The sequence below is a fragment of the Streptomyces aurantiogriseus genome (assembly GCF_014649375.1).
GTDB lineage: Bacteria > Actinomycetota > Actinomycetes > Streptomycetales > Streptomycetaceae > Streptomyces > Streptomyces aurantiogriseus.
In genome coordinates this window covers 1-115,343 of record NZ_BMSX01000001.1, presented here as the reverse complement: position 1 = coordinate 115,343, position 115,343 = coordinate 1, and the positions used below count along the sequence as shown (strand labels likewise).

The following is a 115,343-nucleotide window of genomic DNA, read 5'->3' as shown; positions in this document are numbered from 1 at the left end:
GGCGGCCGGCACGTCCTTCAGCTGCTCCTCGGACGCCTTCTCCTCGCCCTCCATCGTCTTGCCGCCGCCGGCCAGCAGGTAGGGCGCCTTGGCGTGGGCGTGGTCGCGCAGCGACATGATCAGCAGCTTGGGAGAGAGCGGCTTGCCGGTGTTCCAGGCGGGGCACTGCGACTGGCAGCGGCCGCACTCGGTGCAGGTGGAGAAGTCCAGCAGGCCCTTCCAGGAGAACTGCTCGACCTGGGAGACGCCGAAGACGTCGTCGTCACCGGGGTCGGTGAAGTCGATCGGCTTGCCGCCGGAGGTCATCGGCTGGAGCGCGCCGAGGGCCGTCCCGCCGGTCGCCTCGCGCTTGAACCAGATGTTCGGGAAGGCCAGGAAGCGGTGCCAGGCGACACCCATGTTGGTGTTCAGGCTGACCGTGATCATCCAGATCATGGTCGTGCCCAGCTTGATCATCGCGAAGACGTAGACCAGGTTCTGCAGCGCGGTCACGCTCAGGCCCTTGAAGGCCAGGATCAGCGGGTACGACGCGAAGTACGCGGCCTCGTAGTGCTCCACGTGGTGCAGCGCGCCCTCGAGGCCGCGCAGGACGTAGATGGCCAGGCCGATGGTGAAGATGACGTACTCGACGAAGTACGCCTGGCCCATCTTCGAGCCGGCGAAGCGGGACTTGCGGCCGGGGCGCGAGGGCAGGTTCAGCAGGCGGATGACCATCAGCGTGACGATGCCGAGGGTGGTCATCGCGGCGATGAACTCGATGTACAGCTCGTACGGCAGGAAGCCGCCGATGACCGGCAGCGTCCAGTCGGCCTGGAAGAGCTGGCCGTACGCGGTGATGATCGTCGGCGGCAGCGTCAGGAAGCCGATGGCCACGAACCAGTGGGCGATACCGACGATGCCCCATCGGTTCATGCGCGTGTGGCCGAGGAACTCGCGTACGAGCGTCACGCTGCGCTGGTAGGGGTTGTCGGTCCGGGTGCCCGCCGGAACCGGCTGGCCCAGCTTGAAGTACCGGACGAACTGGCCGATGGCGCGGGCGAGCAGGGCGACGCCGACCACGGTCAGGGCCAGCGACACGATGATCGCGGCGAGTTGCATGGGGGCTCCTCGGGCCTGCGAGGGTCTTCGGGGTTTCGTCGGGGCTCGTCGTACTCCACGACGGGTTCCCCGAAATTACTAAGCGGTAACTTATGCAGTCCGTTTGAGACTACCCCTATCTTCCGTCGCACTGTAGCCGGGTGCGGGGTGATCTGGATCGCTGAGGGTTGCCTCAGGAGCGCAGGTGGGGGCCGCTCCGGAAACCGTGCAATCCGACCGTGTTATTCGTACCAAATTGGTACATTCACCGCTAATTTATGTTCGTGCTCTACGGGATCGCCGCCGCCACCACCGCCCTGCTCCTCACCGCCGTCCTCGCCGCACTGCTGCGCGCGCCCGCCCTGCGCCTCGGGCTGGTCGACCGGCGGCAGCGGCAGCGGCGGGTGCCGCTGTCCGGCGGAGCGGCCGTCGTGCTCGCCACCTGTCTTGTCGCGGGCGCCGGGGACTGGACGGGGTTCGCCCCGCTCGGGGAGGGGGTGGGGGTGCTGCTCGCCGCGGGCGGCGGAGTCGCCGCGCTCGGGCTGGTCGCCGACGCGTGGCGGCTGAAGACACGGTTCCTGGTGGTCGGTACGGCCGTCGCGGCGGCCTTCGTCGTGCCGTACGGCGACACCGGTGTCGTCGCGGGGGTCGTCGCCGTCGGGTGGGTCACCTGTGTGGCGCTCGCCTTCCGGGCGCTGGATCACGCCGACGGGGTGGCCGGCACCGTCGGGGTCGTCACCGCCTTCGGGGTGGGGGCGTGCGCGGCGGCCGAGGTGATGGACGGGCTCGCGGTGCTGCTGAGTGTGCTCGCCGCCGCGCTGACCGGGTTCCTCATGCACAACTGGCCTCCCGCGCGCGTGGCGCTCGGCGGCTGCGGTGCGCTGTTCGCCGGCTTCCTGCTCGCCGCGGCGGCCGTCACCGCGCGCGCGGGGCACGACGCGGTGACCGGCGCGGGCGTGCTGCTCGCGCTCACCGCGATCGCCGCCGTCGACGCCCTCCTCGTGCTGCTGGCCCGGCGCACCGCCGGACGCCCGCTGCTGCGCCGCGCCCCCGACCATCTCGCCCACCGGCTGCGGCGGCTCGGGCTCACCCCGCAGGGGGTGACCGTCCTCATCGGTGTCGCGGCCTTCGCGGGGGTACTCGTCGGGACACTGGTGCACCTCGGGTGGCTGAGCGCGCAGGCGGTGCTGTGGGTGGCGGGCGGCGTTCCGGTCGTCGTCCTCGGGCTGTGGCGGGTGCCGGTGTACGGGCGTCCGGGTGAGGGCGCCGTACGCGCGCGTGCCCGTTCCCGACGTCAACCTGTGTCCTCGGTGCAACCCCCTCGGCGGTCGGTGGAATCACCCTTGCGGGCACCACGCCGTCTGTCTTCCTCGCAGGTCAGCGGGCCCTTGCGTGTAAGGAACGGATAAGAGTTGAGTCCGCCCGACTCAGGTCCGTTGACCCAGTGGCGAGCCTCGTGCACACTTGAGTCCGTTCCACTCAAGTCAGCTGGAGGAAGATCACCATGGCACGTGCGGTCGGCATCGACCTGGGCACGACTAACTCCGTCGTCAGCGTTCTGGAGGGCGGCGAGCCCACCGTCATCACCAACGCCGAGGGTGCCAGGACCACGCCGTCCGTCGTCGCCTTCGCCAAGAACGGCGAGGTGCTCGTCGGCGAGGTCGCCAAGCGCCAGGCGGTCACCAACGTGGACCGGACCATCCGCTCCGTGAAGCGTCACATGGGCACCGACTGGAAGATCGAGCTCGACGGGAAGCCCTTCAACCCGCAGCAGATCTCCGCGTTCATCCTGCAGAAGCTGAAGCGGGACGCCGAGGCCTACCTGGGCGAGAAGGTGACCGACGCGGTCATCACCGTCCCGGCCTACTTCAACGACTCCGAGCGCCAGGCGACGAAGGAAGCCGGTGAGATCGCCGGTCTCAACGTCCTTCGTATCGTCAACGAGCCCACCGCGGCCGCGCTCGCGTACGGCCTCGACAAGGACGACCAGACGATCCTCGTCTTCGACCTCGGTGGCGGCACCTTCGACGTGTCCCTCCTGGAGATCGGTGACGGCGTCGTCGAGGTGAAGGCCACCAACGGTGACAACCACCTCGGTGGTGACGACTGGGACCAGCGCGTCGTCGACTACCTGGTGCAGCAGTTCAAGTCCGGCCACGGCGTGGACCTCGCCAAGGACAAGATGGCGCTGCAGCGTCTGCGTGAGGCTGCCGAGAAGGCGAAGATCGAGCTGTCCTCGTCCACCGAGACCTCGATCAACCTGCCCTACATCACCGCGTCCGCCGAGGGCCCGCTGCACCTGGACGAGAAGCTCACCCGCGCCCAGTTCCAGCAGCTGACCGCGGACCTGCTGGAGCGCTGCAAGACGCCGTTCCACAACGTCATCAAGGACGCCGGCATCCAGCTCGGCGAGATCGACCACGTCGTCCTCGTCGGTGGCTCCACCCGTATGCCCGCCGTCGCCGAGCTCGTCAAGGAGCTGACCGGCGGCAAGGAGGCCAACAAGGGCGTGAACCCGGACGAGGTCGTCGCCATCGGCGCCTCGCTCCAGGCCGGTGTCCTCAAGGGTGAGGTCAAGGACGTCCTGCTCCTCGACGTGACCCCGCTGTCCCTCGGTATCGAGACCAAGGGCGGCATCATGACCAAGCTCATCGAGCGCAACACCACGATCCCGACGAAGCGTTCGGAGATCTTCACGACGGCCGAGGACAACCAGCCGTCGGTGCAGATCCAGGTCTACCAGGGCGAGCGCGAGATCGCGGCGTACAACAAGAAGCTCGGCATGTTCGAGCTGACCGGTCTGCCGCCCGCGCCGCGCGGTGTCCCGCAGATCGAGGTGTCCTTCGACATCGACGCCAACGGCATCATGCACGTGACCGCGAAGGACCTCGGCACGGGCAAGGAGCAGAAGATGACCGTCACCGGCGGCTCCTCGCTGCCGAAGGACGAGGTCGACCGCATGCGCCAGGAGGCCGAGCAGTACGCGGAGGAGGACCACCGCCGCCGCGAGGCCGCCGAGGCCCGCAACCAGGGCGAGCAGCTGGTCTACCAGACCGAGAAGTTCCTCAAGGACAACGAGGACAAGGTCCCGGGCGAGATCAAGACCGAGGTCGAGGCCGCCGTCGCCGAGCTGAAGGAGAAGCTCAAGGGCGAGGACACCGCCGAGATCCGCACCGCCACCGAGAAGGTCGCCGCCGTCTCGCAGAAGCTGGGCCAGGCCATGTACGCCGACGCCCAGGCCGCGGGCGGCCCCGAGGGCGCCACCGCCGGCGGTGCCAAGGCCGCCGACGACGACGTCGTGGACGCCGAGATCGTGGACGACGAGCGCAAGGACGGTGCCGCGTGACGGAGGAGACCCCGGGCTTCGAGGAGAAGCCCGACGTCCCCTCCGGCGCCACCCCCGACGACGCCGAGCCGAAGGCCGACACCTCCGCTGCGGCGGAGGGGGCGGCCCCGGCCGGGGACGCGAACCAGACAGCCGGGCTGGTGGCCCAGCTGGACCAAGTGCGCACCGCGCTCGGCGAGCGCACCGCGGACCTCCAGCGCCTCCAGGCCGAGTACCAGAACTACCGCCGCCGGGTCGAGCGTGACCGGATAGCGGTCAAGGAGATCGCCATCGCGAACCTCCTGACCGAGCTCCTGCCCGTGCTCGACGACATCGGCCGCGCGCGGGAACACGGCGAACTCCTCGGCGGCTTCAAGTCCGTCGCCGAGTCGCTGGAGACCGTCGCGGCGAAGATGGGTCTGCAGCAGTTCGGCAAGGAGGGCGAGCCCTTCGACCCGACGATCCACGAGGCCCTGATGCACAGCTACGCGCCGGACGTCACCGAGACGACGTGCGTGGCGATTCTGCAGCCCGGGTACCGGATCGGCGAGCGCACCATCCGCCCCGCGCGGGTGGCGGTGGCCGAACCCCAGCCGGGGGCCCAGACGGTCAAGCCGGCCGAGGAGACCGACGCGGCGGCCGACGACAAGGAGAGCGGTGGCCCGGACGAGGGCTGAGCTTGAATCGATGAGAGAGGAGGGACGTCGAGGATGAGCACCAAGGACTTCATCGAGAAGGACTACTACAAGGTCCTCGGCGTCCCCAAGGACGCCACCGAGGCCGAGATCAAGAAGGCGTACCGGAAGCTCGCCCGCGAGTACCACCCGGACGCCAACAAGGGCAACGCCAAGGCCGAGGAGCGCTTCAAGGAGATCTCCGAGGCGAACGACGTCCTCGGCGACCCCAAGAAGCGCAAGGAGTACGACGAGGCACGTGCCCTCTTCGGCAACGGCGGCTTCCGCCCGGGGCCGGGCGCGGGCGGCGGCTCCTTCAACTTCGACCTGGGCGACCTCTTCGGAGGCGGCGCCCAGGGCGGGGGCGCCGGCGGCTTCGGCGGCGGGCTCGGTGACGTCTTCGGGGGACTGTTCAACCGCGGCGGCACGACGACGGGCGCCCGCACCCAGCCGCGGCGCGGCCAGGACATCGAGTCCGAGGTCACGCTGAGCTTCACGGAGGCCATCGAGGGCGCGACGGTTCCGCTGCGCATGTCCTCGCAGTCCCCGTGCAAGGCCTGCTCCGGCACCGGCGACAAGAACGGCACACCGCGCGTGTGCCCGACCTGTGTCGGCACCGGCCAGGTGGCGAGGGGATCCGGCGGAGGGTTCTCCCTCACCGACCCCTGCCCGGACTGCAAGGGCCGCGGCCTGATGGCCGAGCATCCCTGCCTGGAGTGCAAGGGCAGCGGCCGGGCCAAGTCGTCCCGCACGATGCAGGTCCGCATCCCCGCGGGCGTCACCGACGGGCAGCGCATCCGGCTGCGCGGCAAGGGCGCCCCCGGCGAGCGCGGTGGCCCGGCCGGCGACCTGTACGTCGTCGTCCACGTCGACCCGCACCCGGTCTTCGGCCGCAAGGACGACAACCTCACGGTGACGGTGCCGGTGACCTTCGCGGAGGCGGCCCTCGGCGGCGAGGTCCGCGTCCCCACCCTCGGCGGCCCGGCGCTCACGCTGAAGCTGCCACCCGGCACCCCCAACGGGCGCACCATGCGCGCGCGGGGCAAGGGCGCGGTCCGCAAGGACGGCACCCGCGGCGACCTGTTGGTCACCGTCGAGGTGAGTGTCCCGAAGGACCTGACGGGGAAGGCTCGTGACGCACTGGAGGCGTATCGCGAGGCGACCGCGGGCGAGGACCCGCGGGCGGAGCTGTTCCAGGCCGCGAAGGGAGCTTGATCAGATGGACGGCCGTCGACGCAACCCGTATGAACTGACCGAGGAGACCCCGGTCTACGTCATCTCGGTGGCGGCCCAGCTCTCCGGCCTGCACCCGCAGACGCTGCGCCAGTACGACCGCCTGGGCCTGGTGTCTCCGGACCGCACGGCCGGCCGGGGCCGCCGCTACTCGGCCCGGGACATCGAACTGCTGCGCACCGTCCAGCAGTTGTCCCAGGACGAGGGCATCAACCTGGCCGGGATCAAGCGCATCATCGAACTGGAGAACCAGGTCGCGGCGCTGCAGTCCCGGGTGGCCGAGCTCCAGGACGCCCTGGAAGGCGCGGCGGCGGCGATGCAGCAGCGCGAGGCGGCCGTACACGCCTCCTACCGGCGCGACCTGGTGCCGTACCAGGAGGTCCAGCAGACCAGCGCGCTGGTGGTGTGGCGGCCGAAGCGGCAGCAGTCCTCGGACTGACGGACACACACAGGTGCGGAAAGGGGCCCGGAGATGATTCTCCGGGCCCCTTCGCTGTCCGTTGGACCCTACTCGGCCTGCGGGGCCAGGGCCGCCCAGGCGTCGCCGGGGGCGGATTCGGTGCCGTCGGCGTGGAGGGCGGTCACCCAGTAGAAGTGCGTGGTGCCGGGGGCGGCCGTGGTGTCGGTGTACGACGTGCCGGTGACCGGGTCGGCGGTCAGTGGCTCGTACGCGGCGGTGGCCGGGTTCCACCGGTACACCCGGTATCCGGTGATGTCCGTCCCGTGGTACGCGCTGGACAGTTCCCAGCTGAGATCGACCGCGGTCGCACCGTCGGCGACCTGGGCGCTCACGCTGACCAGCCAGTCCGCGGGGGTCTCCACGGTGGGCCGCAGGTCGTACTCGGTGACGGTGGTGTGCGCCACCTCGTAGGGGTCACCGGCCGTCGTGTGAAGGGAGTTGCCCGACGTGTCCACCGCGTCCACGAAGTACGTGTGGGTCTCGCCGTCCTGGAGGTTCTCCGCATCGACGAGCCGGCTGCTTCCCGCCTCGACCCGGCCCACGTGCGTGGTCTCGGTGCCGTCGTTCGCCGTGCTGAGCCGGAAGACGTTGTAGTGGTCCAGGTCGGCGGCCGGGCTGTCCTCCCAGTCCAGGACCGTGCCGTACTCGGTGGCGGTGGCCGTGAACCCGGTGACGGCCGGCGGGGCGGTGGCGTCACGGTAGGAGTGCAGGTTCACCTGGGACGGCCCCGACTCCCGCCCGAGCGCGTCGACGCTGGTCACCCAGTACACGTAGAACCCGTCGTGAGGGCTCGGCACGACCGTGGTGTCGGTGCAGGCGTAGGTGTGGCGGGTGCCGTAGGCGGTGTCGGTGAGCTTCGGGGTGCAGGGCACCACCCGGGAGTCGACGGTGGCGAACGTGCCGGTCGCGTTGTCGAAGCGGCGCTCCTCGCGGTGGACCCGGAACTCGGTCGGCGCGTAGGGCGACATCTGCCAGGACAGGTCGACGCCGCCACCGTCCTCCGGCCGGTTCCTCGCGCCGTTGAAGTAGGGCACGGCGAGCGGCCGGGCGAACGACACCACCGACGAGTACCCGGTGTTGCCCGCCGCGTCGGTCGCCGCGACCTTGTAGTAGGAGGTCTCCCCGTACGGGGCGGTGTCATCGGTCGCCGAGTTGCCCAGATGGCTCTCGGCCACCGTGAACGGCCCGCCGGGCTTGCTGGACCTCAGCAGCTGAGTCTTCAGTGCCCCCTCGTCGGACATCCACCAGAGGGACACCCCCTCCAGGGAGCTCTCGCCGAGGACGGTCAGATCACGGACGGTCGGCGCCATCAGGTCCACCGTGGTGATGCCCAGGTCGGCGGTACCGCTGGACGCGTTGCCCGCCTTGTCGTAGGCGCGGACCTCGTAGTAGAAGGTCTCGCCGCCCCCCTTCGGGAGGAGGGCGTCGGTGTACGACGTGGAGGTGGTCGTCGCCAGCGGCGTGCTGCCGAAGGAGCTGCCCTTGAGACGCCGGTAGACGCGGTAGCCCGCGAGGTCCATCTCCTTGTTCTTCGCCCAGCTGAGCCTGGCCTTGCCCGTCGCCGTGTCGTACGCGACCGAAGTGCCCGTCGGGGTGAGGGGCTTGACCTTGTCGACGGTGGCGGAGGTGCGCGGGGCGTAGCCGAAATTGACCTTGGCGCTGCCGGTCCAGTTGGCGTAGTCGACGCGGAGGGTGTGCTTGCCGGACGGGACGGTGACGTTGACGGTCCTGGAGACGGTCGTGGAGGTGTTCTTCCACAGGTCGATCTTGCGGACGCCGTCGAGGTAGACCCGGATGCCGTCCAGCCCGGAAGCGGAGAGGGCGAAGGGGCCGCCGGAGCCGAAGTCACGGGTCACGGTCCAGCGGACGCCGAAGTTGTTGGCGGGCAGGCCGGAGGCCGGGGCGCTCGTGCCCCAGTTCTCACTGATTGCGGCGTCGCAGTCGGTCTTCTTCGGCGTACCCGAGAAGGTGGTGTTCGCGAAGAGCTGCCGCTTGAAGACGGGCGCGGTGCAGGTGACGGCCGCGGAGGCGGGCGCGGCGGTCACGGCGAGCAGACCGCCGGTGGTGGCGAGCACGACCGTGGTCGCTGCGGCGGCGGTCGTGCGTCGGGCTCGGTTCATTCGGTCCTTCGGTCCATTCCGGTGACGGCGAAGACTGGCCGCCGGTGAAATGGACCGGTCAAGACCGGGATTGGTTGTACGGCAGGTCCTTGACGTGCTGAAGGAGCCGTCCCGCATGAACCCAGCCCGCCCCGCCGCGCACCGCCCCACCCAACTCACCCACGCATACAGCCTCTTCACCCCCGTCGATGTCACCTCGCACCGCACGTCGTCGCGTACCCGGCAGCCGGGGCCGTCGCCTGCTGGGGGAGGGGGCTCGCGCTTGTGGAGGAGATGGCGGATCTGTGGGGTGTCGCCGACGAGAGAGCGGGGCGGTATGCGAAGGGTGTGTGGTTCGAGCTGGGCGGGGGCGGTGGATTGTTCCGTGCTCGCTCGAACGGGTGAACTGGGGGCGTATCCCCTGGTCAGCCCCATCCCCGTACCTACCGTGATCGCGTTGCTTGTGCCCCGAGCACACCCAGCCCACACTTGAGGAGGATGCCACCTTGACCGCTCTCGCACATGAGAGGCCCGAGATCATGTCTGAGGCCGACGCTGAATTCCTGAACGCATCCGACCCGGACGAGGGCTTGTGGCAGGTATGGAAGGCCATGGAACTCCCCGAGGGCTACCGCGCTGAGATCATTGAGGGAGCCATCGAGGTGTCGCCTACCGGCCGCTTTGCACATGCCCAAGTCGTCAACCGCCTCCGGGATGCCCTGGCGATCTTTCTGAAGGACGGCGAGTACGGCGCTTGGAACGACACGAACGTACTCCACGCGCGTAGGGCGTGGATTCCGGACGGGCTCGTCGCACCTCGGGAAGCCGAGCTGATCGAAGATGAGGACGGCCTCGGGATCAAGGCTTCCGCAGTCTCGATGGTCGTCGAGGTCGTCTCCCCCGGCAAGAGCAACCAGGACCGCGACCGCATCCGCAAGCGCCGCGAGTACGCCCGCGCCGGGATCTCCGTGTACGTCCTCATCGACGACTACGACGGGCAGCGTGCTGTCACTCTCTTCACCGGGCCTCGTCCCGACAAGGCCGACTGGGAGGACATCCACCGTGTCCCCTACGGCACCGATGTCACCGTCCCCGAAGGCCCCGCCAAGGGTTTCGTGATCGGTGAGGCGATCACGGGGCCGAAGCGGGGCTGACGGGGGCGGGAGCGGGTGAGTCGGGCGGATCTCACGCCGAAGGGCCCGGAGGACTAACCGCGTCCTCCGGGCCCTTCGCGTCGGTGATCGACCGTCAGGCGCGCGTCTCGCGGCGGCGGCGGGTGCCGAGCCAGGTGGCCACTGCGCCCAGGGTCACCAGGGCGGTGGCGAGGGCCGCGTACTTGTTCGCGCTGGAGCCGGTGTTGGCCAGGGAGCCGGTGGTGGTCGTGTTGTCCGTGGTCGTGGTCGTCGTCGTGGTGGCGGCCGGGGTCGTGGAGGTGGACGGCGACGGGGTCGCGGAGGTGGAGGCGGAGGCGGACGGGGAGGGCGACGTGGAAGCGGAAGGAGACGGGGAGGCCGAGGGGGAGCTCGAGGCCGGCTTCGCGGGGCCGGCCGTCACCTCGGTCCTGGCGCCGTTGAAGCCCCAGGCGTCTTCCATGGAGAACAGGGCCTCCAGCGGCACCTTGGCGTCCTCCTTGATGTCGGTGTTCTTGCCCACGGAGAGGTACAGCTTGATGCTGTTCTTGCCGGAGGCCGCGCTGAAGCCCTTCGGGATGGCGGGCAGCTCCCACTCGCTCTCGTTGATCTCCTTCAGCTTCACGATCTTGCCGCCGACCTCGGCCTCCAGGAGGAAGTCCGGGTGACCGGCGGCCTCACGGAAGCCCTGCGCGGAGACCGTGCGGCTCAGCTCGGCCGGGAACTCGCCGGGGCCGGTGGCGGTCGCGTTCAGCGTCAGGCCGGTGCGCTGGCCCGGGCGGGCGACGACGTTGTCGTCCCGCTCCCAGCCCAGGTTCAGCTTGCCCGGCGTGATCTGCGGGTCCGTCTTGAAGACGACGGTGTTGCGGGCCCGGTCGGCGTCGACGTCACCCTCCAGCGCGTCCGCGATCAGCGTGAAGTTGCCGTCGTTGGTCGGGTAGTTGGCGCCGAGGCCGACGGTGACCTTCCAGGTGAACTCGGTCTTCGCGGGGATCGAGAAGCTGTCGGAGGCGTCACCGGTGGCCGGGAAGAACAGGCCCTGCCAGGCGCCGCCCTGCCGCCCGATCCGGGACTTGGTGGCGGGCGCGTCGAGCGCGGTGACGTCGAAGACCACGGAGTCCTTCAGCAGCGGGCTCGGACCGTCCGCCTCGCCCAGCAGCCAGGACGAGAACTCCTGTGCCTTGTCGGAGGAGTTGGTGACCTTCAGGGTCATCGACTCCGTCGCCCCGCCCCGCTTCAGCGGGTTCCCCGGGGTGGGCGCGCCCAGCGTCATCGTCAGCGGCTTGCCACTCGCCTGCGCCTGGTCGGCCGCGAAGGCGGTCACCGGGACGGAGGCGGTGCCGGCGACGGCGGCGACGACGGTGGTCGCGGCCAGGATGCGGATACGGCGGGCGGCGACGGGACGAGCGGACGCGACGGACGCGGTCATGGTGGACTTCCCCCCAGGGAGTGAGACGGAAAGGGAACCGGTGCGCACGAGTTACGGGAAGCGGTCAACCGGTTCTGGGAAACGCACGGAGACGAGAGAGGCGCCCGCGTGCCGGCCGGTCCTGCTGTCCCCCCGGCGGCCCGCGGTGCACCCATCTTCACCCAGTCTTCAATTGTGATCAACTGCCGCTTCGTCACCACTTCGCAACGGCGCCGGAAGCGGTAATTCCGCAGGTCACGGCCGTATCACGGCCGCTTCCGCGCTACGGCGCGGTGACTGCCCAGTCGCCCGCCGGCAGGGACTCGGAACCGTCCTCCGTCACCGCGGTGACCCAGTAGAAGGAGGTGGTCCCGCGCGGCACTCCGGTGTCGAAGAACTCGAAGGCCCCGCTCGGCAGGTCGGCGATCCTCTCGTAGGAGGAGGTCTCCGGGTTCCAGCGGTGGACGCGGTAGCCGCCGGCCTGCTCCGGAGCCGATTCGGCAAGCCCGTGCCAGGTCAGCCGGTTGCCCTCGTCGCCCTCGGCCGCCTCCACCGTCAGGGTCAGCGGCGATCCCTCGGGCGTGGCCACGCTCGGCGTCATGTCGAGCTCGGTCACGGTCACGATCTGCGCCTCGCCGGTCCACCGGAACGAGGAGTTCCCGGCGTCGTCGACGGCGTCGACGATGAAGCAGGATTCCTCACCGTCGGGGAGGGCGGTGTACGCGTACGAGGTGGTGTCGGCCGACACGTAGTAGCCCGGGTACAGGGAGCACACCTGCTCGTCCCCCTCCTCGCCCCAGAGCTCACCCCGGCGGACCGTGTAACTCTCCAGGTCGGCGGTCGGGTTGGCGTCCCAGCGCACCTCGAAGCCGTACTCGGTCGGCGTGACCGTCACGCCGGTGACGGCGGACGGCGGGGTGACGTCCCGGCGCGTGCCGACCACGGCGCCGGACTGCGCGGACTCGTTGCCCGCCGCGTCCAGCGCGGTCACGCGGTAGTAGTACGTGGTGCCCTCCACGGCGGTGGAGTCCAGGTACGAGGTCTGGTCGGTGGTGCCGATCCGGGTGTAGGTGCCGCTCAGGCTCGCCGCCCGGTACACGCGGTACGACGCCGCCCCCGCGACCTCGCCCCAGGCGAACTGGAGCCCCTCCGGCTTGCTGGCGGTGGGCAGTCCGGCCGGCACGGCGGGGGCGGTCCGGTCGGCAGTGGTGACGGTCCTGACGGCGGTGCCCGCCGACTCGTTCCCCGCCTTGTCATAGGCGCGCAGCTCGTAGGCGTAGGCCGCACCGGTCACCGGGAGTGTGGTGTCGGTGTACGTGGTGGAGACGGTGGAGACCAGCCGAGTCCAGGAGGCGCCGTCGGCGGGGCGCCGGTAGACCCGGTAGCCCCCGAGGTCCATCTCCTTGTTCGCCGCCCAGGCGAGCTTCGCCCGGCCGGTGGCGGTGTCGTACGCGACCGCGAGACCCGTCGGGGTCAGCGGCTTGACCTTGTCGACGGTGGCGGTGGTGCGGGGTGTGTACGTGAAGCCGACGTTGGCGTTGCCCGTCCAGTTCACGTAGTCGACGCGGAGGGTGTGCTTGCCGGCCGGGATCGTGACGTTGACGGTCTTCTTCACCGTCGTCGACACGTTCTTCCAGACGTCGACCTTGCGGACGCCGTCGACGTACACGCGGAGGCCGTCCTGGACGGCGACGTTCAGCGCGAAGGGACCGCCGGAGCCGAAGTCACGGGTGACCGTCCAGCGGACGCCGAAGTTGTTCGTCGGCAGGCCGGAGGCGGGGGCCTTGGCGCCCCAGTTCTCGCTGATCGCGGCGTCGCAGCCGGTCTGCTTCGGGGTGCCGGAGAAGGTGGTGTTCGCGAAGAGCTGGCGCTTGTAGACCGGGGAGGTGCAGGTCGTCACGGCCGACGCGGGGGTGGCCGTGACGGCGGTGAGCAGGCCGGCGGTCGTGGCGAGCACGACCGCCGTGGCCCGGACGGCGGAGTTCATGGGCTCCTTCAGCTCTGGGGGGCGGCGGGGGTCGCCGAGACCTCCGGCGACAGGGCCGACTCCAGGCCGGCCGCGTTGACCGTGGTGACGGCGTAGTAGTACGTCGTGCCGTTGGTCAGGCCGGTGTCGGTGTGGTCGGACGCCGTGGTGGTGAAGACCGCCTCGGCGTTCTCCTTGGTGACGCCCGGGGTGGTCGAGCGGTAGACGCGGTAACCGGTGATGCGGGAGTCGCCCGGGAGGTCCGGCGCGGTCCCCCAGGTCAGCTTCACCCAGCCGTCGCCGGCCGTGACCTCGTCCACCTGGGTGGGCTGGGGCGGCGGCGTCGCGCTCACGGACGGCAGCACCGCGCTCGAGGCGGCCGAGCGGACGCCGTAGCCGGCCGAGGTGGCGACGACGGCGTAGTAGTAGTCGCGTTCGGTGGCGGGGATCGTGGCCTGGTACTGGGAGAACGCGCCGTCGACGGAGGCGTACGGCGTCGCCGTCGCGGACGTGTCCACGGTGGCCGAGCGGGAGCGGTAGATGAGGTAGCCGCCGACCTTGACGTAGCCGTCCTGGCCCCAGTCGAGGATGAGCTGGTCACCGATGATCTTGGCGGTGCCCCAGGTCGGGGTGTTGGGCGCGGTGTTCTGGTCGACCGTGCGGGTGGCGTACGCCTCCAGCGCCGCCGACTCGTTGCCGGCCGCGTCCACGGCGGTCACGTAGTACTTGTACGGCCGACCCGGTTCGCCCGTGGTGTCCCGGTAGGTGAGGGTGGAGGTCGTGCCGATCCTGATCTGGCCGCCGGTGTTGGTGGTCGAGCGGTAGACGACGTAACCGGCCGCGTCCGAGCCGCCCTTCAGCCAGGTCAGGGTCACGCCGCCGACATCCTGGGAGACGACCTTCAGGTCCTGTGGAGCGCCCGGTGGCACGGTGTCGCGCGTGGCGGTGACCACCTTCGAGTACGGCGACGGGTTCGCGGACGCGTCCAGGGCCCGCACCTTGTAGAAGACCGGCACATCGGCCGGGGCGAGGGCATCGGAGTACGACGTGGTCAGGACCCGCCCGACGCTCGTGTACGGGCCGTCGGCCGTGTTCGCGCGGACGATCTCGTACTGGACCGCGGTCGGCACCGCGGTCCAGGACAGGGTGTTGGCCGTCTTCGTGGACTTGGCGGTGACGCCGACCGGGGCGGCGGGGGCCACGCGGTCGACACTGGTGATGCCCCGGTCCGCCGAACCGGCCGAGACGTTGCCCGCCTTGTCGAAGGCGCGGATCTCGTAGTAGTAGGTCCGGCCGTCCATCGGCGGGGAGTCGGTGTACGTGTTCGACGTGGTGGTGGCGAGCTTCGTCCAGGTGGACGAGCCGGCCACGCGGCGGTAGACCCGGTACCCGGCGAGGTCCATCTCCTTGTTCTTCGCCCAGGTGAACTTGGCCTTGTTGGTGTCGAGGGTGTAGCCGACGCCCACCTCGGTCGGGGCGAGCGGCCTCACCTTGTCGACGGTCGCCGAAGTGCGGGGGGCGTAGGTGAACTTGACGTTCGCACTGCCCGTCCAGTTCGCGTAGTCGACGCGGAGGGTGTGCTTGCCGGAGGGGATGGTGAGGTTGAGCGTCCTCGCCACCGTGGAGGAGACGTTTTTCCACAGGTCGATCTTGCGGACGCCGTCGACGTAGACGCGGATGCCGTCCTGCGCGGCGGCCGTGAAGGTGAAGGGGCCGCCGGAGCCGAAGTCCCTCGTCACCGTCCAGCGGACGGAGAAGTTGTTGGCGGGGACTCCGGAGGCGGGGGCGCCGGTGCCCCAGTTCTCGTTGATCGCGGCGTCGCAGCCGGTCTGCTTCGGGGTGCCGGAGAAGGTGGTGTTGGCGAAGATCTGCCGTTTGTAGACCAGTGAGGCGCAGCTCGTCGCGGCCGAGGCGGATGGGGTGGCCGTGCTGAGCAGACCGCCGGTCGTGGCGAGCACGACGGCCGTCGCGAGTCTGGCTGTGGGCATGCGGTCCATGCGGTCCTCTGCTCTGGATCGGGACAGCGGGACGACAGAAACACCCGCCGTGATCACGACTCGCGAGCAACGGAGTTGGTTGTGCGGTTCTTTGCCGTCTCCTGAAGTCGGCTTGGGTGGAGGGCCCGTAAAGGGTGTTTGGATGGGATTCCGCTTTCTCTTCGCGCTGTCTCCGTCCCGTCTCCATGTGTCTTCACACGCTAAGCGGAGGGTGATGTTGCTACTTCGTTAAGTAGTAGCGCTTGACTGCGGTGGCCGACGCCGCGTTGGCTTTTAGAACTGGGTCGAAAGTCAGCACCCATGTCCGGAAACGCACCTGAAGTGAGCCCCCGAATGCGTCGTCGTATCGCCATAGCCGTGGCCTCCTCCACGCTCTCCTTCTCGCTTGCCGGATGCGGCATGCTGGGCGCGACAGAGGACGCCGGCGAAGCGACACCGACCAAGACCAACGACATCACGGTGGGCGTGCTGATGCCGGAGAAGACGAACACCCGGTACGAGCAGTTCGACTACCCCATCATCAAGGCGAAGATCGCCTCCCTCACCCAGAACAAGGGCAAGACGGAGTACGCCAACGCGGACGCCGACCCGGACACCCAGGTGAGCCAGATGGAGCGGATGATCGAGGAGAAGGTCGACATCATCCTGCTGGACGCCGTCGACTCCAAGACCATCGCGGACACGGTGCAGAAGGCCAAGGACGCGGGTATCCCCGTCATCGCCTACGACCGCCTGGCCCAGGGCCCGATCGACGCGTACGTCTCCTTCGACAACGAGCTGGTCGGCGAGGTGCAGGGCCGCACCCTGGTGGAGGCGCTCGGCACGGCCGACACCTCCGACAAGATCGTCATGATCAACGGCTCGCCCACCGACCCGAACGCCAAGCAGTTCAAGGACGGCGCGATGTCGGAGCTCAACGGCCGGGTCACGATCTCCGCGTCCTACGACACCAAGAAGTGGAGCCCGGAGGTCGCCCAGTCCGAGATGACCGAGGCGATCAGCAAGATCGGCAAGGACAACATCGCGGCCGTCTACTCCGCGAACGACGCCATGGCCGGCGGCATCATCAAGGCCCTGAAGGCCGCGGGCGTCAGCGACAGCGACCTGCCCCCGATCACCGGCCAGGACGCGGAGCTGCCGGCGGTGCAGCGGATCATCAGCGGCGAGCAGTACATGAGCGTGTACAAGCCCTACCCGACGATGGCCGAGGCCGCCGCGGAGATGGCCGTCGCCAAGGTCCAGGGCCGGGACATCCAGTTCGACGCCCTCACCCGTGACAAGGTCGACAGCCCCACGAACAAGGGCATCCGGGCCAACCTGGTGACCGTGGTCGCGCTGACGAAGAGCAACATCCAGGAGACGGTCATCGCGGACGGCATCCACAAGGTGTCCGACATCTGCACCGCCAAGTACAAGGCGGCGTGCGAGGCCATCGGCCTCAAGTGAGCCGGAACGACGAAGAGGGGGGTACGCGCGACCGCGTACCCCCCTCCTTCGTGTCTCAGCCGACCGGCGGCGTCCAGCCGCGCAGGTAGTCGGCGGTCTCGAAGGCCGCCGCCTCCTCGGCCGTCAGCTGCGGCCGGTCCGCGGTGGCCGCGGCGACCGAGCCGGGGCCGCTGTTGTTGTACTCACGGAAGAAGGAGTCCTTCCAGGAGTACGCCGTCCCGCCGGAGGTCCAGTCCGTGTACGGCGCCGCCTTCACGGCCGCCGGCAGCACCGAGTCCCGGACCACCAGGCTGCCCTTGGCGCCGGCGAACGCGGTCACCCACGGCCGGCCCAGGTGGAAGGTGTTGGCGGGCGCGTCGCTCACCAGCGTGGAGTCGGTGACCAGGAAGCCGTACTGCGTGGACGCGTCCGTGGAGGGCGCCGCCAGGTAGCCGTTGTTCTTGTCGTCTCCGCGGCTGAGCAGCTTCAGCGTCGACTTGTCGAAGACGGCCGTGGCGTAGCCGCAGACGAAGTCCACGTCGCCCTCGACGTAGGAGTTCGTGAAGTAGACCCGGTTGGGGGTCGTGGTCGTCGTCGACTTCAGGAACAGGGTGTCCTGGTTGCCGAGGAAGCGGACGTTGTCGAAGACGAGCCGGTCGGCCTGGGTGAGCAGGGCGACGGCCTGCTCGTTGGCGTAGGTGCCGGCGGCCTCGTCGTAGGAGTTCTCGACGGTGAGGTTGCGGGCGAGGAAGTCCGAGCCGCGCACGTACATCGTCCGGCTGTTCTGCGTGCCGAGCGTGCCGCCCCCGGCGGCGGGGGTGCCGGCCGCGTTGTCGTAGGTGATGACCGTCTCGGACGGGTCGTCACCCGCGCCGATCAGCTGGACGTACGGCTTGGAGACGTCGACGAGTTCCTTGTAGGTCCCCGGGTTGACCTGGATGATCACCGGGTTGGCGGAGGTGCCCGCGCCGAGGGCGTCCAGGGCCGCCTGCACGCTGGTGTGGTCGCCGTCGCCCTCGGCGTCCACCACCGCGTCCGCGCCGGGCACCGGCTGGACCTTGTGCGGGCGGAGGGCGTAGGCGACCTCGGACTCGCCGGAGAGGTTGCCGGTGTCGTCCACGGCCCGGAGCAGGTACTGCGACCCCGTACCCGGTTCGGCGGCGGTGTCGAGGTAGGTCGTGGCGCCCTGGACGGTGTTGAGGTAGACGAAGTCCTCCGAGCCCGGCCGGCGCACCCACACCTGGTAGGCGGTCGTGTCGTCGGAGTTGGCCGTCCAGGTGAGGTCGATGCCGTCGACGGTGCCCGTGGCGGCCAGGCCGGCCGGGACGGTGGGCGGGGTGCGGTCGGCGCGGGTGGAGGTGACCGGCGCGGTCTTCGCAGAAACGTTTCCTGCCGCGTCGGCGGAGGCGACGGCGTAGAAGTACGTCGACTTCTCGGCGGCGGTGTCGTCGTAGAAGGAGGTGCCGGTCGAGGAGCCGATCTTCACGTACGTGCCGTCGACGGCCGTGGCCCGGTAGACCAGGTAGCTCTCCGCCTCCTCGACGCCCGACCAGACCAGCTTGTTGCCGTCGGCGGCGTCGGTGACCTTCAGGTCGTAGGGGAGGGCGGGGGCGGTGCGGTCGGCGGTGGTGACGGACTTCTCCGCCGTACCGGCCGACTGGTTGCCGGCCTTGTCGTACGCGAACACCCGGTAGGCGTAGGCGGCACCGGTAACCGGGAGGGTGGCGTCGGTGTGGGTGGTGGCGGTGGTGGTGGCCAGCAGCGTCTCGACGTTCGTGGCGAGGTCGCGCCGGTAGACGCGGTAACCCGCGAGGTCCATCTCCTTGTTCGCCGCCCAGGTGAGCTTCGCCCTGCCGGTGGCGGTGTCGTACGCGACCGCGAGACCTGTCGGGGTCAGCGGCTTGACCTTGTCGACGGCGGCGGAGGTGCGGGGTGTGTACGTGAAGCCGACGTTGGCGTTGCCCGTCCAGTTCACGTAGTCCACACGAAGGGTGTGCTTGCCGGGCGCGATGGTCAGGTCGACGGTCTTCTTCACCGTCGTCGACACGTTCTTCCACAGGTCGACCTTGCGGACGCCGTCGACGTAGACGCGGATGCCGTCCTGCGCGGCGGCGGTGAAGGTGAAGGGACCGCCGGAGCCGAAGTCCCGTGTCACGGACCAGCGGACACCGAAGTTGTTCGTCGGCAGGCTCGAAATCGGGGCCTTGGCACCCCAGTTCTCGCTGATCGCGGCGTCGCAGCCGGTCTGCTTCGGCGTCCCGGAGAAGGTGGTGTTCGCGAAGAACTGCCGCGTGTACACGGGGGAGGCGCAGCTGGTCGCGGCCTGGGCGGGAAGGGTGAACACGGCGCCGCTCGCGGCGGCGGCGAGCACGGTGGCGATGGCCGTCGTCCGCAGAATCGGTCTGCGGGGGACGGCGGAGGAACCCTCGGTCACTTGATGGCAGCCCTTTCGGCCCATGGAACGTCGGTGGTTGGCATGGGGGGAGGGAGGGGAGAGCGGTGGGCGCGCGGGCAGGTGGGGCTGGTGGGGGAGTTGCGCGTGCGATGTTGAGGATAGGTGAAATTTGGACTTTGGCGTGAACGTTTCCACAAGCTGAGAACGGCGGGCCGCCGGGCGCTTGTTGGGAAGTGACGGTCCGTCATGGGAGCGGCGGTCTCATGCGGGAGGCGCAGCGGCTGTTCCGCTTCCGCGGCGACCGTCGGCCGAACGGAGGGAGGACCGGGCTGTCGTGCCGGCTCGGGTGACCGGCAGACGGCGCCGGAGTACCGCCGCCGCGTGCCGGCGATGCCGGGCCGCACAGAGGAAGCCGCGGCAGAGGCGTGGGCGATCCGATCGGGCCCGCCGCCGGGAAGAAGGCCGCTGACGGGCCGGTCGCGCCCGCCGCCGGGAAGAAGGCCGCCGATGGCGGATGCCCGGACCCCGGGCGCTCGGGCTGCCGCACGAGGAGGCCCTGCGTCCCGGCGGAGCGGACCGGGGACCGTGATCGCCGGGCCGGTACAGTCGCCCCCGACGCGCGGCCGGACCCGCCGCGCTGACGAGGACAGGGGGATACGCGCATGCCAGGGGGCCGACTTGCCGGACGCGCCGCCGAACGCGCGGAGCTCACCGATCTGCTCGACGGCATCCGGTCCGGCGCCGGGCGGGTCCTGGCACTGCGCGGCGAGCCCGGCGTCGGCAAGTCCGCGCTGCTGCGGCACGCCGCCCAGCACGCCGCCCCCGCCAAGGTCCTGCGCGCCACCGGCGCCGAACCCGAGACGAACCTCGCCTTCGCCGCCCTGCACCAGTTGCTGCGGCCGGTCGCCGGGCTCACCGACGCCTTACCCGGTCCGCAGCGGGACGCCGTGCGCGGGGCGCTGGGGCTGGCCGCGCCGCCCGCCGTACAGGACCGGTTCCTGGTGGCCGCGGGGGTGCTGTCGCTGCTGGCCGAGGCCGGGCGGCCGCACGGGCTGCTGTGCGTCATCGACGATTTCCACTGGGTCGACCGGGCCTCCGCCGACGCCCTGCTGTTCGCCGCGCGCCGTCTGGACACCGACGGCGTGGGGCTGCTGATCGCCACCCGCGACACCCCCGACACCCGGTACGCGCTGCGCGACCTGCCGGAGCGGCGGCTGACCGGGCTGGACGTCGCCGACGCGGCCGGGGCCCTCGCCGCCTGGGCGGCCGTGGAGCCCTCGCCGCGGGTCGCGGCCCTGATCGCCGAGGCCACCGGCGGCAACCCGCTCGCCCTGCGGGAGATCGCCGAACTGCTGACGGCCGGCCAGCTGACGGGTCACGAGCCGCTGCCCGACCCGCTGCCGCTGGGCGAGGGAGTCACCGCCGTCTACGGTGGCCGGCTCGCCGCACTGCCCACCGGTACCCGCCGGGTGCTGCTGGCCGCCGCGCTCGACGGGCGCGGCGACCCCCGGGTGGTGCTGGCCGCCGCCGCCCGGCTCGGGGCCCCGGAGCACGCCCTGGAGCCGGCCGAGGCCGCCGGGCTGGTGGCGGCCGGGCCCGCCGCGATCACTTTCCGGCACCCGCTGATCCGCTCGGCGGTGCACGCCGCCGCGAGCCCGGCGGACCGGCGCGCCGCCCACGAGGCGCTGGCCGCGGTCCTCGGGGCGGCCGGCGACGCGGACCGCCGGGCAGGGCACCTGGCCGCCGCGGCCATCGGCCCCGACGAGGAGATCGCCGCAGCCCTGGCCGCCGCGGCCGACCGGGCCCGCGCCCGGGGCGGCCACGCGGACGCCGCCGACGCCCTGACCCGCGCGGCACAGCTGACGCCCGACCCCGCCGCCCGGGCCCGCCGACTGACCGACGCGGCCGTGGCGGCCTGGCTCGGCGGGCGCCCGGGCCAGGCGCACAGCGCGCTCGCGGCGGCCGGCGAGACCGCCACGGACCCCGGCCTGCTGGCCGAACTCGCTCAGCTGCGCGGCCGCTTCGCGCTCAACTCGGGGGACGCGGCCGAGGCGCTGCGCATCCTCCTCGCCGCGGCGGACCAGGCACCCGACCGGCTCGAGCTGCTCGCGGACGCCGCCGAGGCCGCCGCCTACGTGGGCGACACCGACGCCACCGTGCGCGTCGGCCGCCGTGCCGAGGCCCTGTCCGAGCCGCAACCGCCGGGTTCCGCCGACGCGTTCGTGCGGGACGTCCTGGCCGGGTCCGGTGCCCTGCAGGGCGGGGACCCCGAACGCGGGGTGCCGCTGCTCAGACGGGCCCTGGCGGCCGTCCCGGACGACGCGGGCGAGGCCGCCACCCTGCTGTGGGCGGCCGCCGCCGCCAGCCTGCTCGGCGAAGGGGACGCCGCGGCCGCGTACGGGGCACGGGCCGGCGCGGTCGCCCGGGTGTCCGGAATGGCGGGCACGCTGCCCGTCGTCCTGGAGAACGCCGCCACCGCCGAGCGGATGAACAGCCGGTTCGCCCTGAGCGCCGCCCTGTCGACGGAGGGGCTGGCGCTTGCCCGGGAAGCGGGCATCAGCAACTCCGCGGCCGCGCACCTGGCCAATCTCGCGGTCTGCGCCGCGGTGCGCGGCCAGGAGGACGCCTGCCGCACCCACGCCCGGCAGGCCCTGGCCATCGCCATTCCGCACCGGCTGGGACTGCGCGTCGGCGTGGCCTCCTACGCCCTGGGCGTCCTCGACCTCGGCCTCGGCCGGTTCGCCCAGGCGCACGAGCGGCTGACCGCGCTGGCCGACGCGGGCCCGGGCGCCGGGCACCCCGTGGTCGTGTGGGGATCGGTCGCCGACCGGGTCGAGGCCGCCGTGGCCGTCGGGGACGAAGCGGCCGCCCGCACCGCCGTGGCCTTCCTGGAGCGGTGGTCGGCGCACGCGGACTCGGCGCGCTCCCGGGCGCTGCTGGCCCGCTGCCGCGCGCTGGTCGCCGAGGACGACACGGCCGTGTCCCTGCTGCACGAGGCGCTCGGGCACCTCGCCGGCGACAGCGGCGCCGCCTACGACCAGGCCCGTACCGCGCTGCTGCTGGGCGAACGGCTGCGCCGCGCCCGCCGGGTCGGCGAGGCGAGAGGGCACCTGCGCCAGGCCATGGAGGTCTTCCAGCGGCTGGCGGCCGAACCGTGGGAGCGGCGCGCGCGGGGCGAGCTGCGGGCCGCGGGGGAGAGCGTCGACCGCCCGGCGCCGGACGCGCTCGCCGCGCTCACCCCGCAGGAGCTGCGGATCGCCCGGCTGGTGGCCCAGGGCGCGTCCAACCGCGAGGTCGCGGCCCAGCTGTTCCTCAGTCCCCGCACCGTGGAGTACCACCTGTACAAGGTCTACCCGAAGCTGGGCATCAGCTCGCGCGCGGAGCTGACCCGGCTGCTTCGGTAGTCGCCACCAGTGGTCGCGGCCAGTAGTCGCCACCAGTAGTCCTACGGATGGCTCCGACAGCCCGTCCCAGCAGAGTTGTCCCCGTCAACGAGAACACCTCGGGGCAACGAGAGAAGCGAGACACAGATGACGGCAGAAGGACAGCTGGTCACGGTCGGCGACATCGAGCTGTGGACGGAGGAGTTCGGCGACCCCTCCCACCCGCCGGTGCTGCTCATCATGGGCTCGATGACCCAGGGCCTGCTGTGGCCCGACGAGTTCGTGGGCCGCCTCGCGGCCGCCGGCTACCGGGTCATCCGCTACGACCACCGGGACGTCGGCCGGTCCACGGCCCGGGACTTCGAGACCCACCCCTACACCTGGGCGGCGCTCAAGGACGACGCGCTCGGCCTGCTGGACGCCCTCGGCATCGACCGGGCGCACGTGGTCGGCCACTCAGCGGGCGGCTTGCTCGCCCAGTGGATCGCCGCGGACCACCCCGAGCGGGTGGCCACCCTCACGGTGATCGGCTCCTCGCCGCTCGGCGCCCGCGAGGGACAGGTGCTGACCCGTGCCCTGCTCGGCGAACCGCAGCCGCCGGGCAGCCTGCCGGAGCCGCGGCCGGAGTTCGTCGAGTTCTTCCGGGCCGCCCTGGCGGCCGCGCCACCCAGCACCCGCGCCGAGGCCGTCGACTTCCAGATCGCGACGGCCAGGGTGATGAACGGAACGGCGCTGCCGTTCGACGAGGACGCCCAACGACGCCTGGAGGAGCTGCTGTTCGACCGCGCCCGGGACCCGCGTACCACGGCCAACCACCGGCTCGCCGGAATGGCCGACCTCGAGGTCGAACCGGTCGACGCGCTGGTCAAGGTGCAGGCGCCCACCCTGGTCGTCGAGGGCACCCGCGAACCGGCCAAGCCCGGACACGGACAGCTGATCGCGGAGGCGATCGCCGGGGCCCGGCTGCTGATGGTCCAGGACATGGGCCACATGATCGCGCCGGAGGTGGTCGAGCCGGTCGCGACGGCGCTCATCGCCCACTTCGCCACCGCCGAAAGCGCGTTGCGGAAGCCGTGAACAGTCCGATCACCGCGCGCAAGGCCACCACGGAGACGAACAGGAGCAGGAGCGCGGCGAGCGACACGTTGACTTTGACCACGCGCATGTTCACGTCCACGCTCCCCGCCTCGTGTGCCGACGGGAGCCGCAGATGACGAAGGTGACGCTGATCAGGAGGGCCCAGGAGATCCACTTGGACACCGAGACCGGTTCCCAGCCGTGGAGTTGGTGCGGGTAGCTCCAGGCGCCCAGGTAGGTGGCGATGTTCTCGGCCAGCCAGAGGAAGAAGCCGATCAGGGCGAAGGAGAGCGCCAGCGGCATCCGGTGGCGTCGGTCGCCGATCGTGAAGTGCACCCAGGTCCCCGTGGTCACGGCCAGCAGCAGGGCGCCGAGCGCCCAGCGCAGGTCCGGCAGCCAGTGGTGGCTCAGGAAGTTGACGTACAGGCCCGCGGCCAGCAGGGCGGTGCCGCGGGCGCGGTAGCCGGTCAGGGTCAGGTCGAACAGCCGCCAGGACCGGCAGACGTAGCTGCCGACCGCCGCGTACATGAAGCCCCCGTACAGCGGCACGCCGGCGATCTCGGCCAGGGCCGGCTCGGGATAGCTCCACGCGCCGACGTGCACTTTCACCATCTCGAAGGCGAGCCCGAGAACATGGCAGGCGGCCACCACCGCCACCTCCCGCCGGGTCTCCCACCCCAGCAGGTAACCGACGCCGGTGAGGAGCACACCGTAGGCGAGCAGCAGGTCGTAGCGGGCCACCGGCAGGGGCGGGAGCAGCGTCGAGACCGCCATCCCGGCGAACAGCGCGACCGCGAAGGCGCAGGAGCGCGCCTGGAGCCAGGCGAACTGCGCCAACTGCCGGACGACTGTTCCGGCACGGTCCTCGATCTCGGGCATGCTCCTGTAGAGCGGCCCGGCGGTGAGGGCGGTTGCGGCCTTTACGTTTTCTGCACCCGGGTCGTCCTCCTCACCCCACCCGGGTGAACTCCACCGTCACCTCCGGCGGCCCCCCGGCCACCCCCCGGTACACCCCCTTGTGCGGGGTCACGTCGTCATAGTCCCGGCCCCGGCCGACCACCACATGGGACTCGTCGGCCCTCGTCCGGTTCGTCGGGTCGTAGCCGTGCCAGTCGCCTGCCCAGTACTCGATCCAGGCGTGGCTCTGGCCGGCGACGGGGCGGTGGAGTTCCGCCTCGCGTTCGGGGTGGAGGTAGCCGGAGACGTAGCGGGTGGGGAGGCCGAGGCCGCGGAGGAGGGCGATGGTGAGGTGGGCGATGTCCTGGCAGACGCCCGCGCCCTGGTCCCAGGCCTCGGTGGCGGAGGTGTTCACGCCGGTGACGCCGGGGAGGTACGCGACCCGGTCGGCGACCAGGGACGACACCGCCACCGCCGTCTCGTGCGGGTCGAGGCCCGCTGCCGCCTTCCTCGCCTTCTTCACCAGCTTCGGGGGGACCGTCGTACGGGGTGTCGGGTTCGCGAACTCCAGCAGGCGGGAGGTGGCCGTCTTCTCGGCCACCTCCCCCCAGGCCGGGGCCTCCGGGAGCTCGCCCGGCGGGGCCGTCTCCACCAGGCTCGACGCCGTGATGGTGAGGTCCGCGTGGGGGTCCATCAGCTCGAAGGCGGTGACCTGGGTGCCCCAGTAGTCCCAGTACGACCAGGTCGTGGCCGCCGGGCGGATGGTCACCCTGGAGTCCAGGGTGGTCTGGCCCGGCAGGGTCAGGGGGGTCATGCGGACCTCGTTGTGGGACGAGACCGCTGCCTGGGCGTAGGAGACGCGGGTGGTGTGGCGGATGCGGAGCCTGCGGGTCATGGCGCTCACGCTCCTTCCTGGGCCCACTCGACGGGGCCCTGGTACGGGAAGAACCGCTCCGCCACCGCCTCGGCGGAAGCCATGCAGGCCGTCTGCAAGTCGCGGAGCAAGGCCGGGAGCTGGTCTTCCATGCTCGGTGAGTCCAGGTATTCGAGGCGGGTGCGCAGGCGGCCGATCGGGCGGCGGGCCGGGTCCTGGCGGGGTCGGCCCAGCTCGCTCAGGCACTCCTCCGCCGTCGTCAGGGCGTGCAGTGCCGAGCGCGGGAAGTCCCGGTCCAGGAGGAGGAATTCAGCCACCCTCGGCGTGTCGCCGAAGCCGCTGTACACGCGCGCGTACGCCTCGTCGGCGCCGGACGCGCTCAGCAGCGTCGGCCAGTCCGGCGCGTGGGCCGCGTCCAGGACGCGGACCGACAGGAGACGGACGGTCATGTCGACCCGTTCCAGGCTCCGGCCCAGGACCACGAAACGCCAGCTGTCGTCCCGGCTCATCGTCGAGTCGGCGAGGCCGAAGAAGAGGGCCGCCCGGCTGCGGACCAGCTCCAGGTAGGCGTACGGGCCCGTGCGGCGGGCCGCCCGGCGCTGTTCGGCGAGCGCGTGCCAGGTCGCGTTGAGGCACTCCCACATCGCCGAGGACACGGCCTCGCGGGCGCTTCTCGCGTTCAGGCGGGCCGCGCCCAGCGCGCCCTCGATGGAGCCGGTCGAGCGGGCGTCGAAGGCGAGCTGGTCGAGGACCTGCTGCATGTCGACCGGTTCGCCGCCCGCGTCCATGCCGAGGATCGCGTACAGCGACCGGCAGGCGGCGTCCTCGTCGCGCCAGGGGTCCTCCAGCATGCGGTGGAGGTAGGCGTCGAGGATGCGTGCGGTGGCGTCGGCCCGTTCGACATAGCGGCCGGTCCAGGTCAGTGCCTCCGCGATCCGGGAGAGGATGACGTCGTTCACTGCTGTTGTGCCCCTTCCTGTACGCCGGTGGGGGTGCCGTCGGGGCCGAGCTGGCGGGGGGCCACGGCCGGGAGTGCGTCGTCGGACGGCTGCGGGGCGGGCCCTTCCGCGGGCCCCTCGGCGAGTACCCAGGTGTCCTTGGAACCGCCGCCCTGGCTGGAGTTGACGATCAGGTTGCCCTCCTGGAGGGCGACGCGGGTGAGGCCGCCGGGCAGCACCCAGACATCGTTGCCGTCGTTGACGGCGAAGGGCCGCAGGTCTATGTGGCGAGGTGCCATGCGTTCGCCGACGAGGGTGGGGGAGGTGGACAGGGCGACCGGGCGCTGGGCGATGAAGCCGCGGGGGTCGGCGGCGACCGCCTTCCGCGTCCGCTCCAGGGTCTCGGCGTCCGCCTTGGGGCCGATGACGATGCCCTGGCCGCCGGCGCCGTCCACCGGCTTGATGACCAGGCTCCCGATCTGGTCCAGGACCGCCTCCAACTGGCCCGGTTCGTCCGGGCGGAACGACTCCACATTGGGGAGAATCGGTTCTTCGGAGAGGTAGTACCGGATCAGGTCCGGGACGTACGTGTAGAGGAGCTTGTCGTCGGCGATCCCGTTGCCCACCGCGTTGGCGAGGGTGACGTTTCCGGCCACGGCCGCGCTCATGATGCCCGGGCAGCCGATCACCGAGTCGGGGCGGAAGTGGAGGGGGTCGAGGAAGTCGTCGTCCAGGCGCCGGTAGACGACGTGGACGGGGACCTCGCCGCGAGTCGTGCGCATCCACACCCGGTTGCCGCGGCAGACCAGGTCGTGGCCCTCGACCAGTTGCACGCCCATCAGCCGGGCCAGCAGCGCGTGTTCGAAGTAGGCGGCGTTGCTGGGGCCGGGGGTGAGGACGACGACCCTCGGGTCCGCGGCGCCCTCGGGGGCGGCGGCGCGCAGGGCGGCGAGCAGTCGCTGGGCGTAGCCGTCGACGGGCAGGACGTGCTGGCCGTCGAACAGGGAGGGGAACACCCGGGTCATCGCCCGCCGGTTCTCGATGACGTACGAGACACCGCTCGGCACCCGGACGTTGTCCTCCAGCACCCGGAAGTCCCCGCCCTCGTCCCGGACGAGGTCGATGCCGGCGACGTGGATGCGCACTCCGCCGGGTGGTTCGACCCCGTGGGCCGCGCGGTGGAAGTGCGGGGAGCCGAGGAGCAGCCGCCAGGGGACCACACCGTCCTCGAAGGCACGGCAGGAGCCGTAGGCGTCGGCGAGGTAGGCCTCGAGGGCCCTGACTCTCTGGCTGACGCCCCGTTGTATGAAATCCCATTCGAGTGCGTCGAGGATCCTGGGCACGAGGTCCAGCGGCCACGGCCGCTCCTCGCCCGCGAAGGCGTACGTCACGCCCCGGTCGGTGAACGCACGGGCCATCTGGTCGGCCCGGAAGCGCAGTTCACCCGGTTCGATCGGCTGAAGTGCCGCCAGTACCGGCTCATAGGCGGTCCTGACCTCACCCGGCCGCTCGAACATCTCGTCCCACGCATCGGCCAACGCGTACGCGTCGAATATGTCCGCCATGGCCTGACGTTAAGTGCGGCACGTAACACGACGATCACGGTTCGTTTTCCGGGAGCGCACGGGCGTGCGAGGGTGTCCCCGGCCAGGCGGCGGCCACCCCCAGCTTGTTGCAGTGCGAGGGGCGGAGGCCGGGAGAAACCCGTGTGTATGGGTGCTTTTCCCCGGTGCCGCCCCGTGGAGCCGTGTTGCGGAGCCGGTCCGGGGCCGCGCATAGTTGCGCTGCGGAAGAGGCGGACAGCGGGGGTGGGATGGTCGATGGCCGGGCACGGGACGGAGGAGCATCCTCACGGTGCTGACCGACTGTGCGAGGCCGGGGATCGCGTGTATTCCCGGGCCGTACGGCGGGGCCGTGTACCGCGCCGGGACGCCGAGCCGGTGCCCTGTCTGCTGGAGCTCGCCCTGCTCCACCCGGACCCCGACGACATGGACTGGCTGGTGCCGACCTCCCCGCAGGAGGTCATGACCCGGCTGCTGCGCGGACTGTACGACGACGTCAGCGCGAGCCAGCGGCGGATGGGTTCGGCGGTGGCCGCCTTCGAGTGGTACGCGCGCCTGGGCGGGCCGGCGCCGGCCGGTGCCGGGGAGGGTGCCGCGATCCGCGTTCTCGACGGTGACTCACGCATCCAGGGGGCCCTGGACGCGGCGACGGAGGCGTGTACGACGGAGGTGCTGACGGTCCAGCCCGGCGGCATCCGGCGCGAGCACGAGCTGTCGGAGGGCCTGCACCGGGCGCTCGCGCTGCGCGGGCGGGGCGTGCGCATGCGGGACCTGTACAACCACGTGGCCCGGCACGGCCAGGGTCTGCTCAACTACCTGGAGCTGATGGGAAACGCGGTCGAGGCGCGGACCCTCGACGAGGTCATCGACCGGCTGATCCTCTTCGACCGCACGGTCGCCTTCATCCCCGCGAACACCGACCGCACGATGGCGCTGGAGCTGCGCCACCCGGCCCTGATCGCCTACCTGGTCACGGTGTTCGAACGGCTGTGGCGGCTGGCGATCCCGCTGACCGCGCCGCTCCCGGACACCCGTATCGAGGGCATCTCGCACCGCGAGCAGTCCATCGCGGCGCTGCTGGCGGAGGGCCACCAGGACGCGGTGATCGCGGAACGCCTGGGCATCAGCGTCCGTACCTGCCGGGCGCACATCGCCCGCCTGTCGGAGACGCTGGGCGCGGCGAGCCGTACGCAGTTGGGGGTGCGGATCGCCCAGGTGGGGCTGCACGGGCCGCTGCCCGAGGTGGGCGCTCCCGTCATCCTTCCCGGTCAAGGATCCCCGACCGCCCGATGAGATAGCCGAGTTGGGCGCGGCTCTCGCTGCCGAGGGTGGCGGCCAGTTTGGCGATGTGGACGCGGGCGGTGCGGACGTTCATGCCGAGGCGGTCGGCGATGACGGTGTCGGTGTGGCCCTCGACGAGCAGGGCGGCGATGGCGCGCTGGCGGGGCGTGACGCCGTTGAGGGTGGGCTGGTTGACGGCTTCGGGGTACATCGGCGTCGCCAGGCGCCAGAGGCGGTCGAAGGTGGTGGCGAAGTAGTCGATCAGGGCCGGGTTGCGGACCTCCAGGGCCAGTGTGCGGTCCTTGCTGGCGGGGATGAAGGCGACCACGCGGTCGACGATGAGGAGACGGTCGGTGATCTCGTCGAGGGTGCGGGCCTCCACGTCGCCCCGCAGCCGTTCGTAGCGGACCTGGACCGAGGGCATGTGGCGGGTGGTGTGCTGGTAGAGGGTGCGGATACGGCCGCCGCGGTCGAGGAAGGCCTGGTCGCGGTCGAGGGCCGCGGCCTGGGCCTCCGGCGCCGGGCCCACATGGCCGGCGTGCGGCTGGATGGCGAGCACCTCGCCGGAGGCCTGGGTCATGGTCCGGGTGAGGACCTGGTTGATCCGGTCGAGGCCGCTGATCAGGCGGAGCTCGGCGGCGTCGGCCGGTTCGGCGCTGGGGACGGCGAGCGCGAGGAGCGGTTCGAACGCCTCGGCCAGCCAGGTCTCCTGCCGGCGGCGGCGGGCGATGTCGTCGGCGATGGTGCGCAGCAGCCGGGGCAGGGCGACGGCCGGGGCCAGCGGGTGCAGCCGCTCCGGGTCGCGACCGTCCGGGCGCAGGAGCCCGGTGTCGACCAGGCAGGGGTACGGCGCCGCCTCGTCCGCCGGGACGGGGCCCGAGCGCAGGGCGCGCGCGTAGAGCTCCAGGCCCGCCTCGCAGGGCTCCTCCGTTCCGTGGTCGTGCGCTGCCGCGGTCACGCGTGGCTCCTTCGGGTTCAGTGCTCGCGCTCCAGGATCCCCGACTGGGCGATGAGGTAGCCGAGTTGGGCGCGGCTGCCGCTGCCCAGGGCGGTGGCGAGCTTGGCGATGTGGGCGCGGCAGGTACGGACGTTCATACCCAGCCGGCGGGCGATGGCCTCGTCGACGTGGCCCTCGACGAGCAGCTTGGCGATGGAGTGCTGGATGTCGGTGATGCCGTCCGGGTCGGTCTCGTAGGGGGTGCCCGCTCTGAGCGGTACCGCGCGGTTCCACATGAACTCGAAGACCTTGATCAGGTAGCGGACGAGGCCCGGGTGCCGCAGTTCGAGGGCGACCTGGCGGTCGTCGCGGATGGGGATGAAGGCGACGGTCTCGTCGCAGATGATCAGGCGCTCCACGAGTTCGTCGATGGTGCGGTACTCGACCTTGCCGTCGGTGAACTGGTCGACGTAGGCCAGTCGGTCGGGGACGTAGCGGGCCGTGTGCTGGTAGAGGGTGCGGATGCGCACTCCGCGCTCGATCAGCGGGCGGTCGCGCTCCAGTGCCTCCAGGAGGCGGTTCTCGGGGCTGCGGTGGCCGCCGGGCTGGACCGCGAGGACCTCGGTCCGGCACTGGGAGGTGGCCAGGTCGAGTGCCGCGTTGATGCGGTCGAGGCCCTCCAGCACGGTGATCGAGTGGGTGGGGGCGGTCTCCCGGGCACTGAGGGCCATGAAGGGCTCGAAGACCTCGGTGAGCGCGATCGAGTGGCGCCGGCTCTCGGTGATCTCGCGCTCGATGGGGTGCAGCCGCTGGGCCAGCGCGACGGACGGTGGAACCGGGCGCAGCCAGTTCGCGTCGTCGGGGTCGGGGTGGAGGAGGGCGAACTCCATCAGGCAGGGAGCGGACTCGACATCCGCCCGCTGGATGCGGCCGGTGCGCAGGGCGTGCGCATAGAGGCGGCTTCCCTCCTCACAGAGCTCGGTCACCGCATGGGGATGTGTCGCCTTAGTCCCATTTGTTGCCAAATCTCCACCCCCCAGGGTCCTGAACATGCAGGAACATGATGCACCGATCGTGTGGCCATGACGTGCCTGAATGAGCCATCGTCTTACTCGACGGGGGAAGAGGGGACCTTCAAGTGAGGACGAAGCCGACTATGCGTAAGAGAATGCTTCGCTCGGTGCTTGTCGCCGCCTTCTCCGCCGTTGTGGCCGTCGGAACACTGGTCGGCCTCTCCGAAGCGAAGAGCGACGCGCACAAGACGAGTGGTGCTCAGGCCGTGGTCGCCGCGGCTGTCATCGAGGACACGCCGGCCGTCCCCTATGACACCAGGTGGGACTGATTGAGATGACCACACCGCCTGACGACCGTTCCTTCCGCCGCGAAATGGCCACCGCCTACCGCTCCGGCTGGCACTTCATCGATCTGGTCACCGCCATCCCCCACAGCGGTGACTCGTTGATGGTGACCGTGTTCGGAGAGCCGGTGGTCGTCACGCGGGACGAGGACGGGGACGTAAGGGCCTATCGGTGCCTGCGGCGGCCTCGGGGCGCGCCACAGCCCGTTCGGTGTGCCATCCGGTACGGAATGATCTTCGTGAACCTCGATCAGCGCGACCATCAGCTGGCGGAGTCGGCGAGCTCCGTCGCTCCCAGGACCATTTCAGCCACCCCCCGCAGTGCCTGACGCGATTCCCCCGTCGTAAAAGATCGCCTCAGGTGCTTCCCCCCGCAGCGGCGTCACCGTGACCTGAACACGGTGACGCCGCTGCAGTTTGTGGGGATATTTCGGGGTATGTGCGGGTCGGCCGGGTGGCCGGAAAACGCCGAAGGTGCGTTTGGGTCACCCGGGCCCCGTCGGCTCGTGTCACCCGTGGCCCATGACTCGCTCCACCTCGATCTCGATGACCACCCGCGTCGGGTTCACCCGCGGCGTCCGCCCGTACCGCTCCTCGTAGCGCCGCTCCGCCTCAGCGACCCGCTCCGGTTCCGTGCGGACGTGCGCCCGTCCCTCCAGCGTGGCCCAGCGGCGGCCGTCGACCTGGCAGGCCGCGACCCGGGCGCCGTCGGGGCCCGCCGCCAGGACGTTGCGCACCTTCGTGCTCGCCTTGTCGGTGATGACCCGAGCCAGTCGGCGCTCCGGGTCGTATGTCACTCCGACGGGAACGACGTGCGGGCTGCCGTCCGGGCGTGGTGTCGTCAGGGTGCACAGGTGTCTTTCGCGCCAGAACGCGAGGTACGCCGTGTCGAGTCGGGCGTCGGGATCCTGGGGGTAGGCGGTCATACGCCCGGAATCTAGCCGCTCCCGGAACCCGCACCGAACCCGGTGCGGACACCTTGAGTGGAATAGACTCAACTTTGTGTACGCTGACTGAGTCAGTGACGGGAGACGGCTGACACAAGGAGGAGACAGCGAACGTGGACGCCGAGCTGACCAACCGGAGCCGGGACGCGATCCAGGCGGCCGGCAACCGGGCCGTGTCCGAGGGACACCCCGACCTCACCCCTGCCCATCTGCTGCTCGCGCTGCTCCAGGGGCAGGACAACGAGAACATCGTCGATCTGCTCGCCGCCGTCGACGCCGACCAGGCCGCCGTGCGGGCCGGCGCGGAGAAGGTGCTCGGCTCGCTGCCCAGCGTGACCGGGTCCACCGTCGCACCCCCGCAGCCCAACCGCGAGATGCTCGCCGTGATCGCCGACGCGCAGGCACGGGCCAGGGAACTGGGCGACGAGTACCTGTCCACCGAGCATCTGCTCATCGGGATCGCCGCCAAGGGCGGGCAGGCCGGTGACGTCCTCACCCAGCAGGGGGTGACCGCGAAGAAGCTGGCCGACGCCTTCCAGAAGGCCCGCGGCGGGCGCCGGGTGACCACCGCCGACCCCGAGGGGCAGTACAAGGCCCTGGAGAAGTTCGGCACGGACTTCACCGCCGCCGCGCGGGACGGCAAGCTCGACCCCGTCATCGGGCGGGACCAGGAGATCCGGCGGGTCGTGCAGGTCCTGTCCCGTCGTACCAAGAACAACCCCGTTCTCATCGGTGAGCCCGGCGTCGGCAAGACCGCCGTCGTCGAGGGGCTCGCCCAGCGGATCGTGAAGGGGGACGTGCCGGAGTCGCTGAAGGACAAGCGGCTGGTGGCGCTCGACCTCGGCGCGATGGTGGCCGGGGCGAAGTACCGGGGCGAGTTCGAGGAGCGGCTGAAGACCGTCCTCGCCGAGATCAAGGACTCCGACGGGCAGATCATCACCTTCATCGACGAGCTGCACACCGTCGTGGGCGCCGGCGCCGGCGGGGACTCCGCCATGGACGCCGGCAACATGCTCAAGCCCATGCTCGCGCGCGGTGAGCTGCGCATGGTCGGTGCGACGACCCTCGACGAGTACCGCGAGCGGATCGAGAAGGACCCGGCCCTGGAGCGGCGGTTCCAGCAGGTGCTGGTCGCCGAGCCGACCGTCGAGGACACCATCGCGATCCTGCGCGGGCTGAAGGGGCGGTACGAGGCCCACCACAAGGTGCAGATCGCCGACGCCGCGCTGGTCGCCGCCGCCACCCTCTCGGACCGGTACATCACCTCCCGCTTCCTCCCCGACAAGGCCATCGACCTCGTCGACGAGGCCGCCTCGCGCCTCCGCATGGAGATCGACTCGTCCCCCGTCGAGATCGACGAACTCCAGCGTGCGGTCGACCGGTTGAAGATGGAGGAGCTGGCGCTCGGCAAGGAGACCGACCCCGCCTCCCGTGAGCGTCTGGAGAAGCTGCGCCGCGACCTCGCCGACAAGGAGGAGGAGCTGCGCGGCCTCAACGCCCGCTGGGAGAAGGAGAAGCAGTCCCTCAACCGGGTCGGCGAGCTGAAGGAGAAGCTCGACGAACTGCGCGGCCAGGCCGAACGCGCCCAGCGCGACGGCGACTTCGACACCGCGAGCAAGCTGCTGTACGGCGAGATCCCGGCCGTCGAGCGCGACCTGGAGGCCGCGTCCGCCGCCGAGGAGGAGGCCGCGAAGGACACCATGGTCAAGGAGGAGGTCGGCTCCGACGACATCGCCGACGTCGTCGCCTCCTGGACCGGCATCCCCGCCGGCCGTCTGCTGGAGGGCGAGACGCAGAAGCTGCTGCGCATGGAGGACGAGCTGGGCAAGCGGCTCATCGGCCAGACCGAGGCCGTACGGGCCGTGTCGGACGCCGTACGGCGATCGCGGGCCGGTATCGCCGACCCCGACCGCCCCACCGGTTCCTTCCTCTTCCTCGGCCCGACCGGTGTCGGCAAGACCGAACTCGCCAAGGCACTCGCCGACTTCCTCTTCGACGACGAGCGGGCCATGGTCCGCATCGACATGTCGGAGTACAGCGAGAAGCACAGCGTCGCCCGGCTGGTCGGCGCCCCGCCCGGGTACGTCGGTTACGAGGAGGGCGGTCAGCTGACGGAGGCGGTGCGGCGGCGGCCGTACAGCGTGGTGCTGCTCGACGAGGTCGAGAAGGCGCATCCCGAGGTCTTCGACATCCTGCTCCAGGTGCTGGACGACGGCCGTCTGACGGACGGCCAGGGCCGGACGGTCGACTTCCGCAACACGATCCTGGTGCTGACGTCCAATCTGGGCAGCCAGTTCCTGGTCGATCCGGTCTCGACGGAGGCGGAGAAGAAGGAGCAGGTGCTGGAGGTGGTGCGGACCTCCTTCAAGCCCGAGTTCCTCAACCGGCTCGACGATCTGGTCGTCTTCTCGGCTCTGTCCAAGGACGAGCTGAGCCGGATCGCGCGGCTCCAGATCGACCGGCTGGCCAGGCGGCTGGCCGAGCGGCGGCTCAGCCTGGAGATCACGGATGCCGCGCTGACCTGGCTCGCCGACGAGGGCATGGATCCGGCGTACGGTGCCCGCCCGCTGCGCCGCCTGGTCCAGACGGCCATCGGCGACCGCCTCGCCAAGGAGATCCTGGCCGGCGAGGTCAAGGACGGCGACACGGTCCGGGTGGACGCGTTCGGGGACGGGCTGATCGTGGGCCCGGCGACGGGCAAGACGCTCTGACCGGCGCGGGGGCTTGCCTCGCCCGACCTCCAGGGGCTCCGCCCCTTCGACCCCGCCGGGGCTGCGCCCCGTGAACCCCGGCGGGGCTGCGCCCTGCACCCCTCGCGGGGCTGCCGCCCCGCACCCCGCTTCGGCCCTGAACGGGCCTCGTCCTCAATCGCCGGACGGGCTGGGTTGCCCTGCCCGGCGCTTGCCGGGTGCCCTCGGGCGGGTTGAGCGTGAGGCCCGCCTCTTGTCCGACCGAGTCGGGTGGTGGGTGGGCATAGGCCGGGGGTCCAGGGGGGCGGGGGCGCCCCCCTGGACCCCGCGCGCCCACCTCACGGCCCCCCGACCTGCACGCTTCCCCGCACGTTCACTGCTTCGACGCCTGCCCGCCGGACTCCCGCCGCAAGATCGAGCGCCGCATCACAGGACTGGACGGCCGGATCCTGTCAGCCCTCGGCTTACACACCGAGTCGGGGTTGCCATCCCCCGCCCCCTCTGGGGGAGGATGGCGGGATCCGTACGAAGGGAAAATCACGGTGAGCATCGACCCGTCCTCGATTCCGAACTTCGGGGGCCAGCCCGAGCCGCAGCCCCAGGGACCGGCGGGCCCCGTCGTTCCGGATCAGGACCTCGTGAAGCAGCTCCTCGACCAGATGGAGCTGAAGTACGTCGTCGACGACGAGGGTGACCTCGCGGCGCCGTGGGAGGAATTCCGTACGTACTTCATGTTCCGTGGCGAGGGCGACCAGGCGGTCTACTCGGTGCGGACGTTCTACGACCGGCCCCACAAGATCGACGAAAAGGCGCAGCTCCTGGAGTCCATCGACGACTGGAACCGCCGCACCTTGTGGCCCAAGGTCTACACCCACACCCACGACGACGGCACCGTCCGCCTCATCGGCGAGGCGCAGATGCTGATCGGCGCCGGGGTGAACATCGAGCTCTTCGTCTCCTCGACGGTGAGCTGGGTCCGTGCCGCCATCGAGTTCGACAAGTGGCTCGTGGAGCAGCTGGGCCTCGAGCAGGAGGTCAACGAAGCGGAGAAGCCCGAAGAGGGCGACGAGTAAGTCCCCAGATCTACAGCGGCGTGTAAGCGCCGTAAGCGAACGAGAGCCCGGCCAGGGCCGCGACCACCACGGCCGCGTGCCAGGGCCGGGCTCCGGCCGTTCGCACCGGAGCCTCCGCCGAGCGGGCTCAGCGCGGTGACCGCCCGCTCCAGCGCCGTGCGCGGCGATCTCCGGATACCGCTGGGAGTCCCAGGACCGGCCGAGCGGGTGGGACGGAAGCTGACGGTCGTCGGTCAGCCGGCCAGTGTCTTCAGCCGCTTCACGGCCTCCTCCAGCACGCTCACCTGCTTGCAGAACGCGAACCGCACGAACGGCGCGCCCGCCTCACGGTGGTCGTAGAACACGGCGTTCGGGATGGCCACCACGCCCGCCCGCTCCGGCAGTGAGCGGCAGAAGGCGAAGCCGTCGCTCTCGCCGAGGGGGCGGATGTCGGTGGTGATGAAGTAGGTGCCGGCGGGACGGAAGACGGAGAAGCCGGCCTCCGCCAGCCCCGCCGCCAGCAGGTCCCGCTTGGCCAGCATGTCCGCGCGGAAGGCGTCGAAGTACGCGTCCGGCAGCGCGAGCGCCTCGGCGACCGCGTACTGGAACGGCCCGGAGGAGACGTACGTCAGGAACTGCTTGGCCGACCGCACCGCCGTGACCAGCCCGGGCGCCGCCGTCACCCACCCGACCTTCCACCCGGTGAACGAGAAGGTCTTGCCGGCACTCCCGATCGTCACCGTCCGCTCACGCATGCCCGGCAGCGTCGCCAGCGGCACATGCTCGGCCTCGTCGAAGACCAGGTGCTCGTACACCTCGTCGGTGACGACCAGCAGGTCCCGCTCCACGGCCAGCTCGGCGATCGCGGTCAGCTCGGCACGGGTGAGGACGGTGCCGGTCGGGTTGTGCGGGGTGTTGATCAGCAGCAGCCGGGTGCGGTCGGTGACCGCGTCCCGCAGCTCGTCCAGGTCGAGACGGAAACGGGCCTGCTCGGCGTCCGGCCGCAGCGTCACCGGCACGCGTGTGCCGCCCGCCATCGCGATGCAGGCCGCGTAGGAGTCGTAGTACGGCTCCAGGGCCACGACCTCGTCACCGGGCTCCAGCAGCGCCAGCAGCGTGGCCGCGACGGCCTCCGTGGCGCCCGCGGTGACCAGGACCTCCGTGTCCGGGTCGAAGGACAGCCCGTACCGCCGGCGCTGGTGCTCGGCGACCGCCGTGCGCAGCTCGGGGATGCCGGGCCCCGGCGGGTACTGGTTGCCGCGGCCGTCCCGCAGCGCCCGCACGGCCGCCTCCCGCACCTCCTCGGGCCCGTCCGTGTCCGGGAACCCCTGCCCGAGATTGATGGCCCCGGTCCGCACCGCGAGGGCGGACATCTCGGCGAAGATCGTCGTCCCGAAAGCGGCGAGACGACGGTTGAGGAAGGGGCGTGCGGTGGAGGTCATGCCGGTCATCCTGCGCCGAAGCTCTGGACTTCCTCAAGTGTGCTTTGGCCCGTGCGAGGGGCGGGCATCCCCCGTTCACGCGCCGGTCACACGGTGCGCGAGGCGCCCACGGGGGGCCGCTTCGGGGGATACGAAGGGAGGGTGACGCCATGGTCGTCGGCATCATCCTGGCGGTGATCGCAGTCGTGCTCGTGGGGGCGGTCCTCGCGGGCGCACGCCGGACCAGCAACGCGCGCACGTACCGGGGCGGCCGGCCGCAGCGGTCCACGAGCCGGCACAGCGACAGCGGCGGCGGCAGCAGCAGCTGGTGGGCGGGCGGCGGGGACAGCGGCTCGTCCGGCGGACACTCCTGCGGCGGCGGTTCGTCCTGCGGGGGCGGAGGCGGCGGATGCGGCGGAGGCAGCTGACACGGGGCAGCTGAGCTCCCCGAGGGGGAGCCGCATCCGGACCGCGGGGTCCGCCCCTGACCAGGGCGCCCCGCGGTCGCACCATGTCCGGCGCGGGGGCGCGCGCAGGTGCGCCCGGCCGCACGGCGCGCGCTGTGATTGAACAGTTGAGCTGTGGAGCCCTCTGAGGGATGGAAACCCCACGAAGTTGGGTAAAAACGCTGTGGCGGCGCCACCGTTCATGATTCCCTCTACATCGCCAACGCAGCCCCTCGGCCCCCTCGGACGTCCCGCGCGGACGCCCTGACCAGACCCGGGTCGACCGGGGCCCGACCCCCGGTGTCGACCGGGGTGCGCCGGACCTTTCCTCTTCTTTTGTTCCAGCGGAGCCGAGTCATGCTCACGACCCTGAACACCTCCTACACCGACACGCGCGCGGCCGACCTCGCCTGGGCCCTGGGGCGCGAGCCGCTGCCCGCCCTGGCCACACTCGACCTCGAACTGCTCGGTACCAAGCTTCAGTTGAGACTCCTCGGCGCGTCCCACCAGGTGCTGCTGGAGGAGGAGAAAGGCTCCTGTTCCGAGACGGTGGCCTGTATCCCCGGGAGCAGCACCCCGCTCCCGCTGGGCGTGTCCAAGCGGGTGGGAGACTGGGAGTACGAGTTCGCCGCCCGTGTGGAAGTCCTGACACCGGGCCAGTTCGCGGGCCGTGCCCAGGAGTTGCTCGCCCTGGTCTCCGACCACCCCCACGGCCTGGCCGGCGTCTTCCCCGGCAGCCCCCACGCCTTCACGGCCCTGCTGGCCCAGCGCCACGAGGGGCATGTGCACTGGCGGACGTGGCACGCGTACCCGCAGGACGGGCAGCTGGTGGCGACCAGGACGAGGGTGGGGGCGCGGGTGCCGGTGAGTTGACGGGGGCCGGGGGCGGCATCAGCCGAGGCTCAAACGTACGGGGCCTCAACTACCCGGAGTTCCACACGTGTGGGTGACGAAGCTCGCCGTATTCGTCACGTAACGTCCCACTCGTGATCGAACCGCACGCCCCCGCCCCGCCCGGTGCCCCACCCGCCTGGCGCGGCCCCGCGCGGCTCCCCGTCCGGCCGGACACCGGGCGGCTCCTGGTCCTCGGGTGCGTCTTCGTCTGCGCGGCCTGCGGTCTGGTCTACGAACTCGAACTGGTGGCCCTGGCCTCGTACTTGATGGGTGATTCGGTCACCCAGGCCTCCGTCGTGCTGTCGGTCATGGTCTTCGCGATGGGCATCGGCTCGCTGGCCGCGAAACGGCTGCGCCGTCTGGGGGCGGCCGGCTTCGCGGCGGTCGAGGTGACACTCGCCCTGGTCGGGGGCTGCAGTGCGATGGCGTTGTACGCGGTGTTCGCGTGGACGGGCGACTGGGGTGGCCTGTGGGCGAACGGTCCGCGTGTCCTGCTGGTCGCCTTCTCCCTGGCGATCGGCCTGCTGATCGGCGCCGAGGTTCCCCTGCTGATGGAGCTGATCCAGCGCATCCGCCGCCAGGACGCGGGTGGCGCGGTGGCGGACCTGTTCGCCGCGGACTACGTGGGCGCGCTGGTGGGAGGCCTGGCCTTCCCCTTCCTCCTGCTCCCCTTCCTCGGCCAGCTGACCAGCTCTCTCCTCACGGGCGCGGTGAACGTGATCGCGGGCGGCGCCCTGGTCCTGGGCCTGTTCCGCCGAGACCTGACCTGCCGGGCCCGCTGTCTCCTGCTGACGGCCACGGTCACCGTGCTCGGCGTCCTGGCCTCGGCCGCCGTCCTGGTGGACGACTTCGAACGAGCCGCACGCCACGCGGTGTACGGCGACGACGTCCGCGTGGCCCTGCGGACCGGCGTCCAGGAGGTCGTCCTCACCGGCGGCACGGGAGGCCGCCCCCTGGGCCTCTACCTCGACGGCAGGCTCCGCGTCTGCGGCCACGACGAGCGCCGCTACCACGAGGCCCTGGTCCACCCCGCGATGAACGGCCCCCACACACGCGTACTGATCCTCGGCGGCGGCGACGGACTGGCCGCCCGCGAGGTCCTCACCCACCCCGGCACCCACCGTGTCGACGTCGTCGAGCTCGACCCCGACCTCGTCCGCCTGGCCCGCACCGACCGGCCCCTCTCCGGCCTGAACAGCCACGCCTACGACGACCCCCGCGTCCACGTCACCATCGCCGACGCCTTCCGCCGCCTGCGCGAGATGCCGGCGGGCCGGTACGACGTGGTGATCGCGGACCTCCCCGACCCCGGCATCACGGCCAGCACGAAGCTGTACTCCCAGGAGTTCTACGGCCTCGCCCGCCGCGCCCTGCGCCCCGGCGGCCGCCTCGTGGTCCACGCCGGCCCGGTCGCCGCCCGCCCCCGCGTCTTCTGGACGGTGGAGACGACGATCCGCGCGGCGGGCCTGCGCACCTCCCCCTACCGCGTCGCCGGCGACGACACCGGCATCACCACAGGCCCCGACCGCACCGCGGACACCTCCCGCGCCCCCCGCGACTGGGGCTTCGTCCTGGCCGCCGCAGACACCCGCCCACCCCTGCCCCTGGACCACGAGGAGCGGCCACTGGGAGCACCGGTGGAGGGGGTGCGGGCTTCGACGTTGATGCATCCGCGGTACTAGGGGGCGTGTCGCAGCGCCGGTGACGCCGATCCGAGGGGCGGGCTTCCGGGCGCCGGTCGGGGGAAGCCGGCCCGTCCAACGTTTGAGGACGAGGCCCGTTCAGGGCCAGTGGCGGGGGTCCGGGGGCGGAGCCCTGACGGAGGCCCGCTTCAACGCCGGGGCGAGTTGCGGCAGAGGGGGCGTATACCCCCGCGCTCCTCGGTAGGCTCCGCAGGTATGGAGCATGAGGTGTTCGTTCCGGTTCCGGTCGAGCAGGCGCGGGCAGCCCTCGTCGACCCCGCGCAGGTGGCCCGGGCGGTCCCCGGACTCCAGCAGGACGCCGGCACCGACCCCGTCGCGGGCCGGTTGAAGCTACGCGTCGGCGGTCACACCATCACCTACCGGGGCACCCTGCGCGTCACCACCCGTGCGGACGACACGTACGCCGTGGAGGGCGACGCGACCGAGGCGCGCGGAACGGGCACGGTCAAACTCGCCCTCACCCTGGGGCTGCGGGAGTCCGGCGACGGCACCACCCTCCACGTCGAGGGCACGGCCTCCGCGGACGGCCGGATCGCGGAACTCCCGCCGGAGGCGGTGGACGCGGCGGTCGTACGCCTGCTGAACCGTTTCGCGGAGAACCTGGGGACACTCGCGGCCGAGCAGGAGCCCGTACGGGAAGCCCCGGAGCCGGAGCCGGAGCCTGAGCCGGAGCCCGACGAGGAACCCCCCACCCCCGTCTTCCAGGCCGAGATTCCCCCGTCCGGCCTCGACGAACTGGACGGCGTGGACGACGTGGACGAGGTGAATGACGTGGATGAGGTGGACGACGTGGACGAAGGAGCCGGCGTGGACGACTTCCCCTCCGCCGCCGAACCCCCCGCCGAAGCCGCGCACGCGCGCCGCACGATGATCGGCCGCAGCGCGGAGGAGGTGGACCACGCGCCGCCGCGCGGCCGGTACGCGCCGGTCCCGGCCCCGCAGACCGTCGCCCCGACGAACACCCTGCGCTGGGCGGCCCCGGCGGCCGCGTTCGTCGTGGCGTCGGCGATCGTCGTGGGCAGGGTGCTGCGGCGCCGCCGGTGACACCCACGCCCTCTTGATCGCCTCGGTAGGGTCGTCCCGTGAGTGACGAAGACATCACGCTGACCGCGGGCGACGCGGAGGTGACCGTGCAGCCGGGCAACGGCGGACGGGTCGGAGGGCTGCGCGTCGGCGGTGTGGAGCTGCTGCGCCAGGGGGAACGGTTCGGCTGCTTCCCGATGGTCCCCTGGTGCGGGCGGGTCCGGGACGGCCGCTTCCGGGACGGGGCGACCGTCCACCAGATGCCCCTCAACTCCCCGCCGCACGCCATCCACGGCACCGTCCGCGACGGCGCCTGGCGGGTGGCCCGCAGTTCGGCGGACGAGGCGGTCCTGACGTACGACCTGGTGGAGCCGTGGCCCTACCCCGGCCGGGTCACGCAGATCGTCGCACTGAGCGAGGACGCGCTGACGCTGACGATGTCGGTGGAGACGTACGGCTCGTCGTTCCCGGCGCAGATCGGCTGGCACCCGTGGTTCAACCGGAACCTGGGAGGGAGCGAGGGCGTGCAGCTCTCCTTCGACCCGGCCTGGCAGGAGGAGCGCGGCGACGACCACCTGCCGACCGGCAACCGCGTCGATCCGAAGCCCAGCCCCTGGGACGACTGCTTCGGCATGCCGGACGGCGTCGCCGTCGCCCTCACCTGGCCGGGGCAGCTCCGGCTCGAGGTGACCAGCCCGGAGCGGTGGGTCGTCGTCTACGACGAGCAGGAGGCGGCCGTGTGCGTGGAGCCGCAGACCGGCCCGCCGAACGGGCTCAACACCCTCCCGCGCCTGGTCACCCCGCTGGAGCCCCTGGAGGCGACGACGACCTGGCGCTGGAGCCGCCTGTAGGGGGCGCCTCTAAGCTGTTCGGCATGACGGACGTACGTGGCGAGCTGCTGCAGCAGATCAAGGACAAGGCCGTGGTGCACGGCAAGGTGACCCTGTCGTCGGGTCTGGAGGCCGACTACTACGTCGACCTGCGCCGCATCACCCTCGACGGCGAGGCCGCTCCGCTGGTCGGCCAGGTGCTGCTGGACCTGACCGCCGAGCTGGACTTCGACGCGGTGGGCGGGCTGACCATGGGTGCCGACCCGGTCGCGGCCGCGATGCTGCACGCCGCCGCCGCGCGCGGCCGCAGGCTGGACGCCTTCGTCGTACGCAAGGCGGCGAAGGCGCACGGGCTGCAGCGGCGGGTCGAGGGCCCGGAGATCAAGGGCCGTCGGGTCCTGGTCGTCGAGGACACCTCCACCACCGGCGGCTCGCCGCTGACCGCCGTGGAGGCGGTGCGCGAGGCGGGCGCCGAGGTCGTGGCCGTCGCGACCATCGTGGACCGGGCGACGGGCGCCGCCGAGAAGATCCAGGAGGGCGCGGGGGTGCCGTACCTGTTCGCCTTCTCGAAGGATGAACTGGGTCTGGACTGACAACCCACTTTGACCTGGACTTGACCGGCGCGTGGACCGGCCGTGGACCAGGCATGGACCATCCGCGCATCTCTGGAAAGATGGGGACGACGATGACGTCGCACCCAAGGTCTAGGTCAGGGCCGTAATCACGCAGTACGCCAACCCGCACACTCAAGGAGCGGACGAATGCCCATCGCAACCCCCGAGGTCTACAACGAGATGCTCGACCGGGCGAAGGCAGGCAAGTTCGCCTACCCGGCCATCAACGTCACCTCGACCCAGACCCTGCACGCGGCTCTGCGCGGCTTCGCGGAGGCGGAGAGCGACGGCATCATCCAGATCTCGACGGGCGGCGCCGAGTTCCTGGGCGGCCAGTACAGCAAGGACATGGTGGCGGGCGCGGTCGCCCTCGCCGAGTTCGCGCACATCGTCGCCGAGAAGTACCCCGTCACGGTCGCCCTGCACACCGACCACTGCCCGAAGGACAAGCTCGACGGGTACGTACGCCCGCTGCTCGCGATCTCTGAGGAGCGCGTCAAGGCCGGCCGCAACCCGCTGTTCCAGTCGCACATGTGGGACGGCTCCGCCGAGACCCTCGCCGACAACCTGGAGATCGCGCAGGAGCTGCTCGCCCGCGCCGCCGCCGCGAAGATCATCCTCGAGGTCGAGATCACCCCGACCGGCGGTGAGGAGGACGGCGTCTCCCACGAGATCAACGACTCCCTGTACACGACCGTCGACGACGCGGTGCGTACGGTCGAGGCGCTCGGCCTCGGCGACAAGGGCCGCTACCTGCTGGCCGCGTCCTTCGGCAACGTCCACGGCGTGTACAAGCCGGGCAACGTCGTCCTCCGTCCCGAGCTGCTGAAGGAGCTCAACGAGGGCGTCGCCGCGAAGTACGGCAAGCCGGCCGGCTCCCAGCCGTTCGACTTCGTCTTCCACGGCGGCTCCGGCTCCACGGAGGAGGAGATCGCGACCGCGCTGGAGAACGGCGTCGTCAAGATGAACATCGACACGGACACGCAGTACGCCTTCACGCGTCCCGTCGCCGACCACATGTTCAAGAACTACGACGGTGTCCTCAAGGTCGACGGCGAGGTCGGCTCCAAGAAGACCTACGACCCGCGGACCTGGGGCAAGCTGGCCGAGGCGAGCATGGCCGCGCGCGTCGTCGAGGCGACGCAGAACCTGCGGTCGGCGGGCACGAAGATCAAGTAACCCTCCGGGGTCGTGTGAGCCCGGCGTCTGCCCATGGCGCCGGGCTCGCTGTATACCTGGGAGCATGCCCGACGTCCGGCTGGCCTCACCGCAGGGCAAATGGATCCTGCTCACCACCGTCCTCGGCTCCAGCATGGCCATGCTGGACTCGACCGTCGTCAACGTCGCCCTCCCGCGCATCGGCCGTGACCTGGACGCGGACCTGGCCGCCCTCCAGTGGACGGTCAACGCGTACATGGTCACGCTGGCCGGCCTGATCCTGCTGGGCGGCTCACTGGGGGACCGCTACGGCCGGCGGAAGATCTTCGTGGTGGGAGTGGTGTGGTTCGCCGTCGCCTCACTGCTGTGCGGGATCGCCCCGAACGCGGGGGTCCTGATCGCCGCCCGGGCCTTGCAGGGCATCGGCGGCGCACTCCTCACCCCCGGCTCCCTCGCCCTCATCCAGGCGTCCTTCCACCCCGACGACCGGGGCCGGGCCGTGGGCCTGTGGTCCGGCTTCGGGGGCGTCGGGGCGGCGGTGGGCCCGTTCCTGGGCGGCTGGCTGGTGGACGGGCCGGGCTGGCGATGGGTGTTCCTGCTGAACGTGCCACTGGCGCTGCTGTGCGTGCCGGTGGCCCTGCGGCATGTCCCCGAGTCGGGTGACGAGCGGGTCCACGGCGGGTTCGACGTGCTGGGGGCGGTGCTGGGCGCCGCGGCGCTCGGCCTGGTGACGTACGCGCTGATCGAGGCGGGGGCAGGAACCGTGGTCGTCACGGTGACGGCGGTGGCCGGGGTCGCCGCCGGCGTGGCCTTCGTCCTCGTCGAGCGGCGCCGCCCGGACCCGATGATGCCGCTGGACATCTTCGCGTCCCGCCAGTTCACGGCCGTCAATCTGGTCACCCTGTGCGTGTACGCGGCCCTCGGCGGCTTCTTCTTCCTCTCGGCGGTCCAGCTCCAGGTCGTCGCCGGCTACTCCGCCCTCGGCGCCGGTACGGCGCTCCTGCCGACGACCGTGCTGATGCTCCTGCTGTCGGCCAGGTCGGGAGAGCTGGCCGACAGGATCGGCCCGCGCATCCCCCTCACGGTCGGCCCCCTGCTGTGCGCCGCGGGGATGCTGCTGATGCTGAGGGTCGGCCAGGACGCCTCCTACCTCGCCGACGTCCTGCCCGCCGTCCTGGTCCTCGGCCTCGGCCTCGTCACCCTGGTCGCCCCGCTGACCGCGACCGTCCTCGCCTCCGTGGACGTCGCCCGCGCCGGACTGGCCAGCGGCATCAACAACGCGGCGGCCCGAGCGGCCGGCCTGATCGCGGTGGCCGCACTGCCGCTGGTGACGGGGATGGGGGCGGAGGCGTACCGGTCGGCGGACGCCTTCGACGAAGCGTTCGGGCGGGCGATGGCGGTGTGTGCGGGGCTGTTGGTGGTGGGAGCGGCGGTCGCCCTCGCGACGGTGCGGAAGCCGGGGCCGGAGTGCAAGCACCCGGAGTGCAGGACGCACGGGAGCGTCACGGCGCCGCCGTTGGAGGGGGAGCGGGTGAGGCGGAGGCTGTCGACCGAGGAAGGTACAGCCGGCCCGGCCGCGTAAGCCACGGGCATGAGTGCCGCGTGGGGCGGCCCGCCGTCCCACAGAAGGCGGCAGCCCCGGCGGCCCGCCGTCCCACAGAAGGCGGCACCCCGTGGGCGCTGGGCCGCGTCACCGACTCCCGGGCGGCAGCAGCGGGTGCGATGCGGTCGACGCAGCCTGGGGCGCCGTGTTCGCGGCGCGGGCGGGCGCGGCGGGACCCTGTGGGCGCCGGGCCGCGCGGCCCACCACCAGCCGCAGCACGGCGTGCCCTGCGACCAACCCCGACCCACACCCCCGTACCCCTCACGGATCCCCCAGACTGGACCCATGTCCATTCACGAAAACCTTCTCGGGGGGCCGCCCCCGACCCACCTCCCCGACGACCCCGAGCCCCGCCAGCTCCTCGCGAGCGGCACGGCCCCCGCCGATGTCGCCGCGAAGCACCCCACCTCTTCCCTCGCCTGGGCCCAGCTCGCGGACGAGGCGTTCGAGCGGGGCAGTGTCGTCGAGTCGTACGCGTACGCCCGTACGGGCTACCACCGCGGTCTGGACGCCCTGCGCCGCAACGGCTGGAAGGGCCACGGCCCGGTCCCCTGGGAGCACGAGCCGAACCGCGGCTTCCTGCGCGCCCTGCACGCCCTCGCCCGCGCCGCGGGCACCATCGGCGAGCAGGAGGAGTACGAGCGCTGCACGCAGTTCCTGAAGGATTCCTCGCCGACGGCGGCCCAGACGCTGGGCTAGCTCGACGGCAGAGCCTTTCGACGTACGGGCCCGCCTGTGTGATCAGGCGGGCCTTGCACTTTCGGGCGACGATTGCGGAGGATGCCGGTGGGGACCGGGGCCCCCGTGTCGGTAACGGCAGGGGCGGACCGCTACCCGGAGTACACAACAGGAGACAGCGATGTCCCATGAGGCTCATGAGGCTCACGAGCCCGAGACCCCGCATCTCGACTTCGCAGGCACGACGCCGTACGAGGACTACGTCCGGGCGGACGTGCTCACCCACCTCCAGCACACCCTCTCCGACGATCCCGGAGAGATGGTCTTCCTGGTCACGACCCAGGTGATGGAGCTGTGGTTCACGGTCATCGTCCACGAGTGGGAGACGGCGGCGCAGGCCCTGCGCGAGGACCGGGTGCCGGTGGCGATCGCCGCGCTGAAGCGTTCGGTACGGGAGCTGGAGGCGCTGAACGCCTCCTGGAAGCCGCTCGGACAGCTCACCCCGGCCCAGTTCAACGCGTACCGCTCCGCCCTCGGCGAGGGCTCCGGCTTCCAGTCGGCGATGTACCGGCGGATGGAGTTCCTGCTCGGCGAGAAGTCCGCGTCCATGCTGGTCCCGCACCGGGGCGCGCCCCGTGTCCACGCCGAGCTGGAGAAGGCGCTGCACGAGCCGAGCCTGTACGACGAGGTCCTGCGCCTGCTGGCCCGGCGCGGGCACGCGATCCCGGAGGCCGTGCTGACGCGTGACGTGGCGCTTCGCTACGAGCCGTCCCCGGAGGTCGAGGCGGTGTGGACCGCCCTCTACTCCGGTGACGAGAGCGACGAACTCGCCCGTCTCGGCGAGGCGTTGACCGATGTCGCCGAGTTGGTGTGGCGCTGGCGCAACGACCACCTCGTCGCCACCCGCCGCGCGATGGGCGCGAAGGCGGGCACGGGCGGCTCGGCCGGCGTGGCCTGGCTGGAGAAGCGCGCGCAGAAGAACGTGTTCCCCGAGCTGTGGACGGCGAGGTCCCATGTCTGAGTTCGCCTTCAAGGCGCGGGAGCTGGACTCCGGTGACGAACTGGCTCCCAAGCGCGCGGAGTTCGTGCTCGACGAGGTCGTCTACCTCGACGGCAACTCGCTGGGCGCGCTGCCGGTCTCCGTCCCCGGCCGCGTCGAGGACGTCGTCCGCCGCCAGTGGGGCGAGCTGCGCATCCGCTCCTGGGAGGAGAGCGGCTGGTGGACGGCGCCGGAGCGGATCGGTGACCGGATCGCCCCGCTGGTGGGGGCGGAAGCCGGGCAGATCGTGGTCGGTGACTCCACAAGTGTCAACGTCTTCAAGGCACTTGTCGGCGCCGTGCGGCTGGCGGGGGAGGGCCGGGACGAGATCCTCGTCGACGCGACCACCTTCCCCACGGACGGCTACATAGCCGAGTCGGCCGCCCGGCTGACCGGGCGCACGCTGCGGCCGGTGACCCCGGCGGAGGTGCCGTCGGCCCTGTCGGACCGTACGGCCGCGGTGCTCCTGAACCACGTCGACTACCGCACCGGCCGCCTCCACGACCTCCCCGGCCTGACCTCCGCCGTCCACGCGGCCGGCGCGCTCGCCGTCTGGGACCTCTGCCACAGCGCGGGCGCCCTCCCGGTGGGCCTCGACGAACACGGCGTGGACCTCGCGGTCGGCTGCACCTACAAGTACCTGAACGGCGGCCCGGGGTCACCGGCGTACCTCTACGTCCGCCGCGACCTCCAGGACCGCTTCGACTCCCCGCTGCCCGGCTGGAACTCGCACGCCGAGCCCTTCGGCATGCGCACCGAGTACGCCCCGGCGCCGGGCGCGCTGCGGGGCCGGGTCGGCACCCCGGACATCCTGTCCATGCTGGCCCTGGAGGCGGCACTCGACGTCTGGGACGGCGTCTCGATCGAGGCGGTCCGCACCAAGTCGCTCGCCCTGACGGACTTCTTCCTGGAGTGCGTGGCGGAGTACGTCCCGCAGGACCGCGTGGAGTCCCTGACCCCCGCCGCCCACGAGCACCGCGGCAGCCAGGTCGCCCTGCGCTGCGACGACGCCGGCGAGGTCATGAAGCGACTGATCGACCAGAACGTCGTAGGCGACTTCCGCCACCCCGACATACTCCGCTTCGGCTTCACCCCGCTGTACGTCAGCTTCACGGATGTGGAACGGGCGGCGCGGGTGCTGGGGGAGGTGGTGGCAGCCTGATGGCTGATGCCTGATGGCTGATGGCCTGGCGGCCTGGCGGCCTGGCGGCCTGACGGCTCGGGGACTGTGCGAGCTGGTCGCCGCGGCCCGGCGGCCGCACGCGCTGGGCGCGGTGGTCGGCGGGCTCGCGGTCTGACGGCCGGCTGGGCCGCTGCCGCTCGCCGCGGCCCCGCCCCGGCAGCGGCGCAGGCGGCCCGAGCAGGCCGCCGGGCCGCTCAGCCCGCGTAGCCGCGGGCAGTCGTGCCGCTGGGGCGGCGCCCGTCCCCCAGAGAGCGGCACCTCGGCGGCGCGGGTGAGCGTTCCCACTCCGACGGTCACCCCGGCGCACGGGAACTGCGAACCGACGTGCGGCTGGTGACCCCGTTCACGCACAGCGCCCACTCGGCGCCCCCCGCCCGTCCCCAGCCGCCCGCAGGGCAGCCGCACGGACACGCCACGTACCCCCACCGGAACGCACCGTACCGACAGACCGCGCAACCCTCACCGAGCGTGACATCCACGTGTCCGCGCACGTCACGCGCCTGGTACCGTCCCCGCCAACGGCCGATTTCCCACCTGGTCCGCCACCCCCGTTCCGTCCAAATACGTTTTGTTGCTGAGAGGTTGGAGCATGCCGGACGACGTCCTCGCAGCCCGGGCCGCCGCCGAAGAGGAGTCGGTCTTCTCGCACCCGGCGGTCGACCCCGACACCACCGCCGCCTATGGTGACCACCCCGACCAGGTGATCGACTTCTACGCACCCAGGGGAGCGGGGACCCCGGGCGGCGGCTCCGCCCCGCTGGTCGTGGTCCTGCACGGCGGTGCGTGGCGGGCGCCGTACGACCGGCGGCACATCACACCGTTCGCGGACTTCCTGGCGCGGCACGGCTTCGCCGTGGCCAATGTGGAGTACCGGCGGGGCCCGGAGGGCGAGCCCTCCGGGCCGTCCCCGGTCGCGGGCCGCTGGCCCGACACCTTCGACGACGTCGCCGCCGCGCTGGACGCGCTCCCCGCCCTCGTCCGGGAGGCCCTGCCGCAGGCCGACCCGCGCCGCACGGTGCTCACCGGGCACTCGGCCGGCGGTCACCTCGCCCTGTGGGCCGCGGCACGCCATGTGCTGCCCGCCGACGCCCCCTGGCGCACCGGCGGCCCCGCCCCGCTGCGGGGTGTGGTCGCGCTCGCCCCGATCGCGGACCTCGAGATCGCGGAGAAACTGGAGGTCTGTGGGAGCGCGTCACTCCAACTCCTGGGCGGAGACGAGTACTTCGTCGAGCGACGGCCGTACGCCGACCCCGCGCTCCTGCTGCCGACCGGCATCGCCACCACGCTGGTCCAGGGCCGGACCGACCTGGTCGTCCCGCAGGCGGTCGCCGAGTCGTACGCGGAGGCAGCGGCGAAGGCGGGGGAGATGGTGGGGCTGACGCTGCTGGAGGACGTCGGCCACTTCCCGCTGATCGATCCGGCGGCGGACGCATGTGCGGTGGTGGCGGAGGAGATCGCGCAGCTGGCGTGGTGATGGTCGTACGCCGGAGGGTCAGTAGTCGCATGACCGGAGGGGCGAGGGGTCGCATGACCGGAGGGGTGAGGGGCCGCACGGCCGGAGCATGAGGAGCCGCACGGCCGGGGTGTGAGGAGTCGCGCGACTGGAGGAGTGGGGAGTCGTGCGGCCCGCAGTGGTGAGGAGCCGCACGGCCGCAGTGGTGAGGAACCGTGCGGCCCGCAGCGGTGAGGAGCCGCGCGGCCGCAGCGGTGAGGAACCGTGCGGCCCGCAGTGGTGAGGAACCGCACGGCCGGCGCGGTGAGGGATGTGCGGCCGTCCGCGTCGTCCTCGTTCCCTTGGTTGTCGTACCCGTAATACCTGAGAGCTACGTCGGAGAAGAGCTCCCCGGCGGGACGCGAGCGACGAGCGGCGATCCGTAACTTCCAAGCCAGGACAGCCCGATGGGCGGGCGGACTGGCGGGGGAGGGGCGGGATGGCCGGGGCCGACGGAGGTCGTTTTCGTGGACGGCGGCGGGGTCGGGAGGGAAGTGCGCGTGGTCGGCGTGGGATCCGCTGGATCCGCTGGACGCGCGTCCTCCTGGCCGCCCTCGTCACCGCCGCCGTGGTGGTCCCCCTCACTGCCGCTGCCCGGCCCCGCATCCCCGCCCCGGCGCCCGCCGACCTCGCCCCGCTGACGGGAAAGACGCTGGAGGAGGCGTACGCCGCCAACCGGGCCAACGCCGCTCTGGCGTCCCGGATGGCCGCCGCCCACGGCGACCGTCACCGCGCGGCGGCGGACCGGGAGCTGGCCGCTCCCTCCCGCAGACTGCTCGCCTTCGACGGCCGGGGCACCGGCCGCGCGACGGAGGTGTTCGGGGACCTCGCCCACGCCGACCGCGTCGCCGTCCTCGTACCGGGCTCCGACACCTCGCTCGACACCTACGGGCGCTTCCGCGCGGGAGCGGCCGCACTGCACCACCGGCTCACCTCGCAGGCCCCGGCCGGCACCCGGACCGCCGTGGTGGCCTGGCTCGGCTACACCACACCGGGCACGGTCAGCACCACCGCGATCACCCCGGCCCGCGCCGACGAAGCGGCCCCGGAACTGCAGGACTTCGTGCGCGAGCTGCGCGCCGTCAGTGGCCCCGAGGTCCATGTCGCCCTCCTGTGCCACTCGTACGGCTCGGTCGTGTGCGGCCGCGCGGCTCCCCGCCTGGACGTGGACGACATCGCCCTCCTCGGCAGCCCCGGCACGGGCGCGGACGCGGCAGCGGCCCTGCACACCCGCGCGCGCGTCTGGGCGGCCCGAGGCGCCGACGACTGGGTGGCGGACGTCCCGCACATCAGCGCCGACCTGTTCGGCACGACGGTCGGCTTCGGCACGGACCCGGTCTCCCCGTCCTTCGGCGCCCGCGTCTTCTCCGCCGGTACCGGCGGCCACAGCGACTACTTCGCCCCGGGCTCGGTCTCCCTGGCCAACCTCTCCCGGATCGTCCTCGGCGACACCACGGAGGTGACCCGTGCTTGAGACACCCGCGACACGGCGGCCGTTGCCGGGCATACGGCGAGCAGCGGCCCGGATCGACGCCGCCACGCCCCCGCAGCGCGACCGCGCCGTCGACGCCCTGCGCGCCCTGGCGATCCTCGGTGTCGTCCTCGGTCACTGGCTGGTGACCGCGCTCGTCGCGGACGGCGGCACCCTGTACACCGCAAGTCCCTTGAGCCACATGCCCTGGTTGGCCCCGGTGTCCTGGACGTTTCAGACACTCGCGGTGTTCTTCATGGTGGGCGGCCATGTGGCGACAAGAAGCCACGCCTCGGCCCGCGCCCGGGGCGGCACGTACGGGGCATGGCTCCACGCCCGCCTCTCCAGACTGTTCCGCCCGGTGGTGGCGGTACTGACCCTGTGGACGGCAGCCACACTCTGCCTCCTGCTCGGCGGTGCGTCCCTCACCACCGTCCACACCCTGTTGAAACTGGCACTGTCCCCGCTGTGGTTCCTCCTGGTCTTCGCGGCGCTGACAGCGGCGACTCCGCTACTGGCCCGCCTCAGTCCGCTGTGGCCGCTGGCCGTCGTCCTCCACGTGGACCTGGTCCGCTTCGGCCTGGGCGGCCCGTCCTGGCTCGGCTGGGTGAACCTGGCGGCGGGCTGGCTGGTGCCGTACACCCTGGGCGCGGCCTGGACGCGCGGTGAGCTGGAGCGCCCGCGCGCGGGCTGGATCCTGCTGACCGGCGGGGCCGTGACGACGGCGGTGCTCATCGGCTGGGCCGGCTATCCGGCATCGATGGTGGGCGTGCCCGGGGCGACCGTGTCCAACCTCAACCCACCCACGCTGGCGGCCGTCACCTTCGGCCTGGCGCAGTGCGGTGCGGCCCTGTTGCTGCGCGACCGGTTGCGCGCGGCGATGCGGCGGCCGGTGGCCTGGGCGGCGGTGGCGCTGGTGAACCTCTCCGCGATGACGGTCTTCCTGTGGCATCAGACGGCCCTGATGGCGACGACCGCCACAGGTCTCCTCGCGGGCCGCCTGCCCGGCCTGCACACGGTCCCCGACGGGCTGGAGTGGGTGGCGGCCCGTCTGCTGTGGCTGCCTGTGTTCGGTCTTGTCCTCGGGGTGTGCTGGGCGGCGTTCCACGGTTTCGAACAGGGGATCCGCCGTGAGGGAGGCCGCCGGTCCCGTGTGATCCGTGTCCACCACCGTTCCCAGCCGGCGGAAGCGAAGGCGGCCCGCGGTGCCTAGGGTTGAGCCCGTGACCGGCGAGGAGAGCAGAGACCCACGCGACCGTGCCGCCCCGGCACCCCCGCCTCCCGCCCGCTTTCAGCGCCTGCGCCCAGCACTCGAGGCGACCCGTTCCCGGACCTCACCGCGGTGGCGCGGTCTGCGCTGGCTGCGCGTGCCGGGGTATGTGGTGGTGTGCTGGATCGCCCTCGCCATCGCACTGGCGAACACGGACCACATGGGTCGCTACAACCTGGGCACGGACCTGGAAGTGCTGACCGGGTTCGCACAGGGCGCGGCCGTCGTCCTCGCCCTGTGGCGGCCGGTCCCCGCGTGGGCGCTGTCCCTGGCCGGCACCGTCGTCGCCGCGGTGGCCGCCCGGCCGACCCTGCAGGGGCATCCGCTCCCGGGCCCCGCCTGGCCCTGGAACATCACCGAAGTCACGGCGCACGCCATCGTGTTCCTGCTCCTGGCGCTCCGGGTGCGCACCCGCGTGTCCTTCGCGGTCCTCGTCGGCACGGCCGTGACGACCTGGGTGATCCAAGGCCTGATCGGCGGGGCGACCTACACCTCGACGGGGCTCGGGTCCGTCGCGGTCTTCGCGGCCGTCGTCATCGTCGGCGCCGCTTTCCGAGGCCTGGGCGAGGCCCGCACCCAGCTCGTCGAACAGGAGACGATCACCGCCGAGGAGCGCGCCCGGCGCACGCTGCTGGAGGAGCGCAACCGCATCGCGCGCGAGCTGCACGACGTGGTCGCGCACCACATGTCGGTGATCTCCATCCAGGCCCAGGTGGCCCCCCACCTGGTGGACAACCCGTCCGAGGAGCTGAAGGAGAACCTCGCCGGCATCCGCGAGAACGCCCTGGAGGCGCTGACCGAACTGCGCCGGGTCCTCGGCGTGCTGCGTTCGGAGAACCCCGAGGACCCCTACGGCCTCGGCGCGGCCGGCACCGGCACCGCCCCGGACACCCCGCAACCCACGCTCGACCGCCTCGACGCCCTCATCGACAACACGCGCGCCGCCGGACTGCAGGTCGTCGCCGAGGTCCACGGTGAGGCGCGCGGGTATCCGCCGGGCGTGCAGCTGTCGGCGTACCGCATAGTCCAGGAGGCGCTCAGCAACGCCCTGCGGCACGCGCCGGGCTCCAGCGTCCGCGTCGGCATCACCCACGATCCGCGCGGGGTGCACCTGGAGGTCACCAACTCCCGCCCCGGGCCCGTGCGGCCCTCCCCGGGCGCGGGGCACGGCCTGCTGGGCATGCGGGAGCGGGCCGCGATGCTGGGTGGCCACGTCACCGCGCACCCGACGTTGCACGGCGGCTTCACGGTCTCGGCGTTCCTCCCGAAGGACAGTGCCGCGCCCCCTCCCGCCGACACCCCCGGCACCCCCGAGGGCCTCGAGCTGATCTTCCCGGACGACCCGCCCCCGACCAAGGGGAGAAGCACGAAGGGCACAGCGCCCCCGACCGAAGAAGGAACTCCATGACGAGCGGGACCATCCGCGTTCTGATCGCCGACGACCAGCAGATGGTCCGGCAGGGCTTCACCGTGCTGCTCAACGCCCACCCGGGCATCGAGGTGATCGGGCAGGCGGTCGACGGCCTCGACGCCGTCGAGAAGGTCGCCGAACTCTCCCCGGACGTCGTCCTGATGGACATCCGCATGCCCGAACTCGGCGGCATCGAGGCCACCCGCCGCATCACCGCAGCGACCCCGCACATCAAGGTCCTCGTCCTCACCACCTTCGACCTCGACGAGTACGTGTACGAGGCGCTGCGTGCCGGGGCGTCGGGGTTCCTGCTGAAGGACGCCTCCGCCGACCAGCTCGCGGAGGCGGTCCGGGTGGTCGCGGCCGGCGACGCCCTGCTCGCGCCCGGCATCACCCGCAAGCTGATCGCCGAGTTCTCCCGCCTGAACGACACCCCTCGCGCCCCGCTCAAGGAGCGCGTCGGCGACCTCACCGAACGGGAGACGGAGGTCCTCACGCTCATCGCGCAGGGCCTGTCCAACGCGGAGATCGCCCGCCACCTCGTCGTCGCCGAACAGACCGTGAAGACGCACGTGGGCCGCATCCTGGTGAAGCTGGGCCTCCGGGACCGCACCCAGGCGGCGGTGTTCGCGTACGAGTCGGGTCTGGTGAGACCGTCCGGCTACTGAGAGGGATCGCGGAGCGGTCCGTCCCCACCCCACGGCGACCCGTAGTACCTGAGACGGATCCCGCAGAACCCCCCTCACTGGTGACGACCGCGACCCCGCTCCCGCCTACCGTTTTCCATGTGACCGAGACGACGCAGACGCACACGACGCCCCCGGAGAACCCGTACGGCGCCTACCGGCCGCGCAGCCCGGAGTTCCGGGCGGCCGTGGACGCCCTGCGCGGGCTGCGCGAGGACCTGTTCCAGGACGCCTTCGCCTACCGTCCGCTGCCCCGCAAGGAGCCCGACGGGCCCCTCACCCGCCGACTGACGGGCCGCAAGCGGGAGTACGCGGCGTGGCGACGGCACGCGCTGGTCGTGGCCGTCGGTGCGCTGGCGCTGCTGGTCCAGGGGGTGGACGAGAGCGGTGGCGTGCAGGGCCTCGTGTGCGGGCTGCTCGCCCTGGTGCCGGTGCTGCTGACGCTGGTCCGCCCGGTCGGCGCGTTCTGGCTGTCGCTGGTGTCGACGACGCTCGTCGCCGCCATCGGCACGACCTACGGCAACTGGCCGTGGCTGCCGGGCAGTTTCATCTCCCACCTGATGGTGCTGGTGGTCGTCGCCCTACGCACCCGCCCGCGCACGGCGGCCTGGATGTGGCTGCTGACGGCGGCCTACGGCTTCGTCGCCGAAACGGCCTTCAGCTGGGGCCACTACAGCACCAACGTCGCACCCATGCTGGTGTTCTCCGCGCTCGCCCTGCTCGCCGTCACCGTGTGGCAGATACGCCGGCAGGCCGAGCAGGAGGTGACGGCCCAGCAGACGGTGACCGCGCACGAGCGCTCCCGGCGCACGCTGCTGGAGGAGCGCACCACGATCGCCCGCGAGCTGCACGACGTGGTGGCCCACCACATGTCGGTGGTCGCCATCCAGGCGGAGGCCGCGCCCTACCGGGTGGAGAACCCGCCGCCGGAACTGGAGAAGGCGTTCGCCACGATCCGGGAGAACGCGGTCGCGGCCCTCACGGAGCTGCGCCGGGTCCTCGGCGTGGTCCGCGCCGAGGACTACCAGGCCCCGGACGCCCCGCAGCCGACGCTCGCCGAGCTGGACGCGCTGATCGCCAACGTGCGGGAGGCCGGCCTGGAGGTGGAGAAGGTGGTGACCGGCGCGGTGCGCGAACTCCCGCAGGGGGTGGAGCTGTCGGCGTACCGCATCGTGCAGGAGGCCCTCAGCAACACCCTGCGGCACGCGCCCGGGGCGAGCGCCCGCGTCGAGATCGGCTATGTCCTGGGCGGCCTGGGTCTGCGTATAGTCAACGGCCCGCCGCCGCACCCCGCCCTGGTGAAGCCCTCACCCGGCGCCGGGCACGGCATCACGGGCATGCGGGAGCGGGTGACCATGCTGAACGGCGAGATGACGGCGGACCCGACGCCGGACGGCGGCTACGAGGTGACGGTGTTCCTTCCGGTGCCGATGGCCCCCGCGGGCGAAGGGGAAGCATGACCATCCGGGTACTGATCGCGGACGACCAGATGATGGTCCGCGAGGGCTTCTCCGTCCTGCTGAACGCGATGCCGGACATCGAGGTCGTCGGCGAGGCGGTCAACGGCCGCGAGGCGGTGGAACGCGTCCGTGAACTGGTTCCGGACGTCGTCCTGATGGACATCCGCATGCCGGAGCTGAACGGCATCGAGGCGACGAGGGAGATCGTCGCGGCGGACGGCACGGCGAAGGTGCTGGTCCTCACCACCTTCGACCTGGACGAATACGTCTACCAGGCCCTCCGCGCGGGAGCCTCCGGCTTCCTCCTGAAGGACGCCTCGGCCCGCCAGCTGGCCGACGGAGTACGGGTGGTGGCCGCCGGCGAGGCCCTCCTCGCCCCCTCCGTCACCAGACGCCTGATCACCGAGTTCTCCAAACTGACCGACGGCCCCCGCTTCTCCCGCACCGCCCAGGCCGCCTACGGCGACCTGACCGAACGAGAAACGGAGGTACTGGTCCTCATCGCCCAGGGCCTGTCCAACGCGGAGATCGCCGAGCGCCTGGTGGTCGCCGAGTCCACCATCAAGACGCATGTCAGTAGAATCCTGGTCAAACTGGGCCTAAGGGACCGCACTCAGGCGGCGGTGTTCGCGTATGAGGCGCGGCTGGTGACGCCGGGATAGCGAGGCTGGGCGACGCCGATGAGTTTCTCCGTGATCCACAGTCAGAGATCCTGCTTGGTGCGCCACGGCCGCGAGTTGATCGAAGCGTGCACCGGCCGTTCTCGGCGCGGGCAAGCGTCTGTTCAGTGACACGGACAAGGACACCCAGAAGCTGAAGCTGGTCGAGCACGAGGCATACGCCAACGGGCTGCAGAAGAACGTATTCGATGTCGTCCGCTGAAGACTGGATGCGGGATGTTCCGAAGAATCCGTCGCCGATCGGGCTCCGGCCGGGGAGACCCCCTGGTCAGCGGGGGCCCCGGCGGGCTAGCGTCCGTTCATGGCAGCTGTTTCCGACCTTGTGTTCGACCCCTGGGATCCGGCGTTCGTGGCCGATCCGTACCCGGCCTATGCCGAGCTGCGGGAGCGGGGGCGGGTGATCTACTACGAGCCCACCGACCAGTGGCTCGTCCCGCACCACGCCGACGTCTCGGCGCTGCTGCGGGACCGGCGGCTCGGCCGGACGTACCAGCACCGCTTCACGCACGAGGACTTCGGGCGTACGGCGCCGCCGGAGGAGCACGAGCCGTTCCACACGCTCAACGACCACGGGATGCTCGACCTGGAACCGCCGGACCACACGCGGATCCGGCGACTGGTGTCGAAGGCGTTCACACCGCGCACGGTGGAGCGGCTGAAGCCGTACGTGGAGCGGTTGGCCGGTGAGCTGGTGGACGGGCTGGTGGCGGCGGGCGGCGGGGATCTGCTGACGGACGTCGCCGAGCCGCTGCCGGTCGCGGTGATCGCGGAGATGCTGGGCATTCCGGAGGCGGACCGGGCGCAGTTGCGGCCCTGGTCGGCGGACATCTGCGGGATGTACGAGCTGAACCCGTCGCAGGAGACGGCACGCAAGGCGGTGCGGGCGTCGGTCGAGTTCTCCGACTACCTGCGCGAGCTGATCGCCGCCCGCCGCAAGGAGCCCGGGGACGACCTGATCTCCGGGCTGATCGCGGCGCACGACGAGGGGGACCGGCTGACCGAGCAGGAGATGATCTCGACGGCGGTCCTCCTGCTGAACGCCGGCCACGAGGCCACGGTGAACGCCACGGTCAACGGCTGGTGGGCGCTGTTCCGCAACCCCGACCAGCTGGCCGCCCTGCGCGCCGACCACTCCCTCGTCCCCTCCGCCGTGGAGGAGCTGATGCGCTACGACACCCCGCTGCAGCTCTTCGAGCGGTGGGTGCTGGACGAGATCGAGGTCGACGGCACGGTGATCCCGAGGGGAGCGGAGATCGCGATGCTGTTCGGCTCCGCCAACCACGACCCGGCGGTCTTCACCGCCCCGGACCGTCTGGACCTCACCCGCTCCGAGAACCCGCACATCTCCTTCAGCGCGGGCATCCACTACTGCATCGGCGCCCCGCTGGCCCGCATCGAGCTGGCCGCCTCGATGACAGCCCTCCTGGAGCGGGCCCCGACCCTGAGCCCGGCGGCGGAGCCGCAACGGAAGCCGAACTTCGTGATCAGGGGACTGGAGGGGCTCGGCGTCACCCTCTGATGCGGCTGACCACCGCCCACAGGACCAGGCTCGCCGCCGTTCCGCCGAGCAGCGCCAGCGGCAGTTCCGCGTAGAGGACGCTCCAGTCGGGGGCCTGTTCGAAGCGCCAGAGCCGGGCGCGGACATCGACGGCCCACACCGCGAGTCCCGCGCCCGCCCCGAGGGCCACGGTCAGGCATCCGGCGGCGGCCTGCGTACGTTGTCCCATGTCCGGGAGAGACGTGTGCGGACCGACGGGAGGTTCCCCGCGACGTCACGTGGTCATGTCACGCCGGCGCAGAGCCGCCAGCCCCCCGGTCACCAGCACCGCCGCGAGAGCCACCAGCACCAGCACCGGCCCCCACTCCATCTCCCCGCCCGGCAACTTCGGCAGGTGACCGAAGGGGGAGATGTCCAGCACTGTCTGCGGGACGTCCAGCGCCGGGCCGATCCAGCCGATGAGCAGGACCGCGCCCGCCGCTCCCCACGCGGCGGGGGCGAGCCGAGGGGCCACTCCGTACAGCAGGACCGCCAGGCCGCCGACGACCCATACCGCCGGGAGCTGGACCAGGGCGGCGGCCACGAGGGGGCCGAGGTCCTTGCCGTAGCCCACCGCGAAGCCCACCGCCGCCAGCAGCATGATCAGGGCGGCGCCGCCGAAGGCGATGACGAGGTGGCCGACGGCCCAGCGCAGCCGGCCGACCGCGCCCGCGAGGACCGGTTCCGCCCGGCCGGAGGTCTCCTCGCCGTGCAGGCGGAGGACGGACGCGACGATGTAGAGGGCCGCGATCAGCCCCAGCATGCCGACCATCGACGCGAGGAACGCGTCCGTGATGCCCGACTGGCCGCCCATCCGCTCGAAGATCTCGCGGGCCCGCTCGTTGTCGCCGACCAGCTCGGCCGCGCCCTCCGTCATCCCGCCGTAGACGACCCCGGCGAGGAAGAAGCCGATGCCCCAGCCGAGCACACTGCCGCGCTGCAGCCGCCAGGCCAGCGCCCCGGCGGTGCCGAGGCGGCCGGCGGCCGGTCCCGGGAGGGTGGGCAGGAAGCTCATGCCGACGTCCCGACGGCCCGCCAGCTCGTACGCCACCGCGCCCTGCACGACGATCGCCGCCGCGAACAGCAGCAGCACCCACCAGCGTTCGCCCGCGAAGGCCCGCAGGTTCTCCAGCCAGCCGAGCGGCGACAGCCAGGTCAGCACCGACGAGCCGTCGTCCGTCGCCGAGTCGCCCGCCGCGCGCAGCACGAACGCGGCGCCCAGGACGGCCGAGGTCAGACCCCGGGCGAGACGCGCGCTCTCCGTGAGCTGTGCGACGATCGCCGCCATCGTGGCGAAGAGCATCCCGACGGCGGCGAGGCCGAGCCCGAAAGCGAGTGCGCCGACGGCCCCCTGCCCGGCCAGTCCGGCCGTGACCAGCAGCGCCAGCGCCGCGTTGGCGACGGCCGCCGTCAGCAGCGCCGAGGTCAGGGAGGCACGGCGGCCCACCATGCCGGAGGCGATGAGCTCCTGGCGTCCGCTCTCCTCCTCGTCGCGGGTGTGCCGTACGACGATCAGCAGGCTCGTCACCGCCGCGAGCGCGCCCGCGTAGACGCCGACGCGCCAGGCGGTGAGGGCGCCGAGGGAGTCGTCGAAGGCCGGGCCGACCAGGGCACGCAGGGAGGAGTTGGTCGTCAGCTGCCGCATCAGGTCGGCGCGTTCGGCGGCCGTGCCGTACAGGCCCTTCAGGGTGTTCGGCATGGAGAGGATCATCAGGGCGTTGACGCCCACCCAGATCGGGATCATCGCCCGGTCGCGGCGCAGCGCGAAACGCAACAGTGTGCCGGTCCCCGCGAGGTGCGGTGCCAGTGTCGTCATCGTGCCGCCACCTCGGCCGTCTCGTCCTGGTAGTGGCGCAGGAACAGCTCCTCCAGGGTCGGCGGCGTCGACGTCAGCGACCGGACGCCCGACTCGCCGAGCGACCGCAGGACGGCGTCGAGTCTGTCGGTGTCGACCTGCAGGCGGACCCTCCTGCCCTGCACGTCCAGGTCGTGGACGCCGGGCAGGTCCGCCAACCCGTTGGGGGCGCCCGCGAGTTCCGCGGTGACGCTGGTGCGCGTGAGGTGGCGCAGGTCGGCCAGCGAGCCCGTCTCGACGGTGCGGCCCTTGCGGATGATGCTGACCCGGTCGCAGAGCTCCTCGACCTCGCTCAGGATGTGCGAGGACAGCAGGACCGTACGGCCCCGCTCGCGCTCCTCACGCACACACCGCTGGAAGACCTCCTCCATGAGGGGGTCCAGTCCCGAGGTCGGCTCGTCCAGGATGAGCAGGTCGACGTCCGAGGCGAACGCGGCGACCAGGGCGACCTTCTGCCGGTTGCCCTTGGAGTAGGTGCGGCCCTTCTTGGTGGGGTCCAGCTCGAAGCGTTCGACCAGCTCCGCGCGGCGCCGGGCGTCCAGTCCTCCGCGCAGCCGGCCGAGGAGGTCGATGACCTCACCGCCGGACAGGTTCCGCCAGAGGGTCACGTCCCCGGGGACGTACGCGATCCGGCGGTGCACCTCCACCGCGTCCTTCCACGGGTCACGGCCGAGGATCTGGGCGGCGCCGGAGTCGGCGCGCAGCAGGCCGAGCAGGACGCGGATGGCGGTGGACTTGCCGGCGCCGTTGGGACCGAGGAAGCCGTGTACCTCGCCCGCCTCTACCTCCAGGTCGAGACCGTCGAGCGCATGCGTGCGGCCGAAGGACTTGTGCAGTCCGGACACCGTGATGGCCTTCGTCATGCCTCCGAACGTACGCTTCTTTCAGAAATTTGTGAAGTTAGGAAGTGCGTGAACCCCGTTACGATGAGGTCATGAGCGAAACAGCCGGTGGCGTGCGGGACGCGGAGGCCGTGTCGAGGTTCGTCGAGTCCTTCGCGGCACAGCTCGTCGAGGCGGGTGTGCCGCGCATGCCGGCCCGGGTCTTCGCCGCGCTGCTCGCCTCCGACGCCGGCGCCCTGACCTCGGCCGAGCTCGGTGAACAGCTGCAGATCAGCCCGGCCGCCGTCTCGGGCGCGGTGCGCTACCTCGCGCAGGTGCACCTGGTGTCCCGGGAGCGCGAGCCCGGCTCCCGGCGGGAGCGCTACCGGGTGCACAGCGACCAGTGGTACGAGGCCCTCACCAACCGCGAGGCCCTCATCAAACGCTGGGAGGGCGCCCTGCGCGAGGGCGTCGCCAGCCTCGGCGCAACGACCCCCGCGGGACGCCGCATGGCCGAGACGCTCGCCTTCTTCGAGTTCATCGAGGGCGAGGTCGCGGCCATGATGGAGCGGTGGCGGGCGCACCGCGAGCAGGTCTTCCGGGAGTGACCCCAGCGAACCCCCAGCGAACCCCTATGGCCCGACCGGCTCTCTGAACGTACACAGTCCGCTACTCTGTGTTGCGGCTGGTCCGTATCAGGGGGGAGGGCGCATCATGACACTCATGGCAGAGCGACCGGTGATGAGCGGCACCAAGCCTCGCAGCGGCTTCGAGGAGCTTCTGGACCTTCTCGACGAGCTGCGCGTGCCCGACGGCTACAAGGCCGAGATCATCAGGGGGAGCATCGTCGTGTCGCCGTGGTCGAAGGGGTACTACACCCGCGTCATGAAGCTGGTCTGCAACCAGATCGAGCCCCACCTTCCCGCAGGCCACATCATCGAGCGGACTCCCCAGCTGTTTGTCTTCCCAGGGGTCGAGCGGGCTTACGGGCCGGACATCCACGCCGCGCACGAGCGGACGTACGAGACAAGCAGCAACCACTTGGACGGAGAAGGCCTGTCCTTCGTCGCCGAACTGACCTCGATCTCCACCCGGGACGAGGACCTCACCGACAAGGTCGAGACGTACGGCAAGGCCGGCGTCCCCCTCTACCTGGTCCTCGACATGCAGGAGGAGCAGGCCATCGTGTACGGCTCCCCGTCCCCGAAGGGATACGAGGTCCGCTTCAGCAAGCCGTTCGGCGAGAAGCTCTACATCCCCGACCCCTTCGGCTGCACCCTGGACACCACCGGCTTCCAGGCCCCCGACGCAGAGGACGAGGTGGGCTCGTCAGGAGAGCCGGAGGCCTAGCGGGGCGGTCCGCCTCGCCGGCGCCGCTGGAATTCCCGCTCACCGCTCCGGCAGCACCAACCCCAACGCCCCCTCCCGCACCACCCATGTCCGCCTCCGGACCGGTCCCGCCACCACCGCGTCCGCCCGATAGCGGAAGTCCGCTCCCGAGACCGTCACCGTCCGCCCCCGTGCCTGCAGGGGCGACGCCTCCGCGCCCAGGGACAGCGGGCGGACCTCCACCACGGCCGCGCCGGCCGTGTCCGGGGTCACCGACACCGCCTCGACCGGCTGGTCGAGGTCGACCAGGGTCACGCCGTCGACCTCGACGCGCAGCCGCGCGGGCCCCGGCGGGGGAGGGGCGGGGGCCACCCGGGACGTACGGGTCGTACGGGACGGCCGGGAGGGCACCAGGGTGCGGACGAGGGACTGGCAGGTGCGCAGCCAGGGCCGTACGCCCCCGGCGACGGCCGCTTCCTGCGGAGTGAGCGGCACCGGCGGGATCCGCAGCGCGCCCAGCACCACGCCGTCGCTGTCGTCGACCAGGACGTCCAGTCGCCGTTCGGAGCCGTCGAGGACCGCCCGTGCGGCCGCCACGGCCCCCGTGGGCACCCCCAGGGCGTGCGCGACGCCCAGGGCGCTGCCCACCGGCACCATCGACAGCACGCATTCGGCCAGCTCCCGCTGCTGGTGCAGCAGGGCCACGGCCCGCGTCAGCGCACGGTCGTCGCCGACGACGACCGGCCGCCGCGAGCCGCGCCGCGCCAGCACCCGGGCGAATTCCTCCGGCCCCTCCGGCAGGCACACTTTCGCGGCCGCACCCGCGCTGAGCACGTCTTTCGCGATCCGTACGGACTCCCCGTCCGTCCTCCGGGCGACCGGATCGATGATCACCAGCAGCTGGTCCGGCGTCGCGAAAGTCGCCACCTCGGTCCTGCCTCGCTTCCTCGGGTAGCATCTTTGTGCAAGAGCCCCTTGCGCTATTGCGCCAGGGGCTTCGTCTATTCCGGGGCATCCGGGTCCGACGGTTCGCGGCCGATGACGGTCGCGGTGCGGCCAACGACGGTCGCGGTGCACGCGGCGGCAAGACCCTCCGCGCACGCCCCTGACCCTGGACATGCCCCACCCGGAAGGGGTGTACGCGCGTGCCCGCACTTGTGCTGCTCGGTGCTCAGTGGGGTGACGAAGGCAAGGGGAAGGCCACCGACCTGCTCGGCGGCTCGGTGGACTACGTAGTGCGCTACCAGGGCGGCAACAACGCCGGCCACACGGTCGTCGTGGGCGACCAGAAGTACGCACTCCACCTCCTCCCTTCCGGAATCCTCTCGCCCGGATGTACACCCGTCATCGGAAACGGCGTCGTCGTCGACCCGTCGGTCCTGCTCTCCGAGCTGAGCGGTCTGAACGAGCGCGGCGTCGACACGTCGAAGCTGCTCATCAGCGGCAACGCGCACATCATCACGCCCTACAACGTGACTGTCGACAAGGTGACGGAACGCTTCCTCGGAAAGCGGAAGATCGGCACCACCGGCCGCGGCATCGGCCCGACCTACGCGGACAAGATCAACCGGGTCGGCATCCGCGTCCAGGACCTGTACGACGAGTCGATTCTGCAGCAGAAGGTCGAGGCGGCGCTCGACGTCAAGAACCAGCTGCTCACCAAGCTGTACAACCGCCGCGCGATCGCCGTCGACCAGGTGGTGGAGGAGCTGCTCGGTTACGCCGACAAGCTTCAGCCGTACGTCGCCGACACGGTCCTGGTCCTCAACCAGGCCCTGGAGGAGAACAAGGTCGTCCTCTTCGAGGGCGGTCAGGGCACGCTGCTCGACATCGACCACGGCACGTACCCCTTCGTCACCTCCAGCAACCCGACCGCGGGCGGCGCCTGCACCGGCGCCGGCGTCGGCCCGACGAAGATCAGCCGAGTCATCGGCATCCTCAAGGCCTACACGACCCGAGTCGGGGCCGGCCCCTTCCCCACCGAGCTCTTCGACGAGGACGGCGAGGCGCTGCGCCGCATCGGCGGCGAGCGGGGCGTCACCACCGGCCGTGACCGCCGCTGCGGCTGGTTCGACGCGGTGATCGCGCGGTACGCGACCCGGGTCAACGGCCTGACGGACTTCTTCCTCACCAAGCTGGACGTCCTGACCGGCTGGGAGGAGATCCCGGTCTGCGTCGCCTACGAGATCGACGGCAAGCGCGTCGAGGAGCTCCCGTACTCCCAGTCCGACTTCCACCACGCGAAGCCGGTCTACGAGACCCTCCCGGGCTGGTCCGAGGACATCACCAAGGCGAAGTCGTTCTCCGACCTGCCGAAGAACGCCCAGAACTACGTCAAGGCGCTGGAGGAGATGTCCGGCGCCCCGATCTCAGCGATCGGCGTGGGTCCGGGCCGGGACGAGACGATCGAGATCAACTCGTTCCTCTGATCGGGACCGGCCCGTTCGTCCAGCGGTGGCGAGGGCGCCCCTGTCGCAGGGGCGTCCTCGGCGCGTTCACTTCCCGGTCGGTCAGGTCCGTCCGCGGAGGCCGGCGGCCGCGCTCTCCCGCACCAGGTGCTCGATGGTGGCCGGACGGGTCTCCAGGACGCCCTCAGCTGAAGACGATCATCGACCCCTGCGCCAGACTCCGCGTCGCCGCCGCGTGCAGTCCCAGCCACACGTGCCGCTCCCGGGCGAAGGGGCTGGGATCGTACGGCGCCGGGACCGCCGGTTCCTCCAACTCCGTGGGGGCGATGGGGGGCTGGGGGGCTGCCGGGGGGTTCGTCGGGTCGATGCCGATCGACGGGGCGACGTACTCGAGCTCCCGCAGCAGGGCCTGAGAGGAGCCCAACGGGCCGCCGCCGGCGAGGAGTTCGTCGCTGGACAGCGGCTGCGGGAAGTCGACGGGGACGTACGCGCCCGCGTGGTCGTAGTGCCAGACCAGATGGGACTGCTGGGCCGTCGCCTCGAACATCTCCAGAAGCTGCTCGTAGTCGCCGCCGAGTTCGTCGACCGGGGTCACCGGAAGACCGCACACCTGCAACAGGTACGCGCGGCGCAGGAAGTGCAGCGCGTCGTAGTCGAAGCCGGCCACGGGGGCCACGTCTCCGGACAGGCCCGGCATGTACTGGTACACCGGCACGGGCGGGAGTCCCGACTCGGCCAGCACCTTGTTGTACTGCGCGAGTTCCTCGGCGAACGGGTTGTCGGGGGTGTGGCACAACACGTCGACGAGCGGTACCAGCCACAGGTCACAGGCCAAAGAGAGCTCCTCACTCAGCGCGGTGCGTAGTCGATCGCGGAGGCGATTGCGCGGTCGGTCACGTGGTCGTTGTCGTCCGTTGCCGGTCTGGGAAGGGTAGTCGGTGCGGCACGCGTCAGCTCCCCTCGTGCAGGTCCCATACCCACACGCCGTCCACCCACTTACCGGGGCGGCCCACCAGCTTCTCCACGGTCGCCCGCAGCACGCCGTCCCGCGGCTGCGGGGCGAGCACCAGCGCGCCCGCCCTCCAGTACGCCAGGTCCTCGCGGGTCTCGGCGCGGGCGCGGTCGTCGATCACCGCGGCGACGCCCGTCTCCCGCACGTCCTGCAGCAGGCTCGCCGTGAAGCGCAGCGGGACGCCGTAGACGCCGCTGCGGTCGCCGTCGCCGTACGGGCCGTTGAAGTAGCCGCCGGGCATCGGGAAGCCGAGGTCGGCGGCGGTCTGCCAGTGCAGGGCCTCCGCGGCGGTGGGCTCGGGCAGCGGTACCGGCACGAGGGACTCGCCGGGGCGGACGTACGCCTTCCAGGTGCCGGCGGCGAAGAAGGCGGGCACCTCGGCGCGCGGCTCGGACTTCAGCGGGGCCGGGACGAGGGGGAGCAGGGCGAGGCCGATGGCCAGCAGGCCGGCGTACTGGGTGCCCAGGGAGCGGGCCGTGGCCAGCCGGCCGATCGCGAGGGCGAGCAGCATGCCCAGGGCGGGGGCGCAGATCATCGCGACCCGGCTCTCGATCACCGACTCCAGCAGCGGGAGGCCGGCGAGGAGGGCCCACGGGCCCGGGACCTCCGTACCGGTGAGCGGGACGTGGACGCGTGCGCCCAGGGAGAGCACGGCCGCGCCGGCCGCGGTGAACGCCAGCGCCCTGACGGCCGGCTGCCGCCACAGCCGTACGGTGATCGCGAGGGCGAGGAGGAGCAGGGGCCAGCCGTAGAAGGCGTTCTGCTCGGTGGGGTTGAGGGAGAGGGCGTTCGCGCGGTCGGCGTCGCCCGCGAGCAGGGAGCGTTCGGCGAAGGTGAGCAGGGCGCGCACGGTGTTGGCGGTGCCGGGGCCGTGGTCGATGTGCGTGTAGCTCTGCGGGCCGGAGAACTGCCAGGCCAGCGGGTAGACGACCAGGGGCAGGCAGACGGCCGCGGCGATCGCGAGGCCACGCAGGAGCGGGCGTACGGCCTCGCGGGCCACCCGGGGGCGTACGGCTCCGTAGGCGGCGGCGAAGAGGAGCATGCCGAGGGCGGCCAGCAGCAGGGCCTCCTCGCCGAGGAAGAGCTGGTAGGCCGCCATCAGGCCCAGGATCACAGCGTCTCGGGTGGCCCGGGTGTTCCGGGGTCCGGCGCACAGGCGCAGGGCCCGGTCGACGATCAGCGGGATCATGAACAGGACGACGAAGTTCGGGTGGGCGTTGGCATGGCTGACCATGGGCGGCGCGAAGGCGGCCAGCGTGGCGCCGGCGAAGGCCGCCCCGCGCTGCGGCACGAGCCGGCGCACGATCAGCCAGTACCAGGCGGCGGCGGTGGCGGCCAGGCCCAGCGTCATCACCAGGTTCAGGGTGACGGCCGGGCCGAACAGGAGCGTGACCGGCGTGAGCGGCACGGACAGGCCCAGCATGGCCGTGTTCGCCATGAGGTTCACGCCGTCGGGGACGCCCTGGAGGTCGCTGAAGAGGGGGTTGCGCAGATGGGCGACGTTGTCGGCGGTCACCGCGAAGAACCACTCCCACTGGTTCTGGTCCTGGAGGGAGTCGGTGAGGTAGCGGTGGGCCGGGTCGAAGAGGCGGCCGGAGTAGAGCGCGACGGCCATCGTGAGGAACAGGGCGGTGACGACGGCGTCGGCGGGTCTCAGCACCGGGATGCGGAGGCGGACCAGGTCGCGCAGGAACCGCAGGTAGTCCAGCGGACGGACCTTCGAGCCGCCCTGGTGCGACCAGTGCACGGGCACTTCGGCGACCGGCCAGCCGGCCCGCTGGAAGTGGCGCAGCACCTCCACGTCGATGGCCCACCCGTCCACCCGGGACGCGGCGAAGGCGGTACGGACCTTCTCGCCGTCGAACAGCTTGAACCCGCACTGGGTGTCGCGTATCCCGCGCACGGTCGTCCCGCGTATGAGTAAGTTCCCCGCGGTGCCGAGCAGTTCGCGTACCCGGTGCTGGCGGTCGCCGAGCGTCGACCCCGGTACCGCTCGCGAGCCGACCGCCGCCGCGTGGCCCTCCGCGAGCGCCTTGTCCAGCTGCTCCAACTCGTCCACGGGCGCGGCGAGATCGGCGTCGGTGACCAGGACGCGGCGTCCCCGGCTGGCGGCGACCCCGAGGCGCAGGGCGTGGCCCTTGCCGCGGTTGCCGGGGCTGGTGATCAGCCGCAGCCGGGGGTCGTGGCGCAGAGTGACGATCTCCCGGGTGGCGTCCGTGGAGCCGTCGTCGGCGATCACGATCTCCCAGGTGCCCCAGCGGTCCTCGCTCTCGTGGAGATAGCGGATGACCGTGTCGAGGGTGGGGCCGAGACGCCGTTCCTCGTTGTACGCGGGGATGACGACGGAGAGGTCGACGACCGTCGCCTCGGTGGCCTGCAGCCTCATCCCGCCGCCAGCCGCTCGATCAGCGCGATGGAGTGCGCGTTGTACGCGTCGAGGATCGAACGCGCCGTGGCGGTGTCGCGCCGATACAGGGCGTCGACCAGTTCGGTGTGGCCGGACCATAGGTGGCCGCGCAGCTCGCTCAGCCGGCGCAGATGCTGCACCAGGCACACCCAGGACTGCACCCGCAGCCGGTGCAGGAAGTCGGCGAGGTAGGGGTTGCCGAACAGCGCGCTCAGCTCGCGCCAGAACCGCAGGTCGTAGCCGATGAGGACGGTGAGGTCGCCGGCGGTGGCCGCCCGCTGGGCCTCCTCCCCGCGCCGGCGCACACCCGCGACGGCGGCGGCGATCCGCGGGTCCTCCGGGTTCTCGGAGCGCTGGCGGCCCTCGTCCAGGGCGAGGAACATGCCCTCGATGATCAGGGCGCGCGCTTCCATCATGTCCCGGAAGTCCTCGACGGAGTACTCGTGGACGCGGAAGCCCCGGTGCTGGTCGGCTTCCAGCAGCCCCTGCGCCGACAGATCGACCAGGGCCTCGCGGACGGGGGTCGCGGAGACGCCGTACTGCTCGGCGATCTCCTTCACCGTGAACTCCTGACCCGGCTGGAGCCGTCCGGCCAGCACCTCGTCGCGAAGCGCGTCGGCGATCTGCTGCCGCAGGGTGCTGCGGGTCACGGCGCCGTTGCCGCTGCTGCGGGGCATGGTCGGGGCGTCTCCCTCGTCGCTTTCGAACAGGTGGCGTGCTCGTCGGCACGTACGCGTCGACACGTACTCGTCGACACGTACTCGTCGATATGTACGAGCACGCCACCTTACGCGTTCGAGGAATTCAAGGCCCTCCGCACAGAACGTCCGTGCACCGCGCCCGGCGGCGCCGCGTCTACTCGGTGTACGCGTCGGCCACCGACAGCGCCGCGTCCAGCGCCGCCAGGCCCTCCTTCACCTCGGACTCGCCGGCGTTGCAGGGCGGCACGAAGTGGGTGCGGTTCATGTTGATGAACGGCCACACACCGGCCTGCTTGGCGGCGGCACCGAAGGCGGCCATCGGCGCGTTCGCCTCACCGGCCGCGTTGTACGGCACCAGCGGCTCGCGCGTCTCGCGGTTCTTCACCAGCTCGACGGCCCAGAACATGCCGACACCGCGCACGTCACCGACGCTTCTGTGGCGCTCCGCCAGCTCCCGCAGCCCCGGCTCGACGACGGACGCGCCCAGGTTCCGCGCGTTCTCGACGACGCCCTCCTCCGCCATCACGTTGATCGTGGCGACGGCGGCCGCACAGGCCAGCGGGTGCCCGGAGTACGTCAGACCGCCCGGGTAGGGCCGCTGTCCGAACGTCTCCGCGATCTTCCCGGAGATGGCGACACCGCCCAGCGGCACATATCCGGAGTTCACGCCCTTGGCGAAGGTCATCAGGTCGGGGACGACGTCGAACAGATCGGCCGCGAACCACTCACCGGTGCGTCCGAACCCGGCCATGACCTCGTCCAGGACGAAGACGATCCCGTACTTGTCGCAGAGCTCGCGCACGCCGGCCAGGTAGCCGGGCGGCGGGACCATGATCCCGGCGGTCCCCGGAATGGTCTCCAGGATGATCGCGGCGATCGTCCCCGGCCCCTCGAAGGCTATGGTCGTCTCCAGGTGCTCGAGCGCCCGCGCGCACTCCTGCTCCTCGGTCTGCGCGTAGAAGCGCGAGCGGTACAGGAACGGCGCCCAGAAGTGCACGACCCCGGCCGAGGCGCTGTCGGAGGCCCAGCGGCGCGGGTCGCCGGTGATGTTCACGGCCTGCTGGGTGCCGCCGTGGTACGAGCGGTACGCCGAGAGCACCTTGGCCCGCCCGGTGTGCAGGCGCGCCATGCGCACCGCGTGCTCCACCGCGTCGGCGCCGCCGTTGGTGAAGAAGATCTTGTCGAGGTCGCCGGGGGTGCGCTCGGCGATCAGCCGGGCCGCCTCGGAGCGGGCCTCGACGGCGAAGGCGGGCGCGAAGGTGGTCAGGCGTGCGGCCTGCTCCTGTATCGCGGCGACGACCTTCGGGTGCTGGTAGCCGATGTTCGTGTAGACGAGCCCGCTCGTGAGGTCGAGGTAACGCCTGCCGTCGTAGTCCCAGAAGTACGACCCCTCCGCGCCGGCCACGGCGAGCGGGTCGATGAGCTCCTGCGCGGACCAGGAGTGGAAGACATGCGCGCGGTCGGCGGCCTTCACGGCGGCGCCGGCCTGGGAGTGGGGCTGAGGGGTCATGCGGTGACGGTAAGTGTCCGCGATGCGGAAGCGATATCGGCGTCCTGTCTGCGGATGAGGGGTTTCCGCGACAGGTTGTCGGGCGTAGGGCGGGCGCGGAGAATCTTGACAGCAAGCTGCCGAAAAGGCAGGATGCTGTCAAAGCTTCACGGTCCGAGGAGGAGCCATGAGCGCCATCACCCGCAAGCCCGTGTACCTCGCCGTCTACGACACCCTCGCTGACTGGGAGACGGGGCACGCGACCGCCCACCTCGCCCGCGCCGGCCACGAGGTCCGGACCGTCGGCGCGTCGACGGACCCGGTGACCAGCGTCGGCGGCCTCCGCATCCAGCCCGACCTGGCCCTGGCCGACGTACGCCCCGAGGACGGCGCCCTGCTGATCCTCCCGGGCGCGGACCTCTGGGACACGTCCGACGACCTCGCCCCCTTCGCCCGCACCGCCCGCGCCTTCCTGGACGCCGGCACGCCCGTCGCCGCGATCTGCGGCGCCACCGCCGGGCTCGCCCGCGAGGGCCTGCTCGACGACCGGGCCCACACCAGCGCGGTCTCCTTCTACCTCGCCGCCACCGGGTACGCGGGCGGTGACCGGTACGTCGACGCCGACGCCGTCACCGACGGCAACCTGATCACGGCCGGTCCCACCGAGCCCGTGGCCTTCGCCCGGGAGATCCTCCGGATGCTCGGCGTGTACGAGGGGGAGGTGCTGGACGCCTGGTACCGGCTGTTCCACGACTCGGACGCCGAGGCGTACGCCGTGCTGGAGAAGGCGGCCGCGCAGTGAGCCGTGAGCGTCAGGACCTGCTCAGCCGCAGCGCGCTCGGCGCCTTCCGGCTGAACGGCCAGTTCCTCGCCGTGGCCGAGGAGCTGGCTCGGCCGGCCGGACTCACCGCCGCCTGGTGGCAGGTGCTCGGGGCGGTGCTGACCGAGCCCCTGCCGGTGTCGGGCATCGCCCGCGCGATGGGCATCACCCGGCAGAGCGTGCAGCGCGTCGCCGACCTGCTGGTCGACAAGCGGCTCGCCGAGTACCGGCCCAACCCGGCGCACCGGCGCGCCAAACTGCTGGCGCCCACGGAGGAGGGGCGCGCCGCGATCGCCCGCGTCCACCCCGGGCACGCGGCCTTCGCGGACCGGCTGGCCGAGGCGTACGGGGAGGCGGAGCTCGCCGAGGCCGTCCAGGTCCTGGAACGGCTGTCCAAGGTGCTGGACGAGCTGGAAGCGCCCGTTATGGAACCGTAGACACCGCGCCGCTCGACTCCCTGAATGGCCGGATTATTCTCGGCTCGATCACACCTGTGGGGGAAAGGCGGCGCTGCGATGGAGAAGCTGGGCCCCGGGGATCCGCAGCGCATCGGCGGCTACCGGCTGCTCGCGCGGCTCGGCGCGGGCGGCATGGGGCAGGTCTATCTCGCCCGCTCGGACCGGGGGCGGACCGTCGCCGTGAAGCTGGTCCGGCCGGAGCTGGCGGCGCGCGAGGAGTTCCGGGCGCGGTTCCGGCAGGAGGTGCGCAACGCCCAGCGGGTCGGCGGATTCTGGACGGCGCCCGTCCTCGACGCCGACACCGAGGCCGCCGTGCCCTGGGTCGCCACCGGCTATGTCGCCGGGCCGAGCCTCCAGCAGGTCGTGAGCCAGGACCACGGCCCGCTGCCCGAGCGGTCGGTGCGCATCCTCGCCGCCGGGCTCGCCCACGCCCTCACCAACATCCACGCGGCCGGGATCGTCCACCGCGACCTCAAGCCGTCCAACGTGATGGTCACCATCGAAGGCCCCCGCGTCATCGACTTCGGTGTCGCACGGGCGCTGGAGACCGTGACCGGCGACGGCGGCCCGACCCGGACCGGCGACAGCGGCCTGACCCGCACCGGCGCGGTGATCGGCTCGCCCGGCTTCATGGCCCCCGAGCAGGTGCGCGGCGAGCGCATCACCCCCGCCTGCGACGTGTTCTGCCTCGGCTCCGTCCTCGCCTACGCCGCCACCGGCACCCTCCCCTTCGGCTCCGCCGACAGCGGTGTGCACGCCCTGATGTTCCGCATCGCCGAGGAGGAGCCCGACCTGACGGGCCTCCCCGAGGGCATCGCCGACCTGGTCCGCGCCTGCCTGCGCAAGGACCCGGCCGACCGCCCGTCGCTGGAGTGGATCCTGGAGCACACCGGCGCGGAGGACACCGTCGCCGAGGGCCGCTCCCGTGACCCCTGGCTGCCGAGCACCCTGGTCGCCCAGCTGGGCCGGCACGCGGTACGGCTGCTGGAGACGGAGGACCCGGAGGGGGCCGCCCCGGAGCACACCGGCCCACGCGGCGAGGGGCCGTCCCCGGACCACGTCTCCACGCTGGTCGCGGGAATCCCGCCGGTGCCGGGAGGCGGTACGGCCGCCCCGGCCCACCCCGCCTACGGCTACCCGCAGCAGCACCCGCAGCCCGCACCTTCTCCCTACGGCTACCCGCAGCCGCCGGCCCAGCAGCCGCAGCCGCAACAGCAGCCGGTGCCGTACAACCCCTACGCGGCGGGCGGCCCCGGCGCGACCTCGCCGCACCCCCCGTACGCCCCCTACGAGGACGACCCCCAGGAACCGCCCCGCCGCAGCCGCCGCTCCACCGCGCTGCTCGTCGCGATCGCCGCGGTCGTCGCGCTCGCCGCGGGCGGCTCGGTGTACGCGGTGATGAACGGCGGCGAGACCGACACGGAAGCACGCCCCGGCCCGACGCCGAGCACCACCGCCACCGGCACCGGGGCCGCCACCCCCACCGGGTCCGAGGAACCGACGACGCCCTCCCCGTCCCCCAGCGAGGCGGCCGGCGCGATCCCGCAGACGTACCTCGGCACCTGGACGACCACCATCGACAACGCGAGCGGCACGAACACGCGTCAACTCACCCTCGCCCAGGGCGAGGTGGGCGACACGGTCCTCAGGCTCGTCGCCGACGGGGACTCGTACCACTGCGAGTTCAAGGCCGAACTGGTCCAAGTGCCGGCCGGCAAGGGCCCGTTGGAGATAGGCCCCTCCACGGTCACCACCGGCGAGCCCCTCTCCTCCTGCAGCCCGGGCGCCGCCACCGAGGTCACCCTCCTGTCCGACGGCAGGCTGCAACGGCTCAACCCCACCACCGGAGAGAAGCTCACCTACACCCGGCGGTGAACGTACGGCGAACTTCCGCCGACCGGTCCGGAATGTCCCCCCGGGCGGACGTACGGTGACCCCTACATCCGGCTGGCGGGAGTGGCGGGGGCACCCACAGTGGACTGGCTGAACGCTGAGAACCTCGTGGCGGTGGGGACGGCCTTCCTCGGCATCGTCGCGTCCGGCGTCATGGTCTGGTACGAGCGCCGGGTGCCGCGCCGCAAGCGCATCGGCTACCGCGTGCAGATGGACAACCCCATCGGCGACGACGTCAGATCCGGCCGCCCCAACCGCCGCCTGGGCCTGTTCGACGAGGCCCCCGGCATGGACAACGCCACCCTCGTCCTCCTGCGCATCGAGAACGACGGCTCCCAGGGCATCGCCCGCGACGACTACACGGGCCCCGAACGCCACGGCCTGACCGCGGTCTTCACCGACCGCACCATCCGCGGAGTGTCGGTCACCCAGCCGACCGACACCGACCACCTCATGGACCACTTCACCGCGGACCGCGGCTTCGACTACGAGGACAACACCCTGCGCATCCCGCGCGTCCCCCTCAACCCCCGAGAGCACTTCAAACTCCTCGTCCTCCTCTCGGGCGGCGACGTGGGCCACGGCATACGCCTCTACGGCGGCATCCGCGACGGTGAGGTGCACCCCAACCGCAGCGCGACCCCGGACGACACCCCGCCGCTGTTCAGCCGCGCGGCCCGGCTGATCTCGATCCTCCTGACCGTCTGTGTGATCACCCTCGCCACGATGGTCGTCGTCGGGGACGACGCCCCGCCCCCGATCGGCTGTGAGCGCGGCACCCTCACGCTCACCGGCTCCACGGCCTTCGCCCCGGTGATCCGCGAGGTGGCCCGCAAGTACGAACGCGACTGCGAGGGCGCGCACCTCACCGTCGACCCGCACGGCTCGACGGCCGGCATCCGCGAACTCACCGCGGCGGGCGTGAAGAGCAAGAAGGGCTCTCCGCCCATGGTCGCCCTCTCCGACGGCCCCAAGCCGGCCGGCCTGGAGGAACTCCGCGAGAACCGTGTGGCGGTGTCCGTCTTCGCCCTCGTCGTCAACGACGACGTCCGCCTGAAGAACCTCACCACGGCGGACGTCCGCCGCCTCTACCTCGGGCAGATCCCCAACTGGCGGGAGCTCGGCGGCCCGGACCTGCCGGTGATCCTGGTCAGCCGGGACGCCAACTCCGGCACCCGGCAGGTGTTCCAGCGCCGGGTCCTGGGCCGGGGCGAGATCGCCAACTCCTCCGTCGACTGCCTCCACAAGGACGACCCCACGGCCTCCGTGGCCCGCTGCGAACTCGATTCCACGGACCAGGTCCTGGCCACCGTCGCCGCCACCCCCGGCGCGATCGGCTACAGCGAACTCAACGTCGCCGACCGCGCGAAGGGCCTCCACCCCCTGAACCTCGACGGCGACCCGCCCTCCGTCGACGCCATCGAGGACGGCACGAGCGACTACCCGTACCGCGAGATCGAGTACGCCTACACCTACGGCCGCCCCCCGGCCGACTCCCTGGCCTCGAGCTTCCTGACCTACCTCACCCGCGGCAACGGCCAGGACGTCATCCGCACCCACGGCCACCTGCCGTGCTGGACATCAGAGGGCCTGCGCCTGTGCGCAAGGGAAAACAAGGCACCGTCCAGCTCGCCCGGCGTTCGAAGCCGAGCCCCCTCCAGTCCCCTCCAGGGGGCTCCGCCCCCTGGCCCCCCGGCCTATGCCCACCCACCACCCGACTCGCTCGGACAAGAGGCGGGCCTCACGCTCAACCCACCCGGCGCCACCTGACAAGCGCCGATCAGCGCAACCCAGCCCGCCCGGGGCACCTGGCGCGCGCTGGTTCAGGGCATTTCAGCCCGTCCGGGGGCGCCTGGGGATTGCCTGGGCAGGGCAATCCAGCCCGCGCGGGGTACCTGGCGCGCGCTGGGTCAGCGCAATCCAGCCCGCCCGAGGGCACCTGGCAAGCACCGGGCACGGCAATCCAGCCCGTCCGGCGTTTGAGGACGAGGCCCGTTCAGGGCCGAAGCGGGGTGCGGGGCGGCAGCCCCGCGTGGGGTGCAGGGGCGCAGTCCCGCCGGGGCTCCAGGGTGCGGCAGTCCCGCCGGGGGTGCAGGGCGGAGCCCTGCCTGGGGTCCAGGGGGCGCAGCCTCGGGGGTTCAGAGGGCGGAGCCCCCTGGTGGGGTCGAAGGGGCGGAGCCCCTGGAGGTCGGGAAGGGTAGGGGCGGCGGGGGCGAAGACAACCCGGCGACCACCTCACCTCACCTCACCGCGGCTCAGGCGGCCGCTGCCGAGGCATGTTCGGCCGAGCCCCCGCCCCCGGCGGCAAGGAAAACCGTCCGGACGAGCCCCCCACCTCCCCCCGCCCCCCACCGGAGGCCCCCGCCCCCTGCATCCCCAGCGGCCCGGCCCCCGTCCGGAACTCCACCATCCAGTCCGCCGTCTCCACCCGCACCAACTCCGTCACATCCTCCGAGAACCGCCGAAGCACCCCCAGACACCGCTCAGCAGCCTCACTCGCCGTCCCCTCCGCCGGCCCCAGCACCTCCCGCACACTCTCCGACGCCCAGTCGAACTGCAACACCTGCAACCGCCGCTGCACCGCCTGCGCGGTCGCCACGTCCCTTATCCACCCCGACGTCACCCCGAAGAACCGGTCCGCAGCCACACACGCCACCGCGCACAACAACGCGAGATACCCCCACGGAGCCACCCCACCCACCACCCCGGTGAGATCCAGCAACGGCAACGCGGCCCCCAGCACCGCCCCCGCCGTGGCCCCACCCCGCAACACCCGAGCCGCCCGCCGCTTCCCCACCCGATCCGCGAGGTACCAGGCCGCGGTCTCCATCGCTCCCCGCTCCACCCACCGGTACAGCTCGTTGAGCCGCTCCGCCGGCTCACCCCAGTCCCCGAGCGGAAACTCCCGCCCGGTCAGATCGCCCGGCCGCAGCCCGGCCGCACCCTCGCCCCGCCCGTCCTGAGGCGGACCCCCGGGCTGCATCTCCGGCTGCTGACCCACCCGGCACTCCCTACTGATCGCGACCGATCACGTTGCGTGACGCCTGAAGACGCTGCAGATACCCAAGGCAAAGGCGCCGCAGCCGCCCGCAGACGCCGATGCTGATGCGCCGCACCTTTCCTACCTCCCAATGGGTGGCCGAGAGGAAGGTTTCACCGCCTTTACGCCCGTAAGGGGGGCCTTGATCAGGTATAGACCTCGCACCAGACTCACTCGAAAGAGTGCCGGGGCGACACCCGCACAGACCACGTAGGCTCGTGCCGAGCGGGAAAGCCCGCCCGACGCAGCGGGGGGAGACCCCCGCCCGACAGCCGTACGGACACAGGAGCTGATCGTGATTCCCGGTGGTGGCCAGCCCAACATGCAGCAGCTGCTCCAGCAGGCCCAGAAGATGCAGCAGGACCTGGCCCGCGCGCAGGAGGAGCTGGCGAACACGGAGGTCGACGGCCAGGCCGGTGGCGGCCTGGTGAAGGCGACGGTGACCGGCGCCGGTGAGCTGCGCGCGCTGCAGATCGATCCGAAGGCGGTGGACCCGGAGGACACCGAGACCCTCGCCGACCTGATCGTCGCGGCCGTCCACGCGGCCAACGAGAACGCGCAGACCCTCCAGCAGCAGAAGCTGGGCCCGCTGGCCCAGGGCCTGGGCGGCGGCGGTATCCCGGGTCTGCCCTTCTGACCGTTTCCGAACCGCCTTCCTAGGACGGGTGGCGGCCAACTACCGTACGTACTGCAAGGAACCCGAGGAAGGACGGCAGTCCGTTGTACGAAGGCGTGGTCCAGGACCTCATCGACGAGCTGGGGCGGCTGCCCGGCGTCGGTCCCAAGAGCGCGCAGCGGATCGCCTTCCACATCCTCCAGGCGGAGCCGGCCGACGTACGGCGCCTCGCGCAGGCCCTGATGGAGGTCAAGGCGAAGGTCCGCTTCTGCGCGACCTGCGGGAACGTGGCGCAGGAGGAGAACTGCGGGATCTGCCGAGACCCGCGCCGCGATCCTTCCGTCATCTGCGTGGTGGAGGAACCGAAGGACGTGGTGGCGATCGAGCGGACCCGCGAGTTCCGGGGCCGCTACCACGTTCTGGGCGGAGCGATCAGCCCGATCGAGGGTGTGGGCCCGGACGACCTCCGTATAAGAGAACTGCTCGCGAGGCTCGCGGACGGCACGGTCACCGAACTGATCCTCGCCACGGACCCGAATCTCGAAGGCGAGGCGACGGCCACGTACCTCGCCCGCATGATCAAGCCCATGGGCCTGAAGGTCACCCGCCTGGCCAGCGGCCTCCCGGTGGGTGGCGACCTGGAATACGCGGACGAGGTCACGCTCGGCCGCGCCTTCGAGGGGAGACGACTCCTAGATGTCTGACGCCACGCTGCACGCGAGCGACCAGAACCCGGACGACTTCGCGGTCCAGATCGCGGACCAGATCGAGAGTTTCCTGGTCGCCGTCACCGAGGTCGCCAAGGGCGACGAGCCGGACTCGGCCGTCCCCTTCCTCCTCCTGGAGGTCTCCCAGCTCCTGCTGGCCGGCGGCCGCCTCGGCGCCCACGAGGACATCGTCCCCGACGAGCGCTACGAGCCCGACCCCGGCCCGGAACCGGACGTGGACGACCTCCGCGAGAACCTTGCCCGCCTCCTGGAGCCGGTCGACGTCTACTCGGAGGTCTTCGACCCCTACGAGCCCCGCAAGGCGCCTGTTCCCGCCCGTATCTCCGACGACCTCACCGACGTCATCACCGACCTCCGCCACGGCATGGCCCACTACCGGGCCGGCCGCACCTCGGAGGCCCTGTGGTGGTGGCAGTTCTCCTACTTCTCCAACTGGGGCTCCACAGCCTCGGCGACCCTCCGCGCCCTCCACTCGGTCCTGGCCCACGTCCGCCTCAACCAGCCCCTGGAGGAACTGGACGGCCTCGACACCGACCAGGCCATGGGCGACGAGACCCTGGAGCTCGAGGCGGGGAAGGTCATGGCGGAGGAGATCGCCGGTCAGCTGGGCCTGGGACGGGTCAAGTAGAAGAGTGCGATGGACGAGCTCGCCCACGAGCTCGGCATCTTCGTGGACCGCTCACAGCCCCCACACCCCCTTCCCCACCGCCGACGCCCCGCCCGCCAGCGCCAACCCCAGCACCAGCAGCCGGGCTCGCTCCTCCGGTATCCGCCCCGCGAGCCCCCTGCCGACGGCCGCGCCGACCGTCATGGCGACGATCACCGACGCCCACTGCGCGGCCTCCAACTCGGGCACGCCGTTCGTCCCCACCGAGAAGGCGTTCACGACGACGCCGTAGAACTGCGCGTTGGGGACGAACTCCCGTACCGTCCAGCCCGCGTTGACGGCGTACAGGGAAACCGGGGGGCCGCCGACGCCGGCCGCGGAGTTCATGAACCCGCCTGCCGCGCCGGCCACGACCGCGCCTCGGGTGCCGTGCAGGGCGGGGACGCGGGCGCCGCGCATGACCAGCAGGACGGCGACCGTCACCAGGCTGCCCATCACCAACAGCAGCAGGGGCTCGGGGAGTCGGCGGGTCAGCCAGGTGCCCGCCGGTACCGTGCAGGCCGCGGCGACGCACAGGGGGACCATCGCCCGGAGGCGGACGCGGCGCCAGCCGCCCGCCAGGCCCACGACGCTGATCGCGCCGGCCGCGCAGTTCGCCAGGACGACGCCCTCGGCGGGGCCCAGCAGCAGGATCAGCGCGGGGACGGCGACCAGGGCGAAGCCCATGCCGGTCAGCCACTGCACGCACGAGCCGAGCAGCACGATCCCCGCCAGCAGTGCGTCGGCCGGGCCCGCTCCACCTGTCATGGTGTAACTGCCTACACCATCGCTTCGGGAGTGCGCTCCCTCCTTTCCGCAGGTCGGAGAGGGAATCGTTGATCTCGCAAGCGGAACCCGCGAGCGGAACCCGCAAGCGGAACCCGCGAGCGAGACCCGCAAGCCAACGATCCCCACTCCTCCCAAGGAAGCCCCGCCATGAAGTCCCTGCTCTCCTCCCGCCCCGTCCTGTGGTTCCTCTTCCTCTTCAACCTGGCCGTCGCCGCCGTCGCGCCCTTCGTGGTCGACGGGACGCAAGGGGTGATGACCGCCGTCGGTATGGGCGTCGTCTCGCTCGGCGCGGGCGTCAGCCTGATGCGTGACCGGGGGAAGGAGGCGGGCGCCCGGCGCGCCTCCTGAGCGTCGCGCCTCCTGAGAATTGGAGGGGTCTTGTACGTCCGCTGTACGACGGCTGCACGGTCCCTAACCGGCGTGAGGCGAGTCTTGAGTCATCCCAACAGGCCCAAGCCGCACAGGAGTTGCGATGACCCGCAAGACCCGCATACGCGCCGCCCTCGTCACCGCCACCGCCCTCGTCACTGCCGCCACGGTGACGGTCGGGGTCAGTGCGGCCGGTTCCGAGAAGGCGTCGAAGCCCAGCAAGAAGCAGATCGCCGGCCTGTTCGACACCTGGAACGCCGCGCTGCAGACCGGTGACGCGGAGAAGGTCGCCGACCTGTACGCCAAGGACGCCGTGCTCCTGCCCACCGTCTCCAACAAGGTGCGGTCCGACCGCGCCGGCATCGTCGACTACTTCGAGCACTTCCTGGCGAACAAGCCGGTCGGCAAGAAGATCCAGACGATCGTCAACGTCCTCGACGACAACTCCGCCATCGACGCCGGCGTGTACGAGTTCACGCTCACCGACCACGAGACCGGTGAGAAGCGCGTCGTCGAGGCTCGCTACACGTACGAGTACGAGAAGCGGAACGGGAAGTGGAAGATCGTCAACCACCACTCGTCCGCGATGCCGGAAGGCTGACCGTCAGCCGGTGCGCTGCGCCGCCCGCAGGGCGATCCGTACGCACAACCCGCCCCCGGGAGCGTCCGCCAGCGTCACCGTCCCGCCGTCGTCCGTCACCAGCTGCTTGACGACGGCGAGGCCGAGGCCGGAGCCGGAGCGCCCGGTGAGGCCCTGGCCGCGCCAGAAGCGGTCGAAGGCGCGGGACTTCTCCGCGTCCGACATGCCCGGACCCTCGTCGAGGACCTCCAGCACCACCCCGGTGCCGCGGGCCTCGAACCGGACGGTGATCGTCCCGCCGTCCGGTGACACCTCCAGGGCGTTCGAGAGCACGTTGTCCAGCACCTGGTCCAGATGACCGGGGCTGGTCAGCACCAGCGGCCGGTCGTCGGCACTTCCCCTGAGCGTGATGGTGACTCCGCGCTCGTCGGCGGCCGGTCTCCACACCGACAGACGCTCGGCCACGATGTCGTGCAGGGACAGCGGTTCCGCCGCCGTCACCTTGGCCTCGGCCCGCGCCAGGACCAGCAGCCCGTTGACCAGCCGGCTCATCCGCACCACCTCGGCGGTCGCCTGCTCCACGTCCTCCCGGACGAACTCGTCGTCGACGCCGTCGGCGATGTTGTCCAACGACAGGCGCAACGCCGTCAGGGGCGTACGGAGCTGATGCGACGCGTCCGCCACGAAGATCCGCTGCGAGGCGATCAGCGTGTCGAGGCGCTCGCCGGCCTGGTTGAGGGTGCGGGCCAGCGTCTGGGTCTCCTGGGGGCCCGTGACAGGGGCACGGGCCGTCAGGTCGCCGTCGCTGAGCTTGCTCGCCATGTCGTTGAGCTGGCGCAGCGGGGCGGTGAGCCGGCGGGCCACCGCCGCGCCGATCACGGCGGCCACCCCGAGCACGGCCACCGCGAGGCCCGCCCGGAAGCCCCAGATGGTCCACAGCCTGTGGGTGAGACCGGACGTCGAGTACACGATCCGTACGGCGCCGACGACCTGGCCGCCGTCCTTCGCGGGGACCGTGATCACCAGGTTGCGGCCCCAGATGAAGTCCGACCCCCAGTCGATCGTCGGATCCCCCTGCTCCAGGACCTTCGTCAGGTCGGCGTCCCGCCGGGGGCGCGGCAGGTCCGCCCTGCACTCGCCGGTGGCCGTGACCTGGACGTCGTCCTTCGTCTCCGCCGCGTACGCGTCGGCCATCTTCTCCAGCGCCTGGCAGGACGCGGTGTCACCGTTGCCCAGCAGCAGCGCCATGGTGGTCGCCTCGCGCTGGATGGACACCTCGGTGTCGCCGCGCAGCTGGGCGGTGAGCGTGAAGGCCACCGGCACGGTGAACAGGCCGATGGCGACGGCGACCAGCAGCACATAGCTGCGGATGAGCTGCTTGATCATGAGGCCGTACCGGACTCCTGAGTGCCTCCGACGATCTCCAGCCGGAAGCCGACCCCCCGTACCGCCTCGATCGTGATCACCCCGGCGAACTTCCGCCGTAGCGCCGCCACGTGCACGTCCAGCGTCTTCGTCGGGCCGAACCAGTTCGCGTCCCAGACCGCTTCCATGATCTGCTCGCGCGACATCAGCGCGCCCGGCTCCTCGGTGAGGAAGGCGAGCAGGTCGTACTCCTTCGGCGCGAGGGCGACCTCCTCGCCGTTCACGTGGACGCGGGCCGCCTTGCGGTCGATCGTCAGGCGCGTGCCGTAGCGGTCGGGGCCGCCGGCGGCGCTCTCCTCGGCCGTACGGGGCTGGACGCGGCGCATCACGGCCCGTATCCGCGCGATGACCTCGCGGACCCCGAACGGCTTGGAGACGTAGTCGTCGGCGCCCAGCTCCAGGCCGACCACGCGGTCCGTCTCGTCGCTGCGTGCGCTGATCACGATGATCGGGACGTCGCCGCGCTCGCGCAGCGCCTTGCAGACGTCGAGGCCGTCGGTGTCGGGGAGGCCGAGATCGAGGAGGACGACGTCGCAGGGGCCCGTGTGGGCGAGGGCGGCCGCGCCCGTGGTGACCCAGTCGACCTCGAAGCCGTAGCGCTTCAGGCCGCGTCTGAGTGACTCGGCGACCGGTTCGTCGTCTTCCACCAGGAGTACGTGCACGGTCGCACGATAGTGCTTGAAATTTAATTCACAGCTATCAGTCCGGTCGAAGTGGGCAGGGAATGTCCTGGACGGGCGGCCGGACCCGATTCCGAGGCGGTCTCACCATGCGATACCTCGGGGGCGGAATTCGGGCGCTCGATAGACTGAGCCGACCCGCAGTACAAGGGCGTATGTGCGGAAAGAGACAAACTGAGCGAGGAGCGCACGTGGGCCTTGTCGTGCAGAAGTACGGAGGCTCCTCCGTAGCCGATGCCGAGGGCATCAAGCGCGTCGCCAAGCGGATCGTGGAAGCCAAGAAGAACGGCCACCAGGTGGTCGCCGTGGTTTCCGCGATGGGCGACACGACGGACGAGCTGATCGATCTCGCCGAGCAGGTTTCCCCGATCCCTGCCGGGCGCGAGCTCGACATGCTGCTGACCGCCGGAGAGCGGATCTCCATGGCCCTGCTGGCCATGGCGATCAAAAACCTGGGCCACTCGGCCCAGAGCTTCACCGGCAGCCAGGCAGGTGTCATCACCGACTCGGTCCACAACAAAGCCCGGATCATCGACGTGACGCCGGGCCGGATCCGTGACTCGCTGGACGAGGGCAACATCGCCATCGTCGCCGGGTTCCAGGGCGTCAGCCAGGACACCAAGGACATCACCACGCTCGGCCGTGGCGGCTCGGACACGACCGCCGTCGCGCTGGCCGCCGCGCTCGACGCCGAGGTGTGCGAGATCTACACCGACGTCGACGGTGTGTTCACCGCCGACCCGCGGGTGGTGACGAAGGCCCGGAAGATCGACTGGATCTCCTTCGAGGACATGCTGGAGCTGGCCTCGTCCGGGTCGAAGGTGCTGCTCCACCGCTGCGTGGAGTACGCCCGCCGGTACAACATCCCGATCCACGTCCGCAGCTCCTTCAGCGGGCTGCAGGGCACGTGGGTCAGCAGCGAGCCAGTCGTTCGAAAGACACAGCAGCAAGGGGACAAGCAGGTGGAGCAGGCCATCATCTCCGGTGTCGCGCACGACACCTCCGAGGCCAAGATCACGGTCGTCGGCGTGCCGGACAAGCCGGGCGAGGCCGCCGCGATCTTCCGCACGGTCTCCGACGCCGAGATCAACATCGACATGATCGTGCAGAACGTGTCCGCCGCCTCCACGGGCCTGACGGACATCTCCTTCACGCTGCCCAAGGCCGAGGGCCGCAAGGCCATCGACGCCCTGGAGAAGAACAAGGGCGGCATCGGCTTCGACTCGCTGCGCTACGACGACCAGATCGGCAAGATCTCCCTGGTCGGCGCCGGCATGAAGACCAACCCGGGCGTCACGGCCGACTTCTTCACGGCCCTGTCCGACGCGGGCGTCAACATCGAGCTGATCTCGACCTCCGAGATCCGTATCTCGGTCGTCACCCGTGCCGACGACGTGCCGGAGGCCGTGCGCGCCGTGCACACCGCCTTCGGTCTCGACTCGGACAGCGACGAGGCCGTCGTCTACGGAGGCACCGGGCGCTGATGACGGGCCCTCGGACGACCGTGCGTCCGACGCTCGCGGTCGTGGGAGCGACCGGAGCGGTCGGCATGGTCATGCTGCAGATCCTGTCCCAGCGTGCCGACGTCTGGGGCGAGATCCGGCTGATCGCCTCGCCGCGCTCGGCCGGCCGCAAGCTGGCCGTGCGCGGCGAACAGGTCGAGGTGGTGGCGCTCACCGAGGAGGCCTTCGACGGCGTCGACATCGCGATGTTCGACGTGCCGGACGAGGTCGCCGAGCGGTGGGCGCCCGTCGCCGCCGCCAAGGGCGCGGTGGTCGTGGACAACTCGGGCGCCTTCCGGATGGACCCGGATGTGCCCCTGGTCGTCCCCGAGGTCAATCCCCACGCGGTGCGGACGCGTCCGCGCGGGATCGTCTCCAACCCGAACTGCACGACCCTGTCGATGATCGTCGCCCTGGGCGCGCTGCACGCCGAGTTCGGCCTGCGCGAGCTGGTGGTGTCGTCGTACCAGGCCGTCAGCGGGGCGGGCCGGGCCGGTGTGGAGACCCTGCGGCAGCAGCTGTCCCTGGTGGCCGGTACGGAGCTGGGGACCACCCCCGGTGACGTACGGCGGGCCGTGGGCGACCACACCGGGCCGTTCCCGGAGCCGGTGGCGCTGAACGTCGTGCCGTGGGCCGGGTCGCTGCGCGAGGACGGCTGGTCGTCGGAGGAGATGAAGGTGCGGGACGAGTCCCGCAAGATCCTCGGACTGCCGAAGCTGCCCGTCGCCGTGACCTGTGTACGGGTGCCGGTGATCACCGTGCACTCCCTCACCGTCCACGCCCGCTTCCAGGACGAGGTCACCGTCGACAAGGCCCGCGAGATCCTCGCCACCGCCCCCGGTGTCGTGCTGTGCGACGACCCGGCCGCCGGGGAGTTCCCCACGCCCGCCGACGTCGTCGGCACCGACCCCACCTGGGTCGGCCGGGTGCGCCGCGCGCTGGACGACCCCACGGCGCTGGAGCTCTTCGTGTGCGGGGACAACCTGCGCAAGGGGGCCGCCCTCAACACCGCGCAGATCGCGGAGCTGGTGGCGGCGGAGCTGGTGTGACGTCCCGGGTCGGCGCAACGCTTGGTGAGAAGAGGGCACTTGGCCGGAAAATTCCTGGCCAGAGCTTGGGGTGTTCATAGGATCTGTGGACCAAGTGTGAGCCGGTCGATGATCCGGACCGCTTGTATTGGGCACCTTTTGCGCTGAAGATGGGCATCCGAAGATTCCTCCCCGCTCTCCGCAACCGTGCGGAGTGCGGGGAGCGTCTTTGCCGTCACCCTTCGGGGTGCGTGTGAGGTGTGATCCCGGCGCATAGGGGACGCCGTGATCGGGGCGTGGGGACGCCCGTTCATATGGGATATAAGGGAAGAGCGGGACACATGAGGGCATGTGAGACGCCGTCAGTGCTGCTGCCGGCCGGTACGAGACGGGCGTCCGGTGGGGTGTGGGGAGCGAGACAGGCGTCCGTCTCGCCGTGCTGCGCGAAAGTGACGTCCGGCGCGTACAACCCCCACGGGGGGAAGCGTGTCCAACTGGCGTGGCAGAGGTACTCGAATTCAGCGCGGCAACCCGCGGTACGGCCCTGCGGCCGCCCCGCGCCGCCCTCCGACCCCGCCTGGCCGGGGCGCCCGGTGGCATGCCGGTGATCGCGCCCATGCCCGCAGCGCGGCCCGCCCGCATACCCAGCCAGCGTGACGGCGCTGAAGACGTGGTGGTGGCCGGTACCACCGTCGACCACCTCACCGAGACCTACCGGGCCCACTACCGCTCACTGCTCGGTCTCGCCGCACTCCTCCTCGACGACACCGCCTCCTGCGAGGACGTCGTCCAGGAGGCCTTCATCCGTGTCCACTCCGCGCGCAAGCGCGTCCGCGACCCGGAGAAGACCCTCGCCTACCTGCGCCAGACGGTCGTCAACCTCTCCCGCTCCGCCCTGCGCCGCCGCATCCTCGGACTGAAGCTGCTGTCCAAGCCGATGCCGGACATGGCCAGCGCGGAGGAGGGCGCCTACGACCAGCTGGAGCGCGACTCCCTCATCAAGGCGATGAAGGGCCTGCAGCGCCGCCAGCGCGAGGTCCTCGTCCTGCGCTACTTCGCCGACATGACCGAGGCCCAGGTCGCCGAGACCCTCGGCATCTCCCTCGGCTCGGTCAAGGCCTACGGCTCACGCGGCATCGCCGCCCTGCGCGTCGCCATGGAGGCGCGGGCGTGAGCGGGCGGGCCGAGGGAGGGGACGGGCGTGAGCGGCACGAGCCGGGCGCCGGCGGCGCTCCGCTGCACGAGCCGACGAGGGCGCCGCACAAGCAAGAGCCGAAGCAATCGCACGCTGGGAACGGAACCGTGAACCACCACCTCGACGACCAGGGCCCCGACGGGCTCGACTCGGACGAGCTGGCACTGCGCCGGATGCTGCACGAGGCGGTCCAGGAGATGGAGCCGCGCGACGGGACGCTGGACCACCTCCGGCGCGCCGTCCCGGCCCGCCGGGCCCGCAAGCGGCAGGCCGCCGTCGGCATGGCGGCCGCCGCGCTCTTCGTCGGCACCGCGCTCCCCGCCCTCTGGCACGTCTCGGGCGCCGGCGGCTCCGAGGCCAACCCCGCCATGGCCGGCCAGGCCTCGCAGGCCCAGGGCGGTGCCGGCGAGGGCAAGGTCCCCGACGGCGGCTCCTCCGGCAAGGCCGGCGGCTCTGCGGGCCAGACCGGCGCGCAGGGCGAGGACACCACCAAGAGCACCGGTCCCGGCAAGGACCTCGGCGGCACCACCGGCTCCTCCAGCGGCAGCGGCGAGGCCTCCCCCTCCGCGTCGGCCCTCCCCGCCTGCACGGCGTCCCAGCTCGGCGAGTCCACCGCCAACGTCGAGGTCCCCGACTCGGCCGGCGTCGTCTACGGCACCTTCCGCGTCGTCAACGTCTCCGACAGCGGCTGTGTCGTCGGCGGGAACGTCTCCGTGACCCCCACCGCCCAGGGCGCCGCCGACCCCACGAAGATCACCGTCGTGGAGCACACCTCCGGCGACGCGGCGGCCGGCCTGCCCGACCCCTCCCTCTACGTCTCCCAGCTCTCCCTCGCCCCGGGCTCGGCGTACGACGTCAAGTTCGCCTGGGTGCCCTCCGAGACGTGCCCCACCACCGGCGGGCCCGGCGGCGGCGACAGCGGCGGCTCGGCCTCCCCCGACCCCAGCCCCAGCGAGCAGACCGGCACGACCGGCGGCACCACCACCACCGGCACCGACGGCACCTCCACCCAGATGCTCGTCGAGGACGGCACGGCCGACGGAAGCGTCCTGGTGACGTACGCCGCCGAGGGCGGTGACCCGACCGTCACCGCGACCGTGTCGAACGCCTGCGCGGGAGTGATCTACCGGACGGGTGTGCTGGCGTCCTCGTGAGCCTGTTCCCGTGAGGAGCCGGTCTCCGGCTCCTCGTCGGGGGCGATCCCCAGCTCCGCGTCCCGCGCGAACTCCACCTCGCGACGCAGCAGCCGGAACCACATGAACACCACGAACCCGGCGAAGACGAACCACTCACCGGTGTAGCCGAGATTCTGGAACGCCTTCAGATCCAGCCCCGTGCCGGTCGGCGCGCTCGCGGGCACCGCCGTCATCCCCGAGTCGGCGGTGTCGAGGGTGACCCAGGCGTCGTAGAGGTCGTCGGACACCAGGTTGACCAGCGAGGCCGCGCTGATCGCGGCGGTCTGCCCGGCCGGCAGGCCGCCCTGGGCGCTCACGCCGTTGTCGCCGGGCGTCTCGGACGCCTGGAGGGCGCCGGTGACGGTGACCTCGCCGGCGGGCGGGGCCGGGGCCTTCGCGGCGTCGGCCGCACCGGGCAGCCAGCCGCGGACGACGGGGAGGGCCTTGCCGGTGTCCGTCCGCAGCAGGGTCAGGACGTAGAAGCCCCGCTTGCCGTCGAGCTCGCGATCGGGGACCAGCAGCTGCTTGCCGTACTGTCCGCTCGCCGTGACGCGTCTGCCGGACGTGGCCTTGTCCACGGGCAGCATCTCGGTCAGCGGGCGCGCCGCCTCCGTGTGCTCCGAGGAGACCTGCTCCTGAGCGGTGCGGTGGTCGTCGACCCGCGACTCGAACCGGCTCAGCTGCCAGGACCCCATGAAGATGCAGAAGGGGATGGCCAGCAGCACGAAGACGTTGATCCCCCACCAGCGGGGCGTCAGCAGAAACCGGTACACGCCCTCAACGGTACGGGGCGGGGATGGGGGAGTGGTTTGCGGGGTATGCGTGGGCGGCGTGATGTCCGCGCTCTTGTACTTATCCACAGGCTGAGGGCCGTGGTGCTGCATTGTCGGCCAAGGCGGGCAGTATGGGCCCATGACTGAGAGCAACGGGTCCGCCGCCCCGCAGCGGTACGAGGAGATGCCGGACTGGGAGAAGCGCTTCAGGGCGCCCCGGGTGTCGCTGCCCGACTGGGCGGAGGACGCCCCCGACCGCTCCCTGTTCGTGTCGAACGCGACGGGGACGTACGAGCTGTACGCCTGGGACCGGTCCACGGGCGAGCAGCGCCAGGTGACGAACCGGGCGAACGGCACGACGGACGGCGTGCTCTCCCCGGACGGCGCGTGGATCTGGTGGTTCGACGACAAGGACGGCGACGAGTTCGGTGTGTGGCGCCGCCAGCCGTTCGAGGGCGGCGAGGACGAACTGGCCACGCCGGGCCTGGACCCGTCGTACCCGGCGGGCCTGGCCCTGGGCAGAGACGGCCGTACGGCGGTGGTGGGCCGCTCCACGGACGAGGAGGGCACGACGATCCACGTGGCCCGGGTGGGCGAGCCCCCCTTCGAGCTGTACCGCCACCGCGAGTCGGCGGGGGTGGGTGACCTGTCCCACGACGGCTCCCTCATCGCCGTCGAGCACACCGAGCACGGCGACGCGATGCACTCCGCGCTGCGCGTCCTGCGCCCCGACGGTACGACGGTCGCCGAGCTGGACGACACCAAGGGCGGCACCGAGGAGCTGGGCCTGGAGGTGCTGGGCTTCGCCCCCGTCGACGGTGACACCCGGCTGCTGATCGGCCATCAGCGCCGGGGCCGCTGGGAGCCGCTGGTGTGGGACGTGGCGACCGGCGAGGAGACGGACCTGGCGCTGGAACTGCCGGGTGACGTCAGCGCCGAGTGGTACCCGGACGGCTCGGGCCTCCTGGTCGCCCACAGCTTCGAGGCCCGCAGCGAGCTGTTCCGCTACGACCTGACGACCCGCGAGCTGGTGAAGGTGCCGACCCCGCCGGGCACGGTGTCCGGGGCGACGGCCCGCCCCGACGGCAGCGTGGAGTACCTGTGGTCCTCCGCCGCCCGGCCGCCGGCGGTCCGCTCGACGACGGGCGAAGTGGTCCTGGACCCGCCCGGCATGAAGTCCCCCGGCTCGGTCCCGGTGGAGGACGTGTGGGTGGAGGGCCCCGGCGGCCGCATCCACGCACTGGTCCAGAAGCCGGAGGGCGCCAGTGGCCCCCTGCCGACGGTCTTCGACATCCACGGCGGCCCCACCTGGCACGACAGCGACTCCTTCGCGGCGGGGCCGGCCGCCTGGGTGGACCACGGGTACGCGGTGATCCGCGTGAACTACCGGGGCTCCACGGGCTACGGCCGCGCCTGGACGGACGCGCTGAAGCACCGGGTGGGTCTGATCGAGCTGGAGGACATCGCGGCGGTACGGGAATGGGCGGTGTCCTCGGGCCTGGCCGACCCCTCCCGCCTGATCCTCACCGGCGGCTCCTGGGGCGGCTACCTCACCCTCCTCGGCCTCGGCACCCAGCCGGAGGCTTGGACGGTGGGCATCGCGGCGGTGCCCGTCGCCGACTACGTCACGGCCTACCACGACGAGATGGAGGCCCTGAAGGCGATGGACCGCACCCTGCTGGGCGGCACCCCGGAGGAGGTCCCGGAACGCTTCGAGGCGTCCTCGCCCCTGACGTACGTGGACGAGGTCAAGGCCCCGGTGTACATCTCGGCCGGTGTGAACGACCCCCGCTGCCCCATCCGCCAGATCGACAACTACGTGAAACGCCTGGAGTCCCGCGGCGCCCTCCACGAGGTGTACCGCTACGACGCGGGGCACGGTTCGCTGGTGGTGGACGAGCGGATCAAGCAGGTGAGGTTGGAGCTGGACTTCGCGGAGAGGTACGTGGGCAAGTAGGCGGGCGTTTCCTCACCTGGCGCAGGCACGCCCGCCGCTGGGGGCTCCCGCCCCCAGACGCCCGCTGTCGGCCCTGAAGGGGCCTTGTCCTCGAACACCGGCGGGCTGATGTGGCCTGGGGCGGGGCCGGATGACGCCGTCGGACGGGTGGGTTGTCCCGTCGGGGGCGAGAAGCCCGGGTTACGGTCCCGGCGCCCTCCGCCGCCGCCCCAGCAGCTCCGCCAACCCCCTCCGCGTCGCCGCCAGCACCACCCGATCCTCGCTCCGCAGGACATACGTGTCGGGCAGATCCCACACCAGCCCCGACCCCCCGCTCACCCGCGCCTCCTCCACCAGCACATCCCCACCCGCCTCCCGCTGGACGGCACCGACACCAGCACCCGTATCCAGCGCCAACACCCGCCAGTACCCCGCCCGAAACGCCTCCCCGACCGTCTTCCCGGCCAACTGCGCGTACCCGCCCACCTCCAGCGCGGCGAACAACAACACCCGCCGCTCCACCGGAATCGCCCCCAGGATCTGCCGTCCCATCATCGCCCCGGCGAACGAGGGCGCCGCCAGATGCGACACACTCCGGCTCCGGGTGAGCGCGTGCGGATGCGCGGCCCGCAGGGTGCGGTACACGGCGGTCGCGAAGTCGTCGTCGTACAGCCGCAGCACCACCCGCAGATCGGGCCGCAGGGACCGCGCGTACAGCGAGGCCTCGAGGTTCGTCGTGTCGGAACTGGTCACCGCGAGCAAGGCATGCGCCCGCCCGATCTTGGCGGCCTCGAGAACCCCCTCCTGCGTGACGTCCCCCAGCACGACCGGCACCCGCAGCCGCCGCGCCACCGCGACCCCGCGCGCCTCGGGCGTGGCCTCGACGCACACCACCGGAATGTCCAGCTCCCGCAACCGCGTCAGCACCCGCGTGCCGATCTTCCCCAGCCCGAGCAGCACGACATGCCCGCCCAGCCCCCGAGGCGGCTTGCGCAACGCCCCCGCGCCGCGGAAGGTCCCCAACGCCTCCAGCACCGCCGCCAGCAGCACCGGCAGCAACAGCAACCCGACCAACCCGGACAGCAGTTGCAGCACCTGCCGCTCCGTCGACGCGCCGACCGCCGGGTCGTTGATCGCGAACAGGTCCAGCAGCGTCAGATACACCGCCCCGAGCGGATGTATCCCGGTCACCAGCCACAACGCCACCGCCAGCGCGACCACACACCCCACCAGCCCGGCCAGCGACCACCGCAACCGGCGCGAGAACAACGAGGCGAACGGCGCCAGGACCCCGCCGACCCCGCGCCCCGCCGGCAGGGCGGGGCCGGCCGCGTACGACACCTGTTCCAGGACGACACTGCCCCGCCCGCTCGCGGCGGCCACCGTCGCCGCGTCCGGCAGCAGCCGCGGCCCCTGCTCCCCGCTGTTCTCGGAACCGTCCGCGAAGGCGGGGTCGTTGCTCGTCGCGGAGAGAAGCGCGAGGGTGGCCAGCCCCGGGTCGGCGGTCCGGCCGGGGCCGGGCGGCGGGCGTTCGACGGCCCGCAGCAGCAGCCCGTCCGTCTGGACGACCTTGGTCGTGCCGGCGACGGCGGTCGCGGCCAGCGCGGGCGCGGCGGTGTCGGCGTCGGACAGCACGGTCGTCGACGCGTCACCCACGACGGCGTCCCCCGCCCCACCGCCCACCGCCAACGCGGCCGCCTGATCGAGGAGTTCCTCGATGTGCTGCCCCAACCGCCGGTTGTACAGCCGCAGGACGAGCCGCAGCCGGGGGTTGAGCCGACGGGCGGTGAGGGCGGCGCGGATGTTCGTCTCGTCGTCGTCGTACACGAGCGCCAGGGCGGCGGCTCGTTCCACCCCGGCCTCGGCGAGCACGGCCTCGGTGGGCTCGGCGGCCTCCAACACCCGCCCCGTGCCTCCGGTCTCACCGGAACCGGAACCGGAACCGCCACCGGCACCCGCCGAACCGTTACTGCCGTTGCCCGCCGCCCGGTTGACGGCCGCGCTCACCACCCGGTCCAGCAACGCCGCCGACACGGCCCGGGCGCGCCCCACGACCGGCGGCCGTACCGTGCGCTCGGAGGGCGGTACGACCAGCGTGACCTGCTCCTCGTACACATGCCGCAGCTCGGCGGCCAGCCGGTGCGCCAGACCGTCGTCGCCGCACACCACCATGTGCGCCCCGGCGTCGCCCGCCGGCGCACCCTGATTCGGAACGCTCCCCACGAGGGAAAAGACTGCCTCACCGGGACGGGTGGTTCCAGAAGTCCAGAAGTGCGGTGAACGCGGGGGGCCGTCCGTCCGTACGAGAGGGGAGGCAGTGGCAGGGAGAGGACGCACACGGAACCCGGAGGTGCCCCGCGTGGCCATCACCAAGGCGCCCCCGGACGAGAAGGGCAGCCGGGAAGACGAGGCCCGGGAGCCCCGGCGTCTCACGTCCTCCCTCGCCCTGACCCTCCTCCTGCTCCTCATGGTGCTGCTGCAGGGCCCCCTCCGCCGTGCTCTCTCCGCACCCGTGATGCAGAGCTGGACGACCGTCTTCGTGGCGGTGGTCGTGCAGGCCCTGCCGTTCCTCGTCCTGGGCGTCCTGCTGTCGGCGGCGATCGCGGTCTACGTCCCGCCGTCCTTCTTCGCCCGCGCCCTGCCCCGCCGCCCCGCGCTGGCGGTCCCGGTGGCGGGGGCCGCGGGTGCGGTGCTGCCGGGGTGCGAGTGCGCGTCCGTTCCCGTCGCCGGCGCGCTGGTCCGCCGGGGTGTCACCCCCGCCGCCGCCCTCGCCTTCCTCCTCTCCGCCCCGGCCATCAACCCGATCGTGCTGACGGCCACGGCCGTCGCCTTTCCCCGTGACCCCGAAATGGTCCTGGCCCGTTTCGTCGCGAGCCTGCTCGTGGCCTGCGCGATGGGGTGGCTGTGGCACCGCCTGGGGCGTACGGACTGGCTGCGCCCGCCGACGCACGCGCCGCACGAGGGGCAGAGCAAGGGGGCGGCCTTCTGGGACTCGGTGCGCCACGATGTGATGCACGCGGGCGGTTTCCTGGTCGTGGGCGCCATGGCGGCGGCGACGCTGAAGGCCGTCGCGCCGGAGAGCTGGCTGCGTGCGGCCGCCGACAACCCGGTCGTGGCGGTGCTGGCGTTGGCCGTTCTCGCCGTGGTCCTGTCCATCTGCTCGGAGGCGGACGCGTTCGTCGCGGCGTCCCTGACCCAGTTCTCGCTGACGGCCCGGCTCGCCTTCCTGGTGGTCGGCCCGATGGTCGACCTGAAGCTGTTCGCGATGCAGGCGGGCACCTTCGGCCGCGCCTTCGCCCTGCGCTTCGCCCCCGCCACCTTCGTCCTCGCCGTCGCGGGGGCGGTCCTGACCGGGGCGGTGCTGCTGTGAACCGCCAGGCCCAGGCGGCGGTCCTGTTCCTCCTCGGCGCCTCCCTCCTGCACGCCGGGACCACCGACCTCTACCTCCGGTACGTCAAGGCAGGCCTGCAACCGCTCCTCCTGGCCTCCGGCGCCGTCCTGATCGCTACGGCGCTGGCGACGGCCTGGTACGAGTGGCGGAGATCCAGGACCCTCCATGAGCCAGAGCAACAGCACCAGCAACAGGAGCGGCACCAGCACCAGCACCAGCACCGCGAGCCCCGCGTCTCCTGGCTCCTGGTCCTCCCCCTCCTCGCCCTGATCCTCGTCGCCCCGCCGGCCCTCGGCTCATACAGCGCGACCCGCACCGGTACGGCCCTGCAGGAGCCCGTCGCCTATCCCGCGCTGCCGTCCACCGGCACCCTCCGGCTGGGCGTGGCCGACTACGCGGGCCGCGCGGTGTACGACCACGGCCGGGGTCTCACCGGCCGCCGTATCGCCGTCACCGGCTTCGTGGCCCTCGACCACGACGGCACGCCGTACCTGGTCCGGATGGCCCTCAACTGCTGTGCGGCGGACGCCCAGCCGGTCAAGGTCGGGCTGGCCGGGCGGATCCCTCCGGTCCTCCAGCCGGACACCTGGCTCGAGGTCACCGGCACCTACACCCCTCGTGTGACCCGCGACCCGGTCAACGACGGGCCGATCCCCTGGATCGAGGTGACGGAGGCCAAGCCGGTTCCTGCGCCCCGGGACCCGTACGACGAGACCTGGAACACCTAGGGGGCCCGTCGCCTCCGGAAAAGTCCCTGCTCAGGACTGGTACGGCTGCTGCTGCGGCTGTCCGTGGGCCTGGCCGCCGTAACCGCCCGCGCCCTGCGTCTGCAGCTGCTCCGCCTGCTCCTTGGTCACCTTCTGCTCGGCGCCGCAGAAGGTGCACTGCGTCATGTACTTCGTCGAGATCGGGAACAGCGGCACGAAGAACAGGGTGAACTTCGTGACCCGCTTCCTGAGCGTGTGCGCGGCGGGGTTGCCGCAGCGGCCGCAGACCAGCGTCAGTATCGCGAGCTGGTAGAGGTACCCCTTGGTGCCAAAGATGATCATGTCGACGGTCCTTCCCGGTTCGGTGCCTGGGGACACAGTGCCAGTCAACGGCAATCGGGAGGCCGGTGCCGTCCGGAAGGACGGGTCTCCGCTGCCGAGAAGCCCATTCAACAGTGCCGGGGGGCGCGCCGGCCGTGGCCGTCCCGGGCCGGCCGCCTCGCCGGGGCTCTGGATAGCTGACGGTCCGTCAGATATGGTCTCCCTGCCGTACCGCTTCGGAAGGGGTGAGCGCGATGGAGACCCGTCCCCAGAGCCCGCAGCCACCGGGGGCTCCCCGCTGGGCCGCGATGTTCTACGACCCGGCCTCGGCGTCCTGGCGCCTGGGCGCCGAGTCGCCCGACCGTACGCCCGTGCTGTACGCGATCGGCGAGATGGCCCAGGTCAAGCGGGCGCGGGGCGACGAGGTGACCGTCGCGCTGTGGGGGCCGCAGGACGGTGCCTGGCGGCGCTTCGACGCCTCCGCCGCCGACGCGGCACCCCAGCCTCCCCCCTCCGAGGACGCCGTGCGGCCCGCCTCCGGCAAACTCGCGGAACGCATGCAGGACCGTCGGCACCAGGTGCTCATGGCGGGCCTGAGCAAGGCCGGCCTCTACGACCTCACCCCCGACGACGTGACGGCCGTGCAGACCCTGGTGGACCGGCTGGACGAGACGACGCTGCGCCGGGTCGCCCACTGGATGGCCGTGGCCGGTTCCGGGCGGTAGCCGCCGGCTCGCCCGGTTGAGCCTGCTCCGCGCAGGGCAGTCACGCCCTGATGGTCTCCAGGGACATGTCGGTGACAGGAGGGCACATGAAGATCTCCGTGGACCCCGGCCTCTGCTACGGCTCCGGCGAGTGCGTCTACCGGATACCGTCCGTCTTCACCACGGTCGACGGCTTCGGAGCCGTCATACCGGGCCGCGAGGAGACGGGCGACGACCCGGAGGTCCGGGCGATGGCGGAGAGGTGCCCGTCCCAGGCGATCACCATCGGGTAGCCGCCCCCGGCCGTCAGCCGGCCGTCGGCCGGCGCCACCCGAAGCGCGCCAACGCCCTCGCCCGCGCCTCCACGACGGCCATCCGCGCGTCGCGCTCGGCGGGATCGACGTGCGCCGCCTGTCCCGTGACCTGCCCCTCCCACTTGCGGTACAGCAGCCCCACCTCCGCCGAGAACCATCCGCGGCTCACCGAGTCGAGCGCGAGCAGCAGCCCGGTGTCCTCGGACGCGGGCAGCGCCATCCACCCGCCGAGGGCGAGCAGCAGGTCCCGTCGTACGCACAGCGTCGCCGGGTGCACCGGTGCCCGGAAGCCGTTCGCCTTCCAGCGGTCGAGTACGTCCCCCCGCTCGATCGGGCCGTTGAGGGGATCTCCCGGGAAGCCGACCGTGGACCCGTCGGGGAGGAGGTCCAGGGCGCGGGAGGTCGCCCAGCCGAGGGCCGGGTCGGCTTCGAGGGCGGCCAGGTCGCGGTCCAGGGCGCCGGGCGTGAGCCGGTCGTCCGCGTCCAGGACCTTCACGTACTCGCCCTCGGCGTGGGCGAGCGCGATGGTACGGGCGACACCCGGCCCGCCCGGACGTCCCTGACGGAAGGTCACGCGCGGGTCGTCCGGGACGTACGGACCGACGGCGTCCGTCGTGCCGTCCTCCTGGATCACCCAGTGCCACTCCCAGCCGTCGGGCAGGTCCTGGTCGCACAGCGACGCGTAGGCCTCCGGCAGGTAGGGGGCCGACGGGGCGTGGACAGCCGTGATGACGGCGACGCGCCGGTGCACGGCGGCACTCACCACCTTTCCAGGCGCGTGGTGAAGAGCAGCTCCGTGCGGTCGCCGGGCAGCGTGACGTCGGCGATGTCCACCACGCGGTCGTCGATGTCGTAGGACGTCTTGCGGAGCAGGATCACCGAGGCCCCGGCCGGCAGGTCCAGCTCTCGTGTCTCCCGCGGTGTGGGCGGGCGGGCGGTGAGGCGTTCCTCGACGCGGTCCACCTCGATGCCCACGGTGAAGAGCTGGCTCTGCGTGCCTCCGGGCCACGGCTCCTCGGTCTCGTCGAGGAGGCAGGGGTTCGCCGCGATCAGGTCGCGGACGAGGTAGGAGGTCACGAGGTCGAAGGGCGCGCTCTCGGCCGCGTACCGGGTCCGGTAGGTGCGTTCGAGGAGCACGGTGCCCTCCGGGACGCCGAACGCCTCCGCGAGGTGCCGGGGTGCCTCGATCTCGCGGTACGTCGCGTGGAAGACGAGGTCCTGGGACTCCAGGCCGGTGTCGCGCTCCGTCGCCCCGGTTCCGGCCCGCTCGTCCCGCGGTGCCCGCGCCCGGTCCTTCTCCCACTGGTGCCGCAGGTTGTCGCGGACCGCCGGCCTGCGGGGGCGTCGGACGACGTCGCCGTCGTTCCCGTTCTGCTCGTCTGGCACCGGCCCAGCCTACGGCGCACAGAAGAGGCCGCCCTCCGACCGGAGGACGGCCTCTCTCACGTTCACGCCCGGCCGCTGGCGACGGGGGATGCACCAGCGGCCGAGCTGTGGCCAAGGCTAACAAGGCTGGTTGACCGGTGGGAGTGGACTGCTCGGCTGCATCGAGCTGATGTGACACGGATCACTCCCTTGTCGCTCATCCGTCACTCCTCGCACGGCGGCTCGTAGGAGAGGCGCGGCAGGTACTCCTGCCACTTGTCCTGCGTCAGTACGCCCCGCGTGGTCGAGCAGATGTGCTCGATCGCCTCGTCGACGTCGAGGTTCCACAGCCGGACGGTGTCCGTGCCGCTCGACACCCCGAGCATGTGGCTCGCGGGGCTGAACGACAGGAAGTTGCCGGTCTTGGCGTTCGGGCTCATCGACTGGCCGATGGGGGACGCGTCGGACGGATCGCTGACGTTCCAGAGCCGCACCGTGTTGTCGTTGCCGCCGCTCGCCAGGGTGTCGCCGTCCTCGCTGAACGTCAGGGACACGACCGCCTCGGTGTGGCCGGTGAGGGGCCGGTCCAGCGGGGCGGCGTCGAGGGGGTCGGCGACGTTCCAGAGCTGGACCGTGTCGTCGTCGCTGCCGCTGGCCAGCGTATGGCCGTCCGGGCTGTAGGCCAGGGTGTTGACCGGTCCGAGGTGGCGCTGGGGAGGGGCGCCGAGGGGAGTGGCACGGCGTGGGTCGGTCACCTTCCACAGACGGATGGTGCCGTCCGCGCTGCCACTGGCGAGGGTGCGGCCGTCCGGGGCGAAGACGAGGGCGTTGACGTAGCCCTTGTGGCCGGTGAGCGGGGCGCCGAACGGCCGGGGGCGGGACGGGTCGGCCACGTTCCACAGCTGGAGCGTACGGTCGTCGTAGGCGGTCGCCAGCGTGCGGCCGTCGGGGCTGAACGCCAGCGCCTCGGGGCCCATGAACCGGGTCACCAGGACGAGGGGCGGCCCGTAGGAGACCGGCCGGGCCGGGTCGGTGACGTTCCACAGATGCACCGCCCGGCTGCCCGTCAGCACCGCGAGGGTGCGGCCGTCGGGGGAGAACACCAGGGAGCGCTGGCCACCGTCCCCGGGCATGAACGGCTCGTTCAGCAACACGGGCCGGTCGGGCGTCTCCACGTTCCACAGCCGCACGCTGCCGTCGCGCGCGGCCGTGGCGAGCACCCGCCCGTCCGGGCGGAACGCACCGCTGCGGCCGACCATGTCCGACGTCGGTATCGACCACAGCCGGACCTTGCTGTCGCCGCTCCCGGTCGCGAGGGTCCGGCCGTCGGGGCTGAAGCCCAGGGCGTACATCTCGCCGCTGCTTCCGGCCAGGGGCTCGCCGACCTGCGCGGCGTACGCCGGATCGCTGACGTTCCACAGGCTCGCCGTGCTGTCGGCACTGGCCGCGGCGAGCATGGTGCCGTCGGGATGGAAGGCCACCGACCAGATGGGACCCGTGTGGCCGGTGAGCGGCGCTCCGAGCTGGGTGGCATGACGGCGGTCGGACACGTCCCAGAGCCGGATCGTGTCGTCCGCGCTGCCGCTGGCCAGAAGGTGGCCGCCGGGACTGAAGGCCACGGAGTGCACCAGATCCGTGTGGCCGGTCAACGTGTCGAGCGCCTTCGGCCGGCCCGGATCGGCCACGTCCCACAGCCGGATCGTGTCGTCGTCGCCACCGGACGCCAGTGTCCGCCCGTCCGGACTGAACGCCACGGACCGCACGGCGGCGGTGTGGCCGGTCAGGGGACCGAGCGCCTTCGGCCGCCCCGGATCGGCCATGTTCCACAGACGTACGGTGCGGTCCTCGCCGGCGGAGGCCAGCGTCCGTCCGTCCGGGCTGAACGCGAGCAGATAGATCGTGCCCTCGTGCCCGGTCAGGGACGCGCCGATCTGCTTCGGCCGGCCGGGGTCCCGTACGTCCCACAGCCGGATCGTGCCGTCGTCCCCGGCGCTGGCGAGGGTGCGGCCGTCCGGGCTGAAGACCGCGCTGCTCACCCAGCTCGCGTGACCGGTGAGGGGCTGGCCCAGCGCCTTCGGCCGCGTCGGGTCGCGCACGTCCCACAGCCGTACGGTCCGGTCGTAGCTGGCGGTGGCCAGGAGCTGCCCGTTCGGGCTGAACGTGGTGAGGTAGACGGCGCCGGTGTGGCCGAGCAGGGGCGTGGCCAGCGGGGCGTTCACGATCGAGATCAGCCGGTTGTTGGTGCCCGCGTCGTCCGGCCGCAGCTGGTGCGCCACCAGGTCGAGTTGGGCGGAGAGGGAGGGGTCCGTGTACTGGACGCGGTCGGCCTCCGCGACCACCTGCTCGAACACGGCGTCGTTGCGCTGCTGCCACGCGACGACCGCCGCGCCGACGGCCACCATCGCCAGGACGACCAGCGCCGACACCGCGGCACGGCTGATCCACACCGTGCGCTTGCGCAGCCTGACGGACGCCGCCAGGAAGTCCACCGCGCTCCGGGTCAGATACGTGTCGCCCGCCGTCTTCGCCCACTCGCGGGCCTGCTCCAGCCGGGAGCCCCGGTAGAGCAGCGACGCGTCGCGGTTCGAGCCCTCCCAGGCCCTGCCGTCCTCCTCCAGCCGCTGGCGCAGCAGGTTGCCGTTGCGGTCCTCGTCGATCCAGTCGCGCAGCCGCGGCCAGGCGTGCAGCAGCGCCTCATGGGTGATCTCCACGGTCTCCGCGTCGAGCGTCACCAGCCGGGCGCGCACCAGTGCCTCGAGCGACTCCTCCGTCTTGCCCGGATCCGTCGACTCCGCCGCCAGCTGGCGCCGCGTCCCCCGCCTGCGCGTGGCCTGGGTGTCCTCCCCCAGCCGCACCAGCCGGAGCAGCAGCAGCCGCGCGGCCGTCCGCGCCGCCGGATCGAGGCCGGACCAGGCCCGCTCGGCGGTCGCCGCCACCGCGCCCTGGATCCCGCCGGCCGCCCGGTAGCCCGCCAGCGTCAGCTTCCCCGCCTTGCGCCGCTGCCAGGTCGCGAGCAGGGCGTGGGAGAGCAGCGGCAGCACACCGGCGTCGTGCGCCCCGCGCGGACCGTCGGCGCTCACCTCCCGGACGATCAGTTCGGCCAGCCCCGGCTCCAGCTCCAGCCCCACGGCCTTGGCCGGCCCGGTCACCGCTTCCCGCAGCTCCGCGGTGGTGAGCGGCCCGAGCACCATGTGCCGGTGCTGCAGCGCGTCGGCCAGTTCGGGATGGCTGAGGCACCGCTCGTAGAAGTCGGCGCGGATGCCGAGGATGACGAGCACGGGCGCCGGGGTGTCCGGGCCGGCGGGTGTGCAGGCGGCGTGGAGGAGCTGGACGAAGGTGCGCCGGGTCCCCTCGTCGGGGCAGAGGGTGAACGTCTCTTCGAACTGGTCGACGATGAGGACGGGCCGGGCCGAGTCGGTGGCATCGCCGTGCGCCCAGGCGGTGACGGCGTCCCGCACGGCCTGGGCGAAGCCCGGAGCACCGGGCTGCGGCGCCTCCTCGTCGGCGGAGACGACCTGACCGAGCTCGGGGATCGAGCGGGTCAGCTCGGCGAGCGGATCACCACCGGGGACGAGCTGCAGCACCTTCCGGCCGTGGCTGTCCGCGTCACCCGGAGCACCCGTCGCACCCGTCGTGCCGCTGTTCTGCAGCGCGGGCACGAGACCGGCGCTCAGCAGGGAGGACTTCCCGGCCCCCGAGGCGCCGACGAGCATGACCAGGCCCCCGGTCTCCTCCGCCGCACGCAACTGCGCGACCAGGGCCTCCGTACTGCGCTCCCGCCCGAAGAACCACCGGGCGTCCTCCCGGCGGTACGAGGCGAGCCCCCGATACGGGCACACCCCACCGGGAACGGCCGGGGTCTCACCCGAGGGCTTGTCCTCCTCGGACGGCGCCGGACCGTCCCCGACCGGGTCGGCGACGGCGCGCTCCCACAGACGCTGCCACTGGACGAGGTCGTACAGACCCGGAGAGACCGGCGTGGGCCGCAACCGCCGCGCGTCGGGAATCAGCACCTGCAGCACCGCCGCCAGCGCGGTGAACTGGGCGGGTACGTTCCTGGCCCGCCGCCAGTCACTGATCCGCTGAGCGGACACCCGCACGGGCCGCCCTCGCTCGTCGATCCGCTGAAGCCGGGCGACCGCCTCGGACACGCGTTTGAGCGGAGGGTTGCCGGCCTCCTTGTACAGCAGTGCGAGACGTTCCGCGAAGGCTGTGCGTGCCCCTGAGCCGGAACCCAAGGTCTCCACCCCTCACTCCCTCGCCGTCTGGTATCCGGACCGGAAAAGTCACTTTATACAGCTGACCTGCGGTTAAGTCGGTGACCGGACACCGGAGACTCCTCGGTTCGAGCCACAACTGGCAGGATCCCGAGGTACGAGCGCAACGCCGGACGCCGCTCGGCCGACCCCGCGTGAGCTCGGGAGATCCGCGGCCCGGCACCGTGCGACCGCCGTTGCGCCGGCCACTGTTCCAGCCAATCCTCGATCCGCCCCGAACCGGCGCGGATCGACGCCACCCGCACCGTTCGGCAGCGGTCCGCACGAGGGGAGGGACCGGTGCCGAACGGTGCGGCGTGCAGGGGGAGCGCTGCCGCGGCGGGGCCGCGGACACCGTGACATCGTGATGACATGACCATCGAAGTGCGCCCGGCGTCGGTCTTCGAGGACGTCCGCACCGTGCTCGGCCCGAAGTCACCCGGAGCCAACGTCTGCTGGTGCCTGAGCTATCGCATCCCCTCCAAGCTCAACAACGAACTTCGCGGACCGGCCCGCGGCGAGTACGTCGCCGAGCTCTGCCGCACCCGACCCGCACCGGGCGTGCTCGCCTACGACGGCGACGACCCGGTCGGCTGGGCCGCCGTGGCCCCCCGCGCCGACACCTCCTTCGCCCGCAACCGCAAGATCCCCCACGTCGACGACCTCCCGGTCTGGTCCCTCTGGTGCGTCCGCGTCCGCCCCGGACACCGCAAGCAGGGAATCTCCCACGCCCTCATCGCCGGCGCCGTCGACTTCGCCCGCACCCACGGCGCCCCCGCCATCGAGGCCTATCCCCTCGACAACGGCGACGCCAAGGTCGACCTGACGATGGCGTACGCCGGCCTCCGCAAGAACTTCGAACGGGCGGGCTTCACCCACGCCGCGGACACGACGTCGGTGCTGGCGGGGCATCCGCGGATCCTGATGCGGCTCGACCTGCGGTGAGGGATCGGGCCTGGGAGACCTGGGACTCGGCGGTCGGCGGGGTTCTGGAACCGATCAGAGAGGCCGGCCCGGTGCGCCGGTGTCCCGGCGTCTCTCAGGTCCGCCAGCGCGCCTCCGCGGCGCGCCGGGCCAGCGAGTCGAAGACCACCGCGGTGAACAGCACCCCGCCAGTGATCATGAACTGGATCGGGGGTTCGACTCCCAGCAGCGCCATGCCCGAGGCGATCGACTGGATGATGAGCACCCCCAGCAGCGCGGACCAGGTCGAGCCCCGTCCGCCGAACAGGCTGGTGCCGCCGATGACGGCAGCGGCGATGGCGCTGATCAGCAGCATGCCGGAGCCCGGGACCTGGCTCGCCGAGGTGAGCCGCGACGCGACGAACAGGCCGCCGACCGCGGCCAGGGCCCCCGACGCCGTGAACACCAGGATCCGTACGCGCGCCACATCGACGCCGGCTCGCCGGGCCGCCTCCACACCGCCGCCCAGGGCGAGGACCTGCCGGCCGTAGGGAGTGCGGCGCAGGAAGAGGTCCGAGACGACGATGACGGCGAGGAAGATCAGGAGCGCCAGCGGCAGGCCTTCGAACCGGCCCAGCACATGGACGGCGGTGAACGCGACCACCGCGAGGAGGGCCGTACGCGCCCAGATCTCGCCCACCGGCCGGTACGGCATCCCGGCGGCGCTGCGGCGCCTGCGGTCGTGGTAGGAGACGAGGAGGTACGCGGCCGTGCCGAGCGCCGCCAGGCCGTAGGTGGCGACCGCGGCGCTGAAGTAGCGGCTGGTCAGCATGGCGACCAACCCGTCCTCGCTGAAGTGGATGGTGCTCTCCGGCCCCAGCAGGTAGAGCATCAGGCCGTTCCAGGCCAGCAGGCCCGCGAGGGTGACGACGAACGCGGGTACGCCGATCCTGGCGAAGGAGAACCCGTGGATTGCCCCGGCGGCCGCACCGCAGAGCACCGCGATGATCACAGCGAGCCATTCCGGCATTCCGAGGTTCACATGCAGCGCCGCGAACACGGCGCCCGCCAGGCCGGCGAGCGAGCCCACCGACAGGTCGATCTCGCCGATCAGCAGCACGAAGACGATGCCGACGGCGATGATGCCGGTCCCGACGATGTCCACGCTGAGGACGGACAGGTTGCGCGGCGAGAGGAAGTTGTCGTTGAGGCTCTGGAAGACCACCCAGGTCACGACGAGAGCGAGCAGGGCCGGGGCCGGGCCGAGTTGACTTTCGTGCAGTCTGCGGCGCACCGCGCCGGCGTATGCGCCGATCCGTCCGGTGTACCGCCTGCGTTCGTCGCGGCGCGGGTCGGCGGCGACAGGCACGGCATCGGTGGCGCGCGCCCGGTTCCGCCTCCACCTCACGGCCGTGCCTCCTCAGAGCGGGCCGGGCGCTGGGCGACGGCATTGTCCGCCGCACCGGTGATGGAGGAGATGATCTGTTCCTGGGAGGTGGTGTTCACGTCGAAGAGGCCGTTGTTGCGGCCGAGACGCAGGACGGCGATCCGGTCGGCGACCGCCTTGATGTCCCCCATGTTGTGGCTGATGAGGAGCACCCCGAGACCCCGGTCGCGCAGCTCCTCGATGAGATCGAGGAGCTGACTGGTCTGCTCCAGGCCCAGGGAGGCGGTGGGCTCGTCGAGCAGGAGCAGCCTGGGCGAGCCGAGGAACGAGCGGGTGATCGCGACGACCTGCCGCTGGCCGCCGGACAGAGCGGCGAGCGGCACCCGCACGTCGGGGATGCGGATGGACAGGGTGTGCAGCAGCTCGCGGGTGCGGCGCTCCATCTCCACTTCGTCGAGGATGCCGAGTCGGTGGATCTCCCGGCCGAGGAAGAGATTGCCGACGACATCGAGGTTGCCGCACATCGCGAGGTCCTGGTAGACGGTCGCGATCCCCAGGACCTGGGCGTCCTGGGGACGCTTGATCTGCACGGCTTCGCCCTGCCACTCGATGACGCCCTTGTCGGCGGGACCGACCCCCGAGATCACCTTGACCAGGGTGGACTTGCCGGCGGCGTTCTCACCCACGAGGGCGACCACCTCCCCGGCCCTGATCTCCAGATTGACGTCCACCAGCGCCTGGACGGCAGCGAATCGCTTGGAGACGCCGCGCAGCGTCAGCAGGGGCTGAACCGGCACAGGGCCACCTCCTTCCGCCTTCGAGGAATGCTCCTCAGGTGAGTCCGGCCTTGGCGCAGGCGGACCGGAGCTTCGGAGTGCAGATCTGCTCGACGGTGTACATACCGTCCTTTACCAGGGTGTTCCTGATGTTGCCGACAGTCACCGAGACGGACGGGAGCAGGACCGCCGGGATGTCCTTCGTGGTGGCGTTGTCGACGGTGCCGGTGGCGATGGACCCGACCGTGCCGCCGCGCCCCAGGGCGACGGCCATCTCGGCGGCGGCGTCGGCCGCCGGCTTGAAGGGCTTGTAGATGGTCATGTACTGGTCGCCTCTGACGATGCGACGCACGGCCGCGAGATCGGCGTCCTGGCCGGTTATCGGGGGCAGCGGTCTGACCTCGGCGGCGTTGAGGGCGGAGACCACGGCGCCGGCGAGGCTGTCATTGGCGGCCAGAACGCCGTCGATGTTGCCCGCGCCCAGGGCGGCGATGGCGCCGGTCATGTTGACGTAGGCGTTCTCCGGCCGCCAGCCGACGGTGTCGTAGGACTTGCCGATCTCCACCTTGCCCTCGAGCACGGAGAGCGATCCCCGCTTGAACCAGCCGGCATTGGGATCGGTGGTGGAACCGTTCATCATGACGATCTGGCCACCGCGGGCCTTCGTGCCCATGGCCTTCAGGAGCGCCTCGCCCTGAAGCCTGCCGACCTGCGCACCGTCGAAGGTGATGTAACCGGAGATCGGTCCTTGCGCGAGCCGGTCATAGGCGACGACCGGGATACCGGCCCGGTGCGCGGCCTCGACCGACGAACGCAGCAGCTGGGGATCGACGGCGGCGAGGATCAGGACATCGACACCCCTGGTGATCATCGCCTCGAGCTGCTGCCGCTGAACCGCCGGCTCGGGCGTGGCGGCGACGGTCGCCGCCGGACAGTCCGGGCACACCTGCTTCAGCCGCTTCTCGATCAGCGGCCTGTCGAACTGCCCGAAGCGAGAGGCCCCACCACCCGGGAGCAGCACACCGACGGCGAGGCTGTCATCACCGTCCCCACCATCCCCACCGTCCTCGCCGCAAGCCCCGGCCAGGACCAGACCGGCGGCAACCGTGATCGCCGCAGACGCGCGGGCGAGGGACCCGTGCATCACGGCTGGAAGGCCGGCACCGAGAACCATCTCCGGTCCCTCACCAATCTGTCCGACTTTGCCCCGCAATGGGATCTTAATCCCAAGCGTAGCCAAGCCGGGGTAGTCCCGTTCGGGCCCGACCGCCGCCCACCGCCTGACAGTGCCGGGGGAGCTGCCGGTGAGGACGACGGCGAGACGGCCATGCCGAGGCGACGGTCGCCGTTCGGAGGGGTGATGAGTGGCCGGGCGGTGAGGCGAGGCGCTCGTGATGACGAGTTCAGGCCATGGTGGCGGGACGCACAGACGACCCCTGGCGCCTGCTGACCGCGCGGACGATCCCACCCAGGATGACGGCGTTCACGAGCGCCCCGACCGCGATGCCCAGGTAGAAGGGGGCGTCCGTGGGTATCCAGCCGAGCGCGACGGTGAACAGCATGTTCAGCGGGGCGGTCAGCAGCATGGGCACGACATACGCCATGGAAGCGTCGGCGTGACTCACGAAAACGTCTTCGTAGAGCGCAAATCCGCCCGTGAGCACCACTGCGGCCAGATAGCCACGCGACACCCAGTTGTTGACGGCCAGGGTAAGCACGGCGCGGCTGCGACGAGAGGAACTCACGGCGTTATCCGATCTGTTGACAGAGGCTGGACCCTTCCCAAGCGCTGTGCCCGAGGAGCCGGTCACCACGATCTCTGGGACGCAGGGGACACGGCATGCGTTGCGCTACTCAGAAACGGCGGCGGACGCTACTCAGACGCGAAGGAAGGCAACGGCGGCCTGATCAACTCCGTTTCGGCCCCCTGGTTGGCCCCCCCGGACACGACAGAGGCCGCATACGGAAATCCGTATGCGGCCTCTGACCGGCCTCGGGGTAGCGGGATTTGAAACCACGACCTCTTCGTCCCGAATGAGGTTCGGGCATGATCATCACCGGCCTGTTTGCTGTCTTGCCTGGTCAGGGCGTTGGAATGCGGTGGTGTCGGGTGGTCTGGAAGGGGCTTGGGGCGTGGGGGCGGCTCCCAGATGGCTCCCAGCGGGAATGAGTCAGGGCGTGTCCTCGAGCTTGCGCATCAGCTCGGTGACCAGCGCGCGATCACGTGCTTTATCGGAACGCTCGGCCGGTTCCCGCTGGGCCTGATACTGCCGGAGCCTCTCGTTTCGCTCGGCATCCCGGGCTGTTCTCACACGCTCGGCACGGTCCTGTACGACGGCGAACTCCTCCGGCAGCTCATCCTCGGCTTCCTGCTCCCAGAGGAAGTCCAACAGCTCTGTCATCAGGTCCAGGTTCGCGGCATGCGGTTCCTGCTCCGGCTCGGCGGCCAATCGGCGCAGCTCCTGCAAGGCGCACCGCACGAGGACTGGGGTCACCGGCTCACGGTCCGACGCCGACGGTATCGACTGCAGCTGGTCGTACAGAGTGCTGGACCGGTACCAGTCGCCGACTTCGGCGCTCTCCAGCAGTTCGGCTTGGATCCGGTCGGTCAGTTCTTCGACGAACCGCTCCGCGTGTTCCTGCGGCACCAGCGGGCTTGCGCTCAGCGAGTTGGCCAGGCTCACCAAGTGGGAGATGGGGGAAAAGTGCGTAAACGAGGGGAGCGTTTCCTTGGTCACGTACGCGGCCAGTGACGCCGAGTCCAGCAACTCGGCTGCCCCTAGGGTCCACTCCAGATGGGTTGACAGGCTCTCGTCCTCATCAAACAGCCCCATCTCCAGGTCGTCTTCCACCTGACGGGCGGCAGCGGTCACGGCCAGCTCGTGCTCCCTGAGTCTGGCCAGTATCCCTGCGCCGTCGGCCATGCGTGCCGCCGCGACCAGTCGGCGCAACTGTTCTCCCTGGACGATGGCCCTGATCAGCTCCAGGAAATGGGCTCGGTCGGCGTTGAGGTGAAAGCGAACGTAGTCCTCGATCGATGGGTTGTGGAACGCGACCCGTCCCTGTTCGATAGTGACCATCGTGCCGTCCAGCAGTTGCAGCGCCCTGCGGAACGTCCGGCCGTCCGCCGCTTGGTCCATCTCCTCGCGGTACCAGTGCCAGGACTCCTCAAGGTCCTCCAACGGTGCGGACCCGAAGGTGAACAGCACCTCCAGCATGTGTACGGCCTCGTCCGACAGCTCGTTCTCCACGATGCGCTCCCAGACGCGGCGCGGATCGTCCAGGTTCTCCAGCATCGCTGCGCCGACGTCCTGACCCCGGCGCGCGGACAACCGGAGGGTCTCCTCGACCAGACGCGGATTGAAGTTCCTGTGCTGGACCACCGGACGCCAGACCGCCGGATCGGCGAACCGGCGCTTGTCATTCTGCGGCAGGGAAGAGTGGTGGACGTGGTTATAGAGGATCTGGCCCCGTACCTGCAGATCCAGGTCGGTCAGCCGGATCACACTGACCGCGTCCGACACGTCCGGCTCCGCCAGCCGGTCGTGCCGAAGACGGGCGTGCTCCAGCAGGTAGTCGCGGGTCGTCATCACCAGCGCCTTGCCGGGCGTCTCCTGGATCTCCCGGATCACTGACAGCAGGCGATTGTCCTCGTTCTTGTTCAACGGCGTATCAAGGGTCGTACTTCCCAGGAAGTCGTCGTATAGGAACACTTGCCGCGTGCCGTCGCGCCAAAGGGTGCCGATCTCGTCGACGTCCTGGGAGATCTCGTGGACCTCGTAGTTGTTGCCCATCAGCCAGGCCGCGAGCATCAGCGCCACCGTCGTCTTGCCCACCCCGGGGATGCCAGCGATGACACAGACCTGCTGGGTGTCCAGAAGCTGCTTGGCTCGCTCGAAGCCCTCGTGCGGGACGAAGGTGTCGGCGATGCCCGGTAGCCGCTTCTGAAGCCACGACGAGCGCAGGTACCGGTCCTGGTTCAGCACGGTCTGAAGGACGGAGGTGCTGCTCAGCCAGAGCCGGAAGTGCCGACGGACCAGGTCCGGACGGCGTAGCAGCTCGGCGACGATCTCATCCACGCCGTACAGGCCGCCGGTGTCGCGCACGTACGGGGCGAAGGCACCGCAGAGCTCTTCTTTGCCGTCGACGGTCAGACCGACCGTCGTGGCGACGATGTAACGGTCGGGTGCCAGCGCGCGGACCTTGGGCAGTTCATCCTTGATCAGGCGCCTGATCAGCGTCGCCTGGGTCGCGCGCGGCCAGTGCTTGCACTGCACAACGGTCGTCCCCGAGGGGCCGGTGTGCCGCAGGTCGATGCCTCGGTCCCGGCCGCGAGGAAAGATCTCCAGAGGGATACCGAGGACATCGCTGAACAGGTCACGGCAGACCACCTCGAAGTCATGGTCCGTCAACCGCCCCAACTCGAAAGAGTCCATGCCGTTGTCACCTCGTGAATACCGCCACCGGACTCCATTCTCCCTGCAGCGATCCGAGTGCTGGCCAGAGGGGCAGGTTTTCCTCCAGAGTGCGTGTCGGGTCGGCCCATCGGAAGCCGGCACCCTCCGTAGCGGTGAGGACCCGCCAGGTGTTGGGGCATCGGCTGAAGGTGGCCAGGCGGGTGCCGACCGGAACGGCGTGGCTGCCTATAACGGTCGTCACGTCGCCGTACGTCGTCCACCGTCCGGATGGGAAGGCACCCAGCAGGGTGTGGAGGCTCGTCCAGTCGTCCTTGCGGGCGCCGCTGAGCTGCTTGGCCAGGTCCGGCGAGGTTCTTCGACCCGAGCCGGCGGCCCCTGCACCCCCTTCATGCTCGTCATATTGGAAGTAGCAACTAGATACTGTAATTTGACAGTCCATTAGTAAGTCGCAGGTTGGGGAACCGCGTCTGGCCGAGGGGGAGGGACCAGGTCATGGCTTGTCCACGTCCAGTGGGTTGGCTTCCGGCCAGTCTCAGCTGGGTTCCGGCGAGCCTTGAGGCTGACGCATAAGCATGCAGTCCCAAGGCACGTTTGAGCGTGGTCAGAGAGTAAGGGTTCAGGCCGCTGGCGTACCGGAGTTCGCCACACTCAGGTTCGCCTTGCCCGGAGATCAACCTGGGTCATGGGACCTCATCCTGGTCGACGACGAAGACCGTCGTCACGAAGTGAATCTGGCAGCTGGAGACACGGAGACCGTGCGGCCTCTCGTCAGCGACGGGAAGGCTGACTCCGCACGTGTGCTGGCGGCCATGTGGACACAGTGGATGAACGCCGCGGCGACCAACGCCGAGTCCAGCGCGATGGCAGCCACACCGCTGAAGCCGTACGCGCACCAGACGACGGCCGTCTACGGAGCGATGCTTCCCCAGCCCCTACTGCGTTTCCTCCTGGCCGACGAGCCGGGTACCGGAAAAACGATCATGGCGGGTCTGTATCTGCGTGAGATGCAGAGGCTCGGCCTGATCAAGCGGGCGATCATCGTGTGCCCGGCGAACCTCGCCACCAAGTGGGTGGACGACTTTCAGCGGCTGCTGGGGGGCGGTCTGCGTCAGCATGGTGGTCACAGCGCCGCCTCCGGCGACGACGGCGATCGCGATCCCGCGCCGGAGTCTCATACGGAGGCCCTAGCAGCCAGGGGAGCGGCCGATTCCCCCCTGGTGCCGCTGATGAGACACCACGCACTGCCAACCGACCTGGTCACGAAGGCAACCCCCGAGTAGAACTCCCCAACTTCCCTAACGGAACAGCCCTCGTAGACCTTGGTCAAGGGCGCGTCTGCGCCATGGGGTGCACCAGCTTCCGCAAGGCGCGCTGGCCCACGGCCACGGCACCATCTTCAGAAGTCCACGCAACCTCTGATGATCACGCGGTGGCTGCTTCCCGATCGGCCCCGGCCACGAACTGGTCAATCGGCTCGGGGCCTACTCGGCATCGCAGGTCGTGGCCTCGGATCCAGTCGGTTCGGTAGACCCCGTGCCAGCACTCTCGCTCTTCTCGCCCGCCTCAATGGGGGCGTAGCGCCGCCGTTGAAGCTCATCGCGTTCAGCGTCCGGGATCGTCATCGACTCGGCAAGCACGGCGGCGAGCGCGTCCACTTGAGTGTTGTCGATGTCAGCGTGGAAGAGCCACCGGATGTTCTCGTCGCGCGTGATGAGGTCGATCGCCAAGCGCGCGTTTCTGTCCTGTGTGGTCGTTGCTCGGACGTATCGCACCTGGTCGATCGGGATGACTTGACGGATCTCGGCTTGCTCGAGGAATGCGTTCGTCTTGGCCGTGATGATGCGGCGATCCGTGACGGCGACCAGTGTCTTTGCCGCAGCCTTGTCCCTCGCTGCCGCCAACTTCTCCTTCGCTCCGCCGACGATCGCAGAAATGGGACCGAGGGCATCGAGCTGGTCGGGGAAGCCGAGGACACGTAGGGCCTCACCGTCCTCGAGGAGCCATCGCAGAATGCGAAGGTACGGCTCGCGATCCAGCGATTCGGGTGCGCAGACGACGCCCGGAGCCTCGAGCGGAGGGGCCGGCGGATGGAGAGCGTCGGCAAGAGGCTCGATCGCCTCCAGAAGACGGGCAGAGGTTTCGCGGGCCGCCTTCACGTCCTTCCGCTTCCCCGGCAGCGGCCATGCGTCGGGTCCGGGGAGTTCGGCGGTGATCCGCAGCTCCCGCGTCAGCGCGTCGACGAGGCTCGTCGACTCGGCGAGAGCGGAGTCGAACTCCGCGCGGGTGTCGCGCGCGATGACCTCGGCGTATTGCGCCTCGGCGGCGTCTTCGCGTCCAGCGGCTCTCGCCCTTGCGGCCCGGAGCGCGTGATACCCGGTCCATGCCTTGAGGGAGGACAGGAGGGCGTAGGCATCGAAGGCGATCGCCTCGGCGTTCGTCTGCAGATACTCACGGTGGCTGCGTGCGTCGGGCCGACCGGTCTGCCTGACGTGGTCGCGGACGTTCCCTTGGTAGAGCTCAAGCTGCTTCTGCAGCAGCGCTCCACTGCCCGCGACGTCCTCCCACAAGGACGTCGGGACCGATTCGATCTCTCGTGCCTGGTCGACCGCGCGATCGATGGCGGCGACGAGCCCCGTCAGTTCGGCCCACTGATCCTTGCGGATGGCGGTGAGGACCTGACTTGTCACCGCGAGGTTGGTCCTCACGAGGCCCGAGACCTCACTCAGCATCATCTGAAGGCCGACCATGGCCAGCGCCGGCCCGATCGAGGCCGCGGTCTGCGCCTTGCTCACCGCATTCACGGAGTGGAAGCGGGCCTGATGCAGGATGCGGCCAGGAACCATCACCGCTCCGAGGTTCCCGCCGTCCTTGATGGCGAGCGTCGCGCCGCTGTTCAGCAGGGCCTGTGCCGTGTCGCCGATCCTGTACAGCCCCTGCACGCCGGCGAACGCGTTTCCGAGATTGCCGACCACGGTCGCTGCGTTCCCGATCGAGGCGAGGATCGCTGAGATCTGCTTGCGGTCGGCAGCCGGCACGATCCCGAAGTCGATCAGATCGGGCTTCAGCTCCGGCGGGACCTCACCGGCGACGACGGCCACCCCTGGAAGCACCTCCACCAGGACCGTCGACGCCGTCGTCGAGTCGATGTCCGAGTCGGACGTCGTATCGTCCACAACAGGTGAGTCGGCGGTATTGCCCCGGCCGTTCTCCTCAGGCTCGGCGATCTCCATCGAGTCCGAAGGGTCCTGCATCCGATCTCCTCCCCCGCGAGCGCGCGCAACGGCCGGACCTCGTCGGCGTTGGCTGCCGAATTCTACGGCTCAACGCCTGCGGTTCAGCCCGAATCCGCCGGGCTGATTCCGCACTGGCTGGTGCCAGCTGAGCTCTCCAGGGCTCCGCTCCGGATGAGTGGATCAGCGCAGTCCGGCGAAGAGGTCGTTCTCGGGTACGGCCGCGCCGGTGGTGTCCTGGACACGTACGAAGGTCTCCATGCCCATCAACTCGCCGAACCTCTCCTTGCCCATCTTGAGGAAGAAGATGTTCTCGCCCTGACTGGCGTGCGCGGCCAGCGCGTCGAACTTCTGGCCGCTGAACGTGGTGGTGTCCACCCACGTGGTGATCTCATCGTCGGGGAGGCCGATCTCGGCCATCGCGGCGGCCTCGGCAGGATCCGGCTCCGGCATGTCCGGATGAAACTCGCGCATGATCTCCCCGAACCGCTGCATCCCCGAGCGGGGCATCGTGGTCCAGTACACCTTCGGTGTCAGCGCGGTCATCTCCAGCGCCGCCATCGTGATGCGGTGGGCCTGGATGTGGTCGGGATGGCCGTAGAAGCCGTTCTCGTCATAGGTGACGACCACATCAGGTCGGTAGTGCCGCATGAGTTCCGCGAGTCGGGCAGCGCCTTCCTCCACGGGGGTCTGCCAGAAGGACCCGGGTGCGTCGTTGCTCGGCCAGCCCATCATCCCGGAGTCGGCATAATCCAGCATCTCCAGATCGCTGACCTTCAGGACGTCACAGCTCGCCTTGAGTTCTTGGCGGCGCATCAAGGCGATAGCGGCCGGATCGTGCCCGGGATCGCCCGGCTTGACACCTCCCGGTCCGTCACCGCAACCGCCGTCGGTACACGTCACGAGAACCGTGCGGATGCCTTCCGCCGCGTACCGCGCGAGGACCCCTCCGGTTCCGGTGGCCTCGTCGTCGGGGTGGGCGTGCACCGCCATGAGCGTCAGGGGCCGGTCAGTCATCAAGCAGTCCTCCTGCAGAAATACGTCTTGGTCCGAGTGCGCGGCGGGCGTACCGCGATCCTCGGGCCCGGATCCTGTCGGGGCAGACGATCTTGTGGTTTCCGAGTTCCCCGCCCGTGCAGCGCCGGTCCCTCGGTCGATGCAACAGTGCCGGCCGGACCCGCTGTTCCCGGCGCGGCTGCACGTCTCAGCGCCAGGTCGGATCCGACTTCCACCCGGCACCAGGCGTGAGATTCCGACGCGAAACTTGAGACCCTACATGTCCATCTATCCACCAGTTCGCCGCAGGCAGACAGGAAAGATCCCGACACGACTGGTGAGCAGCTGCGCAGCTATGTCAACCTGCAACACCTTGCCGGAGGACCTGGTCAACGAGGTGATGCCAGTGATCCTGGAGCCAGTGTTCCACCCTGCGAGCCCATGGAGGCGCCCCTGCTTCCGCACCACTCCAGCGACCGCTCCCGACCAAACTTGCCGGATCCGGTGTACTGGGTCACCCCGCGTCTCTGGCCGGTGACGACGGTGTGCTCGCCGAGCGGATCGACGACACCCTGTCCGACCTCAGCTGGCGCATGTGGCCCACCTCCCGTCACACCCTTCTCTACGTGAGCCGGGACGGGCTGCGTGGGGCCGAGTGGATCGTCGCGGCCTATCCGTTCGAGCTGGGCGGTCTGCCCGTTGCCTGGCAGCTGGGCACGGTGTTCCTGGTCAGCTACGGAGCTGGATTCGCGAACGCGCAGGTCCGGGTGCCCTCAGCCGTGGGAGTGCACACAGCCTCAACGGTCACGCCTTGGGAGACCTCGACCGAGATCTTCTCCCAGATTTCTCGCAAGCGATCTCCAGGAACCACTTCACGGGCCCGACCCGCTAAGCGGATTAGGCCCCTGACCTGGTACTTCCCTGTCCGGGTGGCGGGATTTGAACCCACGACCTCTTCGCCCCGAACTCTCGGCTGGGTGGTCATTGAGGTCTGGTGGGCTGGTCGGTTGGCTGCTGAGGGTTATGGGCGGTCGGCCGGGGCCATGGCGGTTGCTGTACTTCGCTGCTGTACGGCTGGCTGATCACTCACGCACGTGCTGGTGGCCGCTCAGGGCCCAGAGACAGCTATGGCATGGGCTCCGAGCACTACGGCGAGGATCAGGCTGGCGACGGCGATGCCGGCGGCCGTGCGCCGCCCCAGAAGAAACCATCGGGGCAGGAGGAGGTTCAAAAGCGTGCTGATCCATGCGGCGGACACCAGCCAGGGCAGCCATGCCTCCGCTCGGTCGTTCACCCGGTAACAGTGCTCGGCCTGTGGTCCGGTAACGCCGAAGTAGAAGAGACAGTCATTCCCGAAATTCTCGGTGATCAGCGCGGTGCACCCCCACCACACGGTGACGAAGGCAGCGGCGGCCACCGCGACACCGAAGAGGGAGCATCCACCTGAACCACGCGGCGTGGCTGTGTCCATACCCCGGTCTCCCCTGGCGTATGTGCTTGTTTCCCTTGGACGGCGGAAGCTAGCACCTGGCACTGACATCCGAGCTCTCAACTTGGGAAGCTGCGGTCACTTGGGGGGGCGCCGACCTGGACGAATAGCTGGGCCCGGACCTGGCCGGGCTCGGCTGCCTTCACCGTGATTCCCCGTGGTTCCCCGCCCTGTCTGGTGCGCTTGTGGTGCAGTGTTGTCGTGCCCGGGAGGTGATCAGCCGGGCACGTTCCATTCATCGAGTTTGATCTTCACCTGGCGGTTGTGGTCTGCGTGCCAGATCACCTCACCGGTGACGGTGGAGCCCACGGCGGGCAGTTCCATGTGGTGAGGCATGGCGGTGATCTCGGCGAGGCCGACTGCATTCGGTACGCCATCGAGGAGAAGGAAGACGCCGAACTGCTGTCGGCCGATGACCAGTCCGCTGACATGAGACCCGAGGGGCAGTGCAGAAACGGTTGCTGGCCAGCTCCGGTCTACGGCATCCGAGGTCGGCATCTGGGAGCGGTCCGGCCAACTGAACTCGGGCATTGGCCAATCATGGCCAGAACGGCGGAAGTTGTCGACTGTGAACCGCTCCGGGATCGGTGGAGGCTCTATGCGTTGACTCCAGCCGTCGGGTGAGGCT

The 115,343-nt window shown here is 71.2% G+C and carries 97 protein-coding genes and 2 pseudogenes (1 of these 99 running past the window's edge); 58 read left to right on the top strand and 41 right to left on the bottom strand.

Annotation, left to right across the window (positions count from 1 at the left end; genetic code table 11):
• A protein-coding gene (locus tag IE263_RS00495; RefSeq protein WP_189931108.1) for a (Fe-S)-binding protein crosses the window boundary here: on the bottom strand, positions 1-1,098 show its 5' portion. It extends 1,194 nt beyond the left edge of the window; the window shows 1,098 of its 2,292 coding nt (coding positions 1-1,098); it begins with the start codon at positions 1,096-1,098; its stop codon lies off the left edge, out of view.
• A gap of 263 nt (positions 1,099-1,361) precedes the next feature.
• Here IE263_RS00495 and IE263_RS00490 point away from each other — a divergent pair, with 263 nt between their 5' ends.
• From IE263_RS00490 to IE263_RS00470, 5 genes are all read left to right on the top strand, one after another.
• On the top strand, positions 1,362-2,486 hold the full coding sequence (locus IE263_RS00490; protein ID WP_189931106.1) for an MraY family glycosyltransferase: 1,125 nt from the start codon (positions 1,362-1,364) through the stop codon (positions 2,484-2,486).
• Positions 2,487-2,581: 95 nt separating this feature from the next.
• A complete protein-coding gene (dnaK, locus tag IE263_RS00485; RefSeq protein WP_189931104.1) occupies positions 2,582-4,423 on the top strand; it encodes a molecular chaperone DnaK in 1,842 nt (613 codons plus the stop codon).
• Positions 4,420-5,079, top strand: a complete 660-nt coding sequence (gene grpE, locus IE263_RS00480) for a nucleotide exchange factor GrpE (RefSeq protein WP_189931102.1) — start codon at positions 4,420-4,422, stop codon at positions 5,077-5,079. The genes dnaK and grpE overlap by 4 nt, the downstream gene beginning before the upstream one ends.
• Before the next feature lie 33 nt (positions 5,080-5,112).
• A complete protein-coding gene (gene dnaJ / locus IE263_RS00475) occupies positions 5,113-6,291 on the top strand; it encodes a molecular chaperone DnaJ (protein WP_189931100.1) in 1,179 nt (392 codons plus the stop codon).
• Between the two features lie 4 nt (positions 6,292-6,295).
• Entirely contained in the window at positions 6,296-6,748 is a 453-nt protein-coding gene (locus IE263_RS00470; RefSeq protein WP_189931098.1) for a heat shock protein transcriptional repressor HspR, read from the top strand.
• Positions 6,749-6,816: 68 nt separating this feature from the next.
• Here the strand turns inward: IE263_RS00470 and IE263_RS00465 are convergent, their stop codons facing one another.
• A complete protein-coding gene (locus IE263_RS00465; protein WP_189931096.1) occupies positions 6,817-8,889 on the bottom strand; it encodes a PA14 domain-containing protein in 2,073 nt (690 codons plus the stop codon).
• A 485-nt stretch (positions 8,890-9,374) separates the two neighbouring features.
• Here IE263_RS00465 and IE263_RS00460 point away from each other — a divergent pair, with 485 nt between their 5' ends.
• On the top strand, positions 9,375-10,022 hold the full coding sequence (locus IE263_RS00460) for a Uma2 family endonuclease (RefSeq protein ID WP_229910722.1): 648 nt from the start codon (positions 9,375-9,377) through the stop codon (positions 10,020-10,022).
• A gap of 94 nt (positions 10,023-10,116) precedes the next feature.
• Here IE263_RS00460 and IE263_RS00455 read toward each other — a convergent pair whose 3' ends face one another.
• From IE263_RS00455 to IE263_RS00445, 3 genes are all read right to left on the bottom strand, one after another.
• Positions 10,117-11,427 carry an LPXTG cell wall anchor domain-containing protein gene (locus tag IE263_RS00455; protein WP_189931094.1) on the bottom strand — a complete coding sequence of 437 codons (1,311 nt, stop codon included), beginning with the start codon at positions 11,425-11,427 and terminating at the stop codon, positions 10,117-10,119.
• Positions 11,428-11,689: 262 nt separating this feature from the next.
• On the bottom strand, positions 11,690-13,393 hold the full coding sequence (locus IE263_RS00450; RefSeq protein ID WP_189931092.1) for a fibronectin type III domain-containing protein: 1,704 nt from the start codon (positions 13,391-13,393) through the stop codon (positions 11,690-11,692).
• A gap of 8 nt (positions 13,394-13,401) precedes the next feature.
• On the bottom strand, positions 13,402-15,360 hold the full coding sequence (locus IE263_RS00445) for a fibronectin type III domain-containing protein (RefSeq protein WP_189931090.1): 1,959 nt from the start codon (positions 15,358-15,360) through the stop codon (positions 13,402-13,404).
• Between the two features lie 342 nt (positions 15,361-15,702).
• Here IE263_RS00445 and IE263_RS00440 point away from each other — a divergent pair, with 342 nt between their 5' ends.
• Complete coding sequence (locus IE263_RS00440) at positions 15,703-16,815, top strand: sugar ABC transporter substrate-binding protein (protein ID WP_229910721.1); 1,113 nt, start codon at positions 15,703-15,705, stop codon at positions 16,813-16,815.
• A 55-nt stretch (positions 16,816-16,870) separates the two neighbouring features.
• Here the strand turns inward: IE263_RS00440 and IE263_RS49425 are convergent, their stop codons facing one another.
• Positions 16,871-19,228, bottom strand: a complete 2,358-nt coding sequence (locus IE263_RS49425) for a pectinesterase family protein (protein WP_268255983.1) — start codon at positions 19,226-19,228, stop codon at positions 16,871-16,873.
• A 623-nt stretch (positions 19,229-19,851) separates the two neighbouring features.
• Between IE263_RS49425 and IE263_RS00425 the strand changes: the two genes are divergently transcribed.
• Together IE263_RS00425 and IE263_RS00420 are read left to right on the top strand one after the other, a co-directional pair.
• Positions 19,852-22,593, top strand: coding sequence for an ATP-binding protein (locus IE263_RS00425; protein ID WP_189931088.1), 2,742 nt, complete (start codon positions 19,852-19,854; stop codon positions 22,591-22,593).
• 126 nt (positions 22,594-22,719) lie between these two features.
• Positions 22,720-23,649, top strand: coding sequence for an alpha/beta fold hydrolase (locus tag IE263_RS00420; RefSeq protein ID WP_189931086.1), 930 nt, complete (start codon positions 22,720-22,722; stop codon positions 23,647-23,649).
• Positions 23,650-23,739: 90 nt separating this feature from the next.
• Here the strand turns inward: IE263_RS00420 and IE263_RS00415 are convergent, their stop codons facing one another.
• The 4 genes from IE263_RS00415 to IE263_RS00400 form a co-directional block, all read right to left on the bottom strand.
• Positions 23,740-24,528 carry a DUF817 domain-containing protein gene (locus tag IE263_RS00415; protein WP_189931084.1) on the bottom strand — a complete coding sequence of 263 codons (789 nt, stop codon included), beginning with the start codon at positions 24,526-24,528 and terminating at the stop codon, positions 23,740-23,742.
• A 70-nt stretch (positions 24,529-24,598) separates the two neighbouring features.
• Positions 24,599-25,441 carry a transglutaminase family protein gene (locus IE263_RS00410; protein ID WP_189931082.1) on the bottom strand — a complete coding sequence of 281 codons (843 nt, stop codon included), beginning with the start codon at positions 25,439-25,441 and terminating at the stop codon, positions 24,599-24,601.
• A gap of 5 nt (positions 25,442-25,446) precedes the next feature.
• The gene (locus IE263_RS00405; RefSeq protein ID WP_189931079.1) at positions 25,447-26,379 is read right to left on the bottom strand and encodes an alpha-E domain-containing protein; all 933 of its coding nucleotides are present in this window, start codon (positions 26,377-26,379) and stop codon (positions 25,447-25,449) included.
• Positions 26,376-27,923, bottom strand: coding sequence for a circularly permuted type 2 ATP-grasp protein (locus tag IE263_RS00400; protein ID WP_189931061.1), 1,548 nt, complete (start codon positions 27,921-27,923; stop codon positions 26,376-26,378). Before IE263_RS00400 ends, IE263_RS00405 begins: the two co-directional genes overlap by 4 nt.
• 255 nt (positions 27,924-28,178) lie before the next feature.
• Between IE263_RS00400 and IE263_RS00395 the strand changes: the two genes are divergently transcribed.
• Positions 28,179-29,213: a helix-turn-helix transcriptional regulator gene (locus IE263_RS00395; protein WP_189931060.1), complete on the top strand. Its 1,035-nt coding sequence runs from the start codon at positions 28,179-28,181 to the stop codon at positions 29,211-29,213.
• On the opposite strand, the gene IE263_RS00390 is transcribed toward IE263_RS00395, so the two are convergent.
• Positions 29,176-30,159, bottom strand: coding sequence for a helix-turn-helix transcriptional regulator (locus IE263_RS00390; protein ID WP_189931058.1), 984 nt, complete (start codon positions 30,157-30,159; stop codon positions 29,176-29,178). The two genes, IE263_RS00395 and IE263_RS00390, sit on opposite strands and share 38 nt — an antisense overlap.
• A 17-nt stretch (positions 30,160-30,176) precedes the next feature.
• Complete coding sequence (locus IE263_RS00385; protein ID WP_229910720.1) at positions 30,177-31,190, bottom strand: helix-turn-helix transcriptional regulator; 1,014 nt, start codon at positions 31,188-31,190, stop codon at positions 30,177-30,179.
• A gap of 104 nt (positions 31,191-31,294) precedes the next feature.
• Between IE263_RS00385 and IE263_RS00380 the strand changes: the two genes are divergently transcribed.
• Both IE263_RS00380 and IE263_RS00375 read left to right on the top strand, forming a co-directional pair.
• Positions 31,295-31,480 (top strand): hypothetical protein, encoded by a 186-nt coding sequence (locus IE263_RS00380; RefSeq protein WP_189932068.1) that lies wholly within the window; start codon positions 31,295-31,297, stop codon positions 31,478-31,480.
• 5 nt (positions 31,481-31,485) lie between these two features.
• A complete protein-coding gene (locus IE263_RS00375; protein ID WP_189931055.1) occupies positions 31,486-31,824 on the top strand; it encodes a Rieske (2Fe-2S) protein in 339 nt (112 codons plus the stop codon).
• Positions 31,825-32,004: 180 nt separating this feature from the next.
• On the opposite strand, the gene IE263_RS00370 is transcribed toward IE263_RS00375, so the two are convergent.
• The gene (locus IE263_RS00370; RefSeq protein ID WP_189931054.1) at positions 32,005-32,421 is read right to left on the bottom strand and encodes a pyridoxamine 5'-phosphate oxidase family protein; all 417 of its coding nucleotides are present in this window, start codon (positions 32,419-32,421) and stop codon (positions 32,005-32,007) included.
• A gap of 134 nt (positions 32,422-32,555) precedes the next feature.
• Here IE263_RS00370 and clpB point away from each other — a divergent pair, with 134 nt between their 5' ends.
• Positions 32,556-35,153 (top strand): ATP-dependent chaperone ClpB, encoded by a 2,598-nt coding sequence (clpB, locus tag IE263_RS00365; protein WP_189931053.1) that lies wholly within the window; start codon positions 32,556-32,558, stop codon positions 35,151-35,153.
• 521 nt (positions 35,154-35,674) lie between these two features.
• A complete protein-coding gene (locus IE263_RS00360) occupies positions 35,675-36,205 on the top strand; it encodes a YbjN domain-containing protein (RefSeq protein WP_189931051.1) in 531 nt (176 codons plus the stop codon).
• 233 nt (positions 36,206-36,438) lie between these two features.
• On the opposite strand, the gene IE263_RS00355 is transcribed toward IE263_RS00360, so the two are convergent.
• On the bottom strand, positions 36,439-37,635 hold the full coding sequence (locus IE263_RS00355) for a pyridoxal phosphate-dependent aminotransferase (RefSeq protein ID WP_189931050.1): 1,197 nt from the start codon (positions 37,633-37,635) through the stop codon (positions 36,439-36,441).
• Between the two features lie 140 nt (positions 37,636-37,775).
• Between IE263_RS00355 and IE263_RS00350 the strand changes: the two genes are divergently transcribed.
• The 21 genes and pseudogenes from IE263_RS00350 (at position 37,776) to IE263_RS00255 (ending at position 58,765) form a co-directional block, all read left to right on the top strand.
• On the top strand, positions 37,776-38,033 hold the full coding sequence (locus IE263_RS00350) for a hypothetical protein (protein ID WP_189931044.1): 258 nt from the start codon (positions 37,776-37,778) through the stop codon (positions 38,031-38,033).
• A 375-nt stretch (positions 38,034-38,408) separates the two neighbouring features.
• Positions 38,409-38,924: a DUF2617 family protein gene (locus tag IE263_RS00345; protein WP_189931042.1), complete on the top strand. Its 516-nt coding sequence runs from the start codon at positions 38,409-38,411 to the stop codon at positions 38,922-38,924.
• A 113-nt stretch (positions 38,925-39,037) separates the two neighbouring features.
• Positions 39,038-40,627 (top strand): polyamine aminopropyltransferase, encoded by a 1,590-nt coding sequence (locus IE263_RS00340; RefSeq protein ID WP_189931039.1) that lies wholly within the window; start codon positions 39,038-39,040, stop codon positions 40,625-40,627.
• A 216-nt stretch (positions 40,628-40,843) separates the two neighbouring features.
• Entirely contained in the window at positions 40,844-41,692 is an 849-nt protein-coding gene (locus IE263_RS00335; RefSeq protein ID WP_189931037.1) for an SRPBCC domain-containing protein, read from the top strand.
• Between the two features lie 38 nt (positions 41,693-41,730).
• Entirely contained in the window at positions 41,731-42,522 is a 792-nt protein-coding gene (locus tag IE263_RS00330; protein ID WP_189931035.1) for an aldose epimerase family protein, read from the top strand.
• 23 nt (positions 42,523-42,545) lie between these two features.
• The gene (gene pyrE / locus IE263_RS00325; protein ID WP_189931033.1) at positions 42,546-43,094 is read left to right on the top strand and encodes an orotate phosphoribosyltransferase; all 549 of its coding nucleotides are present in this window, start codon (positions 42,546-42,548) and stop codon (positions 43,092-43,094) included.
• A gap of 168 nt (positions 43,095-43,262) precedes the next feature.
• Positions 43,263-44,294, top strand: coding sequence for a class II fructose-bisphosphate aldolase (gene fbaA, locus IE263_RS00320; RefSeq protein ID WP_189931032.1), 1,032 nt, complete (start codon positions 43,263-43,265; stop codon positions 44,292-44,294).
• A gap of 64 nt (positions 44,295-44,358) precedes the next feature.
• Positions 44,359-45,855, top strand: coding sequence for an MFS transporter (locus tag IE263_RS00315; protein ID WP_189931030.1), 1,497 nt, complete (start codon positions 44,359-44,361; stop codon positions 45,853-45,855).
• A gap of 306 nt (positions 45,856-46,161) precedes the next feature.
• Complete coding sequence (locus tag IE263_RS00310; RefSeq protein WP_189931028.1) at positions 46,162-46,575, top strand: DUF3151 domain-containing protein; 414 nt, start codon at positions 46,162-46,164, stop codon at positions 46,573-46,575.
• A gap of 160 nt (positions 46,576-46,735) precedes the next feature.
• A complete protein-coding gene (locus IE263_RS00305) occupies positions 46,736-47,575 on the top strand; it encodes a tryptophan 2,3-dioxygenase family protein (RefSeq protein WP_189931026.1) in 840 nt (279 codons plus the stop codon).
• A complete protein-coding gene (gene kynU, locus IE263_RS00300) occupies positions 47,568-48,755 on the top strand; it encodes a kynureninase (RefSeq protein ID WP_189931024.1) in 1,188 nt (395 codons plus the stop codon). The genes IE263_RS00305 and kynU overlap by 8 nt, the downstream gene beginning before the upstream one ends.
• 13 nt (positions 48,756-48,768) lie before the next feature.
• Positions 48,769-48,891, top strand: coding sequence for a hypothetical protein (locus tag IE263_RS49420; RefSeq protein ID WP_268255982.1), 123 nt, complete (start codon positions 48,769-48,771; stop codon positions 48,889-48,891).
• A gap of 474 nt (positions 48,892-49,365) precedes the next feature.
• Entirely contained in the window at positions 49,366-50,250 is an 885-nt protein-coding gene (locus tag IE263_RS00295) for an alpha/beta hydrolase (protein WP_189931022.1), read from the top strand.
• 457 nt (positions 50,251-50,707) lie between these two features.
• Positions 50,708-51,742: an alpha/beta hydrolase gene (locus tag IE263_RS00290; RefSeq protein ID WP_189931020.1), complete on the top strand. Its 1,035-nt coding sequence runs from the start codon at positions 50,708-50,710 to the stop codon at positions 51,740-51,742.
• The gene (locus IE263_RS00285; protein ID WP_229910719.1) at positions 51,735-52,952 is read left to right on the top strand and encodes an acyltransferase family protein; all 1,218 of its coding nucleotides are present in this window, start codon (positions 51,735-51,737) and stop codon (positions 52,950-52,952) included. Before IE263_RS00290 ends, IE263_RS00285 begins: the two co-directional genes overlap by 8 nt.
• An 85-nt stretch (positions 52,953-53,037) precedes the next feature.
• Complete coding sequence (locus IE263_RS00280; protein ID WP_373311845.1) at positions 53,038-54,417, top strand: sensor histidine kinase; 1,380 nt, start codon at positions 53,038-53,040, stop codon at positions 54,415-54,417.
• Positions 54,414-55,088, top strand: coding sequence for a response regulator (locus tag IE263_RS00275; RefSeq protein ID WP_189931018.1), 675 nt, complete (start codon positions 54,414-54,416; stop codon positions 55,086-55,088). Before IE263_RS00280 ends, IE263_RS00275 begins: the two co-directional genes overlap by 4 nt.
• Positions 55,089-55,207: 119 nt before the next feature.
• A complete protein-coding gene (locus IE263_RS00270; RefSeq protein ID WP_189931017.1) occupies positions 55,208-56,566 on the top strand; it encodes a sensor histidine kinase in 1,359 nt (452 codons plus the stop codon).
• A complete protein-coding gene (locus tag IE263_RS00265) occupies positions 56,563-57,228 on the top strand; it encodes a response regulator (RefSeq protein ID WP_189931016.1) in 666 nt (221 codons plus the stop codon). Before IE263_RS00270 ends, IE263_RS00265 begins: the two co-directional genes overlap by 4 nt.
• A 91-nt stretch (positions 57,229-57,319) precedes the next feature.
• Positions 57,320-57,448, top strand: a pseudogene (locus IE263_RS00260) (dihydrofolate reductase family protein); the annotation flags it as partial.
• A 99-nt stretch (positions 57,449-57,547) separates the two neighbouring features.
• The gene (locus IE263_RS00255; RefSeq protein ID WP_189931015.1) at positions 57,548-58,765 is read left to right on the top strand and encodes a cytochrome P450; all 1,218 of its coding nucleotides are present in this window, start codon (positions 57,548-57,550) and stop codon (positions 58,763-58,765) included.
• Here the strand turns inward: IE263_RS00255 and IE263_RS00250 are convergent.
• Genes IE263_RS00250 through IE263_RS00240 form a run of 3 tightly spaced genes read right to left on the bottom strand, consistent with a single transcriptional unit; the run spans position 58,755 to position 61,501 of the window.
• On the bottom strand, positions 58,755-58,973 hold the full coding sequence (locus IE263_RS00250) for a hypothetical protein (protein WP_189931014.1): 219 nt from the start codon (positions 58,971-58,973) through the stop codon (positions 58,755-58,757). The genes IE263_RS00255 and IE263_RS00250 overlap by 11 nt on opposite strands.
• 45 nt (positions 58,974-59,018) lie before the next feature.
• The gene (locus IE263_RS00245) at positions 59,019-60,599 is read right to left on the bottom strand and encodes an ABC transporter permease (protein WP_189931013.1); all 1,581 of its coding nucleotides are present in this window, start codon (positions 60,597-60,599) and stop codon (positions 59,019-59,021) included.
• Positions 60,596-61,501 (bottom strand): ABC transporter ATP-binding protein, encoded by a 906-nt coding sequence (locus IE263_RS00240; RefSeq protein WP_189931011.1) that lies wholly within the window; start codon positions 61,499-61,501, stop codon positions 60,596-60,598. The genes IE263_RS00245 and IE263_RS00240 overlap by 4 nt, the downstream gene beginning before the upstream one ends.
• 71 nt (positions 61,502-61,572) lie before the next feature.
• Here IE263_RS00240 and IE263_RS00235 point away from each other — a divergent pair, with 71 nt between their 5' ends.
• Both IE263_RS00235 and IE263_RS00230 read left to right on the top strand, forming a co-directional pair.
• Positions 61,573-62,067 carry a GbsR/MarR family transcriptional regulator gene (locus IE263_RS00235; RefSeq protein WP_189931009.1) on the top strand — a complete coding sequence of 165 codons (495 nt, stop codon included), beginning with the start codon at positions 61,573-61,575 and terminating at the stop codon, positions 62,065-62,067.
• Between the two features lie 106 nt (positions 62,068-62,173).
• A complete protein-coding gene (locus IE263_RS00230) occupies positions 62,174-62,809 on the top strand; it encodes a Uma2 family endonuclease (protein ID WP_189931007.1) in 636 nt (211 codons plus the stop codon).
• A 39-nt stretch (positions 62,810-62,848) separates the two neighbouring features.
• Here the strand turns inward: IE263_RS00230 and IE263_RS00225 are convergent, their stop codons facing one another.
• On the bottom strand, positions 62,849-63,715 hold the full coding sequence (locus tag IE263_RS00225) for a diacylglycerol kinase family protein (RefSeq protein WP_189931005.1): 867 nt from the start codon (positions 63,713-63,715) through the stop codon (positions 62,849-62,851).
• A 218-nt stretch (positions 63,716-63,933) separates the two neighbouring features.
• Here IE263_RS00225 and IE263_RS00220 point away from each other — a divergent pair, with 218 nt between their 5' ends.
• Complete coding sequence (locus tag IE263_RS00220; RefSeq protein WP_189931003.1) at positions 63,934-65,217, top strand: adenylosuccinate synthase; 1,284 nt, start codon at positions 63,934-63,936, stop codon at positions 65,215-65,217.
• Positions 65,218-65,380: 163 nt separating this feature from the next.
• Here IE263_RS00220 and IE263_RS00215 read toward each other — a convergent pair whose 3' ends face one another.
• The 4 genes from IE263_RS00215 to IE263_RS00200 all read right to left on the bottom strand — a co-directional run bounded on the left by IE263_RS00215 (position 65,381) and on the right by IE263_RS00200 (position 70,826).
• The gene (locus IE263_RS00215; RefSeq protein ID WP_189931001.1) at positions 65,381-66,031 is read right to left on the bottom strand and encodes a putative DNA-mimic protein; all 651 of its coding nucleotides are present in this window, start codon (positions 66,029-66,031) and stop codon (positions 65,381-65,383) included.
• Between the two features lie 115 nt (positions 66,032-66,146).
• Positions 66,147-68,594 carry a dolichyl-phosphate beta-glucosyltransferase gene (locus IE263_RS00210; RefSeq protein ID WP_189930999.1) on the bottom strand — a complete coding sequence of 816 codons (2,448 nt, stop codon included), beginning with the start codon at positions 68,592-68,594 and terminating at the stop codon, positions 66,147-66,149.
• Complete coding sequence (locus tag IE263_RS00205) at positions 68,591-69,292, bottom strand: GntR family transcriptional regulator (protein ID WP_189930997.1); 702 nt, start codon at positions 69,290-69,292, stop codon at positions 68,591-68,593. The genes IE263_RS00210 and IE263_RS00205 overlap by 4 nt, the downstream gene beginning before the upstream one ends.
• A 178-nt stretch (positions 69,293-69,470) precedes the next feature.
• Positions 69,471-70,826: an aspartate aminotransferase family protein gene (locus IE263_RS00200; RefSeq protein WP_189930995.1), complete on the bottom strand. Its 1,356-nt coding sequence runs from the start codon at positions 70,824-70,826 to the stop codon at positions 69,471-69,473.
• A 166-nt stretch (positions 70,827-70,992) separates the two neighbouring features.
• Between IE263_RS00200 and IE263_RS00195 the strand changes: the two genes are divergently transcribed.
• From IE263_RS00195 to IE263_RS00180, 4 genes are all read left to right on the top strand, one after another.
• The gene (locus tag IE263_RS00195; RefSeq protein ID WP_189930994.1) at positions 70,993-71,607 is read left to right on the top strand and encodes a type 1 glutamine amidotransferase family protein; all 615 of its coding nucleotides are present in this window, start codon (positions 70,993-70,995) and stop codon (positions 71,605-71,607) included.
• Positions 71,604-72,062: a MarR family winged helix-turn-helix transcriptional regulator gene (locus tag IE263_RS00190; RefSeq protein ID WP_189930993.1), complete on the top strand. Its 459-nt coding sequence runs from the start codon at positions 71,604-71,606 to the stop codon at positions 72,060-72,062. The genes IE263_RS00195 and IE263_RS00190 overlap by 4 nt, the downstream gene beginning before the upstream one ends.
• 78 nt (positions 72,063-72,140) lie before the next feature.
• Positions 72,141-73,958 carry a protein kinase domain-containing protein gene (locus IE263_RS00185; RefSeq protein WP_189930992.1) on the top strand — a complete coding sequence of 606 codons (1,818 nt, stop codon included), beginning with the start codon at positions 72,141-72,143 and terminating at the stop codon, positions 73,956-73,958.
• Between the two features lie 99 nt (positions 73,959-74,057).
• Positions 74,058-75,746: a substrate-binding domain-containing protein gene (locus IE263_RS00180; protein WP_189930991.1), complete on the top strand. Its 1,689-nt coding sequence runs from the start codon at positions 74,058-74,060 to the stop codon at positions 75,744-75,746.
• A 475-nt stretch (positions 75,747-76,221) separates the two neighbouring features.
• Here the strand turns inward: IE263_RS00180 and IE263_RS00175 are convergent, their stop codons facing one another.
• Entirely contained in the window at positions 76,222-76,959 is a 738-nt protein-coding gene (locus IE263_RS00175; RefSeq protein WP_373311843.1) for an SLATT domain-containing protein, read from the bottom strand.
• Positions 76,960-77,311: 352 nt separating this feature from the next.
• On the opposite strand from IE263_RS00175, the gene IE263_RS00170 reads away from it, so the two are divergent.
• From IE263_RS00170 to IE263_RS00160, 3 genes are all read left to right on the top strand, one after another.
• Positions 77,312-77,653 carry a YbaB/EbfC family nucleoid-associated protein gene (locus IE263_RS00170; protein ID WP_189930989.1) on the top strand — a complete coding sequence of 114 codons (342 nt, stop codon included), beginning with the start codon at positions 77,312-77,314 and terminating at the stop codon, positions 77,651-77,653.
• An 83-nt stretch (positions 77,654-77,736) separates the two neighbouring features.
• Complete coding sequence (gene recR, locus IE263_RS00165) at positions 77,737-78,336, top strand: recombination mediator RecR (protein WP_189930988.1); 600 nt, start codon at positions 77,737-77,739, stop codon at positions 78,334-78,336.
• Positions 78,329-78,988, top strand: coding sequence for a DUF5063 domain-containing protein (locus tag IE263_RS00160; RefSeq protein ID WP_189930986.1), 660 nt, complete (start codon positions 78,329-78,331; stop codon positions 78,986-78,988). The genes recR and IE263_RS00160 overlap by 8 nt, the downstream gene beginning before the upstream one ends.
• A 51-nt stretch (positions 78,989-79,039) precedes the next feature.
• On the opposite strand, the gene IE263_RS00155 is transcribed toward IE263_RS00160, so the two are convergent.
• A complete protein-coding gene (locus tag IE263_RS00155) occupies positions 79,040-79,774 on the bottom strand; it encodes a sulfite exporter TauE/SafE family protein (protein WP_189930984.1) in 735 nt (244 codons plus the stop codon).
• Between the two features lie 168 nt (positions 79,775-79,942).
• Between IE263_RS00155 and IE263_RS00150 the strand changes: the two genes are divergently transcribed.
• Both IE263_RS00150 and IE263_RS00145 read left to right on the top strand, forming a co-directional pair.
• A complete protein-coding gene (locus IE263_RS00150; protein ID WP_189930982.1) occupies positions 79,943-80,143 on the top strand; it encodes a hypothetical protein in 201 nt (66 codons plus the stop codon).
• Between the two features lie 124 nt (positions 80,144-80,267).
• Positions 80,268-80,765 carry an SgcJ/EcaC family oxidoreductase gene (locus IE263_RS00145; protein WP_189930980.1) on the top strand — a complete coding sequence of 166 codons (498 nt, stop codon included), beginning with the start codon at positions 80,268-80,270 and terminating at the stop codon, positions 80,763-80,765.
• Between the two features lie 3 nt (positions 80,766-80,768).
• Here IE263_RS00145 and IE263_RS00140 read toward each other — a convergent pair whose 3' ends face one another.
• Positions 80,769-82,130 carry a HAMP domain-containing sensor histidine kinase gene (locus IE263_RS00140; protein ID WP_189930979.1) on the bottom strand — a complete coding sequence of 454 codons (1,362 nt, stop codon included), beginning with the start codon at positions 82,128-82,130 and terminating at the stop codon, positions 80,769-80,771.
• Positions 82,127-82,831 carry a response regulator transcription factor gene (locus tag IE263_RS00135; protein ID WP_189930977.1) on the bottom strand — a complete coding sequence of 235 codons (705 nt, stop codon included), beginning with the start codon at positions 82,829-82,831 and terminating at the stop codon, positions 82,127-82,129. Before IE263_RS00135 ends, IE263_RS00140 begins: the two co-directional genes overlap by 4 nt.
• Positions 82,832-83,040: 209 nt before the next feature.
• Between IE263_RS00135 and IE263_RS00130 the strand changes: the two genes are divergently transcribed.
• The 4 genes from IE263_RS00130 (at position 83,041) to IE263_RS00115 (ending at position 87,728) form a co-directional block, all read left to right on the top strand.
• The gene (locus IE263_RS00130; protein ID WP_189930975.1) at positions 83,041-84,333 is read left to right on the top strand and encodes an aspartate kinase; all 1,293 of its coding nucleotides are present in this window, start codon (positions 83,041-83,043) and stop codon (positions 84,331-84,333) included.
• Positions 84,333-85,400 (top strand): aspartate-semialdehyde dehydrogenase, encoded by a 1,068-nt coding sequence (locus tag IE263_RS00125; protein WP_189930973.1) that lies wholly within the window; start codon positions 84,333-84,335, stop codon positions 85,398-85,400. The genes IE263_RS00130 and IE263_RS00125 overlap by 1 nt, the downstream gene beginning before the upstream one ends.
• A 478-nt stretch (positions 85,401-85,878) precedes the next feature.
• Complete coding sequence (locus IE263_RS00120) at positions 85,879-86,553, top strand: SigE family RNA polymerase sigma factor (RefSeq protein WP_189930971.1); 675 nt, start codon at positions 85,879-85,881, stop codon at positions 86,551-86,553.
• 128 nt (positions 86,554-86,681) lie between these two features.
• On the top strand, positions 86,682-87,728 hold the full coding sequence (locus IE263_RS00115) for a hypothetical protein (protein ID WP_189930969.1): 1,047 nt from the start codon (positions 86,682-86,684) through the stop codon (positions 87,726-87,728).
• On the opposite strand, the gene IE263_RS00110 is transcribed toward IE263_RS00115, so the two are convergent.
• Entirely contained in the window at positions 87,698-88,522 is an 825-nt protein-coding gene (locus IE263_RS00110) for an SURF1 family protein (RefSeq protein WP_189930967.1), read from the bottom strand. The two genes, IE263_RS00115 and IE263_RS00110, sit on opposite strands and share 31 nt — an antisense overlap.
• Before the next feature lie 139 nt (positions 88,523-88,661).
• Between IE263_RS00110 and IE263_RS00105 the strand changes: the two genes are divergently transcribed.
• The gene (locus tag IE263_RS00105) at positions 88,662-90,479 is read left to right on the top strand and encodes a S9 family peptidase (protein ID WP_189930965.1); all 1,818 of its coding nucleotides are present in this window, start codon (positions 88,662-88,664) and stop codon (positions 90,477-90,479) included.
• Between the two features lie 180 nt (positions 90,480-90,659).
• Here IE263_RS00105 and IE263_RS00100 read toward each other — a convergent pair whose 3' ends face one another.
• Positions 90,660-92,630 (bottom strand): NAD(P)-binding protein, encoded by a 1,971-nt coding sequence (locus IE263_RS00100; RefSeq protein ID WP_189931969.1) that lies wholly within the window; start codon positions 92,628-92,630, stop codon positions 90,660-90,662.
• A 187-nt stretch (positions 92,631-92,817) separates the two neighbouring features.
• Here IE263_RS00100 and IE263_RS00095 point away from each other — a divergent pair, with 187 nt between their 5' ends.
• The gene (locus IE263_RS00095; protein WP_189930963.1) at positions 92,818-93,828 is read left to right on the top strand and encodes a permease; all 1,011 of its coding nucleotides are present in this window, start codon (positions 92,818-92,820) and stop codon (positions 93,826-93,828) included.
• Positions 93,825-94,577, top strand: coding sequence for a TIGR03943 family putative permease subunit (locus IE263_RS00090; RefSeq protein ID WP_189930961.1), 753 nt, complete (start codon positions 93,825-93,827; stop codon positions 94,575-94,577). Before IE263_RS00095 ends, IE263_RS00090 begins: the two co-directional genes overlap by 4 nt.
• A 30-nt stretch (positions 94,578-94,607) precedes the next feature.
• Here IE263_RS00090 and IE263_RS00085 read toward each other — a convergent pair whose 3' ends face one another.
• Entirely contained in the window at positions 94,608-94,898 is a 291-nt protein-coding gene (locus IE263_RS00085; RefSeq protein ID WP_189930959.1) for a zinc-ribbon domain-containing protein, read from the bottom strand.
• Positions 94,899-95,131: 233 nt separating this feature from the next.
• Here IE263_RS00085 and IE263_RS00080 point away from each other — a divergent pair, with 233 nt between their 5' ends.
• Together IE263_RS00080 and IE263_RS00075 are read left to right on the top strand one after the other, a co-directional pair.
• A complete protein-coding gene (locus tag IE263_RS00080) occupies positions 95,132-95,602 on the top strand; it encodes a hypothetical protein (protein WP_189930957.1) in 471 nt (156 codons plus the stop codon).
• Between the two features lie 86 nt (positions 95,603-95,688).
• Positions 95,689-95,874 carry a ferredoxin gene (locus tag IE263_RS00075; RefSeq protein ID WP_189930955.1) on the top strand — a complete coding sequence of 62 codons (186 nt, stop codon included), beginning with the start codon at positions 95,689-95,691 and terminating at the stop codon, positions 95,872-95,874.
• A gap of 13 nt (positions 95,875-95,887) precedes the next feature.
• Here IE263_RS00075 and IE263_RS00070 read toward each other — a convergent pair whose 3' ends face one another.
• The 3 genes from IE263_RS00070 to IE263_RS00060 all read right to left on the bottom strand — a co-directional run bounded on the left by IE263_RS00070 (position 95,888) and on the right by IE263_RS00060 (position 101,507).
• Positions 95,888-96,658 (bottom strand): glycosyltransferase family 2 protein, encoded by a 771-nt coding sequence (locus tag IE263_RS00070; RefSeq protein ID WP_229910717.1) that lies wholly within the window; start codon positions 96,656-96,658, stop codon positions 95,888-95,890.
• Positions 96,655-97,281: a UTRA domain-containing protein gene (locus tag IE263_RS00065; RefSeq protein ID WP_189930953.1), complete on the bottom strand. Its 627-nt coding sequence runs from the start codon at positions 97,279-97,281 to the stop codon at positions 96,655-96,657. The genes IE263_RS00070 and IE263_RS00065 overlap by 4 nt, the downstream gene beginning before the upstream one ends.
• Positions 97,282-97,484: 203 nt before the next feature.
• Positions 97,485-101,507, bottom strand: a complete 4,023-nt coding sequence (locus IE263_RS00060) for a WD40 repeat domain-containing protein (protein WP_189930951.1) — start codon at positions 101,505-101,507, stop codon at positions 97,485-97,487.
• A gap of 381 nt (positions 101,508-101,888) precedes the next feature.
• Here IE263_RS00060 and IE263_RS00055 point away from each other — a divergent pair, with 381 nt between their 5' ends.
• The gene (locus IE263_RS00055) at positions 101,889-102,461 is read left to right on the top strand and encodes a GNAT family N-acetyltransferase (RefSeq protein ID WP_189930949.1); all 573 of its coding nucleotides are present in this window, start codon (positions 101,889-101,891) and stop codon (positions 102,459-102,461) included.
• Positions 102,462-102,555: 94 nt separating this feature from the next.
• On the opposite strand, the gene IE263_RS00050 is transcribed toward IE263_RS00055, so the two are convergent.
• The 5 genes from IE263_RS00050 to IE263_RS00030 all read right to left on the bottom strand — a co-directional run bounded on the left by IE263_RS00050 (position 102,556) and on the right by IE263_RS00030 (position 109,018).
• Positions 102,556-103,827: a sugar ABC transporter permease gene (locus IE263_RS00050; RefSeq protein WP_373311817.1), complete on the bottom strand. Its 1,272-nt coding sequence runs from the start codon at positions 103,825-103,827 to the stop codon at positions 102,556-102,558.
• Positions 103,824-104,603 carry an ATP-binding cassette domain-containing protein gene (locus IE263_RS00045; protein WP_189930947.1) on the bottom strand — a complete coding sequence of 260 codons (780 nt, stop codon included), beginning with the start codon at positions 104,601-104,603 and terminating at the stop codon, positions 103,824-103,826. The genes IE263_RS00050 and IE263_RS00045 overlap by 4 nt, the downstream gene beginning before the upstream one ends.
• Before the next feature lie 34 nt (positions 104,604-104,637).
• Positions 104,638-105,756 carry a sugar ABC transporter substrate-binding protein gene (locus IE263_RS00040; RefSeq protein ID WP_189930946.1) on the bottom strand — a complete coding sequence of 373 codons (1,119 nt, stop codon included), beginning with the start codon at positions 105,754-105,756 and terminating at the stop codon, positions 104,638-104,640.
• A gap of 229 nt (positions 105,757-105,985) precedes the next feature.
• Positions 105,986-106,327, bottom strand: coding sequence for an SCO4225 family membrane protein (locus tag IE263_RS00035; protein ID WP_189930944.1), 342 nt, complete (start codon positions 106,325-106,327; stop codon positions 105,986-105,988).
• A 426-nt stretch (positions 106,328-106,753) separates the two neighbouring features.
• The gene (locus tag IE263_RS00030; RefSeq protein ID WP_229910716.1) at positions 106,754-109,018 is read right to left on the bottom strand and encodes an nSTAND3 domain-containing NTPase; all 2,265 of its coding nucleotides are present in this window, start codon (positions 109,016-109,018) and stop codon (positions 106,754-106,756) included.
• 554 nt (positions 109,019-109,572) lie between these two features.
• Here IE263_RS00030 and IE263_RS00025 point away from each other — a divergent pair.
• Positions 109,573-110,280, top strand: a complete 708-nt coding sequence (locus IE263_RS00025; protein WP_229910715.1) for an SNF2-related protein — start codon at positions 109,573-109,575, stop codon at positions 110,278-110,280.
• Between the two features lie 201 nt (positions 110,281-110,481).
• Here IE263_RS00025 and IE263_RS00020 read toward each other — a convergent pair whose 3' ends face one another.
• The 4 genes and pseudogenes from IE263_RS00020 to IE263_RS48125 form a co-directional block, all read right to left on the bottom strand.
• Positions 110,482-112,251: a hypothetical protein gene (locus IE263_RS00020; RefSeq protein WP_189930942.1), complete on the bottom strand. Its 1,770-nt coding sequence runs from the start codon at positions 112,249-112,251 to the stop codon at positions 110,482-110,484.
• A gap of 162 nt (positions 112,252-112,413) precedes the next feature.
• Positions 112,414-113,247 (bottom strand): PIG-L family deacetylase, encoded by an 834-nt coding sequence (locus IE263_RS00015; protein WP_189930940.1) that lies wholly within the window; start codon positions 113,245-113,247, stop codon positions 112,414-112,416.
• Between the two features lie 1,087 nt (positions 113,248-114,334).
• Positions 114,335-114,697: a hypothetical protein gene (locus IE263_RS00010; protein WP_189930938.1), complete on the bottom strand. Its 363-nt coding sequence runs from the start codon at positions 114,695-114,697 to the stop codon at positions 114,335-114,337.
• Between the two features lie 234 nt (positions 114,698-114,931).
• Positions 114,932-115,343 (bottom strand): annotated as a pseudogene (locus tag IE263_RS48125) (hypothetical protein); the annotation flags it as partial.

Coding starts and splice junctions, on each gene's coding strand:
- dnaK (WP_189931104.1), top strand. CDS start 2,582: ATGGCACGTGCGGTCGGCATCGACCTGGGCACGACTAACTCCGTCGTC.
- dnaJ (WP_189931100.1), top strand. CDS start 5,113: ATGAGCACCAAGGACTTCATCGAGAAGGACTACTACAAGGTCCTCGGC.
- IE263_RS00470 (WP_189931098.1), top strand. CDS start 6,296: ATGGACGGCCGTCGACGCAACCCGTATGAACTGACCGAGGAGACCCCG.
- IE263_RS00465 (WP_189931096.1), bottom strand. CDS start 8,889: ATGAACCGAGCCCGACGCACGACCGCCGCCGCAGCGACCACGGTCGTG.
- IE263_RS00455 (WP_189931094.1), bottom strand. CDS start 11,427: ATGACCGCGTCCGTCGCGTCCGCTCGTCCCGTCGCCGCCCGCCGTATC.
- IE263_RS00450 (WP_189931092.1), bottom strand. CDS start 13,393: ATGAACTCCGCCGTCCGGGCCACGGCGGTCGTGCTCGCCACGACCGCC.
- IE263_RS00445 (WP_189931090.1), bottom strand. CDS start 15,360: ATGCCCACAGCCAGACTCGCGACGGCCGTCGTGCTCGCCACGACCGGC.
- IE263_RS00440 (WP_229910721.1), top strand. CDS start 15,703: ATGCGTCGTCGTATCGCCATAGCCGTGGCCTCCTCCACGCTCTCCTTC.
- IE263_RS00425 (WP_189931088.1), top strand. CDS start 19,852: ATGCCAGGGGGCCGACTTGCCGGACGCGCCGCCGAACGCGCGGAGCTC.
- IE263_RS00420 (WP_189931086.1), top strand. CDS start 22,720: ATGACGGCAGAAGGACAGCTGGTCACGGTCGGCGACATCGAGCTGTGG.
- IE263_RS00415 (WP_189931084.1), bottom strand. CDS start 24,528: ATGCCCGAGATCGAGGACCGTGCCGGAACAGTCGTCCGGCAGTTGGCG.
- IE263_RS00410 (WP_189931082.1), bottom strand. CDS start 25,441: ATGACCCGCAGGCTCCGCATCCGCCACACCACCCGCGTCTCCTACGCC.
- IE263_RS00400 (WP_189931061.1), bottom strand. CDS start 27,923: ATGGCGGACATATTCGACGCGTACGCGTTGGCCGATGCGTGGGACGAG.
- IE263_RS00395 (WP_189931060.1), top strand. CDS start 28,179: ATGGCCGGGCACGGGACGGAGGAGCATCCTCACGGTGCTGACCGACTG.
- IE263_RS00385 (WP_229910720.1), bottom strand. CDS start 31,190: ATGTTCAGGACCCTGGGGGGTGGAGATTTGGCAACAAATGGGACTAAG.
- IE263_RS00380 (WP_189932068.1), top strand. CDS start 31,295: ATGCGTAAGAGAATGCTTCGCTCGGTGCTTGTCGCCGCCTTCTCCGCC.
- IE263_RS00375 (WP_189931055.1), top strand. CDS start 31,486: ATGACCACACCGCCTGACGACCGTTCCTTCCGCCGCGAAATGGCCACC.
- IE263_RS00370 (WP_189931054.1), bottom strand. CDS start 32,421: ATGACCGCCTACCCCCAGGATCCCGACGCCCGACTCGACACGGCGTAC.
- IE263_RS00355 (WP_189931050.1), bottom strand. CDS start 37,635: ATGACCGGCATGACCTCCACCGCACGCCCCTTCCTCAACCGTCGTCTC.
- IE263_RS00350 (WP_189931044.1), top strand. CDS start 37,776: ATGGTCGTCGGCATCATCCTGGCGGTGATCGCAGTCGTGCTCGTGGGG.
- IE263_RS00345 (WP_189931042.1), top strand. CDS start 38,409: ATGCTCACGACCCTGAACACCTCCTACACCGACACGCGCGCGGCCGAC.
- IE263_RS00335 (WP_189931037.1), top strand. CDS start 40,844: ATGGAGCATGAGGTGTTCGTTCCGGTTCCGGTCGAGCAGGCGCGGGCA.
- pyrE (WP_189931033.1), top strand. CDS start 42,546: ATGACGGACGTACGTGGCGAGCTGCTGCAGCAGATCAAGGACAAGGCC.
- fbaA (WP_189931032.1), top strand. CDS start 43,263: ATGCCCATCGCAACCCCCGAGGTCTACAACGAGATGCTCGACCGGGCG.
- IE263_RS00315 (WP_189931030.1), top strand. CDS start 44,359: ATGCCCGACGTCCGGCTGGCCTCACCGCAGGGCAAATGGATCCTGCTC.
- IE263_RS00310 (WP_189931028.1), top strand. CDS start 46,162: ATGTCCATTCACGAAAACCTTCTCGGGGGGCCGCCCCCGACCCACCTC.
- IE263_RS00305 (WP_189931026.1), top strand. CDS start 46,736: ATGTCCCATGAGGCTCATGAGGCTCACGAGCCCGAGACCCCGCATCTC.
- kynU (WP_189931024.1), top strand. CDS start 47,568: ATGTCTGAGTTCGCCTTCAAGGCGCGGGAGCTGGACTCCGGTGACGAA.
- IE263_RS49420 (WP_268255982.1), top strand. CDS start 48,769: ATGGCTGATGGCCTGGCGGCCTGGCGGCCTGGCGGCCTGACGGCTCGG.
- IE263_RS00295 (WP_189931022.1), top strand. CDS start 49,366: ATGCCGGACGACGTCCTCGCAGCCCGGGCCGCCGCCGAAGAGGAGTCG.
- IE263_RS00290 (WP_189931020.1), top strand. CDS start 50,708: ATGGCCGGGGCCGACGGAGGTCGTTTTCGTGGACGGCGGCGGGGTCGG.
- IE263_RS00275 (WP_189931018.1), top strand. CDS start 54,414: ATGACGAGCGGGACCATCCGCGTTCTGATCGCCGACGACCAGCAGATG.
- IE263_RS00265 (WP_189931016.1), top strand. CDS start 56,563: ATGACCATCCGGGTACTGATCGCGGACGACCAGATGATGGTCCGCGAG.
- IE263_RS00255 (WP_189931015.1), top strand. CDS start 57,548: ATGGCAGCTGTTTCCGACCTTGTGTTCGACCCCTGGGATCCGGCGTTC.
- IE263_RS00250 (WP_189931014.1), bottom strand. CDS start 58,973: ATGGGACAACGTACGCAGGCCGCCGCCGGATGCCTGACCGTGGCCCTC.
- IE263_RS00245 (WP_189931013.1), bottom strand. CDS start 60,599: ATGACGACACTGGCACCGCACCTCGCGGGGACCGGCACACTGTTGCGT.
- IE263_RS00240 (WP_189931011.1), bottom strand. CDS start 61,501: ATGACGAAGGCCATCACGGTGTCCGGACTGCACAAGTCCTTCGGCCGC.
- IE263_RS00235 (WP_189931009.1), top strand. CDS start 61,573: ATGAGCGAAACAGCCGGTGGCGTGCGGGACGCGGAGGCCGTGTCGAGG.
- IE263_RS00230 (WP_189931007.1), top strand. CDS start 62,174: ATGACACTCATGGCAGAGCGACCGGTGATGAGCGGCACCAAGCCTCGC.
- IE263_RS00210 (WP_189930999.1), bottom strand. CDS start 68,594: ATGAGGCTGCAGGCCACCGAGGCGACGGTCGTCGACCTCTCCGTCGTC.
- IE263_RS00205 (WP_189930997.1), bottom strand. CDS start 69,292: ATGCCCCGCAGCAGCGGCAACGGCGCCGTGACCCGCAGCACCCTGCGG.
- IE263_RS00200 (WP_189930995.1), bottom strand. CDS start 70,826: ATGACCCCTCAGCCCCACTCCCAGGCCGGCGCCGCCGTGAAGGCCGCC.
- IE263_RS00195 (WP_189930994.1), top strand. CDS start 70,993: ATGAGCGCCATCACCCGCAAGCCCGTGTACCTCGCCGTCTACGACACC.
- IE263_RS00185 (WP_189930992.1), top strand. CDS start 72,141: ATGGAGAAGCTGGGCCCCGGGGATCCGCAGCGCATCGGCGGCTACCGG.
- IE263_RS00175 (WP_373311843.1), bottom strand. CDS start 76,959: ATGCAGCCCGGGGGTCCGCCTCAGGACGGGCGGGGCGAGGGTGCGGCC.
- IE263_RS00160 (WP_189930986.1), top strand. CDS start 78,329: ATGTCTGACGCCACGCTGCACGCGAGCGACCAGAACCCGGACGACTTC.
- IE263_RS00155 (WP_189930984.1), bottom strand. CDS start 79,774: ATGACAGGTGGAGCGGGCCCGGCCGACGCACTGCTGGCGGGGATCGTG.
- IE263_RS00150 (WP_189930982.1), top strand. CDS start 79,943: ATGAAGTCCCTGCTCTCCTCCCGCCCCGTCCTGTGGTTCCTCTTCCTC.
- IE263_RS00145 (WP_189930980.1), top strand. CDS start 80,268: ATGACCCGCAAGACCCGCATACGCGCCGCCCTCGTCACCGCCACCGCC.
- IE263_RS00140 (WP_189930979.1), bottom strand. CDS start 82,130: ATGATCAAGCAGCTCATCCGCAGCTATGTGCTGCTGGTCGCCGTCGCC.
- IE263_RS00125 (WP_189930973.1), top strand. CDS start 84,333: ATGACGGGCCCTCGGACGACCGTGCGTCCGACGCTCGCGGTCGTGGGA.
- IE263_RS00105 (WP_189930965.1), top strand. CDS start 88,662: ATGACTGAGAGCAACGGGTCCGCCGCCCCGCAGCGGTACGAGGAGATG.
- IE263_RS00100 (WP_189931969.1), bottom strand. CDS start 92,630: ATGGTGGTGTGCGGCGACGACGGTCTGGCGCACCGGCTGGCCGCCGAG.
- IE263_RS00085 (WP_189930959.1), bottom strand. CDS start 94,898: ATGATCATCTTTGGCACCAAGGGGTACCTCTACCAGCTCGCGATACTG.
- IE263_RS00080 (WP_189930957.1), top strand. CDS start 95,132: ATGGAGACCCGTCCCCAGAGCCCGCAGCCACCGGGGGCTCCCCGCTGG.
- IE263_RS00075 (WP_189930955.1), top strand. CDS start 95,689: ATGAAGATCTCCGTGGACCCCGGCCTCTGCTACGGCTCCGGCGAGTGC.
- IE263_RS00055 (WP_189930949.1), top strand. CDS start 101,889: ATGACCATCGAAGTGCGCCCGGCGTCGGTCTTCGAGGACGTCCGCACC.
- IE263_RS00040 (WP_189930946.1), bottom strand. CDS start 105,756: ATGGTTCTCGGTGCCGGCCTTCCAGCCGTGATGCACGGGTCCCTCGCC.
- IE263_RS00030 (WP_229910716.1), bottom strand. CDS start 109,018: ATGGACTCTTTCGAGTTGGGGCGGTTGACGGACCATGACTTCGAGGTG.
- IE263_RS00025 (WP_229910715.1), top strand. CDS start 109,573: ATGCAGTCCCAAGGCACGTTTGAGCGTGGTCAGAGAGTAAGGGTTCAG.
- IE263_RS00020 (WP_189930942.1), bottom strand. CDS start 112,251: ATGCAGGACCCTTCGGACTCGATGGAGATCGCCGAGCCTGAGGAGAAC.
- IE263_RS00015 (WP_189930940.1), bottom strand. CDS start 113,247: ATGACTGACCGGCCCCTGACGCTCATGGCGGTGCACGCCCACCCCGAC.
- IE263_RS00010 (WP_189930938.1), bottom strand. CDS start 114,697: ATGGACACAGCCACGCCGCGTGGTTCAGGTGGATGCTCCCTCTTCGGT.